92 protein-coding genes, 4 tRNA genes and 3 pseudogenes (2 of these 99 cut by a window edge) are annotated in these 115,343 nt (G+C 59.0%); 49 read left to right on the forward strand and 50 right to left on the reverse strand.

Going from position 1 to position 115,343, the window contains the following annotated elements; genetic code table 11:
- Window positions 1–11,285 carry the 5' portion of a non-ribosomal peptide synthetase gene (locus tag ACYZT1_RS17535; RefSeq protein WP_462015936.1) on the reverse strand. Its footprint begins 1,696 nt before the window's first position, so only the first 11,285 of its 12,981 coding nucleotides appear in the window; its start codon is at window positions 11,283–11,285; its stop codon lies beyond the left edge, outside the window.
- 368 nt (window positions 11,286–11,653) lie between these two features.
- Between ACYZT1_RS17535 and ACYZT1_RS17540 the strand changes: the two genes are divergently transcribed.
- A complete protein-coding gene (locus ACYZT1_RS17540; protein WP_462015937.1) occupies window positions 11,654–12,202 on the forward strand; it encodes an RNA polymerase factor sigma-70 in 549 nt (182 codons plus the stop codon).
- A gap of 264 nt (window positions 12,203–12,466) precedes the next feature.
- On the opposite strand, the gene ACYZT1_RS17545 is transcribed toward ACYZT1_RS17540, so the two are convergent.
- The 3 genes from ACYZT1_RS17545 to ACYZT1_RS17555 all read right to left on the reverse strand — a co-directional run bounded on the left by ACYZT1_RS17545 (window position 12,467) and on the right by ACYZT1_RS17555 (window position 15,095).
- Complete coding sequence (locus tag ACYZT1_RS17545; RefSeq protein ID WP_462015938.1) at window positions 12,467–13,480, reverse strand: GNAT family N-acetyltransferase; 1,014 nt, start codon at window positions 13,478–13,480, stop codon at window positions 12,467–12,469.
- 90 nt (window positions 13,481–13,570) lie between these two features.
- The gene (locus tag ACYZT1_RS17550; protein ID WP_462015939.1) at window positions 13,571–14,380 is read right to left on the reverse strand and encodes a substrate-binding periplasmic protein; all 810 of its coding nucleotides are present in this window, start codon (window positions 14,378–14,380) and stop codon (window positions 13,571–13,573) included.
- Window positions 14,381–14,468: 88 nt separating this feature from the next.
- Window positions 14,469–15,095, reverse strand: a complete 627-nt coding sequence (locus tag ACYZT1_RS17555; RefSeq protein ID WP_462015940.1) for a TetR/AcrR family transcriptional regulator — start codon at window positions 15,093–15,095, stop codon at window positions 14,469–14,471.
- Window positions 15,096–15,273: 178 nt separating this feature from the next.
- Here ACYZT1_RS17555 and ACYZT1_RS17560 point away from each other — a divergent pair, with 178 nt between their 5' ends.
- From ACYZT1_RS17560 to ppnP, 8 genes are all read left to right on the forward strand, one after another.
- Window positions 15,274–17,076: an acyclic terpene utilization AtuA family protein gene (locus ACYZT1_RS17560; RefSeq protein WP_462015941.1), complete on the forward strand. Its 1,803-nt coding sequence runs from the start codon at window positions 15,274–15,276 to the stop codon at window positions 17,074–17,076.
- Between the two features lie 12 nt (window positions 17,077–17,088).
- A complete protein-coding gene (locus ACYZT1_RS17565) occupies window positions 17,089–17,973 on the forward strand; it encodes an SDR family oxidoreductase (protein ID WP_462015942.1) in 885 nt (294 codons plus the stop codon).
- Between the two features lie 3 nt (window positions 17,974–17,976).
- A complete protein-coding gene (gene atuC / locus ACYZT1_RS17570) occupies window positions 17,977–19,593 on the forward strand; it encodes a geranyl-CoA carboxylase subunit beta (RefSeq protein ID WP_462015943.1) in 1,617 nt (538 codons plus the stop codon).
- A 24-nt stretch (window positions 19,594–19,617) separates the two neighbouring features.
- Window positions 19,618–20,775: a citronellyl-CoA dehydrogenase gene (atuD, locus tag ACYZT1_RS17575; RefSeq protein ID WP_462015944.1), complete on the forward strand. Its 1,158-nt coding sequence runs from the start codon at window positions 19,618–19,620 to the stop codon at window positions 20,773–20,775.
- Window positions 20,772–21,569 (forward strand): enoyl-CoA hydratase/isomerase family protein, encoded by a 798-nt coding sequence (locus ACYZT1_RS17580; RefSeq protein ID WP_462015945.1) that lies wholly within the window; start codon window positions 20,772–20,774, stop codon window positions 21,567–21,569. The genes atuD and ACYZT1_RS17580 overlap by 4 nt, the downstream gene beginning before the upstream one ends.
- 47 nt (window positions 21,570–21,616) lie before the next feature.
- Complete coding sequence (locus ACYZT1_RS17585) at window positions 21,617–23,578, forward strand: acetyl/propionyl/methylcrotonyl-CoA carboxylase subunit alpha (protein ID WP_462015946.1); 1,962 nt, start codon at window positions 21,617–21,619, stop codon at window positions 23,576–23,578.
- 71 nt (window positions 23,579–23,649) lie between these two features.
- The gene (locus ACYZT1_RS17590; RefSeq protein WP_462015947.1) at window positions 23,650–24,192 is read left to right on the forward strand and encodes a 3'-5' exonuclease; all 543 of its coding nucleotides are present in this window, start codon (window positions 23,650–23,652) and stop codon (window positions 24,190–24,192) included.
- Window positions 24,193–24,261: 69 nt separating this feature from the next.
- Window positions 24,262–24,546, forward strand: coding sequence for a pyrimidine/purine nucleoside phosphorylase (ppnP, locus tag ACYZT1_RS17595; protein ID WP_462015948.1), 285 nt, complete (start codon window positions 24,262–24,264; stop codon window positions 24,544–24,546).
- Window positions 24,547–24,612: 66 nt separating this feature from the next.
- Here the strand turns inward: ppnP and ACYZT1_RS17600 are convergent, their stop codons facing one another.
- Both ACYZT1_RS17600 and ACYZT1_RS17605 read right to left on the reverse strand, forming a co-directional pair.
- Window positions 24,613–25,416, reverse strand: coding sequence for an MOSC domain-containing protein (locus ACYZT1_RS17600; protein ID WP_462015949.1), 804 nt, complete (start codon window positions 25,414–25,416; stop codon window positions 24,613–24,615).
- Between the two features lie 90 nt (window positions 25,417–25,506).
- Window positions 25,507–26,442 carry a chemotaxis protein CheV gene (locus ACYZT1_RS17605; protein ID WP_462015950.1) on the reverse strand — a complete coding sequence of 312 codons (936 nt, stop codon included), beginning with the start codon at window positions 26,440–26,442 and terminating at the stop codon, window positions 25,507–25,509.
- A gap of 444 nt (window positions 26,443–26,886) precedes the next feature.
- Between ACYZT1_RS17605 and ACYZT1_RS17610 the strand changes: the two genes are divergently transcribed.
- The 3 genes from ACYZT1_RS17610 (at window position 26,887) to ACYZT1_RS17620 (ending at window position 29,231) form a co-directional block, all read left to right on the forward strand.
- A complete protein-coding gene (locus ACYZT1_RS17610; RefSeq protein WP_462015951.1) occupies window positions 26,887–27,357 on the forward strand; it encodes a hypothetical protein in 471 nt (156 codons plus the stop codon).
- 324 nt (window positions 27,358–27,681) lie between these two features.
- Window positions 27,682–28,575, forward strand: coding sequence for a sensor histidine kinase (locus tag ACYZT1_RS17615; protein WP_462019273.1), 894 nt, complete (start codon window positions 27,682–27,684; stop codon window positions 28,573–28,575).
- The gene (locus ACYZT1_RS17620; protein ID WP_462015952.1) at window positions 28,572–29,231 is read left to right on the forward strand and encodes a response regulator; all 660 of its coding nucleotides are present in this window, start codon (window positions 28,572–28,574) and stop codon (window positions 29,229–29,231) included. The genes ACYZT1_RS17615 and ACYZT1_RS17620 overlap by 4 nt, the downstream gene beginning before the upstream one ends.
- Here the strand turns inward: ACYZT1_RS17620 and yegS are convergent.
- Window positions 29,215–30,132 carry a lipid kinase YegS gene (gene yegS, locus ACYZT1_RS17625; RefSeq protein WP_462015953.1) on the reverse strand — a complete coding sequence of 306 codons (918 nt, stop codon included), beginning with the start codon at window positions 30,130–30,132 and terminating at the stop codon, window positions 29,215–29,217. The genes ACYZT1_RS17620 and yegS overlap by 17 nt on opposite strands.
- Before the next feature lie 225 nt (window positions 30,133–30,357).
- Between yegS and ACYZT1_RS17630 the strand changes: the two genes are divergently transcribed.
- Complete coding sequence (locus ACYZT1_RS17630; protein ID WP_462019274.1) at window positions 30,358–30,666, forward strand: hypothetical protein; 309 nt, start codon at window positions 30,358–30,360, stop codon at window positions 30,664–30,666.
- A gap of 67 nt (window positions 30,667–30,733) precedes the next feature.
- On the opposite strand, the gene ACYZT1_RS17635 is transcribed toward ACYZT1_RS17630, so the two are convergent.
- Window positions 30,734–31,960 carry a molybdopterin molybdotransferase MoeA gene (locus ACYZT1_RS17635; protein WP_462015954.1) on the reverse strand — a complete coding sequence of 409 codons (1,227 nt, stop codon included), beginning with the start codon at window positions 31,958–31,960 and terminating at the stop codon, window positions 30,734–30,736.
- Entirely contained in the window at window positions 31,944–32,483 is a 540-nt protein-coding gene (moaB, locus tag ACYZT1_RS17640; protein ID WP_462015955.1) for a molybdenum cofactor biosynthesis protein B, read from the reverse strand. Before moaB ends, ACYZT1_RS17635 begins: the two co-directional genes overlap by 17 nt.
- An 80-nt stretch (window positions 32,484–32,563) precedes the next feature.
- On the opposite strand from moaB, the gene mobA reads away from it, so the two are divergent.
- Both mobA and ACYZT1_RS17650 read left to right on the forward strand, forming a co-directional pair.
- The gene (mobA, locus tag ACYZT1_RS17645) at window positions 32,564–33,166 is read left to right on the forward strand and encodes a molybdenum cofactor guanylyltransferase MobA (protein WP_462015956.1); all 603 of its coding nucleotides are present in this window, start codon (window positions 32,564–32,566) and stop codon (window positions 33,164–33,166) included.
- Between the two features lie 75 nt (window positions 33,167–33,241).
- Window positions 33,242–33,463 carry a YgdI/YgdR family lipoprotein gene (locus ACYZT1_RS17650; RefSeq protein ID WP_462015957.1) on the forward strand — a complete coding sequence of 74 codons (222 nt, stop codon included), beginning with the start codon at window positions 33,242–33,244 and terminating at the stop codon, window positions 33,461–33,463.
- 66 nt (window positions 33,464–33,529) lie between these two features.
- Here the strand turns inward: ACYZT1_RS17650 and ACYZT1_RS17655 are convergent, their stop codons facing one another.
- The 3 genes from ACYZT1_RS17655 to ACYZT1_RS17665 form a co-directional block, all read right to left on the reverse strand.
- Window positions 33,530–34,420 (reverse strand): pseudouridine synthase, encoded by an 891-nt coding sequence (locus tag ACYZT1_RS17655; RefSeq protein ID WP_462015958.1) that lies wholly within the window; start codon window positions 34,418–34,420, stop codon window positions 33,530–33,532.
- A 71-nt stretch (window positions 34,421–34,491) separates the two neighbouring features.
- The gene (locus tag ACYZT1_RS17660; RefSeq protein ID WP_462015959.1) at window positions 34,492–34,812 is read right to left on the reverse strand and encodes a transcriptional regulator; all 321 of its coding nucleotides are present in this window, start codon (window positions 34,810–34,812) and stop codon (window positions 34,492–34,494) included.
- Between the two features lie 160 nt (window positions 34,813–34,972).
- Complete coding sequence (locus tag ACYZT1_RS17665) at window positions 34,973–35,209, reverse strand: glutaredoxin family protein (protein ID WP_462015960.1); 237 nt, start codon at window positions 35,207–35,209, stop codon at window positions 34,973–34,975.
- Window positions 35,210–35,417: 208 nt separating this feature from the next.
- Between ACYZT1_RS17665 and ACYZT1_RS17670 the strand changes: the two genes are divergently transcribed.
- The 9 genes and pseudogenes from ACYZT1_RS17670 to ACYZT1_RS17710 all read left to right on the forward strand — a co-directional run bounded on the left by ACYZT1_RS17670 (window position 35,418) and on the right by ACYZT1_RS17710 (window position 48,350).
- The gene (locus tag ACYZT1_RS17670; RefSeq protein WP_462015961.1) at window positions 35,418–37,130 is read left to right on the forward strand and encodes a cation:proton antiporter; all 1,713 of its coding nucleotides are present in this window, start codon (window positions 35,418–35,420) and stop codon (window positions 37,128–37,130) included.
- A gap of 210 nt (window positions 37,131–37,340) precedes the next feature.
- Window positions 37,341–37,655, forward strand: a complete 315-nt coding sequence (locus ACYZT1_RS17675; RefSeq protein ID WP_462015962.1) for an ElaB/YgaM/YqjD family protein — start codon at window positions 37,341–37,343, stop codon at window positions 37,653–37,655.
- A gap of 2 nt (window positions 37,656–37,657) precedes the next feature.
- Window positions 37,658–38,047, forward strand: a complete 390-nt coding sequence (locus ACYZT1_RS17680; protein ID WP_462015963.1) for a phage holin family protein — start codon at window positions 37,658–37,660, stop codon at window positions 38,045–38,047.
- Window positions 38,044–38,385: a hypothetical protein gene (locus ACYZT1_RS17685; protein WP_462015964.1), complete on the forward strand. Its 342-nt coding sequence runs from the start codon at window positions 38,044–38,046 to the stop codon at window positions 38,383–38,385. Before ACYZT1_RS17680 ends, ACYZT1_RS17685 begins: the two co-directional genes overlap by 4 nt.
- A gap of 122 nt (window positions 38,386–38,507) precedes the next feature.
- Window positions 38,508–39,029 (forward strand): annotated as a pseudogene (locus ACYZT1_RS17690) (EAL domain-containing protein).
- A gap of 68 nt (window positions 39,030–39,097) precedes the next feature.
- On the forward strand, window positions 39,098–40,426 hold the full coding sequence (locus tag ACYZT1_RS17695; RefSeq protein ID WP_462015965.1) for a deoxyguanosinetriphosphate triphosphohydrolase: 1,329 nt from the start codon (window positions 39,098–39,100) through the stop codon (window positions 40,424–40,426).
- Between the two features lie 646 nt (window positions 40,427–41,072).
- Window positions 41,073–41,699, forward strand: a complete 627-nt coding sequence (locus tag ACYZT1_RS17700) for a response regulator (RefSeq protein WP_462015966.1) — start codon at window positions 41,073–41,075, stop codon at window positions 41,697–41,699.
- 8 nt (window positions 41,700–41,707) lie between these two features.
- Window positions 41,708–45,352, forward strand: a complete 3,645-nt coding sequence (locus ACYZT1_RS17705; RefSeq protein WP_462015967.1) for a transporter substrate-binding domain-containing protein — start codon at window positions 41,708–41,710, stop codon at window positions 45,350–45,352.
- Between the two features lie 49 nt (window positions 45,353–45,401).
- Window positions 45,402–48,350: an HD domain-containing phosphohydrolase gene (locus tag ACYZT1_RS17710; protein WP_462015968.1), complete on the forward strand. Its 2,949-nt coding sequence runs from the start codon at window positions 45,402–45,404 to the stop codon at window positions 48,348–48,350.
- On the opposite strand, the gene ACYZT1_RS17715 is transcribed toward ACYZT1_RS17710, so the two are convergent.
- Window positions 48,351–48,833 (reverse strand): GAF domain-containing protein, encoded by a 483-nt coding sequence (locus tag ACYZT1_RS17715; RefSeq protein ID WP_462015969.1) that lies wholly within the window; start codon window positions 48,831–48,833, stop codon window positions 48,351–48,353.
- Window positions 48,830–49,720 (reverse strand): ATP-binding protein, encoded by an 891-nt coding sequence (locus tag ACYZT1_RS17720; protein ID WP_462015970.1) that lies wholly within the window; start codon window positions 49,718–49,720, stop codon window positions 48,830–48,832. Before ACYZT1_RS17720 ends, ACYZT1_RS17715 begins: the two co-directional genes overlap by 4 nt.
- A gap of 167 nt (window positions 49,721–49,887) precedes the next feature.
- Between ACYZT1_RS17720 and ACYZT1_RS17725 the strand changes: the two genes are divergently transcribed.
- Window positions 49,888–52,209 (forward strand): hybrid sensor histidine kinase/response regulator, encoded by a 2,322-nt coding sequence (locus tag ACYZT1_RS17725; protein WP_462015971.1) that lies wholly within the window; start codon window positions 49,888–49,890, stop codon window positions 52,207–52,209.
- Here ACYZT1_RS17725 and ACYZT1_RS17730 read toward each other — a convergent pair.
- The 3 genes from ACYZT1_RS17730 to msrB form a co-directional block, all read right to left on the reverse strand.
- The gene (locus ACYZT1_RS17730; protein ID WP_462015972.1) at window positions 52,193–52,654 is read right to left on the reverse strand and encodes a MarR family winged helix-turn-helix transcriptional regulator; all 462 of its coding nucleotides are present in this window, start codon (window positions 52,652–52,654) and stop codon (window positions 52,193–52,195) included. The genes ACYZT1_RS17725 and ACYZT1_RS17730 overlap by 17 nt on opposite strands.
- The gene (locus ACYZT1_RS17735; protein ID WP_462015973.1) at window positions 52,651–53,136 is read right to left on the reverse strand and encodes a glutathione peroxidase; all 486 of its coding nucleotides are present in this window, start codon (window positions 53,134–53,136) and stop codon (window positions 52,651–52,653) included. The genes ACYZT1_RS17730 and ACYZT1_RS17735 overlap by 4 nt, the downstream gene beginning before the upstream one ends.
- A 125-nt stretch (window positions 53,137–53,261) precedes the next feature.
- Window positions 53,262–53,654, reverse strand: coding sequence for a peptide-methionine (R)-S-oxide reductase MsrB (msrB, locus tag ACYZT1_RS17740; protein ID WP_462015974.1), 393 nt, complete (start codon window positions 53,652–53,654; stop codon window positions 53,262–53,264).
- Between the two features lie 227 nt (window positions 53,655–53,881).
- On the opposite strand from msrB, the gene ACYZT1_RS17745 reads away from it, so the two are divergent.
- Together ACYZT1_RS17745 and htpX are read left to right on the forward strand one after the other, a co-directional pair.
- Entirely contained in the window at window positions 53,882–55,093 is a 1,212-nt protein-coding gene (locus ACYZT1_RS17745; protein WP_462019275.1) for a pyridoxal phosphate-dependent aminotransferase, read from the forward strand.
- A gap of 318 nt (window positions 55,094–55,411) precedes the next feature.
- Window positions 55,412–56,299 carry a protease HtpX gene (htpX, locus tag ACYZT1_RS17750; protein WP_462015975.1) on the forward strand — a complete coding sequence of 296 codons (888 nt, stop codon included), beginning with the start codon at window positions 55,412–55,414 and terminating at the stop codon, window positions 56,297–56,299.
- 87 nt (window positions 56,300–56,386) lie between these two features.
- Here the strand turns inward: htpX and ACYZT1_RS17755 are convergent, their stop codons facing one another.
- A complete protein-coding gene (locus tag ACYZT1_RS17755; RefSeq protein WP_462015976.1) occupies window positions 56,387–57,043 on the reverse strand; it encodes a thiopurine S-methyltransferase in 657 nt (218 codons plus the stop codon).
- Window positions 57,044–57,147: 104 nt separating this feature from the next.
- Between ACYZT1_RS17755 and ACYZT1_RS17760 the strand changes: the two genes are divergently transcribed.
- Complete coding sequence (locus ACYZT1_RS17760; RefSeq protein ID WP_462015977.1) at window positions 57,148–57,915, forward strand: DODA-type extradiol aromatic ring-opening family dioxygenase; 768 nt, start codon at window positions 57,148–57,150, stop codon at window positions 57,913–57,915.
- A 27-nt stretch (window positions 57,916–57,942) separates the two neighbouring features.
- Here the strand turns inward: ACYZT1_RS17760 and ACYZT1_RS17765 are convergent, their stop codons facing one another.
- Window positions 57,943–58,656 carry a UTRA domain-containing protein gene (locus tag ACYZT1_RS17765; protein WP_462015978.1) on the reverse strand — a complete coding sequence of 238 codons (714 nt, stop codon included), beginning with the start codon at window positions 58,654–58,656 and terminating at the stop codon, window positions 57,943–57,945.
- 349 nt (window positions 58,657–59,005) lie between these two features.
- Here ACYZT1_RS17765 and ACYZT1_RS17770 point away from each other — a divergent pair, with 349 nt between their 5' ends.
- From ACYZT1_RS17770 to ACYZT1_RS17800, 7 genes and pseudogenes are all read left to right on the forward strand, one after another.
- The gene (locus tag ACYZT1_RS17770) at window positions 59,006–60,073 is read left to right on the forward strand and encodes an ABC transporter substrate-binding protein (protein ID WP_462015979.1); all 1,068 of its coding nucleotides are present in this window, start codon (window positions 59,006–59,008) and stop codon (window positions 60,071–60,073) included.
- Between the two features lie 123 nt (window positions 60,074–60,196).
- Window positions 60,197–60,304: pseudogene (locus tag ACYZT1_RS17775) on the forward strand (alkaline phosphatase family protein); the annotation flags it as partial.
- Window positions 60,305–60,327: 23 nt separating this feature from the next.
- Window positions 60,328–61,164, forward strand: coding sequence for an ABC transporter permease (locus ACYZT1_RS17780; RefSeq protein WP_462015980.1), 837 nt, complete (start codon window positions 60,328–60,330; stop codon window positions 61,162–61,164).
- Window positions 61,151–61,951 carry an ABC transporter permease gene (locus ACYZT1_RS17785; protein ID WP_462015981.1) on the forward strand — a complete coding sequence of 267 codons (801 nt, stop codon included), beginning with the start codon at window positions 61,151–61,153 and terminating at the stop codon, window positions 61,949–61,951. The genes ACYZT1_RS17780 and ACYZT1_RS17785 overlap by 14 nt, the downstream gene beginning before the upstream one ends.
- A complete protein-coding gene (locus tag ACYZT1_RS17790; protein ID WP_462015982.1) occupies window positions 61,948–62,937 on the forward strand; it encodes an ABC transporter ATP-binding protein in 990 nt (329 codons plus the stop codon). The genes ACYZT1_RS17785 and ACYZT1_RS17790 overlap by 4 nt, the downstream gene beginning before the upstream one ends.
- A gap of 110 nt (window positions 62,938–63,047) precedes the next feature.
- Window positions 63,048–63,701: an HAD family hydrolase gene (locus ACYZT1_RS17795; RefSeq protein ID WP_462015983.1), complete on the forward strand. Its 654-nt coding sequence runs from the start codon at window positions 63,048–63,050 to the stop codon at window positions 63,699–63,701.
- A gap of 302 nt (window positions 63,702–64,003) precedes the next feature.
- Window positions 64,004–64,954 carry an IS110 family RNA-guided transposase gene (locus tag ACYZT1_RS17800; RefSeq protein WP_462015984.1) on the forward strand — a complete coding sequence of 317 codons (951 nt, stop codon included), beginning with the start codon at window positions 64,004–64,006 and terminating at the stop codon, window positions 64,952–64,954.
- A gap of 74 nt (window positions 64,955–65,028) precedes the next feature.
- Here ACYZT1_RS17800 and ACYZT1_RS17805 read toward each other — a convergent pair.
- Window positions 65,029–65,336, reverse strand: a pseudogene (locus tag ACYZT1_RS17805) (alcohol dehydrogenase catalytic domain-containing protein); the annotation flags it as partial.
- Between the two features lie 184 nt (window positions 65,337–65,520).
- Here ACYZT1_RS17805 and ACYZT1_RS17810 point away from each other — a divergent pair.
- Window positions 65,521–67,602: a carboxy terminal-processing peptidase gene (locus tag ACYZT1_RS17810; RefSeq protein WP_462015985.1), complete on the forward strand. Its 2,082-nt coding sequence runs from the start codon at window positions 65,521–65,523 to the stop codon at window positions 67,600–67,602.
- Between the two features lie 130 nt (window positions 67,603–67,732).
- Window positions 67,733–69,523, forward strand: coding sequence for a bifunctional diguanylate cyclase/phosphodiesterase (locus tag ACYZT1_RS17815; protein ID WP_462015986.1), 1,791 nt, complete (start codon window positions 67,733–67,735; stop codon window positions 69,521–69,523).
- Window positions 69,524–69,561: 38 nt separating this feature from the next.
- Here the strand turns inward: ACYZT1_RS17815 and ACYZT1_RS17820 are convergent, their stop codons facing one another.
- The 8 genes from ACYZT1_RS17820 to ACYZT1_RS17855 form a co-directional block, all read right to left on the reverse strand.
- On the reverse strand, window positions 69,562–69,933 hold the full coding sequence (locus ACYZT1_RS17820) for a hypothetical protein (protein ID WP_322221819.1): 372 nt from the start codon (window positions 69,931–69,933) through the stop codon (window positions 69,562–69,564).
- A complete protein-coding gene (locus ACYZT1_RS17825) occupies window positions 69,930–70,271 on the reverse strand; it encodes a helix-turn-helix domain-containing protein (RefSeq protein ID WP_462015987.1) in 342 nt (113 codons plus the stop codon). Before ACYZT1_RS17825 ends, ACYZT1_RS17820 begins: the two co-directional genes overlap by 4 nt.
- Window positions 70,272–70,383: 112 nt before the next feature.
- On the reverse strand, window positions 70,384–70,839 hold the full coding sequence (locus ACYZT1_RS17830) for a YkvA family protein (protein WP_462015988.1): 456 nt from the start codon (window positions 70,837–70,839) through the stop codon (window positions 70,384–70,386).
- A 293-nt stretch (window positions 70,840–71,132) separates the two neighbouring features.
- Window positions 71,133–71,849 carry an FKBP-type peptidyl-prolyl cis-trans isomerase gene (locus tag ACYZT1_RS17835; RefSeq protein ID WP_462015989.1) on the reverse strand — a complete coding sequence of 239 codons (717 nt, stop codon included), beginning with the start codon at window positions 71,847–71,849 and terminating at the stop codon, window positions 71,133–71,135.
- Between the two features lie 308 nt (window positions 71,850–72,157).
- Window positions 72,158–72,234, reverse strand: a tRNA-Asp gene (locus ACYZT1_RS17840).
- An 18-nt stretch (window positions 72,235–72,252) separates the two neighbouring features.
- Window positions 72,253–72,328: transfer RNA gene (locus tag ACYZT1_RS17845), tRNA-Val, on the reverse strand.
- 187 nt (window positions 72,329–72,515) lie between these two features.
- A tRNA-Asp gene (locus ACYZT1_RS17850) sits at window positions 72,516–72,592 on the reverse strand.
- A 19-nt stretch (window positions 72,593–72,611) separates the two neighbouring features.
- A tRNA-Val gene (locus tag ACYZT1_RS17855) sits at window positions 72,612–72,687 on the reverse strand.
- A gap of 159 nt (window positions 72,688–72,846) precedes the next feature.
- On the opposite strand from ACYZT1_RS17855, the gene rdgC reads away from it, so the two are divergent.
- The 3 genes from rdgC (at window position 72,847) to sugE (ending at window position 75,247) form a co-directional block, all read left to right on the forward strand.
- Window positions 72,847–73,767, forward strand: a complete 921-nt coding sequence (gene rdgC / locus ACYZT1_RS17860) for a recombination-associated protein RdgC (RefSeq protein ID WP_462015990.1) — start codon at window positions 72,847–72,849, stop codon at window positions 73,765–73,767.
- An 82-nt stretch (window positions 73,768–73,849) separates the two neighbouring features.
- Complete coding sequence (locus ACYZT1_RS17865) at window positions 73,850–74,815, forward strand: bile acid:sodium symporter family protein (protein WP_462015991.1); 966 nt, start codon at window positions 73,850–73,852, stop codon at window positions 74,813–74,815.
- Window positions 74,816–74,932: 117 nt separating this feature from the next.
- Complete coding sequence (gene sugE, locus ACYZT1_RS17870; RefSeq protein ID WP_150582845.1) at window positions 74,933–75,247, forward strand: quaternary ammonium compound efflux SMR transporter SugE; 315 nt, start codon at window positions 74,933–74,935, stop codon at window positions 75,245–75,247.
- A gap of 74 nt (window positions 75,248–75,321) precedes the next feature.
- On the opposite strand, the gene ACYZT1_RS17875 is transcribed toward sugE, so the two are convergent.
- A complete protein-coding gene (locus ACYZT1_RS17875; protein WP_462015992.1) occupies window positions 75,322–76,116 on the reverse strand; it encodes a TenA family transcriptional regulator in 795 nt (264 codons plus the stop codon).
- A gap of 45 nt (window positions 76,117–76,161) precedes the next feature.
- The gene (locus ACYZT1_RS17880; protein WP_462015993.1) at window positions 76,162–78,621 is read right to left on the reverse strand and encodes an EAL domain-containing protein; all 2,460 of its coding nucleotides are present in this window, start codon (window positions 78,619–78,621) and stop codon (window positions 76,162–76,164) included.
- A gap of 315 nt (window positions 78,622–78,936) precedes the next feature.
- Here ACYZT1_RS17880 and ACYZT1_RS17885 point away from each other — a divergent pair, with 315 nt between their 5' ends.
- Window positions 78,937–83,412, forward strand: coding sequence for a hypothetical protein (locus tag ACYZT1_RS17885; protein ID WP_462015994.1), 4,476 nt, complete (start codon window positions 78,937–78,939; stop codon window positions 83,410–83,412).
- A 10-nt stretch (window positions 83,413–83,422) separates the two neighbouring features.
- Here the strand turns inward: ACYZT1_RS17885 and ACYZT1_RS17890 are convergent, their stop codons facing one another.
- The 5 genes from ACYZT1_RS17890 to ACYZT1_RS17910 all read right to left on the reverse strand — a co-directional run bounded on the left by ACYZT1_RS17890 (window position 83,423) and on the right by ACYZT1_RS17910 (window position 87,826).
- Entirely contained in the window at window positions 83,423–85,240 is a 1,818-nt protein-coding gene (locus tag ACYZT1_RS17890) for an ABC transporter ATP-binding protein (RefSeq protein ID WP_462015995.1), read from the reverse strand.
- The gene (locus ACYZT1_RS17895) at window positions 85,233–85,871 is read right to left on the reverse strand and encodes a DsbA family protein (RefSeq protein ID WP_462015996.1); all 639 of its coding nucleotides are present in this window, start codon (window positions 85,869–85,871) and stop codon (window positions 85,233–85,235) included. The genes ACYZT1_RS17890 and ACYZT1_RS17895 overlap by 8 nt, the downstream gene beginning before the upstream one ends.
- A gap of 3 nt (window positions 85,872–85,874) precedes the next feature.
- The gene (trhO, locus tag ACYZT1_RS17900; RefSeq protein WP_462015997.1) at window positions 85,875–86,816 is read right to left on the reverse strand and encodes an oxygen-dependent tRNA uridine(34) hydroxylase TrhO; all 942 of its coding nucleotides are present in this window, start codon (window positions 86,814–86,816) and stop codon (window positions 85,875–85,877) included.
- 164 nt (window positions 86,817–86,980) lie between these two features.
- Window positions 86,981–87,292 carry a BolA family protein gene (locus ACYZT1_RS17905; protein WP_462015998.1) on the reverse strand — a complete coding sequence of 104 codons (312 nt, stop codon included), beginning with the start codon at window positions 87,290–87,292 and terminating at the stop codon, window positions 86,981–86,983.
- Between the two features lie 12 nt (window positions 87,293–87,304).
- On the reverse strand, window positions 87,305–87,826 hold the full coding sequence (locus ACYZT1_RS17910; protein WP_462015999.1) for a DUF2059 domain-containing protein: 522 nt from the start codon (window positions 87,824–87,826) through the stop codon (window positions 87,305–87,307).
- A gap of 191 nt (window positions 87,827–88,017) precedes the next feature.
- On the opposite strand from ACYZT1_RS17910, the gene ACYZT1_RS17915 reads away from it, so the two are divergent.
- Entirely contained in the window at window positions 88,018–89,412 is a 1,395-nt protein-coding gene (locus tag ACYZT1_RS17915) for a class II fumarate hydratase (RefSeq protein ID WP_462016000.1), read from the forward strand.
- 125 nt (window positions 89,413–89,537) lie between these two features.
- Here ACYZT1_RS17915 and ACYZT1_RS17920 read toward each other — a convergent pair whose 3' ends face one another.
- Window positions 89,538–90,497, reverse strand: coding sequence for a DMT family transporter (locus ACYZT1_RS17920; RefSeq protein WP_462016001.1), 960 nt, complete (start codon window positions 90,495–90,497; stop codon window positions 89,538–89,540).
- Between the two features lie 209 nt (window positions 90,498–90,706).
- Here ACYZT1_RS17920 and ACYZT1_RS17925 point away from each other — a divergent pair, with 209 nt between their 5' ends.
- Window positions 90,707–90,901 carry a DUF6316 family protein gene (locus ACYZT1_RS17925; RefSeq protein ID WP_462016002.1) on the forward strand — a complete coding sequence of 65 codons (195 nt, stop codon included), beginning with the start codon at window positions 90,707–90,709 and terminating at the stop codon, window positions 90,899–90,901.
- Between the two features lie 96 nt (window positions 90,902–90,997).
- Here the strand turns inward: ACYZT1_RS17925 and ACYZT1_RS17930 are convergent, their stop codons facing one another.
- Together ACYZT1_RS17930 and pap are read right to left on the reverse strand one after the other, a co-directional pair.
- The gene (locus ACYZT1_RS17930) at window positions 90,998–92,182 is read right to left on the reverse strand and encodes a thiolase family protein (RefSeq protein WP_462016003.1); all 1,185 of its coding nucleotides are present in this window, start codon (window positions 92,180–92,182) and stop codon (window positions 90,998–91,000) included.
- 102 nt (window positions 92,183–92,284) lie between these two features.
- Window positions 92,285–93,799: a polyphosphate:AMP phosphotransferase gene (gene pap, locus ACYZT1_RS17935; protein WP_462016004.1), complete on the reverse strand. Its 1,515-nt coding sequence runs from the start codon at window positions 93,797–93,799 to the stop codon at window positions 92,285–92,287.
- 265 nt (window positions 93,800–94,064) lie between these two features.
- On the opposite strand from pap, the gene mnmC reads away from it, so the two are divergent.
- A complete protein-coding gene (gene mnmC / locus ACYZT1_RS17940) occupies window positions 94,065–96,047 on the forward strand; it encodes a bifunctional tRNA (5-methylaminomethyl-2-thiouridine)(34)-methyltransferase MnmC2/FAD-dependent 5-carboxymethylaminomethyl-2-thiouridine(34) oxidoreductase MnmC1 (RefSeq protein WP_462016005.1) in 1,983 nt (660 codons plus the stop codon).
- 5 nt (window positions 96,048–96,052) lie between these two features.
- Here mnmC and ACYZT1_RS17945 read toward each other — a convergent pair whose 3' ends face one another.
- A complete protein-coding gene (locus ACYZT1_RS17945) occupies window positions 96,053–100,870 on the reverse strand; it encodes an NEL-type E3 ubiquitin ligase domain-containing protein (protein WP_462016006.1) in 4,818 nt (1,605 codons plus the stop codon).
- Between the two features lie 296 nt (window positions 100,871–101,166).
- On the opposite strand from ACYZT1_RS17945, the gene ACYZT1_RS17950 reads away from it, so the two are divergent.
- From ACYZT1_RS17950 to ACYZT1_RS17965, 4 genes are all read left to right on the forward strand, one after another.
- Window positions 101,167–102,939: an N-acetylglutaminylglutamine amidotransferase gene (locus ACYZT1_RS17950; RefSeq protein WP_462016007.1), complete on the forward strand. Its 1,773-nt coding sequence runs from the start codon at window positions 101,167–101,169 to the stop codon at window positions 102,937–102,939.
- A 3-nt stretch (window positions 102,940–102,942) separates the two neighbouring features.
- Window positions 102,943–104,691 (forward strand): N-acetylglutaminylglutamine synthetase, encoded by a 1,749-nt coding sequence (gene ngg / locus ACYZT1_RS17955; protein ID WP_462016008.1) that lies wholly within the window; start codon window positions 102,943–102,945, stop codon window positions 104,689–104,691.
- 175 nt (window positions 104,692–104,866) lie between these two features.
- A complete protein-coding gene (locus tag ACYZT1_RS17960) occupies window positions 104,867–106,057 on the forward strand; it encodes an osmoprotectant NAGGN system M42 family peptidase (protein WP_462016009.1) in 1,191 nt (396 codons plus the stop codon).
- A gap of 91 nt (window positions 106,058–106,148) precedes the next feature.
- Window positions 106,149–106,376, forward strand: coding sequence for a YheU family protein (locus ACYZT1_RS17965; RefSeq protein WP_462016010.1), 228 nt, complete (start codon window positions 106,149–106,151; stop codon window positions 106,374–106,376).
- Window positions 106,377–106,380: 4 nt separating this feature from the next.
- On the opposite strand, the gene csrA is transcribed toward ACYZT1_RS17965, so the two are convergent.
- The 3 genes from csrA to ACYZT1_RS17980 all read right to left on the reverse strand — a co-directional run bounded on the left by csrA (window position 106,381) and on the right by ACYZT1_RS17980 (window position 107,917).
- Window positions 106,381–106,566, reverse strand: coding sequence for a carbon storage regulator CsrA (csrA, locus tag ACYZT1_RS17970; protein ID WP_462016011.1), 186 nt, complete (start codon window positions 106,564–106,566; stop codon window positions 106,381–106,383).
- 138 nt (window positions 106,567–106,704) lie between these two features.
- Entirely contained in the window at window positions 106,705–107,037 is a 333-nt protein-coding gene (locus ACYZT1_RS17975; RefSeq protein WP_462016012.1) for a YnfA family protein, read from the reverse strand.
- 64 nt (window positions 107,038–107,101) lie between these two features.
- Window positions 107,102–107,917 (reverse strand): SDR family oxidoreductase, encoded by an 816-nt coding sequence (locus ACYZT1_RS17980; protein WP_462016013.1) that lies wholly within the window; start codon window positions 107,915–107,917, stop codon window positions 107,102–107,104.
- A 278-nt stretch (window positions 107,918–108,195) separates the two neighbouring features.
- Here ACYZT1_RS17980 and ACYZT1_RS17985 point away from each other — a divergent pair, with 278 nt between their 5' ends.
- Entirely contained in the window at window positions 108,196–108,354 is a 159-nt protein-coding gene (locus ACYZT1_RS17985) for a DUF3309 family protein (protein WP_173860449.1), read from the forward strand.
- A gap of 63 nt (window positions 108,355–108,417) precedes the next feature.
- On the opposite strand, the gene ACYZT1_RS17990 is transcribed toward ACYZT1_RS17985, so the two are convergent.
- The 8 genes from ACYZT1_RS17990 to ACYZT1_RS18025 all read right to left on the reverse strand — a co-directional run.
- Window positions 108,418–110,511 (reverse strand): LTA synthase family protein, encoded by a 2,094-nt coding sequence (locus tag ACYZT1_RS17990; protein ID WP_462016014.1) that lies wholly within the window; start codon window positions 110,509–110,511, stop codon window positions 108,418–108,420.
- 282 nt (window positions 110,512–110,793) lie between these two features.
- Window positions 110,794–111,396, reverse strand: coding sequence for an START domain-containing protein (locus ACYZT1_RS17995; RefSeq protein ID WP_462016015.1), 603 nt, complete (start codon window positions 111,394–111,396; stop codon window positions 110,794–110,796).
- Window positions 111,397–111,437: 41 nt separating this feature from the next.
- Window positions 111,438–111,692, reverse strand: coding sequence for a YkgJ family cysteine cluster protein (locus ACYZT1_RS18000; RefSeq protein WP_462016016.1), 255 nt, complete (start codon window positions 111,690–111,692; stop codon window positions 111,438–111,440).
- 152 nt (window positions 111,693–111,844) lie between these two features.
- The gene (locus ACYZT1_RS18005) at window positions 111,845–112,336 is read right to left on the reverse strand and encodes a translation initiation factor 2 (protein ID WP_462016017.1); all 492 of its coding nucleotides are present in this window, start codon (window positions 112,334–112,336) and stop codon (window positions 111,845–111,847) included.
- An 89-nt stretch (window positions 112,337–112,425) separates the two neighbouring features.
- On the reverse strand, window positions 112,426–113,865 hold the full coding sequence (locus tag ACYZT1_RS18010) for an aminotransferase-like domain-containing protein (RefSeq protein ID WP_462016018.1): 1,440 nt from the start codon (window positions 113,863–113,865) through the stop codon (window positions 112,426–112,428).
- Window positions 113,866–114,082: 217 nt separating this feature from the next.
- On the reverse strand, window positions 114,083–114,895 hold the full coding sequence (locus ACYZT1_RS18015) for an OmpA family protein (RefSeq protein WP_462016019.1): 813 nt from the start codon (window positions 114,893–114,895) through the stop codon (window positions 114,083–114,085).
- Window positions 114,892–115,248, reverse strand: a complete 357-nt coding sequence (locus ACYZT1_RS18020; RefSeq protein WP_462016020.1) for a DUF4398 domain-containing protein — start codon at window positions 115,246–115,248, stop codon at window positions 114,892–114,894. Before ACYZT1_RS18020 ends, ACYZT1_RS18015 begins: the two co-directional genes overlap by 4 nt.
- A gap of 9 nt (window positions 115,249–115,257) precedes the next feature.
- A protein-coding gene (locus ACYZT1_RS18025; protein ID WP_462019276.1) for a substrate-binding periplasmic protein crosses the window boundary here: on the reverse strand, window positions 115,258–115,343 show its final stretch. 709 nt of this gene lie beyond the right edge of the window; only the last 86 of its 795 coding nucleotides appear in the window; the start codon falls outside the window, past its right edge; it ends in the stop codon at window positions 115,258–115,260.

Raw genomic sequence — 115,343 nt, forward strand, 5'->3', positions numbered from 1 at the left:
TCCAGGCCCACACCGGCGGCGATCAACGCATGCCCGAGGCGATTGCTGCGCCGATTCAGCTCGTCGTAAGTGTGTTGCTGATCGAGGCAACTCGCGACGATGCGCTGCGGATGCTGAGCGACCTGCGCTTCGAACAGGGCGACATAACCGTGTTCCAGTGGATAGTCGTGATCGCTCGGATTGCAGTCATTGAGCAGAAAAACCTCTTCCTCTGCGCTGAGCAGCGGCAAGTCCGCCATGTCGCCATGGAAGCCATCGACCAGCGCCAACAACAGACGCTTGAATTCACCGAGCATGCGCTCGATGGTCGACTCGTCGAAATAACGCTGGTCATACGACAGGTGCAGCCCCAGGTCATCGCCCGGATAACACACCGCCGTCAGCGGGAAGTTGGTGTGGGTGCGGCCCGAATCCGAGGTCGCGTCAAGGCTCTGCGCACGGTCCAGCACCGAGACTTCCACCGGTGCGTTTTCAAAGACAAACAGGCTGTCGAACAGCGGCTGGCCTTTGGGTAACTCGCTGCTTTCCTGAATGCTCACCAGCGGCAGGTACTCGTATTCGCGCAGTTGCATGTTGCTGTCGAGCAAGGCGCTCAGCCACGCGCGGACGCTGCAGCGCTGGTCGTCCTCGGGCATCTTCACCCGCAGCGCGATGCTGTTGATGAACAGGCCGACGGTGCGTTGCATCTGCGGCATGTCCACCGGCCGCCCGGCCACCGTGACCCCGAACAGCACGTCGCGATCACCGCTCAAGCGCCGCAGCACCAAAGCCCACGCCGCCTGGGCGAAGGTGTTGATGGTCAACTGATGCACCTGCGCCAGCTCGCGCAGCTGCGCACCGTCGCGTGCATCCAGTCGGGTGTAGCAATCGCCGACGATCATGCCGCCGCTGTCACCGGCATGTTCACGCAGAAACGGTCGGTCGCCCGGAATCGGCGTGGTCCGCTCGAAGCCTTGCAGATTGCTTTTCCACCACTGACGCGCCTCGACCAGACTCTGCCGTTGCAGCCAGCCGATGTAATCGCGGTAGCGCGGCGGCAGCGGCAACTGCGCGTCGCGACCTTCGCCGAGCGCCCCGTAAATCTCGAAGAAATCGTTCATCAGCAGCGAGCGGCACCAAGCGTCGATCAGAATGTGGTGGTTGCTCATCATGAACCAGTACCGCGCCGCGCCGACCTTGATCAGGCGCAGGTGGAAGGGTGCCTGATGCAACAGATCGAAACCGGCTTCGCGTTCGCTTTTCAACAATGCCTGCAGTTTTGCTTCTTGCTCGCCTTCGCATACGCCTGTCCAGTCCAGATAGTCGATCGGCGTGCTGCCCGGTTTGTGAATCACTTGCAACATGTCTTCGCCGACGTTCCAGCAGAACGACGCGCGCAAGGCTTCGTGACGGGCAATGACTGCCTGCCAGGCCTGGGCGAACCGCTGCGGATCGAGCTCGCTGTTGATGCGGTAACGGTCCTGCATGTAATAGAGACCGGTGCCCGGCTCAAGCAAGGTGTGCAGCAGCATGCCTTCCTGCATGGGCGTCAGCGGGTAGACGTCTTCGATGTTGGCGGCCGGGATCGGCAGGGCATCGAGTTGCGGCTGGGTAAGTCTGGCCAACGGGAAGTCCGACGGCGTCAGGCCGCCAGCATCGTCTTGCAGGCAGTGTTCGATCAGACTGTGCAACTCGCCGAGGTAGGCGTGCGCCAGTTCAGCAATGGTCTGTGGATCATAGCGTTGCGCGCTGAAGGTCCAGCGCAGCAGCAGTTCACCGCCATAGACCTGACTGTCGATGCTCAGCTCACTGGGCAGCGGCGCTTGCGGATCGTGCGCGGCACCGACCGGCTCGTCCAGCGGATGGAACAGCGCATCGGCGCCGAAACTCTGGTCGAACTGACCGAGGTAGTTGAAGGTGATGGGCGCCACAGGCAGCGCGGCCATGGTCTGCCGGCACAGATCGTCGGCGAGGTAACGCAGCACCCCGTAACCCAAGCCTTTGTGCGGTACGGCGCGCAGTTGTTCCTTGATGGCCTTGATCGAAGCGCCCTGCTCCTCCAAAGGTGTCAGACGCAGTGAGTAGGCGCTGGTGAACCAGCCGACGGTGCGGGTCAGGTCGATTTCGTCAAACAGCGTTTCGCGGCCGTGGCCTTCAAGTTGAATCAAGACTGATTCGTTGCCGCTCCAGCGGCACACCACTCGAGCCAATGCGTTCAGCAACAGGTCGTTGACTTGAGTGCGGTACGCGCTCGGCGCCTGTTGCAGCAATTGCCGGGTGGACTCGGCGTCGAGGCGCACGCTGACGGTTTCTGCGTGGCAACTGTGTCGGCCGCCGTTCGGGCGATCACACGGCAGTTCAGCACGTGGTCCGGCAAGCCGGGCCTGCCACCAGCCCAGTTCTTCACGCAGCGAGTCGCTGCCGGCATACGCCTGTAGACGCGCGGCCCAATCCCTAAAGGCGCTGGTTTTCGCCGGCAGCTTGACCGCCTCACCGAGTTCCAGTTGCCGGTACAGGGTTTGCAAATCGTCAAGCAACACCCGCCACGACACCCCGTCCACCACCAAGTGATGAATGGCGATAAACAACCGCTGCGCGCCCTCCGGCCCATCGACCAGCAGCACCCGCATCAACGGTCCGTTCTCCAGGTCAAGACTGCGCTGGGCAGCGGCGAACAGGGCCGCGCATTTATCCATCGCCGAGACCTGCACCTGCCGCAGCACCGGCGCGTCGTCGATCGGCTGATGACGAGCTTTCCATTCGCCAGCGCTTTGCTCAAAACGCAGACGCAGCGCATCGTGCTGCTCGATCACCGCCAGCAGGGCCTGCTCCAGGCGATGCGGTTCCAGTGCAACCGTCGGCGCCAGCAGCAGCGCCTGATTCCAGTGCTGACGCTGGGGAATGTCGCTGTCGAAAAACCAGTGCTGTATCGGTGTCAGTCGCGATTCACCGCTGAGCAGGCCTTGCTCGGCCGTGACCTGTTCACTGCGGGTGGCGACGGCTGCGAGCGTCTGCACGGTCTGGTGCTGAAACAGGTCGCGCGGGCTGAAATGGATGCCCTGCTGCCGCGCCCTGCTGACCACCTGGATCGACAGGATCGAATCGCCGCCCAGCTCGAAGAAGTTGTCGTTGAGGCCCACCTGTACGACGTTCAGCACGGCGCACCAGATTCCGGCCAGGGTCAGCTCGAGTTCGTTGCTCGGCGCCACGTAATGCTGACGATTCTGCTCCGGATCCGGTGCCGGCAATGCGCGCCGATCGAGCTTGCCGTTGGCGGTCAGCGGCATGCTCGCCAGCAGGATCAGCTGTGTCGGCACCATGTAGTCCGGCAGCTGCGATTTCAGGTGATTTCTCAGGGCATCGCGCAGTGTCGCTTGCTGCTCGTCATCCTGCCCGGCCACGTCGCTGACCAGATAGCCAACCAACTGTTTGCCGCTCGGCGCGTCGAGTGCCAGCACCACCGCTTCGCGGATCGCAGGATGCTCCAGCAAACGGGTTTCGATTTCGCCGAGTTCAATGCGGAAGCCGCGAATTTTTACCTGATGGTCAATACGCCCGAGGTATTCGACCAGGCCATCGGCGCGCTGTCGCACCAGGTCGCCGGTGCGGTAAATGCGCCCGCCATTGGCCAGGAACGGGTCCGCGACAAAGCGCTCGGCAGTGACGCCCGGACGCTGGTGATAACCCTGCGCCAGACCGGGACCGCCAATATACAACTCGCCCGTCGCGCCTTGCGGCACCAGCGCCAGATCATTGTCGAGAATGTACGCCACACGCGCGCCGATGACGCTGCCAATCGGCACACTGCCCAGGCCCTCTGCAAGTTGCTGCGGCGCCAGACTCGCCAAAGGCATGACCACGGTTTCGGTCGGGCCATAGGCGTTGAAGAACAGCTGCGGTTTGAAGGCAGCGCGAATTCGCTGCAAATGTTCACCGGTCAACGCCTCGCCACCGGTGATGCACATGCGCACCGGCAGGGTTGCCTCCTGGGTGGACAGCCATTGCGCAAGCTGACTGCCGTAACTCGGGGTGAAGCCGAGGATATTGATTTGATGACGGCGGATCAGTCCGCAGATTTCTTGCGCGTCCCACTGGCCTTGAGCACGCAGGACCACCCGCGCACCGCTCAGCAGCGGCACCAGCAAACGCTCGGTCGCGGCGTCGAAGTTGATCGAATAAAAATGCAGTTCGCAGTCGTCCGGACGCATGCCGAAGCGCTCGATCACCGCGCGGCAATGCATGGCGATTTCACCGTGAGACACCACCACGCCTTTCGGTTTGCCAGTGGAGCCAGAGGTGTAAATCAGGTACGCCTGATGCTGCGGCAGGCTGATAAACGGCAACTCGCTGGCCGGGTAATTGGCCAGTGCTGCGGCGTCGTCTTGCAGACACCAGCGGCCCACGCTCGGCGGCAATTGGCCCAACGCTTTGAACATCGCCGCATCGCTGAGCAGCAAGCCGATGCCGCTGTCTTCAATCATGTAATGCAAACGTTCTAGCGGATACTCCGGATCCAGCGGCACGTAAGCGCCGCCGGCCTTGAGAATCGCCAGCAGACCGACGACCATTTCCAGCGAGCGTTCCAGTGCCAGACCGACGCGCACCTGCGGTCCGACACCGCGCTCGCGCAGCATCCAGGCCAGGCGATTGGCCCGCCGGTCGAGGTCGGCATAACTTAAGGTTTGATCGCCGAACGTCAACGCCGGCGCGTCGCCACGGACAAGTGCCTGCTCGCTGAACAATTGATGAATGCACAGATCCAGCCGATGTTCACCCGGCTCGACAGCGAGGCTGTCCAGCAGCGATTGCTGTTCGCCGGCGTCCAGCAGCGGCAGTTCGCCGAGGCGTTGCTGCGGATCGGCCAGCAGCGCTTCCAGCAGATTGCGCCAGTGCCCGGCCATGCGTGCAATGCGCGACTCATCGAACAGATCGGTGCTGTAAGTCAGGCAGCAACCGAGGCGATGGTCGAGGTCGGTGACTTCAAGGTTGAGGTCGAACTTGGTCGCGCGGGCATCGTTGGCCAGGTACTCGACGGTCATGCCGGCGAGTGTGCGGCTCTGCTGGAATTCCCAGCGCTGCACGTTGCACATCACCTGGAACAGCGGGTTGTAAGCGGTGCTGCGCGGCGGTTGCAAGGCTTCGACCAGATGATCGAACGGCAAGTCCTGATGGGACTGACCTTCGATGACAGTGTGGCGAACCTGCTCGAACAACTCGGCGACCGACATCTGCCCATCGAGTTGGCAGCGCAGCACCTGGGTGTTGAGGAATGCGCCGATCAGCCCTTCGCTTTCCGGACGAATCCGGTTGGCCACCGGCGCACCGATGCGCAGGTCAGTCTGGCCGCTATAACGGTAAAGCAGCACGGCCAGCGTGGCGGTCATGGTCATGAACAGGGTCAGACCGTTTTGCGCATTGAAGGCGCGAACCCGCGCAGCCAGATCATCGCTCAGATCGAAGCGCAACAGCTCGCCCCGATGACTTTGCACCGCCGGGCGCGGCCTGTCGGCGGGCAATTCCAGCAGCGGATGTTCGCGGCCCAGTTGCGCAGTCCAGTAATCCAGTTGGCGCTGACGCTCGCCGGATTCCAGCCACTGCCGCTGCCAGACGCTGTAATCGAGGTATTGCACCGGCAGCGGCAACAGCGGCGATTCGCGGTCATCGACGAATGCTTCATAAAGCGCGCTCAGCTCACGGGCGAAGATGTCCATCGCCCAGCCTTCGGTGACGATGTGGTGCAAGGTCAGCACCAGATAATGTTCGTGCTCGGCGGTCTTGACCAAACTGACGCGCAGCAGCGGGCCGGTTTCCAGATTGAAAGGCTGGTGCGCCTCGCTATCGGCCAGTGCTTGCACCCGCTGCTCACGGAGGTCGGCGTCCAGCGCCGAGAAATCTTTCCAGTCCATGCGCAGGCCGGTTTGCGGGTGTACCCGCTGCTGGGCCACGCCGGCGATGCTCGGGAACGTGGTGCGCAAGGTTTCGTGGCGCATGATCAGCGCCTGCAACGCCGCCTCGAACCGTCCGACATCGAGCACGCCGCGCAGCCGCGCCATGCCGCCAACGTTGTAGGCCGGACTGTGCGGCTCCATCTGCCAGAGAAACCACATGCGCTGTTGCGAATAGGACAGCGGCACCGGATTGCGCCGGTCGACTGTCTCGATGGGCGGCTGCTTGTTGGTGCTGCCGCCGACTTGAATCTGTCGAACCTGCTCGGCAAAAGCGCCGAGTTGACTGTGCTCGAACAACGTCCGCAGCGGCAGCTCGACGTTACAGGCCTGACGCGTGCGCGAGATGATTTGTGTGGCCAGCAGCGAGTGGCCGCCGAGCGCAAAAAAATCATCGCGCAGGCCGGCTTGCGCAAGGCCCAGCACATCGCGCCAGACGCCGGCAATCTGCCGTTCCAGCGCGGTGACTGGCTCGACGTGTTCGTGCACCTGCCAGTGAGGTTCCGGTAAAGCGCGGCGGTCGAGCTTGCCGCTGGGGCCGAGGGGCATTTGCTCCAGGCGCATCAGTTGCGCCGGCACCATGTAGTCAGGCAGCTCGGCCAGCAGCGCAGCGTTCAATCGAGCGCTTTGCTCTTCGACGGATTCGTCGCATTCCACGGCGGTGTAGTAACCGATCAACTGTCCACCGACCGCGGTTTCGCGCAGCAGCACCACTGCTTGAGCGACACCGGACTGGGCGAGCAGGCGCGCTTCGATTTCCTGCGGCTCGACGCGAAAACCGCGCAGTTTGACTTGCTGATCGAGACGACCCAAATAGTCGATCACCCCATCGGCGGTCCAGCGTGCGCGGTCGCCGGTGCGATAGAGGCGCGTGCCCTGCTCGCCCAGCGGATCGACCACGAAGCGTTCGGCGGTCAAACCCGGTCGGCCCAGATAGCCCCGCGCCAGACCGATGCCGCTGATGCACAGTTCGCCCGGCACCCCGGCTGGCAATGCATTGAGTTCGCTGTCGAGTATCCGGCAGACGACATTGCCCAATGGCCGCCCGATCGGCGAACGCTCGCCATCGGCTGTTGTGCAATGCCAATGGGTGACATTGATCGCGGTTTCGGTCGGGCCGTAACGGTTGTGCAACTGCACCGCTGGCAGACGTGCCAGCACACGCTCGCGCAGCTCCGCAGGCAAGGCTTCGCCGCCGGAGAAAATCCGCCGCAGGCTGGTGCATTGCGCACTCAACGGCTCCTCGATAAACAACGACAGCAGCGGCGGCACGAAATGCAATGTGGTCACGCCGTACTGCTGAACCAATTGGGCGATGCGCTGCGCATCGCGGTGCTCGCCAGGGGCGGCGATCAGCAAACGCGCGCCGGTGACCAGCGGCCAGAAGCATTCCCACACCGACACGTCAAAACTGATCGGCGCTTTTTGCATCAGCACATCGCTGTCGTCCAGTTGATAGGTGCGCTGCATCCATTGCAGACGTTCGGCGAGGGCCGCGTGGGTATTGCCGACGCCTTTTGGCTGGCCGGTGGAACCCGAGGTGTAAATCACGTAGGCGAGATTGTCGCCGTGCAAATGCAGGCCCGGTGCCTGGCTTGGCCAGCTCTCCAGGTGCAGCGCGTCCATGGCGATCACGCTGACGCCATCGCTGGCCGGCAACCGATCAAGCAGCGCGGTTTGCGTCAGCAGCAAGTCGACGCCGCTGTCGCGGAGCATGTAGGCCAGACGCTCGGCCGGGTACTCCGGGTCCAGCGGCACATAGGCACCGCCGGCTTTGATGATCGCCAGCAGGCCGATCATCAACTGCGGCGACCGCTCGGCGGCGATGGCCACGCAGACGTCCGCGCCAACGCCTTTGTCGCGCAGGTAATGCGCGAGGCGATTGGCCCGGGCCTGCAGTTCGCCGAAGTCGAGGCTGCCGCCCTCCCACATCAGCGCGGTACTTTGCGGTGCACGCCGCGCCTGTTCGTTGAGCAGCTCAGGCAGCCATTGGCTCGCCGGAACGCACGGCGCGGCGGCCCAGTTGGTTTGCTGATCATGCTCGCCCGGCGTGAGCAACAGCAGGTCGCCGACAGCGGTGTGCGGCTGTGCACAAATGGCATTGAGCAGGTTGCAGAAATGCTGCGCAAGACGCTCGATGGTCGCTGCGTCGAACAGTTCGCTGGCGTAATCGAACGACAGGCTCAAATGCCCGTTGCGATCTTCCTCGCTGTGCAGCTGCAGGTCGAATTTGGCTTCACGGCTGTGCCACGGCAGTTCTTCGGCAAGCAAACCCGGCAAGCGTCGCAGCGCGCTCAAGTCCCGCTGTTGATGGTTGAACATCACCTGGAACAGGCCTTGTTCGCGCGCCTGCGGGAACGCCTCAAGCAGTTGTTCGAACGGCAGGTCCTGATGCGCTTGGGCACCCAGCGCGGCCAGCCGGGTTTGCGCCAGCAACTCAACGAAGGACAGCCGTGAGTCGACCTCGGCGCGCAGCACCTGGGTGTTGATGAAAAACCCGATCAGCCCTTGGGTTTCCAGGCGCGGACGGTTGGCGTTCGGCACGCCGATACGGATGTCGCGCTGGCCGCTGTAACGGTGCAGCAGGCTCTGAAACGCCGCGAGCAAGAGCATGAACGGTGTGGCCTCGTGGGCCTGCGCCGTTTGGCGAATCGCCTCGCTCAACGGTGCGCCGAGCTTGATCGAATGGCGTGCCGCGCTGAAGGTGTGCTGCGCTGAGCGCGGATGATCGGTGGCCAGACTGAGGGTCGGATGCTCCTCGCCCAATTGCGTTTTCCAGTACGTCAGTTGTCGCTCGCCCTCGCCTTGCGCCAGCCATTGACGCTGCCAGCTGCCGTAATCGGCATAGTGCGTTGGCAGCGCTGCGAGCGTCGCCGTCTGACCTTGGGATGCGGCGGCATAGAGCCGTGAAAATTCATCGATCAAAACGTTCAGCGACCAGCCGTCAGCGATGATGTGGTGTAGCGTCACCAGCAATTGATGATCGTCATCGGCCAAGCGCACCAGCGTCACCCACAGCAGCGGGCCTTTGTACAGATCGAACCGGGTGTGCGCTTGGTCCTCGCGGATCTGCAGCGCACGAGCTTCGCGCTCGGCCACCGGCAGATCGCCGATGTCGATCCGTTGCAGGTTGAATTCGGCGCGAGCATCGACCTGTTGCAGCGCCACGCCATCACGCTCGAAGAACCGCGTGCGCAGGGACTCGTGGCGGTCGAGCAGTTGCTGGAAACTGGCGCGCAAGGCGTCTTCATCGAGTTCGCCGCGCAAGCACAAGGCGCCGGGAATGTTGTAGGCGCTGCTTTGCGGATCGAGTTGCCAGGTGATCCACAGACGGTTTTGCGCGAGCGATTGCGGTAGCGCTTCGCTGCGCGACAACCGCGTGATCGCACCTTGGGCGAGGCCGCCATCCTGTAGCCGCGCCACGGCGCAGGTAAATGCGCCGAGGGTTGGGGCTTCGAACAACAGGCGCAGGTTCAGCTCCAGGCCTAGCTCTTCACGCAGCCGCGCGACCACTTGTGTGGCGGCGATGGAGTTGCCGCCGAGGAGGAAAAAATGGTCATCGCTGCCGACCTGTTCGACCTGCAATTGCTCACCCCAGATCCGGCCGATCAGGGTTTGCAGCGCGGAACCCGATTTAATTTCCTCAGCGTTATCAGTGGCAGTCGTCGGAAACAACGCATAGCTGTCGAGGCTGCCATCGGCCAGGCGATCGCGGCACGCCGAGCGTTGCAGTTTGCCGCTGGAGGTCTTCGGCAACGCGCCGGGGTTAAGCAACACCACCACGCTCGGCGCTTCCTGATACGCCTCGGCGACCGCTTGACGAATGGCTTTGATCAATGCTTCCGACGGCAGGATTTTCTGCACGCTGCGGCTGATCTCGGCAGCGATACCGATACCTTCCTGACCGTCAACATTCACTGCGAAGGCCGCAACCCGGCCTTTGCGCACGACTTCAACTTCGCGCTCGATGGTCTGTTCAATGTCCTGCGGATAGAGGTTGTGGCCGCGCACGATCAGCAGGTCTTTCAAGCGCCCGGTGATGAACAACTCACCCTCGCGCATGAACCCCAGATCGCCGGTACGCAGCCAGGTGCGGCCGGCCTTCTCGACAAAAGTTTGCGCCGACGCTTGCGGCTTGCGCCAGTAACCGTGGGCAATGCTCGGCCCGGTCGCCCAGACCTCACCTACCGTATTGTCGGCCAGCTCGGTAAGCGCCAGCGGATCGACGATCTGCACGGCGTGATCCGGCTGACTGATCCCGCAACTCATGATCGCGCGACCCTCGCCCGGCTCGGCGCGGTTTTGCGCCAGCGCCTGATCGTCCACGCGCAGGTTGCCAATCCCCTGCCCCCGTGCAGTGCCAGCGACAAACAGGGTGGCTTCAGCCAAACCATAAGACGCCATGAAATGGTCCGGGGTGAAACCACAAGGCGCGAACTTCTCGGCGAAGCGGTCCAGTGTGTCGAGGCGAATCGGTTCCGAGCCGGAATAGGCCACGCGCCAGCCGCTCAGGTCGAGGCGTTCCAGCGCCGATTCACTGACGCGCTCGCTGCACAGTCGATAGGCGAAATCCGGGCCGCCGCTGATGGTGCCGCGGTACTCGCTGATCGCTTCCAGCCAGCGTAGCGGCCGGCCCAAAAAGTAGGCCGGCGACATCAGAACGCACGGCACGCCGCTGAAAATCGGCTGCAACAGACCACCGATCAGGCCCATGTCGTGGTACAGCGGCAGCCAGCTGACGATCACGTCGTCGGGGTTCAGGTCGATGCCGAAGCCGTGGCGAATCAGCGATTCGTTGGCGACCAGATTGCCGTGGCTGACCTGCACGCCTTTGGGCAACGCGGTGGAGCCGGAGGTGTATTGCAGGAAAGCGATGTGATTGTGATCAAGAGCAGGTTCAAGCCAATGCTCGGCCTGCCCGGCAGATAATGTGTCCACGCACAGCAGCGGCGGCGCACCTTCGATGTGCTGCAACGCGTCGCGCAGGTCGGCACTGGTGAGTAACAAACGCGGCTGGGCATCGCTGATGATCGACAGCAGACGCTCCTGATGATGACGCCTGGCCGATTCCGGCGGGTAAGCAGGGACTGCAATCACGCCTGCGTACAAACAGCCAAAAAACGCCGCAACGTAGTCCGGACCACTGGGAAACAGCAGCACCGCACGATCGCCGAAATCCGCTTGCGCCTGCAACGCACCGGCAATCATCCGCGCCCGTTGATCCAGTTGGCGATAACTGAGCACCACGGTCTGATCGGCGGTTTCGGCAAGGAAACGCAAGGCCACCCGATCCGGTGTCAGGGCCGCGCGGCGCTGAAGGGCCTGGACCAGGGTGCTGGGGATTTCGAACGCGTCGGTCATGAGGTTTCCTGCCTGAATTCGGCTTGCAAGGGGTATCGGTGTCGGTGCGCCACGCCCTTGGAGGGCATGCGGGGGGCGGTCTGCGCCGACCGCCCAAGGCATTGGGAATGCGCTTGGAACGAGACTGTCATCCGGTTCCATCACCCATAAGAACGCGTGACATCGGCAAATAATTAGTCGGCTGGCCTGATCGTCAGAGGGCCAAGGTGTGGCCACGTGTCGCGGTTATTACTCTGCACTTTCTAGAAGGATTAATTCTCTTTCTCAATTGACAATAATTATCATTCAACATAATTTGTTGCTCGATGTGTAGGACGACTCCGAAGCGCACGTCGTCCTGCGACCCTATTTGCAGCAAGGTGATTTCCATGACGGAACAAGTATCCACAAGCAGGTGCGACTCACCGCTACTTCAGGCATTCGTCGACAATCGACTGATTTTGGTAAAAATTGCAGCGCGCATCACCGGCTGCCGGTCACGCGCCGAGGATGTGGTTCAGGATGCGTTTTTCCGCCTGCAATCGGCACCGCAGATCACGTCGTCGTTCAAGGCTCAGCTGAGTTACCTGTTCCAGATCGTGCGAAATCTGGCGATTGACCACTATCGCAAGCAAGCGCTGGAACAGAGGTATTCCGGGCCGGAAGAGGAAGGCTTGAATGTAGTAATTGCGGGCGCTTCGCCGGAAGCCTCGCACATCAATTTCTCGACTCTGGAAAACATCGCCGACGCGCTGAGCGAACTCCCCAGCCGCACGCGTTACGCCTTCGAGATGTACCGTTTGCACGGCGTGCCGCAAAAGGACATCGCCAAGGAACTGGGCGTGTCGCCGACGTTGGTGAACTTCATGATCCGTGATGCGCTGGTGCATTGCCGAAAAGTCTCGGGAAGTCGCGCGGACACGTTTGCGCGGCGCTAGGCTGGGAGATTGCAGCGCACCGTTCGCCCGTCTTTGAACCGCGTCGCCGTCATTCGCGTGCAAGCCTCATTTGTGGTCATATCAAACTGTGGAAGCAGCCTGTGCGCGATGGCGGAACCGAACTCGGCTCGATCTCACGGCTGTTCGCTGGCAGGCCAGCTCCCACATTTGACCGAATGCTCTCAGAGAAAGTGCTCGAATGTGGGAGCCGAGCTTGCTCGCGAAGACTGCCTCAAGACCCACCAAGATCCTGATCCCTGCCCATCACGCCAGCACACACCGATCAAAAAACCGCTCCCGCCCCAGCACCATCAACGCCGCGCGCTTGTGCGGGAAGTCGAATTCCCTCTCGCAGTAGAAGCACTGATTCTGCAGATACCCGATCATCTTCGCGTTGTCGGCACGCGGTTCGGCGACCACTCGCTGAGTGCGCGGATCGTCGAGAAACAGGTAATGCACCAGCGCCGATAACCAGCTCGCCACCTTGTGCGGCCCCCGATGATTTTCTTCCCCGACCAGCATATGAATGCCGCGGTCGTAATCGGCTGCTTCATAAAATGGCGCGATGCGATCCTCTTTGGTCCAGTAGGCTTCGAAATAAGCAAACGGCTGATCGTCGAAACAGCCGATCAAGGTCAAGGTATGCGGGTCGGCTTCAAGTTTTTCCAGGTAGGCGCGATGCTGCTCAAGGCTGCCCTGCTCCTCCCAGAAGCGGGCAACGCGCGCGCTGTTTTGCCAGCGACTGAAGCGCTCCAGGTCCCGTTCGATTTCAACCGCACGCAGGGAAATCCATGCACCCAGCCGCGCATCGAAGCGTCGATAGACTTCGCCGCGCGGTTTAACCGGGCGCAGCGGGTGGCGCTTGCCGCCACTGATGATCCTCTGCTGTGGATACACGCCCATCGTTGTCTGACCCAGCCAAGGCTGCGGCAGTTGCCAGAACAATGTGCGCTCACAGCGATATTCGCCGGCGGTTTCGGTGAGGATCAACAAACCGCTGAGCAAGGCTTGCGATGGCGCTGCGTCGAGCTGCCAGGTCAGGTGCTGACAGCAAGGATTGCGGGCAAACAACCAATAGCAGCTCGCCCAGATTGCCTGACTGTCCGGCTGACCAAAGCGCTCTTCGACATGCACCTGCCACCCGGGCTCGCGGATCAGGCGCAGCGTCACCAGCGGCTGTCCTTCCAGGCGCAACATCAGGCGGATGGCCGTTTCATCAGCCGTAAGGCTTTTGCCGGTCGGCAAGGCCAGGGCAGTCAGGGCATTCGGATTAGGCATGGGGGGGACTCACGATGTGTCGACAGTTCAACAAGTGACGCGAGCCAGTGCGGCAAATTTAACAGAGGGCGCAAAATACCTGCTTCGGTCTCAATTGCCCGGCACCGGCAGCACTGCGATTTTGTAGGGATTGAAAATCCTCAGCATCTGACCTTCCGCGCGTAACCCTTGCAGCAACTTGCCGAACGCCGCGCCACTGATCGGCGCCGCCGGGCGCAGGATCGCGTAATGATGGTAAATCTGGTCGATCCGTTGAGATACCAGCAGCTGACTCGCGACCGCCTCGTTGCGCAGCAGGTAATCGCTCAGGTAGGAACGCGTCACCAGCGCAATGTCGGCACGCCCGCGCAGCACCATCAGCAAGTTGCTGTCATGGGAATAGGTCAGCGTGGCGTTGTAGTTCTGCGCCAGGACTTTGGGGTCGGCGTTGAAGCGGGCGAATTCGTAGTGATAGCCGCTGAACAGCGCCAGACGCTTGCCGGCGAGGTCGGCAAAATAATTTTGCTGACGTTCCACATGACCGTCGGGCGAGCGCTGCGCGACGAATATTTCCGCGTCTTCGAGCCCCATGTCGACACTGGTGTGCGGGATATCCTTCCAGCCCCATTGCGGATTCTCGAATATCGCCATGTCCACCCGGCCTTGCTTGAAATCGCCAAAGCGCCGCGGAATGGAGGTTGGCACCAACACAAACTGGTAGTCGCGTTGCGAGCTGTTCAGGGCTGCGAGCAATTGCGGGAGCAGGCCGGTGTCGGCCCCGGACTCGGGACGCACCGTGTAGGGCGGGAAATGCGCGGCGCCGACTCGCACCAGTTGTGCAGCTTGGGCCGGCAACTCCCACAGCGTCGCGAGCGCTACGAGCAAAAGCCCCAAGGCCGTCCGAATTGGCGAAGACTTCAAAACACCCACTCCCCGAAAATGACGCATCAATGCATTGAAGCTAGGCGGTTTCGGCCACTTAGCCAGTTTCCTTCCCTGCTCACCGATATCACTGTTTTTCTTCCAGTACCAGAATCAACGCCTCATCGGCCAGTTGATCAAGATTCATGCTGCCTTCGGCGCGAAACCAGGTGGTGGTCCAGGACAGCGCACCCGTGAGAAAACGCCGGGTGATGAACACATCGCCACGAATCATTCCGGCCTGTCTGGCCTCATCCAGTACTTGCAGCCAAAGGTCTTCATAGACATCGCGCAGCGCTAGCACTCTGGCCTGGCCGTCCTCGGACAGCGACCGCCATTCATACACCAACACCGCCATGGCTTCACCGCTGCCGCCCATGATCGACTGCAATTCACAGCGAATCAGCGCCAGCACCCGCTCACGTACGCTGGTGGCATCGGCCAGTGCGGCACGCATCAGGGCGGTGTTATAGCGGATGGTTTCTTCCATCACCGCGCGCAGGATCTCGTCCTTGCTTTTGAAGTGATGAAAAATGCTGCCCGACTGAATGCCGACCGCGCCGGCCAGGTCGCGCACGGTGGTGCGCTCGTAGCCTTTGTTGCGAAACAGGTGAGCCGCCACTTGCAGCAATTTCCCACGGGCACTGTCCGGGTCGGTCAATTCGCCTTTATCGACCAGCTCACGCATCACCCGCAGGGCTTTTTGCTCGTCCACCCGTTCTCTCCTACAGTCGATCAATCAATACGCCACGCGCCGCGAAAACAGCTGGGGGGCGCCGGCAATTTAAGCTGGCGCAGGCAACCAAGCAAGCGCTTGGGATCAAGATCGCAACGCCCATTTACAAACCAAGCGCTTGCTTGGTAGTCTCGAAACCATTCTGTCGGAGGTGGCTATGCCATTGACTGCGCCCAAAACAATCCGCATCGGTTGCGCCAGCGCGTTCTGGGGCGATACTTCGACCGCTGCCGCGCAACTGGTTGAAGGCGGGCACCTGGATTACCTGGTGTTCGATTACCTGGCCGAAATCACCCTGTCGATCATGGCCGGTGCGCGGATGAAAGATCCCCAGGCGGGCTACGCCAGCGACTTCATCGACGTGCTCGGCCCTCTTCTCCCTCAACTCGCCGAACAGAAGATTCGCATCATCAGCAACGCTGGCGGCGTCAATCCACAAGCCTGCGCCGCCGCACTGCAAGCCGCATGCGATAAGGCCGGGGTCCCGTTGAAGATTGCCGTGCTACTGGGCGACGATCTGCAACCGCAGTTCAAACAGCTGAGCGGCAGCGGCGTTCGCGAAATGTTCAGCGGCGCGCCACTGCCATCCATGTGCGTGTCGACCAATGCCTACCTTGGCGCGCCGGGGATTGTCGAAGCATTGCGCCTGGGCGCGGACATCGTCATCAGCGGTCGCGTGGTCGACAGCGCCGTGGTCAGCGCCGCGCTCGTGCATGAATTCGCCTGGTCCTGGCAGGATTACGACAAACTCGCCCAAGCCGCACTGGCCGGGCACATCATCGAATGCGGCGCACAGTGCACCGGGGGTAATTTCACCGATTGGCGTGAGGTGCCGGACTACGAGCACATCGGCTTTCCGATCGTCGAGGTCAGCGCCGACAGTCAGTTCATCGTCTGCAAACCCGAAGGCTCGGGCGGGCTGGTCACACCGCTGACAGTGGGTGAGCAGATGCTCTACGAAATCGGCAATCCGCAAACCTATCTGCTGCCCGACGTGGTTTGCGATTTCACCGAAGTCAAACTCGTCCAGCAAGGGCGCAACGCGGTGCAGGTGCACGGCGCCAGAGGCCTGCCACCGACCGATCTGTACAAGGTCAGCGCCACGTATCTCGATGGTTTTCGCTGCACCGCCAGTTGCCTGATCGCCGGTATCGATGCCGTCGAAAAGGCGCGCCGGGTCAGCGAGGCGATCATCAACAAAACCTCGCAAATGTTCAGTGAGCGCGGCTGGGCGCCGTACAGCGAGGTGAACATCGAACTGCTCGGCAGCGAGGCGACTTACGGCCCGCACGGTCAGCGTCAGGACAGCCGCGAAGTGGTGATCAAACTCGCCGTGCGCCATCCGCACAAACAGGCGCTGATCGTGTTTTCCCGGGAGATCGCCCAGGCGGCTACCGGCATGGCGCCGGGGCTGACCGGCATTGTCGGCGGGCGGCCGACGGTGTACCCGCTGATCCGCCTGTTTTCGTTCTTGATCGACAAAACGGCCTGCGACCTGCAAATCGACTTTCAGAACCAGCGCCATCCTTGCACGCTGCCCGCCATCGAACGACTTGATCCGGCGGACCTGCCGGTGGCGCTGGAGCCACCCAAACCGACTGGCCGGGCCGATGCCAGCGTGGCCTTGGTGAAACTGGCGGTGGCGCGCTCCGGCGACAAAGGTAATCACAGCAACATCGGCATCATGGCTCGCAAACCTGAATTCCTGCCATGGATCGCCGAAGCGCTGACGCCGGAGGTGATCGTCGACTGGATGCGCCACGTACTTGATCCGATCCACGGTCGCGTCGAGCGCTGGTATTTACCCGCCACCCACAGCCTTAATTTTCTGTTGGAAAACGCCTTGGGCGGCGGTGGTGTGGCCAGTCTGCGCATCGATCCACAAGGCAAAGCTTTCGCCCAGCAACTGCTGGAGATCCAGATTCCGGTGCCGCAGAGCATCGCCGACCAGGTCAATTAAAGGACAGCCGCCGTGGCCTACGACTCGATTTTCAAAGCCGATCTGTTTGCCGGTCGAACAATAATTGTCACTGGCGGCGGCAGTGGCATCGGCCGCTGCACCGCCCACGAACTGGCGGCGCTCGGCGCTCAAGTCCTGCTGATCGGGCGCAAGCCGGACAAGCTGCAATCCGTGGTGGCGGAGATTACCGAAGACGGCGGCGAGGCTGACTGGGCGACCTGCGACATTCGCGACGAAGAAGCGGTCCGCCAGTTGGTCAGCCAATTGATCGGCAAGCACGGAGCGATCCACGGTCTGGTCAACAATGCCGGCGGGCAATACCCGGCGCCGCTGGCTTCGATCAATCAGAAGGGTTTCGAAACCGTGATGCGCACCAACCTGGTCGGCGGTTTCCTGATGGCCCGCGAAGTGTTCAACCAGTCCATGAGCAAACACGGCGGCGCTATCGTCAACATGCTCGCCGACATGTGGGGCGGCATGCCCGGTATGGGCCACTCGGGCGCGGCGCGTTCGGGCATGGACAACCTGACCAAGACCGCCGCGCTGGAGTGGGGTTACGCCGGGGTGCGGGTCAACGCGGTGGCGCCTGGCTGGATTGCCTCGAGCGGCATGGACACTTACGAAGGCGCGTTCAAAGCGGTCATTCCGACCTTGCGCGAGCATGTCCCGCTCAAACGCATTGGTACGGAATCGGAGGTCAGCGCGGCCATCGTGTTTCTGCTCAGCCCGGCTGCTGCGTTCGTCAGCGGCAGCACCTTGCGGATCGACGGTGCCGCCAGCCTCGGCGGTCGGGCGTGGCCGCTGCACCAGGCGCAGAACAGCGCGTCGTACAACGGTTTTCATCGCGCCTACTTGCCGCAAGTGCTGCAACCGGACGTCCTCAAGGACAAGGAATAAGCCATGCCGGTGATCCCGTCGCAAATCGACCCGTTCAGCGAACAATTCGCGCGTAACCGCGCCGCGATGCTGCTGGCCATCGAGCAAGTCCGTCAGCTCGAACAAAACGTGCTGAACAAGGCCAGCCAAGCCAAAGGCAAATTCGAGAAACGTGGGCAATTGCTGCCCCGCGAGCGCCTCAATCTGCTGCTTGACCCGGGCGCCCCGTTTCTCGAACTGGCAAGCCTGGCCGGCTACAAGTTGCATGACGACAAGGATGGCAGTTCGGCCGGCGGCGGGTTGATTGCCGGGATCGGGTATGTGTCCGGCGTGCGGGTGCTGGTGGTGGCGAACAACAGCGCGATCAAGGGCGGCACCATTTCCCCCAGCGGCCTGAAAAAGTCCCTGCGCCTGCAACAGATCGCCAGCGAGAACAAACTGCCGGTGATTACCCTCGCCGAAAGCGGCGGCGCGAACCTCAATTACGCGGCGGATATTTTCGTCGAAGGCGCGCGCAGCTTTGCCAATCAGGCGCGGATGTCGGCCATGGGTTTGCCGCAGATCACCGTGGTGCACGGCTCGGCGACGGCGGGCGGTGCCTATCAGCCCGGCTTGTCCGATTACGTGGTGGTGGTGCGTGGCAAGGCCAGGCTGTTTCTTGCCGGGCCGCCGTTGTTGAAAGCAGCGACCGGCGAAATCGCGACCGATGAACAGTTGGGCGGCGCCGAAATGCACGCGCAAGTTGCCGGCACCGCAGAGTACCTGGCCGAAAACGATGCCGACGGCGTGCGTCAGGCGCGCGAGATCGTCAGCCTGCTGGGCTGGAACGAGCAATTGCCGTGGCTGGCCGAGCGCACGGCGGACGAACCGCTCTATCCGATTGATGAGCTGCTGGGGCTGATCCCGGACGATCCGAAAAAACCTTACGACGTGCGTGAAATCATTGCGCGGATCGCCGATGGCTCGCGGTTTCTGGAGTTCAAAAGCGAGTTCGACCAGCAAACCGTCTGTGGCCATTTGCACATTCAGGGACGCACCTGCGGCTTTGTCGGCAACAACGGCCCGATCACGCCCAAGGGTGCAAGCAAGGCTGCGCAATTCATTCAGCTGTGCGACCAGAGTCAGACGCCGCTGCTGTTTTTTCACAACACGACCGGGTTCATGGTCGGCACCGAATCGGAACAGCAAGGCGTGATCAAGCACGGCGCCAAGATGATTCAGGCCGTCGCCAATGCTCGAGTGCCCAAACTAACGATTGTCGTCGGCGGCTCCTATGGCGCGGGCAATTACGCGATGTGTGGCCGGGGTCTGGATCCGCGCTTCATTTTTGCCTGGCCCAACAGTCGAACCTCGGTGATGGGCGGCGCCCAGGCCGGCAAAGTGCTGCGTATTGTCACCGAGGCCAAACAGCTCAAGGACGGGCTGGTCCCTGACCCGAAAATGCTCGACATGCTGGAACAGGTCACCGCGCAGAAGCTCGACAGCCAATCCACCGCGCTGTATGGCAGCGCCAACCTGTGGGACGACGGTTTGATCGACCCGCGCGATACCCGGACCTTGCTCGGCTACCTGCTGGACATCTGTCACGAAGCCGAGGTCCGGCGGCTGCACCCCAACACTTTTGGCATCGCCCGGTTCTGAGCCGGCGAGAGGAGAACAATAAAAATGATCTTCACCCAGGAACACGAAGCACTGCGCCGCACGGTCCGCCAATTTGTCGACCACGAGATCAATCCGCATGTGGACGAGTGGGAAAAGGCCGGGCGTTTTCCGATCCACGAGATCTTCCGCAAGGCCGGCGAACTCGGCTTGCTGGGCATTTCCAAACCGGCGAAATTCGGCGGGATGGGTCTCGATTACAGCTATTCGATCGTGGCTGCCGAGGAGTTCGGCACCATTCATTGCGGCGGCATCCCGATGTCCATCGGCGTGCAGACCGACATGTGCACACCGGCCCTGGCGCGCTTCGGTTCCGATGCATTGCGTGAAGAGTTCCTGCGCCCAGCCATCAGCGGCGAGCAGGTCGGTTGCATCGGCGTGTCGGAAGTTGGCGCCGGTTCCGACGTGGCCGGGCTGAAAACCACCGCGCGCAAGGATGGCGATGATTATGTGATCAACGGCAGCAAAATGTGGATCACCAATTCACCGAGCGCCGATTTCATCTGCCTGCTGGCCAATACGTCGGACGACAAACCGCACGTCAACAAGTCGCTGATCATGGTGCCGATGACCACACCGGGGATCAGTCTCAGCCCGCACCTGGACAAGCTCGGCATGCGCAGTTCGGAAACCGCCCAAGTGTTTTTCGACGACGTGCGCGTGCCGCAGCGTCATCGCATCGGCCACGAAGGCGCCGGGTTCATGATGCAGATGCTGCAGTTCCAGGAGGAACGTTTGTTCGGCGCGGCGAACATGATCAAGGGCCTGGAATACTGCATCGACAGCACCATCGAATACTGCAAGGAGCGCAAAACCTTCGGCACTGCGCTGATCGACAATCAGGTCATCCACTTCCGTCTCGCCGAACTGCAAACCGAAATCGAATGCCTGCGTGCGCTGGTCTATCAGGCGACCGAGCAATACATCAAAGGTCAGGACGTCACCCGTCTGGCGTCGATGGCCAAACTCAAGGCCGGGCGGCTGGGCCGTGAGGTCAGCGACAGTTGCCTGCAATACTGGGGCGGCATGGGTTTCATGTGGGACAACCCGGTGGCCCGGGCGTATCGCGACGTGCGACTGGTGTCGATTGGCGGCGGCGCGGACGAAATCATGCTGGGCATCATCTGCAAACTGATGGGTATCTTGCCGGGGAAAAAGAAATGAGCGCCCTGCCGGTTTGCCAGACCTTGTTGCTCGAACTGCACAACGGCGTGCTGCACATCACGCTCAACCGACCGCAAAGCCGTAACGCCATGAGTTTGCAAATGGTCGCGGAACTCAGGTCGGTGCTGGCGAGCGTGGCCGATGACCGCCGCGTTCGGGCCTTGGTGATCGGTGGAGCCGACGGGCACTTTTGCGCCGGTGGCGACATCAGGGACATGGTCGAGGCCCGCGCTCAAGGCGCTTCGGCGTACCGCGACCTGAATCGCGCATTTGGCGCGTTGCTGCAACAAGTGCAGCACACACCGCAGGTGGTGATCACGGTGTTGCAAGGCGCGGTGTTGGGCGGCGGTCTGGGCCTGGCCTGCGTCAGTGATGTGGCCCTCGCCGATCACCAGGCGCAATTCGGTCTGCCGGAAACCAGCCTTGGTTTGCTGCCCGCGCAGATCGCGCCGTTCGTGGTACAGCGCATCGGCCTGACCCACGCACGGCGTCTGGCCCTGACGGCAGCGCGCTTCGATGGCCGACACGCCCGGCAGATTGGCCTGGTGCACTTTGTCGAGCATGACGCGCAAGCCTTGGCCGAACGCCTCGATGAGGTCCTGGCGCATGTGTTGTGCTGCGCGCCCGAGGCGAATGCGCGAACCAAAAAAATCTTGCTGGCCAGCGCGGGACAGCCGTCCGACGCCTTGCTTGATGAAGCTGCGACAGGATTCAGCGAAGCGGTGACGGGCGTGGAAGGAATCGAGGGGACGATGGCGTTCATGCAAAAGCGTAAGCCGGGGTGGGCCTCTTAAAAGCTTCGCGAGCCATCGCATTCACCGCACAACTTGAGAGAAGATCCATGCCCGGACTCAGCAAAATCCTGATCGCCAACCGCGGGGAGATCGCCTGCCGCATCCAGCGCACCGCGCAAGCTCTGGGCTACCGCACCGTCGCCGTCTTCAGCGACGCCGACGCCGAGGCGCTGCACGTACAGATCGCCGATGAAGCCGTCAACATCGGTCCGGCTGCCGTGCAGCTTTCCTACCTGAACATTCCGGGCATCCTCGACGCCGCCCGGCGCACCGGCGCTGACGCGATTCATCCCGGTTACGGCTTCCTCTCGGAAAACCCGGAATTCGCCCTCGCCTGCCAGCACGCCGGCCTCACTTTCATCGGCCCGAGCCCCGAGGCGATCAAACTGATGGGCAGCAAACGCCTGTCGAAACTGGCCATGCTCGAAGCAGGCGTGCCCTGCATCAAAGGCTATCAGGGCGCCAAACAGGACGACGCGACACTGAGCCGCGAGGCCGAGCGCATCGGCTTTCCTCTGATGATCAAAGCCAGTTCCGGCGGCGGCGGACGCGGCATGCGCCTGGTGCACCATGCCGACGATCTGCTCGAACAGCTACGTACCGCCCGCTCCGAAGCGCTGCATGGTTTCGGCAACGATGAATTGATTCTCGAACAAGCCTTGATCGATCCGCGTCACGTCGAAGTGCAATTGTTCGGCGATCACCACGGCAATCTGATCTACCTCGGCGAGCGCGACTGTTCAATTCAGCGCCGGCATCAGAAAGTCATCGAGGAAGCGCCCTGCCCCATCATGACCGCCGACTTGCGCCAGGCCATGGGCGAGGCGGCCCTTAAAGCCGGGCGTGCGGTGAATTATGTCGGCGCGGGCACCGTGGAATTTTTGCTGGATGCGCAAGGGCAATTTTACTTTCTGGAAATGAACACCCGCCTGCAGGTGGAGCACCCGGTGACGGAGCTGATCACCGGTCTCGATCTGGTGGCCTGGCAGCTGCTGGTGGCCGAAGGGTTGCCACTGCCACTGAGTCAGGCGCAGGTGCAACTCAACGGCCACGCCATGGAAGTGCGCCTGTATGCCGAAGATCCGGCTCGGCAATTCCTGCCGCAAACCGGTCGGATCGCTGCGTGGCAACCCGCACTGCAAGAGGGCGTGCGGATCGATCATGGTCTGATCGAGGGCCAGTCCATCAGCCCGTTCTACGACCCCATGCTGGGCAAGATCATCGCCCACGGCGCAACACGCGAAGAGGCCCGCCGCAAGTTGCTGCGGGCGGTGCAGGACAGTGTACTGTTCGGCGTGCAGAGCAATCAGCGCTTGCTGGCCGGGCTGCTCGACCATCCACAATTCCTCGAAGGCGAGTTCAGCACCGGGTTCATCCCAGCCTGGTTCGGCGACCACCCTTGCCTGCAACCGCACCTGCCCCACGCCAAGGAGCTGGCGATTGCGGCAGCCTTGTTTTATCAAGCGGCCACCCTCTCGCATCCCGTCGCGCTCGCGGGCTGGCGGAACAACGCCAGCGTGCCGCTGAACTATCGCATCGGCCTGGAGGACCAGGAATGGCCAGTGCTACTGCAGACCGTGCGCGGTGAACCTTATCAAATCGACGTGGCCGAGCAGGTGTTTCAGCTGAACGTTTTAGCGTGCGACGGCCGCTGGGCGACGCTGGAGATTGATGGCATTCGCCAGCGTTACGCCTTTCAACTTGAGGCCGGGCAACTCTGGTTATGGACGCGCCCGGGCGGCCTGCACCTGCTGGATCGCACCCAGACCTTGATCGGCGGCGCCACGCGCGTCACTTCCGGCACGCTCAAGGCGCCCATGGACGGGGCCATCGTTGATGTACTGGTCGCCGAAGGCACACGGGTCAACAAAGGCCAACTGCTGGTGGTACTTGAGGCCATGAAGATGGAGCATCCGCTGAAGTCCGGCATCGACGGTGTGCTCAAGCGCTTGCAGGTGCAAGTCGGTGACCAGGTAAAAAATCGTCAGATTTTGCTGGAGGTCGAATAAGCCGCTAGGCGTATCCGCCGGGTTTGGCTACGCTCAAGGCCTATCAGGACGCGGATATCAGGAACCCTGCAATGCCTCACTGGCTGGTCATTGATCTGGAAGCCACCACCGATGAGGGTGGCTGGCCGGTTACGGAAATGGAGATCATCGAAATCGGTGCAACGCTCGTGGACCGCCAAGGCCACGAACTGGACCATTTCCAGCGCTTTGTGCGGCCTTCGCGCCGCCCCTTGCTGACATCGTTTTGCCGGGAGTTGACGCACATTACCCAAGCCAGTATCGACACCGCCGAATCGCTAATTCAGGTGTGGCCGGCCTTCGAACGCTGGCTCGGTCAGCATCATGCACGCCTGGAGGGCTGGGCCAGTTGGGGCGACTACGATCGCCAGCAACTGGTGCAGGAATGGCAGCGCCTGCAACTCGTTAGCGTCTTGAGCCGGGTGCCGCACATGAACCTCAAGCAGCGCTTTGCCAAGGCGCGGCGTCTGGAACGACCGCTTGGGCTCAACGGCGCGTTGCAACTGGCGGGCATGCAGTTCAGCGGTCAGCAACACCGGGCACTGGAAGACGCACGCAATACGGCACGTTTGTTGCCGCTGGTCCTGCCGATTTAGACAGGTGACGGCGCCAGGGCCGTTGGGCATACTGGCCGGCCCTTTTCAGTCCTTTTCGAGGCACCGCCCATGTTTAAAGTCAACGAGTACTTCGACGGCACCGTCAAGTCGATCGCCTTTGGCACCGCTGAAGGTCCGGCGACCATCGGCGTCATGGCTCCGGGTGAGTACGAATTCGGCACCAGCCAGCGTGAAATCATGCATGTAGTGACTGGCGCGCTGACCGTGAAGCTGCCTGACAGCACTGACTGGGAAACCTTCAACGCCGGCAGCCAGTTCAACGTGCCTGCCAACAGCAAGTTTCAGCTGAAAGTGGCCGTCGATACCGCCTACCTGTGCGAGTACCGCGGCTGACCCCGGTTCATCGCGCAAAAAAAATGCCCGTGTCCAGCGACACGGGCATTTTTCATTCGGGCGGGCTTATTCCAGGATCGTCACCGGCATCCCCACTTCGAGCCGGCCAAAGCCATCGTTGACCAGATTCTGGCCGAACATCGCGCCGTCTTCCTGCGCACGGTATTTCTGCAAAGTCGCCAGCGGCTCACGATCGGCACTGCGCTCCCCGGTTTGCGGATCCACAGTGGTCAGAATGCAGCGCGTGCAGGGCTTGACCACGCGAAACTCGACATCGCCGATACGGATGCGCTTCCAGCCATCTTCGGCAAACGCCTCGCTGCCCTCGATCACCAGATTCGGTCGGAATCGCAACATTTCGAGCGGGCGTCCGACTTTTTGCGACAAGTCTTGCAGCGAACCCTGGCCGATCAGCAACAGCGGGAAGCCATCAGCGAACGCCACTTGATCATCGTCGTTGCCATACCCGGCCTGAGTCATGCGCGCACGCTCAAGCGGTATCTGTACCAGACGGGTTGGCTTGCCGATGAACTCGCTGACCCACGCGCCGGCCACATCGCCGGCATCCGGCACGCGCAGGCTGTCGCGAAATATCGTCACGCCGCGCAGTTCGGCATCAGCAGTCGGCAGCGCGATATCGATCGCGCTGTGGCCCGGCGCACTGAGGGTGAGGCCACCCTCGGCATTCCACACCGCTGACAATTGGCTCATCCGGCCGACCACGCGCTGGCTCAGAAATCGTCCGCTGGCCTCGTCCACCAGCATCCAGCGTCGATCCCCGTCCAGCCCCAGTTTGTCCAGGCTGATCTGCTGCAGCGCCTCGGCCTTGCAGGACTTCAACGGATAACGATAAAGCGCGCTAAGACGCATGGCCAGCTTCCTGGTGAATAAAAACGCCACCCTATACGAGCCTGATCGATGAATCAAAGGCTGACGTCATGCCAGCCGTAGCGAGCGCCGTCAGGCCGGGACTTCGTCGAGCATCAGCCGCTGACGCACCACATCGACGAGTTTGTCCGGCTGGAATTTCGAGAGGAAATTGTCGCAGCCGACTTTCTTCACCATCGAGTCGTTGAAGCTGCCCGACAGTGAGGTGTGCAACACCACATAGAGTCCGCGCAGACGCGGGTCGTTACGGATTTCGGTGGTCAGGCGGTAACCGTCCATCTCCGGCATTTCCGCGTCGGTGAACACCATCAGCAACTTGTCGGTCATGTTGACGCCAGTGTCGGCCCAGGCCTTGAGCATGTTCAACGCTTTAAGACCGTCACTGGCCACGTGCATTTTCACGCCCAACTGGCCGAGGGTGTCGCGCAATTGCGAGAGCGCCACCTTGGAATCGTCGACCAGTAACACCTCGCGGCCACGGGCGCGTTCAAGGATCGGATCGTCGAGTTTTTCACGGCTGACTTTGGCGTTATACGGGACGATTTCGGCAAGGACTTTTTCGACGTCGATGATCTCCACCAGTTGGTCCTCGACCTTGCTGATGGCAGTCAGATAATGCTGGCGACCGGCACTGGTCGGTGGCGGCAGGATGGCTTCCCAGTTCATGTTGACGATGCGGTCGACACCACCGACCAGGAATGCCTGCACCGAGCGGTTGTACTCGGTGACGATGATCGTACTGGTCGGGCTCGGCACCAGCGGACGCATGCCGATTGCCTGCGAAAGGTCGATCACCGGCAATGTCTGGCCCCGCAGGTTGACCACTCCGCAGACAAATGGATGGCGCTGCGGCATCAAAGTCAATTTGGGCAGCTGCAAGACTTCCTGGACTTTGAATACGTTGATTGCAAACAGTTGCCGCCCGGCCAGACGAAACATGAGAATTTCCAGGCGATTCTCACCCACCAGTTGTGTGCGTTGATCTACTGTGTCGAGAATGCCGGCCATCAATGACTCCTGGGCTTGTTCTGATGAATTCACTAAAGAGTGTTATCGGCTGTGGGCGCAGGACCTTGACCTGTGGATAATGCCGACCGCCGGCATTGATGCCACATTAACATCATGGTTTACTGGCCCCCAGCATTCTCTGCACCTCACCCACGGGCGCGACCGCAACTTGCGCACCAGGTTCCCCTGCGTAAGGGATTCCCTTAGCCCCCATCAGGCCCAACCTGATATTCGCAATATCCAATAGCCATTAATGTGACGCCATTCTCATTGCATGAACGGAGTCAGGCTTTTGTGTGCGTTCTCAGATCAGCGGCCATCCGCCCTCTTGAATCATTCCACTCGCATTGAGGGCGAGCGTAGCGCCCTTACACAAAAGCACCGCAACCCATGCATTCCGATCGATGACATCCCCTCATTTGGCATGACGTTATGGAGACAAACATGACGAACGATCGTAAAGAGTGGACCAGACGACTTCCGCAATTTCTCGTCGAAGCGGAATGCCTCTTGGCCAAATCGGAAGAATGCCTGAGCCATTTGCAGTTGATCAGCAATGACAAGGACGCGATCGACTGTATTTTGAGCACGCTGCTCAAACTGGCCAGCAAGGCAGATGCCCTCGCCCTGGCTGCCGTATCGGAGTTTTCGCTGCATATCCACGGCTTGTTGAACCATGCCCAGCATCATGCCGACCTGCATGATCAAGTACTGATCGCGCTGAAAGACTGCTTTACCCTTATGGCGTGGCAACTGGAACTGATCGATCCGCAGACCGGCAAACTCGCCCTCGATAACAGCGAGCAGACCTCTTTGATCGAGGCCCTCGCCTTTCATGTCGGTCACGACCCCTTTCCACTTCCCGTCAATACAAAACCGTTCATGCACATTTCCTACCTCGAACGACAGGCATAGCCAACTCAAAAACAATGCACACTCCTCCAACCGCGAGGGTGTGCACTTGCGCAAGTTGAGCTGTATGGGTCGCGCACTGCACAACTGTTTACAACAACTCGACATAAGTACCCTGCGACTCCAAACACTTCATCGCGCAGCGAACACCCGGCCACGCTAATTCCGGGGGGATTTCGTGGCTTGCCAGACGCGACCAACGCAAACCGAGGTGTTACCATGCCGACCGTTAGTTGACGTCAATTTTCAGCACCGCGACTCAGACAGAGACCCGTCATGTCGCATGACGGGTTTGCCCGCAGCGAACATCCATTGGCTCCATCCGCTATGTACGCCAGCCTCAAGTCAATCACCACGTGGTCACCTTCACGATGCAACGCGCGTCGGCTCACGCTGTTGCTGTGCACCTGCTCGGCACTTGGCAGCGCGCTTGTCTACAGTCTGTCCGTGCCACTACCATCAGGCCTGATGGCCATCAACCTCGCAGCGCTCGCTTGTGTCTGGCTGCAGCATCACCTCTCCCGTCAATCCATAAAATTCGAACCCCAGGAGCTGGCCGCCCGATTGTTGAAGGTCCAGGAAAACGAACGCCATCGGCTCAGCCGGGAACTGCACGACGACATTGGCCAGCTATTGACCGCGGCCAGACTTCAAAGCGACTGGCTGAGACGCCGCATTCCCGCAGAACTGCAGGAACACGGCGAACTGCTCAGCGCAACGCTGGAGGAAACCCTGACCAAAGTTCGTGATGTGTCAGCCATCCTGAATCCGCGGCAACTGGCCAGCCTCGGTCTGGAAGCCAGCTTGCGGGCTCACCTCGTCAAGACCATGGCCGATACGTCCATGCACTGGAGCCTGGAATGCCAGTCCCGTCTGACCGGAATCCCTGAGGAAATGGCGGTGGCGGCTTTTCGAATTACCCAGGAAGCCGTCACCAACATCCTGCGACATGCCCAGGCCAGAAATCTTCTGGTCCGCCTGCGACGTCTGCCTCAGGGCTTGACGCTGCTCATCAGCGACGACGGCGTCGGCTTTGCTCCGGCAATCGATCCGGGACGCGAGGGGCAGCGCGGCATGGCAGGCATGTCGGAACGGGCCGCCCAACTGGGCGGCACCCTGACCGTCACCAGCGAACCGGGCCAAGGCACTCAAATCGAAGCGCTCTTTCCCTGGGCGCCGCGCGCGCTCGAACGAGCCAGTACGAATAAGGTCATGCGTTGATTTGTAACTTGCTTCTGGTGGATGACCACTCGCTGATCAGGGCCGGCGTGCGTGCCCTGGTGCTGGATATCCCGGGCTACGCGGTCATCGGCGAAGCCAGTGACGGTTCGCAGCTGCTGGAAATGGTCGAGCAGCTGTCTCCGGATATCGTGTTGCTGGACATCTCCATGAAGGAAACCGGCGGTATCGAGGCGTTGCAGCGACTCAGACGAGTATGCCCGCAGAGTAAAGTGCTGATTCTGTCGATGCACACCGACCCGGCAATGATCATGCAGGCGCTGGAATCCGGCGCTCATGGCTATCTGCTAAAGGACACCACGGCCACCGAACTCGAACAGGCCCTCGAAGCGTTGCGCAACAACGAACGTTATTTGAGCCCGGCCATCGCTCACACGGTCATCAACCAGGCACTGAGCCGTCAACAGCAACATTTGCAGGAACCGGCAGAGGCGCACAATCTGACTGCACGACAGCTGGAAATCCTCCGGCTGATCGTGCGCGGAAAATCCACCCGGGAAATCGCCAACGGCCTGGGCCTGAGCATCAAGACAGTCGAAACCCACCGCTCGCAGATCATGAAGCGTCTGCAGATTTATGACGTGGCGGGCCTGGTGCTGTTCGCGGTGCGCGAGCAGATCATCAGTCTGGACGACTGACCACCGGGGAAGCGCTCAGCAGCGGCGATTCCTCGGGCAAATGCACGCGCAGTGCCGCCGGGCGCGCCGAAAAACGCAAGCTTTCGCCCTCCAGCGGTTCACCATCGAGATTGATATAAAGGCCTTCAGCGACCTTCAGCTCAACCCAGGGCAGACGCGCGCGCACGAACATGTTGTCGATCCCGAAGCCGTCCGTCAGCAAGTCACGCAAGGTCCCGACCAGCTCCTGCGGTGCCGGCAGAATGCTGATATCCAGCAAGCCGTCATCCGCCAGGGCGTCCGGGCACAGCACATGTCCCCCGCCAGCCTGTCGGCCATTGCCGATGCCGAGCGCGAGCAATTCGCCGCTCCACTGGAAGTCAGGCCCCTGCAGCTCGCCATAAGCGGCGTGCAATTCACTGAACCGCGACAGGCCGGTGAACAAATACGCAGCGCCGCCAAGTACCTTTTTCAAGTCCTCGGAGGTGTTTGCCGTCACCTGGCTACCGAAGCCACCCGTGGCCATGTTCAAGAACACTTGCCCACCGACTTCGCCCAGATCAATCGCCCGGGGCGACACATCCAGAAGATCGAGTGCCTGATCCGGCTCCAGCGGCACGCCGGCAGCCCGCGCGAAATCGTTGGCGGTGCCCAGGGGCATCAGCACAAGGCTGGCTTGCGTAGAATGCGCAGCCATGGCCTCGGCAATGTCGCGCAGGGTGCCGTCGCCCCCGCCGGCGATAATCTGCGTATACCCTGCCGCCAGCGCTTCATCCACCAACCGCTGGGCGTCACCACCCTCCCAGGTCACCCGCACCGCCAGCTCCCAGCCTTGGGCGCGTTTGCCCTCGACGGCCGCGCGGACCTCTTCGTTGAGCGCTTGCTTACCGTGCAGAATCAACAACGCCTTGCGTTCGCTCATTTTGGTCACTCCCCTGATCAATCCCGTATGAGGCATGTGGACCTCGTATAAGCCTGTAAAAGTCTCGGCAAGTTAAATTATTTCCGATCATGGGACTTTGGGTCCTACACGGCGGGATTTTTTCCTACAAAAGCTGAGGAATCGGCTCAATTGACCCGCTCGGCTTATTGGTTCACTTTGCGTCTATGGTTTATCGATCATCAACAGGAAATACAGGGACGTATTATGCACAGCCAGCACACCAGGCAACCGGGCTCGCCGGTCGCTCCGCTCGCAGAACGAAGGGCCAACTACAAATCCGAATGCCGTCTCTGCGCCAAAAACACTGGAGAAGCTGAAATGGAACCACGCGTTGTCGAACTGGAAACTCATCTCAAGTACATTCGCAGGGACATGGAGGAAATCCGCAGCGACGTCAGATCCATCAAACACCGGCTCGCCTACGCCGCAGGCGGAACAGCCGTGGTCATAGGGCTTTTGGGCTGGATTGCGAACAGTCGATTCGACCAGATGGTGGCACTCCTCGCTCGTTGAATAACGGCCCAAATGCACAAGAACCCGGCGTGCCAGACCGGGTAGGGGGAAATGTGAAAAAACGAAATCAGTTCAGCACTTCGCTCAGCGGTATGAACATGACGTTTTCTCCGGTCAATAGCGTACGACCCTCCCGCACTTCAACCAGACCATCTGCCCAGGCCGCACTGCGCAGTACGCTGGAACTCTGGTTTTTATAAACGATCGCCTGCCCTTCCTCCAGGCGCCCGCGCAGATATTCGCGCCGGTTACCTGCTTTCAGCCAGTCAAAACCTGCAGGCACGGCAAACTTCAAAGGCTCGACGTTCTGAACGCCTTGGCGGCGCAAAAGATAGGGCCTTGCGAGCAGCGCGAAAGTCACCAGGGTCGAGGCCGGATTGCCGGGCAAACCAATCACGGGCACCCCACGAAAATGCCCGAATGTCAGCGGTTTCCCTGGCTTGATGGCGAGCTTCCACAACGTCAACTCCCCCTCTTCCCGCAGCGCGATACCCAGAAAGTCCGCCTCCCCCACCGAAACGCCTCCGGTCGACAGGATCAGATCTACATCTTTCAACTCGCCAAGACGCACGCGAGTGGTCGTCAGATCATCGGCCAGAATACCGCCGTCGATCACTTCACAACCCATGCGTTGCAACCAACTGCAGAGCAGCATCCGATTGCTGTTGTAGATTTGCCCAGGGCCGAGTGCGGTTCCTGGCTCGACCAGCTCATCACCCGTGGACAGCACGGCGACGCGGACGCGGCGTATCACATCCAGCTCGGCGCAACCCAAAGAGGCGGCGAGGCCCTGTTCGATCGGTCCCAGTCGCGTACCGGCGGGAAGAACCCGCTCACCTACCGTGGTTTCCTGCCCGCGAGGACGGATATTCTGGCCCGGGCTCAACGCTTGCGTGAATAGAATCCGTTGATCCGTCCGGATGACGACGTTTTCCTGCATCTCGACGCAATCGGCGCCTTCGGGAACCGGAGCACCCGTGAATATTCGCGCGCAGGTGCCGGGTTCCAGGGGCTGCGGAGCAGTGCCGGCAAACACTTTTTGGCTGACCACCAACGGCTCTCCCGTCCAGTCAGCCGCGCGCAAGGCGTAGCCGTCCATGGCGCTGTTGGGCCACGGCGGCAGATCCAGCGTCGAGATCAGATCGTCGGCCAGCACGCGGCCGTGAACCTGCGCCAGCGGCAGGCGTTCACGTTCCTTGATTGGCGTGGCGTCGGCCATTTTCAGCAAACGCGCCAGCGCCACTTCGACGGCCATCAAGCTGCCGGTCTTGCCCGGCTTACCCGCGGGATTCACAAGGGGTCGCCTGCTTCAAATGGGCCACGAAATTGCACGGACGGTGCCGTGAATCCAGTTGCTCGCCGAGAATGCCGTCCCAGCCGGTACGTACCGCATTGGTCGAGCCCGGCAAGCAGCAGACCAACGTGCCATTGGCCAATCCGGCCAACGCGCGAGACTGGACCGTTGAGGTGCCGATATCGGCCACTGAAATCTGCCGGAACAGTTCGCCGAAACCATCAACCTGCTTGTCCAGCAGGCAGCTTACCGCCTCGGGCGTGCTGTCGCGTCCCGTGAAGCCTGTACCGCCCGTGATCAATACAACCTGCACGACATCGTCGGCAATCCAGCTGGCAACTTGCGCGCGAATTTTGTAGAGGTCATCTTTGAGCAGCACCCGCGCCGCCAGGTGGTGGCCAGCTGCGCTCAAACGATCGACGAAAACCTGGCCCGAGGTATCGGTGTCCAGAGTACGGGTGTCGCTGACAGTCAGCACAGCAATGTTGAGCGGTGCAAAAGGTACTTCAGCCTTGGCGTTCATAGGCTCGTCCAGTTGTAGGATAAACAGCCCGGTGTTATATCACAGCGCCCCATTTTTTTGCCGCCCCATGGAGACCGACCATGACCTTGAACACATATTTGCCACCGTGTTCCATTCTGCTCCTGGCAGGTGGCCGTGGCCAACGCATGGGGGGCCAGGACAAGGGTTTGCTGGAGTGGCAGGGCGAACCGCTGATTGCACACCTGCATCGCAAAACTCGCTCGCTCAGCGACGATCTGATCATTTCCTGCAACAGGAACGTTGAGCGCTATGCACCTTACGCCGACCAACTGGTGCATGACGACCAGGGCGATTTTCCCGGTCCACTGGCCGGTATTCGTGCGGGGCTGAAAGCCGCTCGGCACGCGTTCCTCCTGGTGCTGCCGTGCGACGTGCCGCGCATCGATGCGGCACTGCTGCGAAGCCTGCGCGAGACAGCCTGCGCGCAGCCGGAAAGACCGGTGATGGTACGCCATGGAGAACATTGGGAACCCCTGCTCTGCCTCATTCCGGTTGCCTTGTGTGAGGTGTTCGAAAATGCCTGGAATGCCGGAGAGCGCAGTCCCGGACGGATCATGCGAACACTGAACGCCAGCGCCCTGCAATGCCCCGACAATGACCCACGTTTAGCCAACCTGAACACACCGCAATTGTTAAGTGCACACAACACCGTGTCAGATTGACACTAGCCAAGGAACTTGCGCGCGTTGTATACGTCTCAAGGTCAGTAACCAAAGATTTCTTATCGGAGACACACCATGACTCAACGGACCCTCGCCACTTTCATGCTCGCACTGGGCCTCGCTACCCTCGCCGGTTGCGCATCGCCTACCGTGATCACCTTGAATGATGGTCGCGAAATCCAGGCCGTCGACACGCCTAAATTTGACGAAGACGCTGGTTTCTACGAGTTCGAACAACTGGACGGCAAAGAGACCCGCGTTAACAAGGATCAGGTTCGCACGGTCAAAGAGCTGTAATTTGTCGTCGTGACAACGGATGTAGAGAAGCCCGCTTCAGGCGGGCTTTTTTGTGTCTGATTGGCGTCACCACTGCAATGTGATGGTGCTCTCGAAGGCCCTTTCCTGACCGGTCACCGGATCCACAAATCGAAGACCTTGGGCAAGCAGTTTCAACGGATTGGCGTAGTCGTCATCAGCATCCTTGAGCACGTGCGGATAAAACGGGTCGTTACAAATGCCCGCGCCGAGCGCCGCCATGTGTACTCGCAACTGATGCTTTTTGCCCGTCACCGGGTAAAGCGCATAACGCCACAGATCACCGTGTTTTTCCGTGACATCGACTGTCGTCTCGGTATTACCGGCGCCCGCCCCTTCCTGCATGCGAAAGAACGGCACGCCTTCCACGAGCCGGCTTTTGTGCACCCGGGGGAACGTAAGATCCGGCAACGCGGGGGCTATAGCCTCGTAACGTTTTTCGATCTGCCGCGCAGGAAACAACGATTGATACGCTGAACGGGTTTGCGGGTTAGCCGAAAAGAGGACCAGCCCGGCGGTATGCCGATCAATACGATGCAGCGGTACCAGATGCGGATTGTCGAGACGCCGAATGAGGCGTCGCAACAATGTCTGCTCCACGTATTCGCCCGCTGGCGTCACTGGCAGAAAGTGCGGCTTGTCGACCACCACCAGATGCTCATCCGCATACAGAATGGACTCGATAACGGGAATAGGTTTTTCATCGCGCACCTCACGAAAATAATGAATGCGCAGGCCTTCCTTGTACGCAAGATCAATAGTGATCGGTACGCCCTGCCCGTCCAGCACCCGACCCCGGGCAATCCGGTCGAGCCATTGTTGCCGGTCGATGGCACTGAAGTGCTCACACAGGCAATCGAGCACCGTTCGCCACGATCCGGGCGGCAAATACAGTGTGCTCGCCTGACTCTGTGCAGCGGAAAAAGATGAAGTGGACATTCCAGCGATAACCCCTCAATGCAGGGCGGCATTATCCAGCAGAGCCCGACGCGAACCCAGGAGAGATTCGCTCAGGCCGTTATGGGCTGCGTTCGCGCCGCGGCTTCAGTGAACTCCTTGAGCCAGCGCAACACATCGACCGCCTCCCAGCGACCCGGATCGTAAAGCGCATACAACAGACCCTGATAGCCCACGACATCCAGCTGCCGGTGATAACCCGCACGCTGAAACAACGCTTCAATTTCGGCGAAACAGGTATTGAAATGCAGTTTGTTGAAAGGGGTTTTTCCTTCCGTAACCAGGCCATCCAGCCGTAGCTCGTGCACAGCCTCGCGCACCACGTCTACCGGCATCCGGTTAACGCTGTTCTTCAACTGTTCGACATTGACCACAATCCATCCCTCTGCTTCGGGATCGCCTGCCAACCCCGCGGTCAACGCGCTGAGCCAGACAATCAGAATAACTGTACGAACATACAGTAACCGAATAAGGGGACTTTCGCCAATGCATCAGGCGGTGAGTGCGACGGATGGATTGCGAGAAAACGCCCGTTCAGCGCAAAAACGCCACGACTTGCTCTCCATCAAACGGCCAGTCCAGTTCCGCGCCGGTATCGACCCGCCGCAGGACCGGGATACGCAAACCGTAGTCTTCGACCCAGTCTTCCTGATCGGCGATATCAACCAGCTCGACGAGCAGACCATGCTCGACGAACTCCATCAGCATGGCTTCGGCGAGTTCACAAAGATGGCAACCCAAGGTGCCGAACAGCTGACATTCAGGAGGCATGACCACAAGACCCGAGAAAATAGATGCTTAGTTTAGGCCTGCGCTGAAAGCCCGTCGAGGTGCTCGCCAGGCAATCAGTCAACGATTGATGTCGACACTTTGCCGCAAACTCCTGACGTAAATCATCCAGGCAAAACGCCGCTTGAGCCATGCTCGCAACCCATTACGTTCTACCCTTGGGTAGTCCGATTCCTGAACTGGAGATGGTGTGTTTGCCAACCTGCTGATCATTCTCGCCTCATCTCTGGTGGTGATTGCCCTGTTCCAGCGCCTGCGCCTGCCACCCGTGCTGGGCTATTTGTGCGTGGGGCTGATGATCGGACCGACCGCCTTCAACTGGGTCAACGAAAACGAAGACCTGCCCGACCTCGCCGAACTGGGTGTGGTGTTTCTGTTGTTTACTCTGGGGCTGGAGTTTTCCCTGTCGAAGATGATCGCGCTGCGCAAAGTCGTGTTTCGACTGGGCATCCTGCAGGTGCTGACCACAGGGGCGATTCTGGCCGGGGTGATGGTGTGGCTGGGCATGCCGACCTCGTCTGCGTTGCTGCTCGGCGCCGGCCTGGCGCTTTCTTCCACCGCAATTGTGAGCAAGGAGCTGGGCAGTCTTGGCGAAATTTTCAGCAGCCACGGCCAGAACGCAATTGCAGTGCTGCTGTTTCAGGACGTCGTTGCTGTCCTGTTGCTGACGCTGGTGCCGGTGTTCGCCGGTAGCAGCGACCAGGTCTGGTACTGGACGCTGCCGCTGACGTTGGGAAAAACGGTGCTGTTGTTCATCGGTCTGCTGGCGGCCAGCCGCTGGTTACTGCCACGCCTGTTTCATGAAGTGGCGGCGGCCCGCTCTGCCGAACTGTTTGTTCTGCTGGCGCTGGTGATTGTCTTGTTGACAGCCTGGCTGACTCACCTGACAGGCCTCTCGCCCGCGCTGGGTGCATTCCTTGCGGGCATGTTGCTCGGCGAGAGTCACTACCGACATCAAATCGAGGCCGACATTCGCCCGTTCCGCGACATTTTCCTGGGCGTGTTTTTCGTCAGTATCGGCATGCTGATCGATGTGCAGGTGTTCGTCAGTCACAGCCTGCTGATCCTCGTTCTGACCCTGGGTTTGCTGCTGATCAAAGGTTGCGTCGTGGCGCTATTGGTCAAGGGTCGTGGCAGCGACATCGAAACCGCATGGCGCAGCGGTCTGGCGCTGGCCCAGGGCGGCGAGTTCTGTTTTGCACTCATGGCGCAGATGCAACAGAACAACATGATGCCGGCTGACTTCAGTGGACCGCTGCTGGCCGCTACGTTCTGCTCGATGCTGTTGACACCCCTACTGCTGCGCGCCGCGCCAGGCATTGCCATGCGTTTGCACCGCAAGCCCAACGAAGAAGCCAAGCTTGAGCAAATCAGCGCGCTCAATGCTGATCTGACCCATCACGTGGTGATCTGTGGCTACGGTCGCGTAGGCCAGTCCATCGGTCGCTTCTTGCGCCACGAAAATCAGCCATACCTTGCACTCGATAGCGATCCGGTACGGGTCCGGGAGGCAGCCATCGCCGAAACATGCGTGCATTATGGCGACTCCAGACGGGGTGAATTGCTGGTAGCGGTAGGATTGGAGCGTGCCCGCTTACTGGTGATCGCCGTCGACAATACTGATATCGCCCTGCTGATACTCAAGGAGGCACGCAGATGCAATCCGCAGGTGCCGATCCTCGTACGAACCCGCGACGACAGCCTGCTGGCTGAATTGAAAGCGGCGGGCGCCAGCGAAGTTGTGCCGGAATTGCTCGAGTCCAGCCTGATGCTCGCTTCCCATGCGCTGATCATGTTGGGGTTACCCGGTGACCAGGTACAGACCCGAGTGGACCAGGTGCGACGTGATCGATATCGCCTGTTGCACGGGTTTTACCCTGGCACCGATGACGAGGAAACCTGACTCCGCGCCAAGGTCGGGTTTTGGAGTGAATCCCTTACGCACAATCTTGTTGTTTGCGTTAAGGTTTTGCTTCCTTCACGCCCATCAACCGAGCACAGTCGCAGAATGAAGCACGCATTCATTGCATTGTTCATACCTCGGATTTTGTAATGAACCTTCAAGCAAGGCTCACACTCGAACGCAACAGACAGCCACTCACGGAGATCACCCATGGCCAGCATCAAGGCAACGACTGCTCAAGAAATCCTGATGAACGATTTTCAGACTCTGGTCAGCGACACCGAACGGTTGCTGGAACACACCAAAACCCTGGCTGGCGATCAGGCTGACGAGTTGCGTCAGCAGATCCACAACAGCCTGTTGCAGGCCCGCGAAACGTTGAAAATGACCGAAGAGTCCCTGCGCGAGAAAGGCATGGCAGCGGTCACCGCCACGGAAGATTATGTTCAGGCCAATCCTTGGCAGTCGGTAGGGATCGCGGCTGGCGTCGGATTCCTGATCGGCCTGCTGGCCACTCGGCGCTGATTATGGCAATCGGCGAATCCGGCCCGTCCGTAACGGGCCCAAGCTCCTCACCGCGGCGCCTGGGCGCCGCCTTCCTAGGGCTGTTACAAAGTCATGTCGAACTGTTCGGCATCGAGTTGCAGGAACAAAAAGCCCGCACCGTCAGCTTGCTGCTGTTTGCAGGTCTGGCGCTGGTCTTTGCATTGCTGTTGCTGGTGGGGCTGTCGACGCTTGTGCTAATCCTTTTCTGGGACACCTATCGTCTGCCCGCCATCATCGGACTCTGCGTGTTCTACACGCTCGCCTGTATTTTCTGCGCGATGCGTTTGAAAGCAGCGATTTTTGATGAGTCTTCGCCCTTCCACGGCACCCTGGAAGAACTGGCCAACGATCGGGAGCGCCTGCTGCCATGAAGCCGCCTGAAATGCCTCATAACAGCTCGCGCGCTGAAATGCGCAAAGCATTGATCCGCTTGCGTATGGAAATGCATCGGCAGGAAATCCGTCAGGAGTCCGCGCAGTTGCTGCAGCCATTGCACCGGGTGCGCGGCATGTCGCAAAACCTGCAAGCCGGTTTCGGTATCAAACATGCCCCGCTCTGGGGCATGGCGGCGGTCACGCTGCTGGGGTTTTTCACCGGCAAGGGCGCCAAGAGCGGTGGCCCCGGCAGTGTGACGCGGTTGGTACGCCTCGGCACCACGCTCGGCCCCTTGATCAAGCTCGTCATGCAGGGCTCCTCGCGAAAGCATTAAGCTACTATCTGGCTGCATTCTTGCACTAACAGGGTCTGAACTTCTTTATCGAGAGGTTCAGACCTGTGCGCCTACTCGCCTTCAGGTTCCTTCGAACAACAAGACCTTGCCAAGGAGGCCTCGTGATCGACGGGCTACCGCTCGCTTGCTTTCAGCCGTTCATCGATACCGCCACCGGCCGCATTGCCGGCGTCGAAGCACTGGGTCGACTGCGTGATGCCGACGGTCAACTGACCTTGGCAGGTCCGTTGTTTGACGATTCGTGAACACCCGCCATCGCTCTGCGCCGCCTTGATCGCCAGATCCGCGACAACGCACCAAGCCGTTTGCACGAAGCGCCGTCGGACTGGCTCCTCAGTTTGAACATGTCACCGCGATGGATCAGTCACTTACGCGAAGATCAGGCGCTGCCAAGCCTCAGACAAGTGAGCCGGCATGACGTTGATTCCAGGCGGCCGCATTGGGCGGTCCGAGCAGCGATGTACTTTTATCACCTGCTGGACGAGGGCTGGGATGAGCGCCGGCTGACGCTTTCCAACACCTGTCGCGATGCAACCAGTAACCAATACTGCCTTACCGCCGGACAATTTTTTGCCAATGGCGAGCGCCTGCTACTCATCGATATTGACGCCGCCGGCTTGTAGTTCCGCTTGCAGGCACCGGCGCGACACGGGAAGCTAGGCGATCAGCCCACTGACGGAGAGAATCAGCCTTGGATTGGCAAACCCTGCTCACCCGCGAACGCCTCGGAAAGCCTCTGCACAGCCCACAGGAACTCGGCCGCAGTCCTTTCCATAAAGACCATGACCGCATTATTTTCTCCGGGGCGTTTCGTCGCCTCGGCCGCAAGACCCAAGTGCATCCGGTCACCAGCAACGACCACATCCACACGCGCCTGACCCACTCGCTGGAAGTCAGCTGCGTGGGCCGATCGCTGGGGATGCGTGTCGGTGAAACCATCCGCAATGCCCTGCCCGACTGGTGCGAACCGAGCGACCTGGGCATGGTGGTGCAATCGGCTTGCCTGGCTCATGACATCGGCAACCCGCCATTCGGACATTCCGGCGAAGACGCCATACGCCACTGGTTCAAGCAGGCCGCCGGCCGTGGCTGGCTGGATGCGATGAGCGAAGTCGAACGCGAGGACTTCCTCAACTTCGAGGGCAATGCCCAAGGCTTCCGCGTTCTCACGCAGCTCGAATACCATCAGTTCGACGGCGGCACTCGTCTGACCTACGCCACTCTGGGTACCTATTTGAAATACCCATGGACCGCCAGGCACGCCGACTCGTTGGGTTACAAAAAGCACAAATTCGGCTGTTACCAGAGCGAGCTGCCCTTGCTGGAGCAAATCGCCCACAAACTCGGTTTGCCTCAACTTGAGGAGCAACGCTGGGCGCGCCATCCGCTGGTCTACCTGATGGAGGCAGCCGATGACATTTGCTACGCGCTGATCGACCTCGAAGACGGCCTGGAAATGGAATTGCTGGAATACGCCGAAGTCGAGTCTCTGCTGCTCGATCTGGTCGGCGATGATCTGCCGGAAACCTATCGCCAGCTCGGCCCACTGGATTCGCGTCGACGCAAGCTGGCAATTCTGCGCGGCAAGGCCATCGAGCACCTGACTAATGCGGCCGCGCGCGCGTTTGTCGAGCAACAGGAAGCATTGCTGGCGGGTACGCTGCATGGCGATCTCGTTGAGCACATGCATGGCCCGGCCAAACGCTGCGTGTTGAATGCCAAAGACATGGCCCGCAAAAAGATCTTTCAGGACAAGCGCAAGACCCTGCACGAGATCGGCGCCTACACCACGCTGGAAATCCTTCTCAATGCCTTCTGCGGCGCCGCACTTGAACAGCACAATGGACGCACGCCATCCTTCAAGAGTCGGCGCATTCTCGATCTTCTGGGAAACAATGCACCGCGACCCGACGGCCCCTTGCACACTTCGTTTCTGCGCATGATTGATTTCATCGCGGGCATGACCGACAGCTATGCCAGCGAAATGGCGCTGGAAATGACTGGCCGTTCGAGTTACTGAGATTCGGCTGATCAGCCTTGCGGTTTATTTAATGGCTGATCAGCCCTGCAGTGCAAATACTCGCAGCCTTCGCGGAATTGCCTTACACGCGCTGATGCAGTTTCTGATCGACAAGGTGAAAACACTCACTAAGCAGACATCCTCGCACTATTCGAAAGTTTGAATGTGAGCAGACCGTGATAATCATGTTGAAGGCACACTCTGACATTTTGAAATACTCCTACCCATATTAAAAAGTCCGGCCAAATGGAAAAGCTCATACACACCGTACTGCTCAGCATTCAGATAAGTGCAGTATTTGAAACATTCATAAACGGCATCCTGTGCAACAAACTGTTGGCGCCAGACTGTAGCCAACCCCGTTGAAACAATCCGTATTCCACGGACCATTCACCATCATCTTACAAAATATAAAAACTCGTTATCTGACTGAACCTGAAATACTTTCAACAGCTATTCGAAATTGACCTTGGCCAACACCAACTACCATGGAGTTCCTCATGTAAAAACCTAGTTGTTTCGTCATCTGTTTCTTCTTCCTTTGTAGGACTCTTCCTAGATTGCCGCTTCCGACGGGTGAGTCAATGCGTCGCTTCAGGCATCTGAGCTAAGGTGCGCGCTTTATCCAAACCCTATGGGATTGATTATGAACTCCGTCTTTATTGTCGACGACCACCCGGTCATCCGGCTTGCCGTCCGAATGTTGCTTGAGCACGAAGGATACAAAGTCGTTGGTGAAACTGATAATGGCGTGGATGCCATGCAGATGGTGCGTGAATGCATGCCGGATCTGGTAATTCTCGACATCAGCATTCCAAAGCTGGACGGGCTCGAAGTTCTCGCGCGGTTTAACGCCATGGGTACGCCGCTGAAAATTCTGGTGCTTACCGCGCAGTGCCCGACACTATTCGGTATTCGGTGCATGCAATCCGGCGCATCGGGTTATGTGTGCAAGCAGGAGGATCTGAGTGAACTGGTCAGCGCCATAAAAGCCGTATTGTCAGGTTACAACTACTTCCCCAGTCAGGCATTGAACCCCATAAGAAAAGATGACGCACGTTATGCTGAGCTGGAGCTCTTCAAATCCGTCAACGACCGGGAATTAATGGTATTGCAACTTTTTGCCCAAGGTCGCACCAACAAGGAAATTGCGAAAGGAATGTTCCTCAGCAATAAAACAGTCAGCACTTATAAAAAGCGACTCATGCAAAAGCTCAAGGCGCAGTCTCTGGTTGAACTGATCGAGATGGCGAAACGAAATGCATTAGTGTGAGAAACAGCATGCTCGCTCGTATAAAGGACTATTGCACGGTCATCCTCGCAGGTTTGAGCCTGAGCACCTCACTGTGCGCTGCACCGCTCGACAGCGAACCCTATGCCTTGCTCGGCCGCTCGATGACAAATTCCGTGGACATACAGCTGGACGCCGCACAACGACAATGGATCGAGGGCAAGCGGGAATTGATTCTGGGCACCTCGGCACCGGATTATCCGCCGTTCGATTTGACCATCAGCGGTCAGGACTACGAAGGTTTTACCGCTGATTACGCAGCCATTCTGGGCACGACGATTGGCTTGCCGATTCAGGTCCGGCGCTACGCGTCCCGAGGCGCGGCAATCAACGCACTCGAAAAAGGTGAAGTCGACCTGCTCGGCACCGCCAACGGTTTCGAGGCTCATCATCCCGACATTGTACTGTCCCAACCCTATGCCGTGGACCAACCGGTTCTGGTCACGCGTCAGGGCGAAACCCGTTCACTGGCCAATGGACTTGCCGGTCTTCGCCTGAGTATGGTGTATCACTACCTGCCGTTGCAGGAGGTCCGCGATCTTTACCCACAAGCGACCATTACCTCCTATCCCTCTTTTCAGAATGCGATCAATGCTGTCGCATTCGACCAGGCCGACGTGTTTCTTGGCGATACCATTTCGACCCATTACATGATCAACAAGGGTTACCTCAACAACATCCGCATGGCCAACTTCGGTAAACACGAAGCCCATGGTTTCAGTTTTGCCGTGCATCAGAACAATCCTCATCTACTCGGGATCATCAACGCGATGCTGTTGGCGATACCCACCAACCAGCGTGAAGACATCGCCAGGCGCTGGAGTGCCGGCAGCGACATACTTCTCACTGATCAAAAGCTGCAACTCACGGACGCCGAGGAACGCTGGCTGGCACAACATCCCGTGGTGCGTGTGGTCGTCAATGAGGCCTATGCACCGCTGACCTTTTTTGACAGTGACGGCAACTTTCGCGGCGTTACCGCAGACCTGCTGGAACTGATCAGGCTGCGCACGGGCTTGCGCTTCGATATCCGGCGCAGCCGCAGCACTGGCGAGATGATCGAACAGGTCAATAACCAGCAAGCCGACCTGATCGCTGCTCTGATCCCCAGTACTCAGCGCGAGCAAGCGCTGAATTTCACCCGCCCCTATTTGCAAAATTCTTTCGTTTTGCTCACCCGCAAATCCGCGGACAGCCCGACCACCCTCGAACAGCTTCAGGACAAACGCCTGACCGTGGCGCAGGGCAATCCGCTGATCGATTTCCTGCGCCGCGAACACCCCCGAATCCAGCTGATTGAAACCCCGGACACATTCAGCGCCGTGGAACTGCTCGCCGAGGGCAAGGCTGAAGGTTCGGTGAACTCGCTGGTGATCGCCAACTATTTCATTTCATCGCGGCTGTTTGAACGAACACTTCAGATCAGCACGACCCTTGGTACCCGGCAGGCGGCTTTTTCCATGGCTACCGGGCGTGAAGCCAAGGAATTGAAGGCGATTATCGACAAGGCGCTCCTGAGCATCGCACCCGAAGAGCTGGGCATTATCAACAGCCGCTGGCGTGGTTATTCGGCCTCGTCGCAAAGTACGTGGCGCAACTATCAGCGACTTTTTTATCAAATCGTGATTGGCGCAAGTCTGCTGCTGCTGCTTTCAATGGCGTGGAATGCGTACATGCGTCGCCAGATCAAGCAGCGGCAGGCAGCCGAACGTGCGCTCAACGATCAACTGGAATTCATGGAATCGCTGCTCAACGGCACGCCCCACCCGATCTATGTCCGCGATCGTCAAGGGCTGTTGCAAAGCTGCAATGACAGTTACCTCGAAGCCTTTAGTGCGAAGCGCGAGGACATCATCGGCAAGAGCGTAATGCAAGGCAGTCTGAGCAATGCTTTCGAAGCGCAGGAGTATCAGGCCGATTACGAGCATGTGGTCAACGAAGGCACGCCGTTGATCCTCGATCGCCCCCTGCACATCGGTGGCCGTCGGCTGACGATTTACCACTGGATCCTTCCGTACCGTGATTCGAGTGGCGAGGTACGAGGTATCATCGGCGGCTGGATCGACATCAGTGAACGACGACAATTATTCGATGAACTGCGCTCGGCGAAAGAACGAGCGGATGAAGCGAATCGGGCCAAAAGTACATTTTTGGCGACCATGAGCCACGAAATCCGCACACCGATGAACGCGGTCATCGGCATGCTCGAATTGACGCTCAAGCGTATCGGACACAACCATCCGGACCGCCCGGCCATCGACGTGGCCTATCGCTCAGCCAAAGATATGCTCGAACTGATCGGCGACATTCTCGATATCGCCCGCATAGAATCCGGACGTTTGAGCCTGAGTCCGGAGCGAGTCAACCCTGGTGAAATCATCGGATCGGTGGTGCGGATTTTCGAGGGTCTCGCGCGCCAGAAAAATCTGCACCTGCAGCTCGAATTCAATCGCGACAACCCGGCGGTCGACGTATTGATCGACCCGATGCGCTTCAAGCAGGTGTTGTCCAATCTGATCAGCAACGCCATCAAATTCACCGAACAAGGCCATATCAAGGTCATCGTCAAACTGACCGCGAGCGCACGACCCGGCCATGTGGACCTGCTGCTGCACGTTCTCGACAGCGGCATGGGTATCAGCGTGAAGGATCAACAGCGGCTGTTCCAACCGTTTGGCCAGGCCGGCGACAACAGCCAGACCGGCAGAGGTGGCGCAGGCCTGGGTCTGGTCATTAGCCGCAGCCTGTGCGAAATGATGGGTGGCAGTCTGCAATTGGAGAGCCGGCCTGGCCTCGGCACGCTGGTCGAGGTTTCCTTGAGCCTTGTCTGCCTGACGGCCGAGCCGTCACGGCCACCTGCGGACACTGTCATCTCGCCCGCCACCACTGCTTTGAATATTCTGGTGGTCGACGACCATCCCGCCAACCGCTCGTTGATGTGCCAGCAACTGGAGTTTCTCGGTCATCGTTCCACGGTCGCCGAGGATGGCAGCGCCGGACATGATTTGTGGCAGACCGGTTCGTTCGATCTGGTGATAGTCGACTGCAACATGCCCATCATGAACGGTTACGAACTGGCCCGTGCCATTCGCCGGCATGAGCAAACGAACCAACGGCCACCCTGCACCATTCTGGGGTACACCGCCAACGCCCTGCCGGAAGAAATACAGCGTTGCACACTCGCCGGCATGGATGACTGCCTGTTCAAACCGCTGACACTGACGGCCTTGAGTGAACGCCTGGCAGGCCTGGGTCCGTCAGCCCACGCTCCAGCGTTCAGCCTTGCCGGGCTGCACTTGTTGACGGGTGGCAACCCGGCCATGGACAGGCGCCTGTTGAAAGAAATGCAAAGCAGTAATCAACAGGACCGACAGGCATTGCAGGCATTGGCAGGCGGCGCCGACCTGCAGTCTCATCTTGATCTGGCCCATAAAATCAAGGGCGCGGCCAGAATCATCCAGGCCACGCGGTTGATAGAGAGTTGCGAAGCGCTGGAACAGATTTGCCATGAAACTGTTCAACCGGAAGAAGTGATCAGGTGCAGCGAAGCCATTCAAAGAGCGATGGACGAACTAGGCCAGGCGTTGCAGCAAAAAATCGCCTTGAATGACCAAAGCACGATGACGGAGCCTTAACTATGCTTGGTCGCTGAGCAGTGTGTTAACCATCATGGAGTGACCCGTAATGCCCAGCCCACTGCGCCCGCATCCGCGACGGTTGCCGCTGCACGTCCATATCAGCGTGATGTTCACTTGCCTGCTGTTGCTGACGGGTGTGGTGCTAGGCATTTTCAACTACCGGCAAACCACGCAGATCATTCTGGCGAGCAGCGAAAAGCTCTTCGACCGCATCGAACAGGATGTGCGACAGGACCTCGAGTCCACTTACGAGCCCATCCGTCATGTGCTGAGCCTGTTGGTGCATCACCCGGCCGCCCAGGCGGCCGATCTGCACCATCGACTGGCACTGCTTCAGTCTTTCAGCCAGGCACTGGAGGATAATCCGCACCTCGCCTCTCTTTACCTGGGCTACGACAACGGCGATTTCCTCATGGTTCGGCCCTTGCGCGACCTGGCCCTGAAAACGCTTCTCCAGGCACCGCGCAACGCCAGCTATCAGGTGTGGAGTCTTGAGCGCTCCGGCTCTGATGCTCGCGCGCACTCCCAATCGCTGTTTTTCGATGAGCACCTGAACCTGATCAGCTGTAAAGATAACGCCGAGGACGACTTCGATCCGCGCACCCGCACCTGGTTCACCGCCGCCCGCGGTGAAAGTGAACAAATAACCACCGAACCTTACGTATTTTTCTCCACTCGCAACGCCGGCACCACGCTGGCCCGACGCGCCGGTGAGCACGCGGTTATCGGCGCAGACCTGACCCTGGATGAACTCTCGGCGAAGCTGGCGAAACATGTTGTCACCCCCGCCACTGAAGTGGTGTTGTTCGACGCCAATGGCAATGCGGTCGCTTATCCGGACACGCGCAAACTGATCACCGACGAGCAGACTGCGCGCATGGTCAAGGCTGCTGATTTGAGTCCCGGTCTTGCGGCGCTACTGAACAACCCCCCGGCCGGCAATCGGCTGCACGCTGGAGGCCGGCAATGGATCGTCGCCCGCAGCAGCTTGCCGGAAGGCGGGCCGCGCGGTTTGCAACTGGCTCTGCTGGTGCCCGAGGACGAATTGTTGGCCGACGCCTATCGCCTGCGCTGGCAAGGCGCTTTGATCACATTGGCGACCTTGTTGTTGTGCCTGCCATTGGGTTGGTTGATCTCGCGCATACTGGTCAAACCCTTGCGCACGCTGGTGCAGGAGGCGGATGCCATTCGCAGTTTCAAATTCAATCTTCCCGCATCCAGGCGCTCGCCTGTGCTTGAAGTCGACCAGTTGAGCGTGTCAATGACGCGCATGAAAGACACCCTGGCCAGTTTTTTTGAGATCACCGAAAGCCTGAGCGCCGAAACGCGTTTTGCGCCTTTGCTGGAAAGAGTGCTCTTTGAAACGATGAAAATCGGGCAGGCTCAGGCAGGCCTGATCTACCTGCGCGAAAACGATGGCGATCGCATAGAGCCGCTCGGCCTGGTGATCGGCAACACATCACAAAAGGTGCCTGCATTCGGCATTCAAGGCTATCAACTGGCGGACCCGCAAAGCCCGGCATGGCTGCAGCAGCTTGCGCAGGCCAACAATGTGGTGACGAACCTGGGCTTCGAACAGGCGGGGGATTTGCAAAACGTGTTGCAAGCGATGGAATGTCCGCGTGTGCATCTGATCGGTATCCGGCTGCACAATAGCCGCAATGAAACGGTCGGCCTGTTGATCCTCCTGCTGGCCGACAGCGGCAGGCAAAGCGACCTGGAGAAACTTCAGCCGGACCGTATTGCTTTTCTCCAGGCTGTTTCCGGTGCGGCGGCGGTGTGCATCGAAAGTCAGCGCCTGCAAGCCAGACAGAAACAATTGCTGGACGCTTTCATTCAATTGCTCGCCGGCGCCATCGATGCAAAAAGCCCGTACACCGGTGGCCATTGCCAACGGGTACCGGCGCTGACATTGATGATCGCCCAGGCCGCGGCCGCGAGTCAGGCGCCGGCCTTCCTCGGTTATCAGCCCACGGAAGATGAATGGGAGGCTCTGCATATCGCCGCCTGGCTGCACGACTGCGGCAAGGTGACCACCCCGGAATATGTGGTCGATAAAGCCACGAAACTGGAAACCCTGAGCGACCGTCTCCACGAGGTTCGGACCCGTTTCGAAGTACTCAAGCGCGATGCCTGGATCAGTTACTGGCAGGCCATGGCGCTGGGGGGTGACGAACATTATTTGAGCGAATTGCGAAATGCCACCCTGGCCGCGCTGGACGATGATTTCGCTTTTGTCGCGCGCTGCAATCTGGGTAGCGAAGCCATGGCCGAGGCCGACTTGCAACGGCTGCGCAGCGTTGCACAAAGGACCTGGACGCGAACGCTGGATGACCGTCTGGGCGTGTCCTGGGAAGAGAATCGGCGTCAGGCTCGCACGCCGGCACCCACCCTCCCCGTCAGCGAGCCGCTGCTGGCAGACAAGCCCGAGCACCTGTTCGAGCGCGCGCCGAATGAACTGATTCCGCCCGACAACCCTTGGGGCTTCAAGCTTGAGGTGCCGCTCTATAAGTACAACCGGGGCGAACTCTACAACCTGAGCATCGCTCGCGGCACGTTGACGCGAGAGGAGCGTTACATCATCAATCATCACATGGTGCAGACGATTTTGATGCTCAGCCACCTGCCTTTCCCCAGCCACCTCGGCACAGTGGCGGAGATCGCCGGCGGCCACCATGAAAAAATGGACGGCACCGGTTATCCAAAAAGGCTGAAGCGCGATGAAATGAGTCTGCCGGCCCGAATGATGGCGATCGCCGATATTTTCGAAGCGTTGACGGCCGCCGATCGACCGTACAAAAGAGCCAAATCGTTGAGTGAAGCGCTGAGCATCATGGCCACCATGTGCCGTGACGCCCACATCGATCCGCAACTGTTCGAGTTGTTCATCACCGCAGAGATCTATCGGCAGTACGCCGAACAATTCCTCGATGCGGACCAGATCGACGCCGTGGACCCGCCAGGCCTGCTGGTCAAGGCGGGGTTGCGTGCTTGATCAGCAATCCGTCAGATTCAGAAAAATAGCGGCCAGTTGTTCGATGCCGGCCTGATCTTCTGCGCTAAACCGTGCGAGCCTTGGGCTGTCGAGGTCGAGCACGCCGATCAACTTGCCGTCCTTGACCAGGGGCACGACCAGCTCGCTGTTCGAAGCGCTGTCGCAGGCGATGTGGCCGGGAAACGCGTGCACGTCTTCGACACGCTGCGTCTGCAACGTCGCAGCCGCCGCGCCGCAAACGCCACGACCGAACGGGATGCGCACGCAGGCGATCTGCCCCTGAAATGGCCCCAGCACCAACTCTTCCTTGCGGTTCAGATAGAACCCGGCCCAGTTCAGATCATCGAGCTGGTTGAACAGAAACGCCGAGAACTGCGCCGCGTTGGCGATGAAATCGCGCTCGTCCGCCAGCAACGATTGCAGCTGCGCGTGCAGCATCCGATAGCCTTCGAGGCCTTGGCCGCTTTGTTGTAAATCGATCATGCCTTGTGCTCCAACAGCTTGAGCCCGACCCAATAGCGAGCGAATTGATAAGCGCAACGCCCGTTGCGATTGCCCCGACCGGTGGCCCAGCGCACGGCGAGAATGTCGAGTTCCTCGTTGCGCTCCCACGGCAGGCCGGCCTTGTCGGCCAGTTGTCCGATCCAGTGCTCGACGACGTCGAGAAAGTGCTCCTGGGTAAACGGGTAAAACGACAGCCACAGACCAAAACGGTCGGACAGTGCGATTTTGTCTTCCACTGCCTCGCTGGGGTGCAGTTCGCCGTCGACGCGTTTCCAGTTTTCGTTGTCGCTTTCCTTCTCCGGCACCAGATGGCGGCGGTTGGAAGTGGCGTAAAGCAAAACGTTGTCCGGGGCCTGTTCGAGCGAACCGTCGAGCACGCTTTTGAGCACGCGGTAATCGCCCTCGCCCGATTCAAACGACAGGTCATCGCAAAACAGCACGAAACGTTGTGGCATTTTGGCGATCTGCTCGACCACCCGAGGCAAGTCGGCAAGATGATCGCGTTCGATCTCGATCAAGCGCAGGCCGGCCCCGGCATGTTCGGTCAGCAACGCACGCACCAGCGAGGATTTGCCGGTGCCACGCGAGCCCCACAACAAGGCATGGTTGGCCGGCATGCCATCGAGGAACTGCCGGGTATTGCGTCCCAGTTGTTCAACTTGGCGGTCTACGCCGATCAGGTCAGACAAGCGCGTGTCGAGGCTGACTTCCAGCGGTAGCAGAGAGCCGCTGCGCCCTTCGCGCTGCCAGCGCGCGGCCAGGCATTGCGACCAGTCGATCGCTTGCCGTGGCGCCGGCAACAAGGGTTCGATACGGGCCAGAACGGCATCGGCGCGTTCAAGAAAAGCATTCAATCGGGAATCCACGTCTTCTCCTCGGGCACGTTCACAGTAATGATGGCGGTACGGCGAGCAAACACAATTGCCGGCGCCACGCTGCGGTCCTTGAATATGGACCGGGCAAGAACGGCGGTCTCCATGCATGATCGACTATGATTGAGCAGCGAAGGGAAACGGAAGTGGTTCAACACCCAATGGATATCAAGTTCACCAACCGACTGTCCTATAAACAGGCCCGGCTCACCGTGCTGGTCGGTTTCATTCTGGGCACGCTGCTCAGTCTGGTGCAAATAGGCATCGATTATGCCAGCGAAGACGCTTCCATCAACCGTGAAATCCTGTCTTTGCTGGAAATCAGCCATAACCCCGCATCGCGCATTGCCTACAACATCGATGCCGAACTCGCGCAGGAACTGACGCTGGGCCTGTTGCGCTCCCCGGCGATCAGCGGCGCACACCTGACCGACAATAACGGCACCGTACTGGCCAGCGTCAAACGCCCGGGCTTGCAGAGCGGTTATCGCGTCATCAGCGACTTCCTGTTCGGCGCCAGCCGCCAGTTCGAAGACCGTCTATACCTCGACCAATTTCCGAACGAATCCCTCGGCTCGCTGCGCCTCGACGTCGATACTTATTCCTTCGGCAGCCGTTTCCTGCGCCGAGCAGAAGTTACCTTGCTCAATGGCTTCGCCCGCAGCCTGCTGCTGACCGGCATTCTGCTGGCATTGTTTTACGTGATGCTGACCAAACCGCTGGTGCGGGTCATCCGCGAACTCAGCAGTCGCGACCCGCGCAGCGCCGAGCCGACCTTGCTGGAATACCCGGCAGGCCACGAAAACGACGAGATTGGCGTGCTGGTCAAAGTGGCCAATCAACAATTCGAAAACATCGCGACTGAAATCCAGCAACGGCGAAGCGCTGAAAACCGCCTGACCGATTACCTCGGGCAACTGGAAAATATTGTTTCCGCGCGGACGGCCGAGCTCAAGGCGATCAATGCACGGCTCAGCCAATCCAATCAGGAGCTGGAAGTCGCGCGCAGCACTGCGCTGGACATGGCCGAGGCGCGTTCGGCTTTCCTCGCCAACATGAGCCACGAAATCCGCACGCCCTTGAACGGCTTGCTGGGGATGATCGCCCTGTCACTCGACAGCCCGTTGAATGCCGAGCAACAGCAACAACTGTCGATCGCTCATGACTCAGGCAAAGTGCTGGTCGAATTGCTCAACGATATTCTCGATCTGTCCAAATTCGATGCCGGTCAGCTTGAACTTGAACACATCCCGTTCGACCTCGGCGCGCTGATCGAGGACACCGCCAACCTCCTCTCACAAAATGCCGCGCCCAGCGTCGAATTGACCTGCCTGATCGAACCGGCATTCCCGGCGCTGGTGCTGGGCGACCCGACGCGTGTGAGGCAAATAGTCAGCAACCTGTTGTCGAATGCACTGAAATTCACCCGTTTCGGACGAGTCGATGTGCGTTTGTCGGCGTTCGAAGGGGGCGTCAGAATCGAGGTGTGCGACACCGGCATCGGTATTGCGCAGGACGCGCAGGTGAAGATTTTCCAGCCATTCACCCAGGCGGGAGCAGGCATTACCCGACAGTTCGGCGGTACCGGGTTGGGTCTGGCGTTGACCTACAATCTGTGTGAAGCGATGCACGGGCGGCTGACTATCAGTTCTGAAGCCGGTTTCGGCAGCCAGTTCTGCGCCGACTTGCCGCTGCCTTGCCATACCCGCGCACTGCCGCCGGCAACGTTGCACGGCAAAGTCGTGGCAATCACAACGGCCAGCAGCGGCCTGGCGGAACTCCTCAATAGCCTGTTGCCCGGCTGGGGAGTCGATTATGTGCAGCGCACCATCGATGATTCGATGATCGGCCTGAATCCCGATGTGATCATTACCGACTGCCCCGAATGCCTGTTTGGTCTGCGCCCGACCTGTAGAGCGCCCATTCTGCTGGTGACCGCTTATGGCAGCTTCCTGCCGAGCGAAGAAGCCAGTGCATTGGCGCCACTGCAACAACAGGCCCGGCCATTGGCGCGCAATGCGTTGTGTCAGACGTTGCGGCGAATCCTGCAACCGGAGATCAACACCTTCAATGACGCCCGGCTCAAGGCCCTGTCACCTCAGCGCCGTGGTCGCGTGCTGCTGGTGGAGGACAATCCGGTCAATCAACTGGTGGCCAAAGGCATGCTGGGAAAACTCGGATGCGAAGTGATCGTCGCTGCGCATGGCGGCGAGGCGCTGGATCAGCTTGAAAGCAGCGAGTTCGATCTGGTGCTGATGGATTGCAACATGCCGGTGATGGACGGTTACGAGGCCAGCCGGCAAATCCGTCACAGCGGGCGCTGGCCACAATTGCCGATCGTCGCGCTAACCGCCAACGCCATGTCCGAAGAACGCGAACGCTGCCGCGCAGCCGGCATGAGCGACTATCTGGCCAAGCCTTTCCGCCGGGAAGAACTGGCCGCTGTGCTGGACTTGTGGATGCCGGCTACGACAATGCCTTGATTTGCCTCAACAGCTGATCAAGTCCGCCGCGCAAGTCAGTCAGCCGATCCAGATCCACCCCGCTGTCACACAACAGACGCGCCTTCAGCGGCCCGACCTGCTCGCGCAAGGCTTTGCCGGCGGGTGTCAGGCTGAGGTGCATCTCGCGCTCATCGCGAGTTGAGCGCTGACGCTGCACCAGAAGCAATTGTTCGAGGCGCTTGAGCAGCGGCGTCAACGTCCCGGAATCCAGCGCCAGACGTTCGCCCAACGCCTTGACCGTCGGCTGCTCCGGGGCTGCTTCCTGCCATTCCCATAACACCAGCATCGCCAGGTACTGCGGGTAAGTCAGGCCCAGTTGATCGAGCATCGGCTTGTAGGCGCGAATGACCGCCCGCGAGGCCGCGTACAGCTTGAAACACAGCTGACTGTCGAGTTTGAGAGCGTCGGGAGGCAGGCCGTTCATTTGAGCAAGGCTTCAATCTCGCGGCTCAGATCCTGCGGTTTGGTCGCCGGGGCGAAGCGCTTGACCAGTTGGCCGTCCTGGCCGATCAGGAACTTGGTGAAATTCCATTTGATGCCCTGGGAGCCCAACACGCCCGGCGCGCGCTTTTTCAGCTGCACGAACAGCGGATGCGCGCCTGCACCATTCACCTCGATCTTTTTGAACAGTGGAAAACTGACACCGAAGTTCAACTCGCAGAATTCCGAAATCGCCCCTTCGTTACCCGGCTCCTGCTGGCCGAACTGGTTGCAGGGAAAACCGAGCACCACCAGCCCCTGATCCTTGTAAGTCTGCCAGAGTTGCTCAAGGCCTTTGTATTGAGGCGTGAAACCGCACTTGCTCGCCGTATTGACGACCAGCACCGCCTTGCCGGCGAAATCTGCCAAGGTCTTTTGCTCGCCGGTGATGGTGGTGCAGGGAATGCTCAGCAGGTTGTCGCTCATGATGTGCGCTCTATGGGGAGGACGATGAGACAAACATAGCGAGCAATTGAATTGCGTGCAATTCAATTTGATGTGCGTCGATTAGCCTGCAGGAGCGAAGCTTCGCTCGTGCAGACCGCGCGTTATCAGCGGGGCACCAGGTCCAGGCAAACCGAGTTGATGCAGTAGCGCAGACCGGTCGGTGGGGGACCATCCGGGAACACATGGCCCAAGTGCGCCTCACACTTGGCGCAGACCACTTCGGTGCGGACCATGCCGTGGCTGACATCGCGAATCTCGACCATGGCGCTGTCGCCGATTGGCGCGTAGAAGCTCGGCCAGCCGCAGCCGGAATCGAATTTGGTCTTCGAATCGAACAGCGGCTCATTACAGCAAATGCAGTGATACACGCCGTCGGTTCTGGTGTCGTTGTATTTGCCGGAAAACGGCCGCTCCGTGCCTTTCAGGCGACAAACGTTGTACTGCTCCGGATCGAGCATGTCCCGCCATTCTTCCAGGGTTTTTTCCAACTTTTCCATCGTCACACCTCTGCAGCTGAAAAAGCCCGATCTGTACCTTTTCCACGGATCGGTCGGCACGTATGATTGCGCCTCGTCAAACGCCAGTCTGGCAGCCAGACCACGCGCATTCAAACGGATTTACAGGTTCTGCACGCTCAAGGCGTCAGGTCGGTATGAATACGCAGGATTCCCAGTACGGTAGCTCATACGCCGCCTGGATCGTTCATTTTCAGGAACACATCGCCATGCAGGTCAGCAAATCGAACAAGCTCGCCAACGTCTGCTACGACATTCGCGGCCCAGTGCTCAAGCACGCCAAACGCCTGGAAGAGGAAGGTCATCGCATCCTCAAGCTGAATATCGGCAACCCGGCGCCCTTTGGTTTCGAAGCGCCGGATGAAATTCTTCAGGACGTGATCCGCAACCTGCCGACTGCCCAGGGCTACAGCGATTCCAAAGGCCTCTTTAGTGCGCGCAAAGCGGTGATGCAGTATTACCAGCAAAAACAGGTGGAAGGTGTCGGTATTGAAGACATCTACCTGGGCAACGGTGTGTCCGAGCTGATCGTGATGTCGATGCAGGCTCTGCTCAACAACGGCGACGAAGTGCTGGTGCCCGCGCCCGACTATCCGCTGTGGACCGCCGCCGTCAGCCTGTCCGGCGGCAACCCGGTGCATTACCTGTGCGATGAGCAGGCCAACTGGTGGCCGGACCTGGCCGACATCAAGGCCAAGATCACTCCGAACACCAAGGCGCTGGTCATCATCAACCCGAACAACCCGACCGGCGCGGTGTACTCCAAAGAAGTCTTGCTGGGCATGCTGGAGCTGGCGCGCCAACACAATCTCGTGGTTTTTTCCGACGAGATCTACGACAAGATCCTGTACGACGACGCTGTGCACATCTGCACCGCTTCGCTCGCGCCAGACCTGTTGTGCCTGACATTCAACGGCCTGTCCAAATCATACCGCGTGGCCGGTTTCCGTTCCGGCTGGATCGCCATCTCCGGTCCGAAGCACCACGCACACAGCTACATCGAAGGCATCGACATGCTGGCCAATATGCGCCTGTGCGCGAACGTGCCGAGTCAGCATGCAATCCAGACCGCCCTGGGGGGTTATCAGAGCATCAGTGATCTGGTACTGCCCCAAGGTCGACTGCTGGAACAACGCAACCGTACGTGGGAACTGCTCAACGATATTCCCGGCGTAAGCTGCGTCAAGCCAATGGGCGCGCTGTACGCATTCCCGCGGATCGACCCCAAGGTCTGCCCGATCCACAACGACGAGAAGTTCGTGCTTGACCTGCTCTTGTCCGAGAAGCTGCTGGTCGTGCAAGGCACTGCGTTCAACTGGCCATGGCCGGACCACTTCCGCGTGGTGACGCTGCCGCGCGTCGACGATCTGGAGATGGCCATCGGCCGGATCGGCAACTTCCTGAAGTCCTACCGCCAGTAAGCTGTTCGATCCTGGTGCGATTCTTCAAAAAAATCGCGTCAGGATTAATTCAGCAACATATCTTCGCGGCCTGCCCGAATTCACGACTCCGGCGACATGTCCATGACCATTTCTGCGCTGGGATGTAACAGCTACGGGGGCTGCGCCAGAAATCGCCAGACAAACATATCCTTCACAGACGTCAGAAAAGCCCTTCAAAGCGCGGTACGTTTGCTGTAGGACACAGTTTGAAATAGTCACCCGGTTGAATAGCCCGGTGCAGCACCTTATATACCCCGCAGTAAGCTACATATTTAGCATGAGGAGATTTCTACAACCATGATGCGCATCCTGCTGTTTTTGGCCACTAACCTGGCGGTCGTGCTGATTGCCAGCATCACCCTGAGCCTCTTTGGCTTCAACGGGTTCATGGCGGCCAACGGGGTTGATCTCAACCTCAATCAGCTGCTGGTTTTCTGTGCGGTCTTTGGTTTTGCCGGTTCGCTGTTTTCGCTGTTCATCTCCAAGTGGATGGCGAAGATGAGTACCAGCACCCAGATCATTACGCAGCCGCGCACGCGTCACGAACAATGGCTGCTGCAAACCGTCGAGCAATTGTCCCGTGAAGCCGGGATCAAGATGCCGGAAGTCGGGATTTTCCCGGCTTACGAGGCGAACGCCTTTGCCACTGGCTGGAACAAGAACGACGCTCTGGTCGCGGTTAGCCAAGGCCTGCTCGAGCGATTCTCGCCGGATGAAGTGAAGGCGGTTCTGGCCCACGAAATCGGCCACGTCGCAAATGGTGACATGGTCACGCTGGCCCTGATCCAGGGCGTGGTGAACACCTTCGTGATGTTCTTCGCACGGATCATCGGCAATTTTGTCGATAAGGTGATCTTCAAGAACGAAGGCGGCCAAGGCATCGCTTACTATGTCGCGACCATTTTCGCCGAACTGGTTCTGGGCATTCTGGCCAGTTCCATCGTCATGTGGTTCTCGCGTAAACGTGAGTTCCGTGCCGACGAAGCCGGTGCACGCCTGGCCGGCACCAGCGCGATGATTGGCGCACTGCAACGCCTGCGCGCTGAACAGGGCTTGCCGGTGCACATGCCTGACACCCTGAACGCTTTCGGTATCAACGGTGGCATCAAACAGGGCTTTGCCCGCATGTTCATGAGCCACCCGCCACTGGAAGAACGTATCGACGCTCTGCGTCGTCGCGGTTGAAAGCTTCGGCATAACGGAAAAGGCCCGCAGCGATGCGGGCCTTTTTTTGGTTTCGATTTGGCGGTGGTTCTCAGGAACCAGACTTGGCTAACGGCTGGAAATCTTGTAAACCCGCTCTTCAAGCCGCGTTACACCGCTCTCGACAAACTTCGAACTTTCGCTCAGCACGTCCCGATCCTCCAGAATCTTCAGCGACCAGAACCCGGCGAACAGCCTCTGCACTTCGTCATCAAGCACGGCAAATGGCGGGCCATCCATCTGCGACTGGTCGTAATCGAGCGTGATCAAAAGCCCCAGCGACTCCCTCGGCATGATCCGGTTGAGATGAGCAGCGTACCGCTGGCGCATCGCTGGCGGCAGCGCAACAAGCGCGGCGCGATCGTATAGCGCGGCACAGTCGGCCACATCGCCTGCGGTCAACTCGAAGAAATCACCGCACCACAACTCGATCGAGCCCGCCCGGTAAACCTTGAACGGGCCCTGTTCGCTTACGTTCGGGTCGAAGTGATGCTCGCTGAAAAAATCTTCGACAGCTTTTTCCGACAGTTCAATCCCCAAGACTTCATGACCTTGGTGTGCCAGCCACAATAAATCGAGACTTTTCCCACACAGCGGCACCAGCACGCGCGCGCCTTCTTCCAGCGCCAATGGCGGCCAGAACCGCTGGAGACAGGGATTCACTTGCGGCAGATGGAAGCCGATCTGATTCGACTGCCACCGCTTGTGCCAAAACTCCGGCTGCATAAATAACCCCAAATTCTCGATCAAATCACCCTAAAACTTATATTAGATTTAGATCAATGATCTGACTGAAGATGGCTCCATCTTAACCTTTCAGGAGCGTGTTCATGTTCCCCAGCCTGTATATCTCTCATGGTTCGCCGATGCTCGCCCTCGAACCCGGCGCCAGCGGACCGGCGCTGGCACGTCTGGCAGGCGAACTGGAAAAACCAAAGGCCATCGTGATTGTTTCCGCGCATTGGGAAAGCGATGAGCTGCTGGTCAGTGGCAACCCGCAGCCGGAAACCTGGCACGACTTTGGTGGCTTTCCACAGGCGTTGTTCCAGGTGCAATACCCGGCACCCGGCGACCCGCAACTGGCGACCGACGTCGCCGGACTTTTGAATCAGCATGATTTGCCTGCGCGCATTGATACCACAAGGCCCTTCGACCATGGCGTGTGGGTGCCTCTGTCATTGATGTACCCGCAAGCTGACATTCCCGTGGTGCAGGTTTCGCTGCCGACCCGGGCCGGCCCTTCCCTGCAAACCCGCGTCGGCAAGGCCCTGTCCAGACTGCGCGCGCAAAGCGTGCTGTTGATCGGCTCCGGAAGCATTACCCACAACCTGCGAGAATTGAACTGGCACGCCGGTCCGGAAAGCGTCGAACCCTGGGCCAAATCGTTTCGCGACTGGATGATCGAAAAGCTGGAGACTGACGACGAAATCGCGTTGCACAATTATCGCCAGCAAGCCCCCAATGCCGTGCGTAACCATCCGAGTGACGAACACCTGTTGCCGCTGTTTTTCGCCCGCGGTGCAGGCGGAATCTTTAACAGGGTTCACGAGGGGTTCACCATGGGCGCGCTGGGCATGGACATCTACCGCTTCGAATAACGCCCAATGACCCGGCAGCAAGCCGGGTCAGGCCACCTCTACGCCAACATGAATTGCATCATGCCGCCAGAACTCCAGGTCACAATCGATCAACCGCTCGTGCTGGTCGTAATTGACCCGGGCGATGCGCAAGCCGGGACTGCCCACGGACACCCGCAAGGCGGCCGCCGCATCGACCGACAACGCCGTCGGCACAATTTCAAAACGCACACGTCCGTAGTGCAACTGGTAGTGCCGGGCGTACAGTTCGGTGATCGACTGGTTCAAGTCGAATTCCAGAATGCCGGGAAAAAACTTCGGGTTCAGATAATGCTCCACGTACAGCACCAGACGCTGATCGATCCGGCGCGCCCGGCAAATCTGGATCACGCTCGATAACGCCGGCAGCTGCAACCACGCACAAACCGCCGCTGACGCCGGTTGCAGCCGCGCCGAGATCACGTCAGTCGACGGCACTCGTCCTTGAGCGCTGACCATCGCGTGGAAATGGCTACGTTGCATCAGGTTATAAGCCAGGCGCGGTGGCGATACGAACCAGCCGCGACGCTCTTCGCGATAGATATGCCCTTGCGCTTCCAGCTGCAACAAGGCCTCGCGCACGGTTATTCGAGTGGTTGCGAACAGCTCGCTGAGCTTGCGTTCGGCCGGCAACTTGCTGCCAGGTGCCAGCAACCCGTGATCGAGCTGTTCCTGAAGAACTTGCCCGATGGTTGTTACCGACTTGGTGGTTTCGATGCGCATCAGCGTTACCCGTCTGGACTAGACCAGCACTGTTTGAAAGCGGGATCGCCCGCACCTCCTCAGCGCTTTCACTCACGGCAAGCCTAGGCATTGGGCATGACCGGCACATGACAGCGTTGCTGAACGGTCCCCTTATCTCACGCAATATCCTGAACAAATCCTTGAAGATCAGCCGTTTGAGCATGGTCTACGCTTAAGCCAGAACCTGAACCCATCACGGTCAGGATAGAGAACCCGGCGCCACGCGACATTAAAATGTCATCCAGCTCACCTAGATTGGCTCAGGTATTGCTGACCTAGACCAACATCACCGCAATCGCAGCGTGTAAACGCCCAAAGGAGCTTCGGAATGAAACAGCTTTTCCTGGCATCACTGTTAGGCTCGACCATTGCCCTGTGCACTGCCGCCATGGCGGCTGACACCGATCTGAAAACCCTGGAGGCCGCGGCGAAAGCGGAAGGTGAAGTCAACAGCGTCGGCATGCCCGACAACTGGGCGAACTGGAAAGGCACCTGGGATGATCTGGCGAAAAATTACGGCCTGAAACACATCGACACCGACATGAGTTCTGCCCAGGAGCTGGCCAAATTCAAAGCCGAGAAAGACAACGCCACCGCTGACATCGGCGACGTCGGTGCGGCTTTCGGCCCTATCGCGGTCAAGCAGGAAGTTTCGCAGCCGTACAAGCCAAGCACCTGGGAACAGATTCCGGCCTGGGCCAAGGACGAGGATGGCCACTGGGCCCTGGCTTACACCGGCACCATTGCGTTCATCATCAACAACAAACTTCTGCATGGTTCCGAAGCACCGAAGAGCTGGGCTGACCTGAAGACCGGCAAATACAAGGTTTCCATTGGCGACGTGAGCACTGCGGCCCAGGCGGCCAACGGCGTACTGGCTGCTGCCCTGGCCAACGGTGGCGATGAAAAAAATCTTCAGCCAGCCTTGCTGATGTTTGCGGATATTGCCAAACAGGGTCGCTTGTCCATGACCGATCCGGTGATTGCGACGCTTGAGAAAGGTGAAATTGAAGTCGGCGTAGTCTGGGATTTCAACGGCTTGAGCTACAAGGCCAAGATGGCCAACCCCGATGACTACACCGTGGTAATCCCGTCCGATGGCTCGGTGATTTCCGGTTACACCACCATCATCAACAAATACGCCAAGCATCCGAACGCTGCCAAGCTGACCCGCGAGTACATTTTCAGCGACGCTGGCCAGATCAATCTGGCTCGCGGCAATGCGCGGCCGATTCGTGCCGAGCACATCAAACTGCCGGATGAGGTCAAAGCCCAATTGCTGCCGAACGAGCAGTACAAGGGTGTGACGCCGATCAAAGACACCGAAGCATGGGAAAAAACCTCCAAGGCCCTTCCTCAGATGTGGCAGGAAGAAGTCATCATCCATATGCAATAACCCGGTAAAACGCCATTCGCGCGGACCGTGGGAAACCCTGTGGGAGCGAGTCTGCTCGCGCCCACGGTGGACGGTTGCAAATTCGAGCCTTGTGATCAGCGGTCTTGCGGAGTCATAGCCCCTATGAAGCACAACGTCATCCTGGTCGTATTCGAGGGCCTCGGCGCAGGGCGCGCGGCGCTTCACACACTGGAGTGCGAACTTCCCGCGCTGTCCCGACCGCTTTACGAATGGGGGCTGGTGAAGTGAATGCCATGACTCGCGGAAAATGGCTTGCGGTGCTGTGCCTGGTACCGTTCGCATTGTTCTTCATCGTATTTCAGATTGCGCCGCTCGCCTGGGTGATGATCAACAGCCTGCAATCGGAAGAATTCGGTTGGGGCCTGGCCAACTTCACGCGCATCGCCAACTCGAAGTTTTACCTGCAAGCGATCCAGTACAGCCTCGAGATCAGTTTCTGGTCGAGCGTGCTGGGCATCATCATCGCGGTGCTCGGTGCCTATTCGTTGCGGCGTGTCGATTCGACACTGCGTAACTTCGTTAACGCATTCGCCAACATGACCAGCAACTTCTCGGGCGTGCCGCTGGCCTTCGCATTCATCATTCTGCTGGGCTTCAACGGCGCCATCACCATCATGCTCAAGCAAGCCGGGATCATTCAGGACTTCAACCTGTATTCGAAAACCGGGGTAATCATTCTTTACACCTACTTCCAGATTCCTCTCGGCGTGCTGCTGCTGTACCCGGCCTTCGACGCCCTGCGCGAAGACTGGCGAGAGTCCGCCGCGCTGCTCGGCGCCAGCGGCTGGCAGTTCTGGCGGCACATCGGTCTGCCTGTACTGACGCCCGCCCTGCTGGGCACTTTCGTGATTCTGCTGGCCAACGCCCTGGGCGCCTACGCCACGGTTTACGCCTTGACGATCGGCAACTTCAACGTCCTCCCGATTCGCATCGCCGCGATGGTCTCGGGCGACATTTCTCTTGATCCAAACCTCGCCAGTGCCCTGGCGGTGGTGCTGGTGGCGTTGATGACCGTGGTGACCATCGTGCATCAGCTGCTGTTGAAGAGGAGCTACCATGTCTCGCGCTGAACCGGGTCGGGCTGGCATCTATCATCGGGTCGTGGTGTACCTGCTGTTTGCGATACTGCTGCTGCCGTTGCTCGGCACGCTGATCTATTCGATCTCAAGCAGCTGGTCGGCAACCATCCTGCCGAGCGGCTTCACCTTCAAATGGTACGTGGCGCTGTGGAGCGACCCGCGTTTCCTGCATGCGTTCGGGCAGTCGCTGCTGGTCTGCATGGGCGCGCTGATTCTCTCGGTAGTGCTGATTCTTCCGTTGCTGTTCGTGGTGCATTACCACTTCCCGAAACTCGACGCATTGATGAACATACTGATTCTGCTGCCCTTCGCGGTGCCGCCGGTGGTGTCGTCGGTGGGGCTGTTGCAGCTGTACGGCTCGGGGCCATTTGCGATGGTCGGCACGCCGTGGATCCTGATCGGTTGTTATTTCACCATCGCCCTGCCCTTCATGTACCGGGCGATCACCAATAACCTGCAAGCGATCCACCTGCGCGACTTGATGGATGCCGCTCAACTACTCGGCGCCAGCACCTGGCAAGCAGCGTTCCTTGTGGTTTTGCCGAATTTGCGCAAGGGCTTGATGGTAGCGTTGCTGCTGTCGTTCTCGTTCCTGTTTGGCGAGTTCGTGTTCGCTAACATCCTGGTTGGTACACGCTACGAAACCCTGCAGGTCTACCTCAACAACATGCGCAACAGCAGCGGCCATTTCACCAGTGCTTTGGTGATTTCCTATTTCTTCTTCGTTTTGGTTCTTACCTGGGCCGCCAACCTCTTGAACAAGGACAAAAGCGAATGAGCTATGTCAGCGTCCAGCACCTGCAGAAAAGCTACGCGGGCACGGCGGTGTTCAGTGACATCAATTGCGACATTCACAAAGGCGAGTTCATCACTTTGCTGGGCCCGTCCGGTTGCGGCAAGTCGACACTCCTGCGCTGCATCGCCGGGTTGACCCCGGTGGATGGCGGCCGGATTCTGCTCGAAGGAAACGACCTGGTCCCGCTGAGCCCGCAGAAACGCGGGATTGGCATGGTCTTTCAAAGTTATGCGCTGTTCCCCAATATGACCGTGGAACAAAATATCGCCTTCGGTTTGCGCATGCAGAAAGTCAACGCCGACGACAGCCACAAGCGTGTTGCCGAAGTGCTGCAACTGGTCGAGCTCACCGATTTCGCCGCCCGGTATCCACACCAACTGTCCGGTGGCCAATGTCAGCGTGTTGCACTCGCTCGCTCACTGGTCACGCGCCCGCGCCTGTTGCTGCTGGATGAGCCGTTGTCGGCGCTGGATGCCCGGATCCGCAAGCATCTGCGTGAACAGATTCGGCAGATCCAGCGCGAGCTGGGCCTGACCACGATCTTCGTCACACACGATCAGGAAGAAGCGCTGACCATGTCTGACCGGATTTTCCTGATGAATCAGGGAAAAATCGTACAGAGCGGTGACGCCGAAACCCTTTACACGGCGCCCGTGGATGTTTTCGCGGCCGGTTTCATCGGCAATTACAACCTGCTGGATGCAGCCAGCGCGACGAAACTGCTGCAACGGCCAGTCACGGGGCGCATCGCTATTCGTCCGGAAGCCATCGAGCTGAGCCTCAACGGCGAACTCGATGCCCAAGTACGCAGCCACAGCCTGTTGGGCAATGTGATTCGCTATCGAGTCGAAGCGCGCGGTGTGGAACTGGTGGTGGATGTGCTGAATCGCTCGGCAGCTGATTTGCATCCCGATGGTCAGCGCCTGGCGCTTTCCATCGATCCAACCGCCTTGTGTGAGGTGGCCTGAAGCAGCGGCAAGCGGCAAGCTATAAGCTTCAAGCTGTAGACTGTTCACCATCTGACATTCATTTCCTGCAGCTTGAAGCTTCAAGCTTGCAGCTGTTCTCGGAGAGAATCGTGGCCCTGGCAATATTTGATCTGGACGAAACCCTGATCCACGGCGACTGCGCCACCCTCTGGAGTGAACAGATGGGCCGCCTGGGCTGGGTCGATCCGGAGCCGTTCATGCGCAAGAACAATGAACTGATGGACGCATACAAACATGGCAAGTTGCGCGTAGAGGATTATATGGACTTCAGCCTCGAGCCGATGATCGGCAGGACGCCTGAAGAGGTCGATCATCTGGTGAGGCCATGGGTTGAGGATTTCATCGAGCCGATCATCTTCAGCGACGCGACCAAAACCATCGCTGCCCATCGCAAGGCCGGCGACCGGATTCTGGTGATCTCGGCCTCGGGCACTCACCTGGTGCGACCGATTGCCGACCGCCTGGGCATCGACGAGATTCTGGGTATAGAACTGGAAGTCGCGCACGGGGTGTATAGCGGCAATACGGTCGGTACGCTGACCTACCAGGAAGGCAAGATTACACGTTTACTGGAATGGCTGGACGCGGAAGAAGAAAACCTGGAAGGCGCGAGTTTCTATTCCGACTCCCGCAACGATTTGCCGCTGTTGCTGAAGGTTGATTTCCCACACGTGGTGAACCCGGATCCGACACTGCTCGAACACGCGAGAAAAGCGGGCTGGCCCATCCATCTCTGGAAATAAAGCATCAGGTCAGGAGCGGAGGGAGCAAGGCTTGCCCGCGAAGAACGATGACGCGGTGTGTCAGTCAAGTCGCGTCATCGTTCTTCGCTAGCAGGCTAGCTTGTATGGTTAGACTTGAAGGGGTGGTGGGACGAACAGCTAGCATCTGACTGCTGCAACAGTACAGACCGTGGGAGACCTCGCCCCACCCCTTCCACCAAAAGCGCCGATAAAGAATGCTTCGTTCTAGCGACGATAGAAACAAGCCTGCGCCTCTGGGTGAACCCCTACAAGCCGTAAAACCTTAGCGTGGAGAAGTGCCCATGGCAATGCGCGTTTCACAGTCAATCACGGGTGTCGATGTCGCCAAAGTTGAACTCGTTACCTACCAGGCAGACTTGGATCTGCTCACCTCGATAGATAATGAAAAGCCTGTAATCAAGCGCTGGCTTAAGACATTGCCTGCAGCTACCGCCATTGCTGTTGAAGCGACAAATGTTTATCACATCGATTTAATCGAGCTGGCGTACGAGTCTGGTTTCGATGTTTACATCATCGATGGTTTTCAATTGAGTAATTACCGCAAAGGCGTCGGTGGCCGGAGTAAAACAGACGCATCCGATGCACGTCTTCTTGCCCGTTTTCTAAAAAACGAAGGGGAGCATCTACGCCCATGGACCCCACCTCCAGCCGTCTACGGCAAGCTGCAAAGCCTTCTACGGCGGCGGGCTTCGCTGATTCAGGCCAAAACCAGCCTGACCCAAAGCTGGTCAAATGATGCGAGTTTGAAGTCATCATTTGCAACTTTCGTTAAGTCCATTGATAGATTGGATTTACTGGTTAAAAAGAAAATCAAAGATGTGCTGCGCGAGGCTGGCCTGCTTGAGCAAGTTGCTCGTTGCCAAGCCGTAGAGGGCATCGGCTTTCTGACCGCCGCAGCCTTGGTGATGGCCTATAACCGAGGCGACTTTACCAGTAGTGACGCCTACATTGCTTTTTTGGGCATGGATCTGAGAGTTTCAGATTCAGGCCAAAAGAATGGCCGCAGATTTCTGACCAAGCGTGGCTGTTCAGAAATACGCCGACTGCTACATAACGCAGCGATGTCGGCCAGTCGAACGCTGGCGTGGAAAGAGTTCTACGAGTATCAACGAGGCCGTGGAAAAGCGACTACCCAGGTGCTGGTGATGCTGGCTCGTAAGCTCGCTCGTGTGGCATTCGCCCTGATGAAAAATCAGAGCGAGTACCGCACCAAAGGGCCGGTTATGGCTTGATCAAAACCATAGAATCTCCCACAGGTTCGGTGTTGCCAGTTCACGCTTTCATCGATCACAACCCATTTTCCGGCCACCGGCAGCAGATGCCGCCCGTCGACAACCACTTCTTCGGCCATGCCGCCCCCGACCAACACGGCGCACACTCGTCACCGACCTGCCACGACGCCCCTGCGCCGACCTCGCTGACCACCCCGGAACACTCAAGGCCGAGCACCTCACTGACGCCGGGCGATGGCGGATAAAGTCCTGCCTTCCGTAATAAATCAGCACGATTGAGGCCCGCTGCCGCGACCCGACTGCGAACTTGCCCTGCATCACAGGCAGGACTGGGCTGTTGCGCCCATACCACTTGACCTTCCACGCCTTGCAATGCCTTCACAGTGCCTCCATAGTGAGTCTGGACTGAGCCCGTCGCTGTAGCGTCGGGCTTTCTTGCATTATGCGACCGGCCCCGGGGTCAGTACGAAAGCTCGCACAGGCAGTTTTCGTACAGAACCTGGAGGTACCGGCGACTTCAAAGACGGCCTAATATGCGTGATCAATTGTCCCCGCGTCGAATCAGCATGAAGCATTTATTCCCCAGCACCGCCCTAGCTCTATTCATTGGTATCGGTCTGCTGCCGATGTCGACCAGTTCGTTTGCAGCCAATAGCTGGGACAAGCTTCAGCCTGATCGTGACGAAGTGATCGCCAGCCTGAATGTGGTCGAACTGCTCAAGCGTCACCATTACAGCAAACCACCGCTCGATGACGCGCGCTCCGTGATCATCTACGACAGCTACCTCAAGCTGCTCGATCCGTCGCGCAGTTATTTCATGGCCAGTGACATCGCCGAATTCGACAAGTGGAAGACCCAGTTCGACGACTTCCTCAAAAGCGGCGACCTCAATGCCGGGTTCACCATGTACAAGCGCTATCTGGACCGCGTCAAAGCGCGTCTGGACTTTGCGCTTGCCGAGTTGAACAAAGGCGTCGACAAGATCGATTTCAACACCAAAGAAACCTTGCTGGTTGACCGCAAGGACGCCGCCTGGCTCAAATCCACCGCCGACCTCGACGACCTGTGGCGCAAGCGCGTCAAGGATGAAGTTTTGCGGATGAAGATTGCCGGCAAAGACTCCAAACAGATTCAGGAAACCCTGACCAAGCGCTACAAGAATCAACTGGCGCGCCTGGACCAGACCCGCCCGGAAGACATCTTCCAGGCGTACATCAACACGTTCGCCATGTCCTACGACCCGCACACCAATTATCTGTCGCCGGATAACGCGGAGAACTTCGACATCAACATGAGCCTGTCCCTCGAGGGCATCGGCGCTGTGTTGCAGAGCGACAACGACCAGGTGAAAGTCGTGCGTCTGGTGCCTGCCGGCCCGGCCGACAAGACCAAGCAGGTCGCTCCGGCCGACAAGATCATCGGCGTTGCCCAAGGCAACAAAGAGATGGTCGATGTTGTCGGCTGGCGCCTGGACGAAGTGGTCAAGCTGATCCGCGGCCCTAAAGGCACTGTCGTTCGCCTGGAAGTGATCCCGGCCAGCAACGCGCCGAACGACCAGACCACCAAAGTCGTTCCGATCACTCGCGAAGCGGTGAAGCTGGAAGATCAGGCGGTCAAGAAGTCGGTGCTGAACCTCAAGCAGGATGGCAAGGATTACAAACTCGGCGTCATCGAGATCCCGGCGTTCTATCTGGACTTCAAGGCCTTCCGTGCCGGCGATCCGGATTACAAGAGCACCACGCGCGACGTCAGGAAACTGCTGACCGAGTTGCAGAAAGAGAAAGTCGACGGCGTGGTCATCGACCTGCGCAACAACGGCGGCGGTTCTCTGCAGGAGGCCACCGAGCTGACCAGTCTGTTCATCGACAAAGGTCCGACCGTGCTCGTGCGCAACGCAGATGGCCGTGTCGACGTGCTCGAAGACGAAAACCCGGGCGCGTTCTACAAAGGCCCGATGGCGCTGCTGGTCAATCGCCTGTCCGCCTCGGCTTCGGAGATTTTCGCCGGTGCCATGCAGGATTATCACCGCGCGCTGATCATCGGTGGCCAGACCTTCGGCAAAGGCACCGTACAAACCATTCAGCCGCTGAACCATGGCGAACTGAAACTGACCCTGGCCAAGTTCTACCGGGTTTCCGGGCAGAGCACCCAGCATCAGGGCGTATTGCCGGACATCGATTATCCGTCGATCATCGACACCAAGGAAATCGGCGAAAGCGCCCTGCCGGAAGCCATGCCGTGGGACACTATCCGCGCTGCCATCAAACCGGCAGCCGATCCGTTCAAACCGTACCTCACTCAGCTCAAATCCGAGCATGACGTGCGTACCGCCAAAGACGCGGAGTTTGTGTACATCCGCGACAAACTGGCACTTGCGCAGAAACTCATGGCAGAAAAAACCGTCAGCCTCAACGAAGCGGATCGTCGTGCACAGCATGCCGATATCGAAGCCAAGCAACTCGCCATGGAAAACCTGCGCCGCAAGGCCAAGGGCGAAGAGCCGCTCAAAGAACTGAAGAAAGAAGACGAGGACGCGATCGCGGCGGAAGCGGACAAGACCAAGCCGGAAGACGATGCCTACCTGAGCGAGACCGGGCGCATTCTGTTGGACTATCTGAAACTCAACACCGCGGTGGCCAAGCACTAAGGTGATGGCAAATTAAGGCTGACGCTCTCCGTAGCGTCATCAAATAGTCATCATTCTGTCGTGAAATGAAGGACTGGGCGGCTCTCGTATCGAGAAGCGCCCAGTCCTTTTTTTATCGCCAGAGATCGCCATGACCACTACCGAACAGCTGAGTGCATTGAGTTCAATTCTGGCTCAAAGCGGATTACACAGCCTGTTCCAGCCCATCGTCAGCCTGTCCGAACGGCGAATCCTCGGCTATGAAGCCCTCACCCGCGGCCCCTCTAACAGCCCGCTGCATTCGCCGGTCGCATTGTTCGCGGTGGCACGTCAGGCCGGCCGTCTCAGCGAACTGGAAATAGCCTGTCGTCAAAGCGCCTGTCGCCATTTCAACGAGCAGCAACTGCCAGGCAAGCTGTTTCTCAACGTGTCCCCCGAGTCGCTGCTGGAAACTTCGCATCAACCCGGACGCACCTTGCAATTGCTGCAGGACCTGGGCATTCCACCAAGCCAGGTGGTGATCGAACTGACTGAACAGACGCCAACCGACGACTTTCATTTGTTGCAGAATGCGCTGCATCACTATCGAGCGATGGGGTTTTCGATCGCGCTGGATGATCTGGGAGCGGGTTATTCGAGCCTGCGCCTGTGGTCGGAATTGCGCCCTGACTACGTGAAAATCGATCGGCACTTCATTGACGGCATCCATCAGGATGCGCTCAAACGTGAATTCGTGGGTTCGATCCTGCAGATCGCCAAGGCCTCGCGAGCCCAGGTCATCGCTGAAGGTATTGAGTTGCCGGAAGAGCTCGCGGTACTGACCGAGATGGGCGTTGATCTGGTTCAGGGGTATTTGCTCTGCCGCCCTCAGGAACAGCCACCGCGGGACGCCAGAGCCATGCTGCCCAAGCAAGACAGCGCGGCCGTGGCGTTGAATGATGACCCCAGCGATCTCAGCGCCCTGCTCAACGATCAACCAGCAGTCACCCGCGATACGCCGACCGCGACCGTGCTGGAAGCCTTCCGTCGCCAGGCCAACCTGAACTCGCTGGCGGTACTGGATGACCACGGCCATCCCTGCGGCATCGTTCATCGTCATTCGCTCTCTGACGTGCTGCTCAAGCCCTTCGCCACCGACCTGTTCGCTCGCAAGCCGATCAGCCGCCTGATGAACGATGACTTTCTTGCAGTCGAGATCAGCCAGTCACTGCAGCAGGTCAGCCGACTGATCACCAGCCGCGCCCGTCAACGTATCGAAGAAGATTTCATCATCACCCTCAACGGGGGGTACCTGGGCCTTGGCCGGGTGATCGACGTACTGAAGCTGATCACCGAACTGAAGATCCAACAGGCTCGCTACGCCAACCCGCTGACCCTGTTGCCGGGCAATGTGCCGATCCAGCAATGCCTCACGCGCGTGCTGCAACAGCAACGGGAGTCGATCATCTGTTACGTCGATATCGACAGCTTCAAGCCTTTCAACGACATCTACGGCTACGGCCGTGGCGACGAAGTCCTGCTGTGTCTGGCGCAATGTCTGAATGATCGCATCGATCCGTCCCGCGACTTTGTCGGACATATCGGCGGCGACGATTTTCTACTCGTGCTCGGACCGGAAGACTGGCGCAAACGGCTGAGCCAACTGCTGGACGATTTCAAGACTCAGTGCCGGCGCTTTTATCGTAACGAACACCTCGAGGCCGGCTGCTTTATCGCGCCGAACCGACAAGGCCTGCGCCAGCAGTTTCCGTTACTGTCGTTGTCGATCGGGGTTGTGCATCTGCATGCCCAGGCTTGCGCGCACCTGGATGCGAGTCTGCTGGCCGAGATGGCGTCGCAGGCCAAGCATCACGCCAAGAATGTGCCAGGGTTCAGTGTGCACGTGATTGATAGCCTGGCAGTGCCAGAGGAACAGGAAAAATTGCTGCAGGGTCATCGTTGAAACGCCTGGCCCGAAGGGTTCACTCCGGGCCGGAACATTCAGGCTTCTGCCGATTCAGGGTAATCGTATTCGAACACTCGCACCACTTCCGATGCATGCCAGGAGGCCGCGGCGACGCCATCGGAGGGCCCGGAAAAACGCCCGAGGCGTTCCACACATTCAAAGAAACCGGTGCGCGGCAACCGGCTGGCGCCCTGACTGATCACCAGCGAGCTGCGCAGTGGTTGCTCAGCCTTGGCGTCCAGCGCCGCCAGATGTTCCAGGGCCGCCGTGAGCGTCTGCATCGCCGGGGTCGGCAACTGCAATCGCTCCAACAACGCGCGGTACGTCAAAAGATGTCGCTGACGGCGGGCCTGATCCAGCTCGCCGAGCAACCCGTCCCAATGTTGACGACTGATGCGTACGCTCACGATTCCTCCCTCCACCCCGGCACCGTCAACTCCCAGGCCAGGCTGCGGCGAATCGCGGCGTCAGGTTGACGCTCGCCACTTTCGATCAAGGCCAGATAAGACGGGCTGATGCCTACCGTGCGGGCGAGCGCCTCGATGGCGATGCCCTTCCCTTCGCGCAAACTGCGTAGTTGGTCCAGACCCGGCAGTATCTGGTCTGGGGAAGCCGCACGGCGCACTGGCGCGGCATGCGGCGGTTGTTCAGTGATACCTGCTGCTTTCAGTAGAGCCTGATACTGAGCCCATGGCACAACCGCATATTCGGGCTCGCCTTCGCGTGTGATTATCTGAATATCCATGACATCCCCGTAGGACAACGACACTTAACGAGTCGGCACTTTTCCCTCGAAGTGTAATCCTAACAGCGGTCAAGGTCGCGGGGCATCAATTATGGGGTGTTCCTCCATCCACTCACTTTTTTGCAGGGCGCTGCAGCTGCAGTTGCTCGGGGGTATCGGGAAGCCGCTCTACCACAGCGAGCTTTTCCGGCAACTGGCGCTTGCGCCAGGCGCGAAACGCATCGAGTTCATCGTCGAGCACTTTCATCAACCAGGCGAGCACAGCGACATCATCCAGCATGCCGAAGACCGGAATGAAGTCCGGAATGGCGTCCACCGGACTGAGGAAGTACATCAACCCGGCGACGACCGAAATCATCGTCTTGGGACTGATCGTACGGTACTCGCCGCGCCAGTAGGCCAGGCAAAGTGCCTGCAGCAGACGCAGGTCTTCTTTGATCTTGCCCAACCGATTGCCTTGGCTCGCACCTTTGCTGGCGACAGCAAACAGCAGGGTCGGCAATCGTCCACGGGCGAGCAGACGTCCCGCCAGGGGCAGAAAACGAGCAAAATTCCACGGCGCTTTCATGATTTCTCCTGCTGAAATGTTATCCACACAAATTGTGGATAACCTTGTGAACAGAGCTGCATTTGACCGCTGAACACCCCGTTGCATAAGGGCTTCGCTCAGATCGGGCGTTTTTTACTCACATAAAAAACCCAATATTTCATTGACTTGGCGTTAAGGGCGCGGGTAATGGCGGCGCCTTCAAAGGCTATGACTCCAATGTACGACGTCTGTTCGCTTTCTTTAACCCTACTGATCGCCGGATGCAACAACGCCCCGCATAAGCGAGGCGTTGTTTTCAGAGCAGACGCCGATTACTTGGCAGCGTCATCCTGTTTTGCCGGATCCTTGATCGCCAGCAGTTCCAGGTCGAATACCAGCACCGAGTTGGCCGGGATGGCTGGACTTGGGCTTTGCGCGCCGTAAGCCAGTTCGCTAGGAATGTACAGCTTGTACTTCTCGCCGACGTGCATCAGCTGCAGGCCTTCAACCCAGCCTGGAATCACGCCGCTGACCGGCAGATCGATCGGGCTGCCACGCTCGACGGAACTGTCGAAAACGGTGCCATTGGTCAAGGTGCCGGTGTAGTGCACAGTCACGACGTCAGTTGGCTTTGGCTGGGCGCCTTCGGCTTTCTTGACCACTTCGTACTGCAGGCCGGAAGCCGTGGTAGTCACACCGGTTTTCTTGGCATTGTCTTCGAGGAATTTCTTGCCAGCGGATGCCGACTCTTCGCTCATTTTGGTCATGCGCTCTTCGGCACGTTTTTGCAGTGCAGCGAAGGCTTCGACCAACTCTTCATCTTTCAGCTTCTGTTCTTTCTTGCCAACGGCGTCTTCGATGCCCTGGGCTACAGCTTTGGAGTCCAGATCATCCATACCTTCCTGAGCCAGGCTCTTGCCCATGTTCAGGCCAATCCCGTAGGAAGCTTTTTGCGCCGGGGTTTTCAGCTCTACGCTGGTCTGCGAATCACAACCCGCAAGTACCAGGCTAACCAGGGCCACCGCCGCCGCCAACCGATGCTGTTTCATGCTATTTCCTTGTTCATGCGCCAAAAGGGCAATCGAGTAAAGCCGCGAGCTTATCAGGCGGCCACGACCAATGGCTACCGGCATGAGAGCAGGAAATTTCTGATTAGTTCATGGCTTTCGGCGTATTGGCAGCCTGAAGGGAGGAAGCTTCTGTCATCTTCGCCTGACGGACGTTAGCCGCACACAGCATTATTCAGCCAAACGTAGCGTGAATACGAGCAAAAGCCAAATCCGGGACGGCAAAAAGCCCGCATAAAGCGGGCTTTCTGAGGGGCGACCTGGCGTTCAGCGCTCCAAGTTACCGAATATGGCGCAGCGGACGGGACTCGAACCCGCGACCCCCGGCGTGACAGGCCGGTATTCTAACCGACTGAACTACCGCTGCGCGTAGCGTTGAAAGTAGTGGTGGGTGATGACGGGATCGAACCGCCGACATTCTGCTTGTAAGGCAGACGCTCTCCCAGCTGAGCTAATCACCCTGTACCTTCGTTGCGGGGCGCATTGTGCCACAAATTTTCATAACATGTTGATTTAATTGGAAAATATTCAAAAAAATCTGAAAACCGGTGAAGCGACGCATCCTGCAGGAACTTCAGACAGAAAAAAGCCCGCATTAGCGGGCTTTTCCGTGACGATCTGGCGTTCAGCGTTCCAGATCATCGAATATGGCGCAGCGGACGGGACTCGAACCCGCGACCCCCGGCGTGACAGGCCGGTATTCTAACCGACTGAACTACCGCTGCGCGTAACACTGTAAGCGAATGGTGGGTGATGACGGGATCGAACCGCCGACATTCTGCTTGTAAGGCAGACGCTCTCCCAGCTGAGCTAATCACCCTTCACTTTCGGTGTGGCGCGCATTCTACGGAGCGACCTCAGCTCTGGCAAGCACTTTCTAAAATAATTTTCTCAGGCCTTCCAAAGGCTTAGAGAAGGGTTGGCCTATGGCGCCACGAAGAGAATAATGCCCCCCTTTGTTAAAGGAGAGACCCGCCCCATGTGGTTCAAAAACCTGCTTATCTATCGCCTGACCCAAGATCTGCCTTTTGATGCCGAGGCGTTGGAAACTGCACTGGCGACCAAACTGGCGCGTCCTTGTGCAAGCCAGGAGTTGACCACTTACGGTTTCGTCGCGCCGTTTGGCAAGGGCGAAGATGCCCCGTTGGTACATGTCAGCGGCGACTTCCTGCTGATTTCCGCACGCAAGGAAGAACGCATCCTGCCTGGCAGCGTCGTGCGTGACGCGGTAAAGGAAAAGGTCGACGAGATCGAAGCCGAGCAAATGCGCAAGGTCTATAAAAAGGAACGCGACCAGATCAAGGATGAAATCATCCAGGCCTTCCTGCCGCGCGCCTTTATCCGTCGTTCCTCCACCTTCGCCGCCATTGCGCCGAAACAGGGTCTGATCCTGGTCAACTCGGCCAGCCCGAAACGTGCCGAAGACCTGCTGTCGACCCTGCGTGAAGTGATCGGCACGTTGCCGGTACGCCCCCTGACCGTAAAAATGTCGCCCACCGCAACCATGACCGAGTGGGTCACCACGCAAAAGGCGGCTGACGACTTCTTCGTGCTGGATGAGTGCGAGTTGCGCGACACCCACGAAGACGGCGGCATCGTGCGCTGCAAGCGTCAGGACCTGACCAGCGAGGAAATTCAACTGCACCTGAGCACCGGCAAGGTGGTGACACAACTGTCCCTGGCCTGGCAGGACAAGTTGTCGTTCGTGCTTGACGACAAGATGGTGGTCAAACGCCTGAAGTTTGAAGATTTGCTGCAGGATCAGGCCGAGCAGGACGGCGGCGAAGAAGCCCTGGGGCAGCTCGATGCCAGCTTCACCCTGATGATGCTGACCTTTGGCGACTTCCTGCCGGCGCTGATTGAAGCGCTGGGTAGCGAAGAGATGCCGCAGGGGATCTAAAAGCTTGTGATTCTGTTGCAGGAGCGAGCTTGCTCGCTCCTGCATTAGTTTTGTGCTGCTACCCAATAACAAGGATCAGACCATGCGCGCACTGGCTGCACTGAGTCGCTTCGTCGGCAATACTTTCGCTTACTGGGTACTGCTCTTCGCCGTTCTGGCGTTTCTGCAACCCGAGTGGTTCGTCGGCCTGAAGGTCGCGATCGTGCCGCTGCTGGGCCTGGTGATGTTCGGTATGGGCCTGACCCTCAAACTTGAAGATTTCGCCGAGGTCGCACGTCATCCGTGGCGTGTGGTCCTCGGAGTGGTTGCGCAATTTGTGATCATGCCCGGCATGGCATGGTTGCTGTGCCAGGTGTTCAGCCTGCCACCGGAAATTGCCGTCGGCGTTATTCTGGTCGGCTGTTGCCCCAGCGGCACCTCTTCCAACGTGATGACCTGGCTGGCCCGAGGCGATCTTGCGCTGGCCGTGGCGATCTCCGCCATCACCACGTTGCTCGCGCCCCTGATTACCCCGGCGCTGATCTGGCTGCTGGCGTCGGCTTGGCTGCCGGTTTCGTTCCTCGACCTGTTCTGGTCGATTCTGCAGATCGTGCTATTGCCAATCGTGCTGGGCCTGATCACCCAACGTATGCTGGGCGCCCGCGCTCGCCATGCGATTGACGTCCTGCCCCTGGTGTCGGTGGTGAGCATCGTCATCATCGTCGCCGCCGTGGTGGCGGCCAGTCAGGCGAAAATTGCCGAATCCGGCCTGTTGATCATGGCGGTGGTGATGCTGCATAACAGCTTCGGTTACCTGCTGGGCTATCTCACCGGACATCTGTTCAAATTACCGCTGGCACAACGAAAAACCCTCGCACTGGAAGTCGGCATGCAGAACTCCGGGCTCGGCGCCGCACTGGCCAGCGCGCATTTTTCACCGCTGGCGGCAGTGCCGAGCGCACTGTTCAGTGTTTGGCACAACATTTCCGGCGCCCTGCTTTCAACGTATTTGCGCCGTATGAGCGAGAAGGAAGATCGCGAGTCGCTGGCTCGGCAAGCGGCGGAATGATTCGGTAACTTGATCCCCGGGTTAATGATGTGCACCATAGTGCGCAGCGTGAGGACGACCTCGCGACTCAATCGAGTCATTATCCGGGGACGACCCCGTCAATCGATGGAGGTCTCCATGTCCTGGATCATTCTGTTTTTCGCCGGCCTGTTCGAAGTAGGCTGGGCTGTCGGCCTGAAATACACCGACGGGTTCAGCCGCCCTCTCCCGACTGCGTTAACGGTTGGCGCCATGGTCATCAGCCTGGGCCTGCTCGGCCTTGCCATGAAGGAATTGCCGCTGGGCACCGCTTACGCCATCTGGACGGGCGTCGGCGCAGTCGGCACGGTGATCGCCGGGATTATCCTGTTCGGTGAATCCATGGCGTTGTTCAGGCTGGCCAGTGTCGCATTGATCATTTGCGGCCTGATCGGCTTGAAGATCAGCACCTGATCAGCAGTTGATAACAAAAAAGCCCGCCCTCTGTCAGCACAGAGAGGCGGGCTTTTTATCGAACGTCAAACCGATCAGCTTTCGGCCAATGCCGCACGTTCGCGTGTGGCCGGTGCTTTCTCCGCTTGCTCAAGTTGCATACAGCGTTCCAGAAACAGGAACATGTAGTCGTAGCTTTTACACACCGCCTGACGCAGCTCATCCTCCAACGCTTTGCCCGGGTTCATCCCGGCCAGCGTACAGATGATCTCCAGTGCTTCCCACGGATGCGCATCGTCGTACTGGGCATGCATTTTCAACCACTTCATGGCGCGTTTGCGATCTTCCTCGGGGAAGGCCGCTGCGTACACGCCACTGGAACAGACCAGCGCGGACCACTCGCCCGTCGCGCCCTCTATGGCGTAATTGGTGGCGGCAATCGCGACGATCAGCGAGTCAGACGAGCTGGTGTGCCAGCACCAATGACTGAGCGCATGAAGTTCCGGAGCCACTTGCTGCGCTTGCAGATCCTCCAGGCTCACACCGTGAGCACGGCTCCAGTGCACCCAGTAATCGGCATGGTTGAGTTCCACACGGATGTTGCGCATCAACCAGCGACGCGCCATGTCCTCGCCGGAATGGCGGGCAAAGCGGGTCTTGGTCAGATTTTGTGCCATATATAACGCGAACTGTTCGACCACCGGCCACCCACCAATCAGGTAGTGCCGCATGGTCTTGGCGCTGAGCTTGTTGTCACGCATGCGCTTGTACAATTCGTGTTCGACAACCCGGCGCTTACTCTCGCTGCAATCCTGAATGAGCTGTTGAGCCCAGGCCGGATAACTTGCAGCTTCCATGAGTGGTCCGGTTCGGTTGAATGTGTCGATCACTGTCGGGTTCCTTTTGATTGTGATTGTAAGGATCAGCAAGAGATTTCAACGGAACGTGCCAGGTGCCTTGAACAACAAAGGCTGTGGTCTGGCGGGACGACTTTGCAAACTGTCGCAGGTAAACAGATGCGGACGTTCGATCACATATCCTTGAGCATAATCCACCCCGATCTCCAGCAGCGCCTGCTCAATCTGGGGTGTCTCGACAAACTCCGCAATCGTACGCTTACCCATGACATGACCAATGTGATTAATCACTTCAACCATGGCACGGTTAATAGGGTCGTCCAACATATCCTTAACGAAACTCCCGTCAATCTTCAAGAAGTCTACAGGCAAATGTTTCAAGTAGGCGAATGAGGACATTCCGGCACAAAAGTCATCCAGCGAAAAATGACAACCTAACCCTTTGAGCTCATTGATAAATTTGATCGCACTACCGAGATTGGAAATCGCGCTGGTTTCCGTGATTTCAAAACAAATCATTTCAGGCGGAATCGAATGAGCAACAAATTGTTCACGCAGGAAGTCCAGAAAATCCTCGTCTCCGATAGTTGTGCCTGACAGATTAATCGCACACATGGCCAATGGGCCTTTGTGTTTTTCGGCAATGCATTGGGCAATGATCTTGAATACGTTCTGCACAACCCAGCGATCAAGAGAGGTCATCAACCCGTATCGTTCAGCAGCAGGAATGAAGCTGTCGGGCAGGATCATGCGGCCGGACTCGTCATGCAGACGCAGGAGGATTTCGATGTGCCCTCCTCCCTGTTCGGCATTCCCCAATGCTGCGATTTCCTGAGCGTATAGACAGAAGCGATCTTCTTCCAGCGCCATGTGCAATCGCTGTACCCATGCCATCTCGCCGAAGCGCAGGGACAGTTCCGAATCGTCCGCGTGATAGACCTGCACCCGGTTGCGGCCTTTTTCCTTGGCCATATAGCACGCCATATCGGCGGCCCGCAGTGAGGTTTCGAGGGTGGTCGGCTGCTGAGTGACATGCACCAGCCCGACGCTGACGGTCGTGACGAAGGGACGACCCTTCCAGACAAAATGCAGGTTTTGCACGGTTTGGCGCAGGCTTTCAGCGATTTTCTCCGCCGCTTCCGGCCCGCAATTTTCCAGGAGGATGCCGAACTCGTCGCCGCCCAGGCGCGCGAGCGTGTCGCCTTCGCGCAAGCCCGATTGCAGCAATGCGCAAATATGCCGCAGCAACTCATCGCCCGCCGCGTGGCCGCAGGTGTCATTGACCAGTTTGAATTGATCGAGGTCGAGGAACATCAGCGCATGGCGCCCAGGTTGACGAGACAGGTTATGCAGCGCCTGTTCGAGGCGATATTCGAATTCGCGACGGTTGGCCAGACCGGTCAAGGCGTCATGCGTCGCCTGCCAGGACAGGTTGGCGATGTACTGGCGCTCCTGCGTCATGTCATGCAAGACCAGTACGGTGCCGCTGACCTTGCCGGCATGGCGGATCGGCGCGCCAACCAGCGTGACCGACACCGTGCTGCCATCCAGCCGCTGAATCAGTTTGGAATGCTCGCTGGCGCTGCTCAGCTGCCCGCTCAAAATATGCTCGATCAGGGTAAACCCTTCAGCCTGGGCGTTCTCGTCCAGCAGGTTGAACAACGACGCAAGGGGCAATCCGATGGCCTGTTCGGCTTTCCAGTGCGTGAGCGCCTCGGCCGCAGGGTTCATGTAAGCAATGGCGCCGTCGACGTCCGTGGTGATCACGCCGTCGCCGATTGATTGCAGGGTGATCTGCGCGCGATCTTTCTCCAGCTGCAAGGCCTCGGCAAAGGCATGCCGTTGCTTGAGCAGTTTGTGCGTGCGCAACAGCGCCAGGACAATCAGACCCAGTGCTGTGGCCAGGTTGGTCATCAGCAACAGCCGCAGAATCATCCGCGATCCTTCACCTAACGCGTCACTGAAGGCTCTGGCTGCCGGCGTCACGCCATCGTTGATGACGTAAATCTGATCTTTCCAGCGTTTGATATCGCTATCGGTGGCCTGGCTGGCGGTGATGCTGCGGTGCATGTCTGTGGCGACATCATTCAGGCGCACCAGATACGAATCGCCCACCGTCCACAAGTCGATGGCTTTTTCGAGGTAGCTGAAATGGCGGAAGTTGAGGTACAGCCAGATCAGGCTGGCAACATCATCCGGGTGGTTGCCGCCCTTGAGGATGGCCAGGCGCGCCGCTTCCGTGTCTGGCGGTTGCTGATCCAGCGCGACACGCAACTCGTGACCGCCTTGCGGCACGGCGATCGCACTCTGAAATTTGTTGAAAATGGTCTCGTCGCGGCTGTCGGCGTAAAGATTCAAATAGTAGATGGCGTCCTTCTGGCCCTTGGACCATAGGCTTTCACCTGCCACGTAGCCGCGCACTGCAGACAGCACGTACAGGCTGAAACCGCCCAGCAACGCCTGAAAAAGCACGACGGCGATAAATGGCCAAACGATGCCCAACAACCGTGGCGTTCCAAAAGTCCGCGTTTGATTCATGAGGTCCCTTGTTTTAGCACTGCTTGCTCGTCGTCCGGACGAAATCGCTAAAGCTAGCCTAGGATGGGTTCTCACTCTAGGCAAGCCGGGAGAGTTTGCGCTCAAGAGGGAGAAAGTAACAAGCATCACTCATCCATGCATGATCTGCGGAGACAACGCTGGAAACCAACTTTTTCGCATGCCCGCCTCATCTATACATATGTACCACCGCCGTCCCTCCCGGAATTTGTTTACTACGGACCGCTTCCACAGCTCGGCCATAAAGCATCGAGCAGAAGCCTCCCGAACAGACTACGTCCAAGAGGACAATCAATCATGCAAACAAGTTCGAACGGATCGTCCGGGCTGACGGTACTCACTGCGGCCAATCAGTACCAGGGCCTGCTGGCCGACTACGACCTTCTGCTTTCAAGACTGCGCAGCAGTGAAATGTCGGCAGCCTCCCTCGCAACCACCCTTGTGCAACCCAGCCCCTTCTCTGCGCTTGCGCTGCCCCCCGGCGAGGTGCAGGCCAACGGCCTCGTCAGTCTTGCCAAAATGGCAGTGCATTACGGCATGGCGCCCTGGAACCCCGAAGACGCCGCAGAACATCTTGCGGCCATTCAAGCATTGGAGGAAAAACGCGCCAGGCATTCTCTGCAACTGGATGACAGCATAGATATCGATGCAGTCAACCGCGGCCCCACCGAGACAGAGCAGAAAACCATCGACGACCTCGATGCAGCAAATCCGGATAACCCGACAACCATCGAGCAGCTTGTACTCGAACGGGTCAATGAACAGATTCACGAGATAGTCAGTCGTTCATTGCCCGCAGGCGAAAAATCCTTGCTTGCCTACCTCGGCCATTCCGTACTGCCTCTAGTCACAATCAAACAGCTACAAACGACACCGACGGTCTACCTGGAAAAAATACTGAAATCCGAGCGGGCCGAAAGCCTGGCGGACAACTTGCTCCAACAACTGGACTGGTACGGTGGAAAATCCGGCGAGGACGCCTCACCGATCATTCGGGCCAAGCTGTTGGGACGTGCAATTCGCATTTGGACAGGGGGGAAAAGAGCAAACGCCTTACAGGATGTCGCCGGATATCCCTGGCAGCAAATATCAAATTACGGAAAAAGCTACCAGACTGTCTGGACGGACTTCGAACAGCATCTTCTGGATACCGCACAAGCCTCGACCAAAGCGGAAGCAGTGCTGCTTGCGCTGCTTTGGCGTGGCGGATTTCCGAGTGATTTTTGCGTACCCGATGTTCCAGCCAATCTGACTTACCGAAGCTCCATAGTGTGGGTGAACTATGTCCATGGACTGAATCTCGCCGAGGTCACAGCGCCTGACCGGACCCGACACATGACCTTCCAGCAAATAGTCGACTTCCCTTTTGAACAATCCGAAGCCACCTCGACTCCCGAGCATTTGGAGAGGGTCGCATTGACTCGAATTCGCCCGACCGTGCTGTGGGCGATAACGAACGGCTTTTTGAACGAGCGGGAAGACAGTCAATACACGAGGCAGGAAATCGAATCGGCTGTCACAGAGCTTGAGAACCATAACCAGGCGCTGGCAGAAGCCCTGCCCAAACTTGACATCGACCCGCCAGAGCGGCTGAAGATCGCGGATCGCGAACTGAAAAAAGTGTTTGGCATGGACTTCTCCAGAGGGCCAAGCCTTGCAAGGTTCGACAACTATGCCCGTTCGCATGACGTTCCCGCGTTTAAAGGGCACGAATACCAGATCTATTCCTTTAAGGACGTGTATGCCTCTGGCAAGCTGGATAAAGGGGAGCAGTGGAAACTTACCAAGATTAATGGCACTACGGTAACGTCCCGGTGGATCAGTCTCAACAGCAAGCGAGAAATCATGACAGGTGGAGGGTCCGGTAATCCTTTCTTTGAAAGAGTGGCTGGGGAAGTACTACCTGACATAGAAAAAGTCTTTGATACAGAATTCAATTCGTATGTCCGGAAACTACGGAGCGGCTACCAGAAACTGATCTCAACCCAACTCGCCACACTCCCGCTCACAGATCGCCAGGCACTGGAATATGGCGAACTGCAGGTTTACACGTTGAGGAAAGAAACCACTGGACAGGAGGCGGACAACGAGACAGCGCAAATGCATTTGCCTCTGCGGGCACGCAAGGGGTTCTTTGTGCAAGCCAGGCACAAGGGTGGAATTTACTATTACGAGCTGCTGCCCCGCGCTGGAATAATCCGTGCCTTACCTTCTTTTAATCAGGAATGGCTGCATGGCGCGCGCAAGTCTGAGTCCTGGAAAGTGTTTAAAAACGCCAGCACTCGCGTAGACGTCCTGCGCCATAAAACGCTGCCATTTGATTGGGATGCCCACGCAACCGGTGCAGCTCCGAAATCCGGTGCCACCTGCCAGGCGATCATCGAACCCCTGGGCCAACCGTTTGATGCGCCGCCGGCGCAGGCCGGTAATCAGACGATTCCGCAAACCTTGTCGTCTTCACGCACCCACGGCCTCACAGTTTTCATATCCAACGAATTATTATTTATTGATGAAAGCGCCCTTAAGCTTTGGGCCCGGGGCGAAACAGCGTTTGATCGCGAGCAGGCCAAATTAGACAAAGCAACGCGGATATTCAAAGGTTTCATCCCGTTCTGGTCCAGCGTTGAAGACCTTGAATCCGGCGATAAAACGCGACTTATACAGGGTGCATTCGGGCTCTTCACCGACTTGGTGTCGTTCGCCGTGCCCGCGGGTAAATTTGCTTCTGGTTCGATAAAGCTCGCCAGCACGGCTGGAAAGATAGGCATACGCGCGACCTTGCCGTCCTTCGCAAAACTGACCACGAGCTTTTTACTCGCTTCTCTGGACAACCTTAATCCGCTCTCTATCGTTCCATCCCTGCTCAAACTCGGTGGATATGCTCTGATCAAACTGGGCAAAGCCGGACTGAAGTCTTTCAAGTCGTTAACCAGAACCGGCCATTACGATTTTACCAAGGGCATGGCCACAATGGCCGAACCTGGCCTGTATCGCCCCCTGTCCGATGCAGACGCACTGGCTTATGTCCGGGGGGTCGAGGACGTGCCAGTGCGCAATGTGTCCGCTGCCGATAAGGCCGACTACCGTCTGCTCGATCCACTGTCGTCCAGGCCCTACGGACCGCGTTTGGCCGATGAAGCCGCAGAGATTTCCCTCGGCAGATCCCGATACTCTCCCAGGGCAGAGACCGACAGCAGCGTGATTTTCGACCTTCCGGAAAATGCGCGCATACATCGCATTCTGGAGCTGGATGGACGCACAACGCTGTTAATCGATGAAGTGCCTTACCGGCTGGATGGCAGGACATTGCGTCGTGTCGACAGCCTGGATGCGAGCCAGTCCCTGCATGTGCAGCACTGCCGCGTGCGACGAGTCGTGGAGGCCGTTTGCCTCGCAACTTACGTTTATGGCAAAGCACATCCCACCCCGACGACCGGAAGTTATGATCCGGTTGAAGATCTATGCCCGTGGTTCGGCGACCGTCTCTATACACCTGCCCCCGTCAAACCGGGCCGACCCGATCCGGTCCTCGCGCTGGATGGGCAAATTTATACGGGGACCGGTGACGAATTAAAACTGTATACCGGCAAGAGATCCGCACTGGGACTTCCAAAAAAAATGAACCCCAAAGCGCGCATTGAAGCGACCGTGGAGTTTCAGAAAGGAATATATGGGCGGATCAAGGTGAAAGGCGTGCACGAGGGACTGGACGATGATGTTCGGCAAGTAGGGACGCTGATCATAGAATCAAAACTGGATTCAAAGAAGGAATACCTGTTTACGCGGCTTAACGCGACCGACTACTACTTCGCAGAGATTGACAAGGGCAAAAGTGTCGTGGGCACACATCGACTTCAGCGCATACTTGACGCCAGTTTGTCCCGCGATCCTCTGTTTAGTGAGCTATACACAGTTTATACGGGCTCTGTGCAAGCCAATAACGCTGCCGCCATTTATGGCGTGGAGAAAGTCAAAGAAGCTATCGCAGCCATGGAAGAAATCGCGATCCCGCTGGGTGGATTGTCCAGGCCAGCTGACAATCTGACCAGCGTCAAGGTTTCCACAACGCCGGGGCAAGCGGTGTTGTTTGATCATAAAACCCGAATGATCGTTTGCGAATATCCGATTGATAGCAAATCCTGGGTTCGCACGAATGAGGCATCGCCAGCGTTGCGTGAACGAACGGCGGATATATTTAACGCATTGTTCGACAAGCCCCTGTTCCAAAAGAAAGATGCAAATACTGTAGCCATTTCAAAGACGATGAATGAACTTCAGCGCATTGTCAAAAAACACAAACCCATGGATAACCCCCGCAACATTGCCTACGGCGAAATCAAGCATCCCGATGGAAAAGTCGAAGTATTTGTCAGCGTTTCTGGTGGAGGCGGCGACACCCGTTTCCTCCCGCTCTTTGCCAAGCAACCCAACGCTGGAGAGGTGGTGATCGGAAATACCACTTACATCAACATCGACCACAACCTGCGCTTTGAAAGGGCGTCGCTCAGCACCACCGCGACAGGTCAGTTCCAAGCGCTCCCTCGTACCGCAAATGACCTGTCGAAATACACGCCGGAACTCACCGCGCGACCCACCTCACTGGATAGCGAAAGCAAGTTGATCAGGTTCATACGGCAAAAGTACCCGGATGACGCAACCCGAAGCCCGGTGACCATCGCAACGACGTTGCCCCCCTGCGACTCCTGCGCAGTGGTGCTGCAACAGTTCGCTCATACCGGTGGAAAAGACGCGCTGAAGGTGATCTTCAACTAAATCGCTGGTACTACAACTGCTGCAAATGCCCATAAAGCTTGGCGTACAACCCACCATCGGCAATCAATTGCCGATGGTCGCCATCCTCGGCGATCTGCCCACCGTCAAACACCAGAACGCGGTCAGCCTGTTTCACCGCGGACAAGCGGTGCGCAATGATCAGCGTGGTGCGATTGCTGAGAAACCGCGCCAGGGCCTGGTGCAGGTTGTATTCAGTGGCGGCGTCGAGGGCCGAGGTGGCTTCGTCGAGGATCACCACTTTCGGTTCGGCCAGCACCATGCGCGCAATGGCAAGGCGTTGGCGCTGGCCACCGGACAAGCGCACGCCGGAGCGGCCGACGATGCTGTCGAGGCCGTGGGGCAGTTCGCGCACCGTGGCGTGCAACTGGGCAATTTCAAGGGCCTGCCAGCAGGCGTCGTCGCTGCGCTCACGACCCATGGTCAGGTTGGCGCGGATGGTGTCGTTGAATAACGCCGGATGCTGCAGGACCACGGCGACATTCTCGCGCACGGTGGCCAGGCCGATCTCCTGCTGGGTCGAACCGCCGAAGCGAATCGTCCCGGCGAGCGGCGTATACAGGCCCAGCAGCATTTGCACCAGCGTGCTTTTGCCGCCGCCGCTGGCACCGACGATCGCGACCTTCTCACCCGGGGCGATCGACAGGTTCATCTCATTCAGCACCAGCTCGTCACCGTAACCGAAGCTCAGGCCCTGCACTTCAATGCCCACGGTTTCGCGACCCTTGAATGGATCGACGCCACCGGCGTATTCCGGCTCATCGGCGCGGGCCAGCAGCTCGTTGATCCGCGACAGTGCGCCACCGGCGGCGTAGTAAGCGTATTGCAAGTTCAGCAGCTGTTCGACCGGACCGATCATGAACCACAGGTAACTGAACACCGCCAGCATCTGCCCGATCGACAAGTCGGAAAACAGCACCGTGAGCATGGCGGCAGCGCGAAAAATATCGATGCCGAACTGGAAGAGCAAGCCGCTCGCCCGGTTCGACGCATCGGTTTTCCACTGCGAATTCACCGCGTAATCGCGCACTTCCCGGGCGCGATGCCCCAACCGACCGAGGAAAAAGCCCTGGCGGTTGCCGGCGCGCACTTCCTGGATCGAGTCGAGGGTTTCGGTCAGGGCCTGAGTGAAGCGCGAGGTGCTGTCGTTCTCGAGCTTTTTCAGGTGTTTGACCCGCTTGCCCAACTGCACCGTGGCGTAGATCACCAGCGGATTGAACAGCAGAATCAGCAGTGCAAGCTTCCAGTGCATCCACATCAGAATGCCCGAGGTGCCGATCAGGGTCAGCATGGCCACGAGGAAACGGCTGAGGGTTTCGCCGACGAATTTGTCCAGAGTGTCGAGGTCGGTGACCAGATGCGTGGTCACCGTGCCGCTGCCCAGGCTTTCGTATTCACCAAGGGAAATACGCTTGAGCCGTTCGATCAGCCGCACGCGAATGCGGTAGACGATGTCCTTGGCCAGGGCCGCAAACAACCGCGCCTGGACCACGTTGAACAGCAGCGCGGCGCAGCGCAGGCCCAGGGTTATCAGCAACATCAGGCCGATGTAACCAGCAGCCTTCTGCCAGGCATCCGGCAGCGCATGGTTCATGATTTTCAGTGCTGAATCGCCGTGCCCCAGCAGCACTTCGTCGACCAGCAACGGCAGCAACAAGGGAATCGGCACGCTGCACAGCGTCGCCAGCACAGCGATGCCGTTGGCAATCCAGAGGGATTTTTTATGCTGCAACGCCAAACGACGAATTTCGGCCCAGCTCAATCGATCCACACGCTCGGGCGCGGGCGCGTCATCGGGCCAATCATGCACAGGCCGCACGCTCCAGCCATCGGCCAAGTAAAGGCGACAACACATTCAGAGGCTGGTAGCCATTGGTCAACAGCGCCAACTGGCCGTCACGCTCGGCGAGCAAGGTCGGAAACCCGGCGATGCCCAAATCCTGCACCCAGGTGAAATCGGCTGCGGTCGCTGCGTGCTGGTCGGCGCGGTCGAATGCGGCAGAAAATTCAATGCGTGGCAACCCGGCCTGCTCCGCCAGCTCTACCAACACACTGGCGTGGGTGACGTCACGCCCTTCGGCGTAGAACGCCTGCTGAATCAATCCGAGCAACGTCCACGCGCAATCCGGCGCCAGGCTGCGCGCCGTGACCACAGCGCGGCAGGCCGGCTCGGTATCGTAGACAAAACCCACGGGCAGCGCCCCTTCACGCTTGAACGGCTGACCGGTGGCTTCATTGACCGCCTGCCAGTGTTCGAGAATGTAGCGCCGCGTGGTCGGCTCCAGCGCCGATCCACTGCCGGTGCGCAGACCGCCCACCACCAGATGCAACTCCACGCCCGCCGCCTGCGCCTGTTCGACCAGCGCGTTGGCCACCGGCGCGAAGCCCCAGCACCAGGAACACATCGGGTCCATCACGTAGAGCAAGCGGCGAGCAGACATGGTTCAAGCCTCGGAAGGAGTTTGCTTGTAGTTGTAGCCGATCGGATGAGGCAGATTGCGTGCCTTGGCCAGTTCGATCTGCTTTTGCCGGTCGATGGCACTGCGGCGGGTTTTCTCGCTCAGCGTATCCCAGCAATGCGGGCAACTGATGCCGGCGACGTAGTGCTCGGACGTGCGGTCTTCAACACTCACCGGAGTGCGACAAGCATGACATTGATCGTAGTCGCCTTCGCTGAGATCGTGACGCACGGTGACGCGGTTATCGAACACAAAGCAGTCGCCCTGCCACTTGGTCTCTTCCTGCGGCACCTCTTCGAGGTATTTGAGGATGCCGCCCTTGAGGTGGTACACCTCGTCGAAACCCTGGCTGAGCATGTAGCTGGAAGCTTTTTCACAACGGATGCCACCCGTGCAGAACATGGCGACTTTCTTGTGCACGGCCGGGTCGAAGTTGGCTTTGATGTAGTCAGGAAACTCGCGAAAGCTGGTCGTCTTCGGATCGACGGCGCCTTCGAAGGTGCCGATCGAGACTTCGTAGTCGTTGCGGGTGTCGATCAGCAGCACTTGCGGGTCGCTGATCAGCGCATTCCAGTCCTGCGGATCCACGTAGGTGCCGACCGTTTTGTTAGGGTCCACGCCTTCGACGCCGAGGGTGACGATTTCTTTTTTCAGTTTGACCTTGGTGCGATAGAACGGCTGGTCGTCGCAGTACGACTCTTTATGGTCGATGTCGTCCATGCGCGGGTCATTCTTGAGCCAGGCCATCAGCCCGTCGATGCCTTCTCGGCTGCCGGAAACGGTGCCGTTGATGCCTTCTTCGGCAATCAGCAAGGTGCCTTTGATGCCGTTGTCGACCATCGCCTGCAGCAGCGGCTCGCGCATTTCGACATAGTTTTCCAGGGTGACGAACTTATACAGTGCCGCCACGACAATCTGTTGTGTCATGGGTGATTCTCCAGGTGGCTACCCTCGTAAAGGGTGAACCGGATTCGAAAAAAAACGCGCCGGGTGAGCGGCGCGTTGCGGATTCTAGCAAGAAAAGCAGTTTCAAGCCGCAAGCTTGAAGCGGCAAGTGGGGCGCGCGGCGTCTTAATCTTGCAGCTTGCAGCTTAAATCTGTTTCTGCTGTTTCTCTCCGCCCGCACAGGTCGGCGAGGCCGGAGCCGTGTCGATCTGTGCCCATTCCTCAGGCGTGTAGGTATGCAGCGCCAACGCATGAAACTCGCCCATCAACTCGCCGAGCGTGCCATAGACTTTCTGGTGACGCTTGACGCGATTGAGGCCGTCGAACTGCCGGCTGACCACCACGGCCTTGAAGTGGGTCTGCAACCCACGACTGTGCATGTGGCTTTCATCCAGCACTTGCAGGTGCTCGGGCTGTAACAGGCCAAGCGTCGATTCGATGCGTTGTTGCATGGTCATACCCAACTCCGCTTACGGCTGTTTCTTGGCAGGAGCGGCGCCTTTAGGCTCCAGCTCGGCAGTCATGTCGGCCAGCAGTTTGTTGACCACAGGCACCGCGCTTTCCAGCTTGGCCTGAGTCATCTGGGCCGATTGCTGAGTCAGCTGCGGCATTTTTTCCAGGACTTTCTTGCCCAGTGGCGACTGGTAGAACGCGACCAGATCCTTGAGCTCGGATTCGCTGAAGTTGGTGGTGTAGAGCTTGACCATGTCCGGCTTCAGCTTCTTCCAGCCGATGGCCTGATCCAGGGCGGCGTTAGCCTTGGCCTGGTAAGTTTCCAGCAAGGCTTTCTTCGACTCTGGCGCTTTGGTCTGTTCAAAGCGTTGAGCGAACATTTGCTGCACTTGCATGTACACCGGCGTGCCCAGTTTGTCAGCGTGCGCCAGGGTCAGGAAAGCTTCGGCACTGGCGTTGTGGCTGGCGGTATCGGCGAAAACAGGGCCGCTGGCGCAAACCAGTGCAACCGCGGTACAGATGGCACGAAGACGAGTCATCGAGTTTCCTTTCTAGCAGGCGAGGTAAGACCCCAAGGGCGACCATTCTGCGCCTAAAAAACTGTGTGGCTCAACCCCAAGCCTTGTCGCAGCTGATTTAGAGGGGTTGAATGGTCAGAATCCAGACCGATGGAACCACGGCCGGTGACCAAGGCCTAAACTGCGCAATCAGACCTACAGGAGTGTGCACCATGAGCCGTATCGAAACCGACAGCCTTGGCCAGGTGGAAGTCCCGGATGAGGCCTATTGGGGCGCTCAGACGCAACGCTCGCTGATCAATTTCGCCATCGGCGAAGAACGCATGCCGGTGCCGGTGCTGCACGCGCTGGCACTGATCAAGAAAGCCGCTGCGCGGGTCAACGACCGCAACGGTGACCTGCCCGCCGACATCGCCCGACTGATCGAACAGGCCGCCGACGAAGTGCTCGCCGGCAGCCACGACGACCAGTTTCCGCTGGTGGTCTGGCAGACCGGCAGCGGTACCCAGAGCAACATGAACGTCAACGAGGTGATCGCCGGTCGCGCCAACGAACTGGCTGGCAACCCGCGCGGTGGCAAGGCGCCGGTGCACCCCAACGATCACGTCAATCGCTCGCAGAGTTCCAACGACTGCTTCCCTACGGCCATGCACATCGCTACGGCCCAAGCGATTCAGCAGCATCTGCTGCCAGCGATCAATGAATTGTCCGGCGGACTGGCCGAGCTCTCGGCGCGCCACATGAAGCTGGTCAAGACCGGCCGCACGCACATGATGGATGCGACGCCGATCACCTTCGGCCAGGAACTCTCGGCCTTCATCGCGCAACTCGATTACGCCGAGCGGGCGATCCGCAGCGCGTTACCGGCGGTGTGTGAACTGGCGCAGGGCGGAACCGCTGTCGGTACGGGTCTGAATTCGCCGCACGGTTTCGGCGAAGCGATTGCTGCGGAACTGGCCGCCCTTTCCGGACTGCCTTTCGTCACGGCGCCGAACAAGTTTGCCGCGCTGGCCGGGCATGAGCCACTGACGACACTGTCGGGCGCGCTGAAAACCCTGGCCGTGACCCTGATGAAAATCGCCAATGACCTGCGCTTGCTCGGCTCCGGGCCGCGCGCCGGTTTCGCCGAGGTCAAACTGCCGGCCAATGAGCCGGGCAGTTCGATCATGCCCGGCAAGGTCAACCCGACCCAGTGCGAAGCGTTGTCGATGCTCGCTTGCCAGGTGTTGGGCAACGACGTGACGATCGGTTTCGCAGCGAGTCAGGGTCACTTGCAGCTGAACGTGTTCAAACCGGTGATCATCTACAACCTGTTGCAATCGATCCGCCTGTTGAGCGATGGCTGCAGCAACTTCCAGCAACATTGCATCGCCGGCCTGGAACCGGACGCGCAGAAAATGGCGGAACATCTGGAACGCGGGTTGATGCTGGTGACCGCGCTGAATCCGCACATCGGTTATGACAAATCGGCGGAAATTGCCAAGAAGGCTTACGCCAACGGTCTGACCTTGCGCGAAGCGGCGATGCAGCTGGGGTATCTGACTGATGAAGAGTTCGATCAGTGGGTACGGCCGGAGAACATGATTGAGGCCGGTGCCAAGGGTTAACAGTTGCAGTGACCTGGCTTCAGTCATCGCGAGCAAGCTCGCTCCCACATTCGACCGCGTTCCCCGGAACGATACCGATTAAAGGTGGGAGCGAGCTCGCTCGCGATTGGCCGCGCTGAAGATATTCAGCCGGCCGCCATCCGCGCCCGCCGAGCCCGCAGCCCCGCTATCAATGACGGCCCCAGCGCCACCAGTGCCGACCCCACCACCACCAGCACCGCCCCGCCATAACCCAGCGCATTGATCGTCTCGGCATGTACGAAATCCGGCCACAACCAGGCGGCCACTGCCACCGCCGCAAACGTCACCAGCGGCGTGATTGCCAGCGTCGCACTCACTCGAGAAGCCTCCCAATGCGCCAACGCCTCGGCAAAGGCGCCATAGGCGATCAGCGTGTTCATGCAGCACGCCAGCAACAGCCAGCCTTGCACCGGACTCAGTTGCAGCGCCGCAAGCGGATGCACCCATGGCGTCAATAACAGGCCGCAGAACAGATAGATCACCATCATCACCTGCAGCGAATTCCACACCGTGAGCAACTGTTTCTGACCCAAGGCGTAAAACGTCCAGACCGTGGACGCCAGCAACACCAGCAGCACGCCGGCAGTGTAATCGGTCAGGGATGTGAGCAACTCGGCCAGGCGCTGATTGAAAAACAGCCCGAAGCCGATCAGCAGCACCAGCAAACCAATGCCCTGCCCCACACTGAAGCGTTCCTTGAACACGAACAGGCTGGCGATCAGCAACATGATCGGGCCCATCTGCACCACCAGTTGCGCGGTGCCGGGGCTCAGCAGGTTCAAGCCCATCAGGTACAACACATAGTTGCCGACGAGCCCGAGCACGGCCATCAACACCAGCCATCCGCCGCGCGGCTCGAGCACCTTGCGGCTGGGCAAACGGCCGGTCGCCGCGAGATAAACGAACAGGCAGACGCCGGACACCATTAAACGAAACCATGTCACCGTCACCGGGTCCATCACTTGCAGCACTTGCTTGAGCTTGATCGGCAGGATTCCCCACAGCACCGCGGTCAGTAACGCCAGGAACAGACCGTAAACCCAGCGACCCGATGAAATGTGCATGTGAACCCCAAACCCGATGGCGAGAACCGTCATTCTAGGCACACCGCGTCGTGACACACAGGGACAGTTGGCGGCCGGGCGCGGACAAAACTGTGCAGGTCGCAACAGTGAAGGGGTGTCTTGCCGTCGATCAGTTGCGAAAGCGGGGGAATTATTTTGTGCATAAGCTCATCTGATCAACACACAGGATCACTTTCAAGGAGATTGCCATGTATGGCATGCGCGCCCAGGACAACGCCCCCGCCACGCACTTTCGCAGTGAACGGATGTGTCGAGTAAATGGGGAGTTGTACTTCAGCACCCGGGAAAATACGTTGGAGGGACCGTACGCAAACGCCGAAGTGGCGGCGCGGGAAATTCAGGCCTATATCGAGCGGATGCAGAAGGCAGGTGCGAGTCGGTAGAACGAGGTGATGCCATCGCGAGCAAGCTCGCTCCCACATGTGTGAGAGCGAGCTTGCTCGCGATGGCAATTTCATAGCCATGGAAGAGCCAGCGGCTTAACGCACCGCTTCGAATAGCCCCGTAGCCCCCATCCCGCCACCTACGCACATCGTGACAACGCCGTAACGCACATTGCGCCGCTGCAACTCCCGCACCAGATGCCCGACCTGGCGCGATCCGGTCATGCCGAACGGGTGGCCGATGGAAATCGAGCCGCCGTTGACGTTGTATTTGTCGTTGTCGATTTCCAGCCGATTGCGGCTGTACAGGCACTGCGAGGCGAACGCTTCGTTGAGCTCCCAGAGATCAATGTCGGCAATCTGCAAGCCTTTGGCCTTGAGCAGCTTGGGCACCGAGAATACCGGGCCGATACCCATTTCATCCGGCTCGCAACCGGCAACGGCAAAGCCACGGAAAAACGCTTTCGGCCTCAAGCCCAGCTCCAGCGCTTTTTCCAGACTCATCACCAGCGTCATCGACGCGCCGTCGGACAGTTGCGAAGAATTGCCCGCAGTGACCGAGCCATCTTCAGCAAACACCGGCTTCAATCCCGCCAGGCTTTCCAGCGTCGTGTCGGGGCGATTACAGTCGTCGCGTTCAACGATGCCGTCGAGAATCTGCACCTGGCCGGTGGCTTTGTCCTCCACGCGATACTTCACCGCCATCGGCACGATTTCATCATCGAACAAACCATCGGCCTGAGCGCGAGCGGTACGTAGCTGACTTTGCAGCGCATAAGCGTCCTGCTCCTGACGGCTGACGTTGTAGCGGCGAGCGACGATTTCGGCCGTCTGGCCCATCGGGAAATAGATACCCGGCACCTGCTCTTTCAGCAGAGGGTTGATCAGGTTGTCGGTGTTGACGCTCTTCATGGTCAGACTGATGGACTCGACACCGCCGGCGACAATGATGTCGCTGCAACCGGAGGCAATCTGGTTGGCGGCAATAGCGATCGCCTGCAGGCCCGACGAACAGAAGCGATTGAGGGTCATGCCCGCGGTGCCGATGCCCAGGCGCGACAGCACCGCGACATTGCGACCGATGTTGTAACCCTGGGCGCCCTCGTTCGAACCGGCGCCGACGATGCAGTCCTCGACGCTGGCCGGGTCGATGCCGGTACGTACCAGCAAGGCGTCGACGCAATGCGCCGCCATGTCGTCCGGACGGGTCATATTGAATTTGCCGCGAAAGGATTTGGCCAGGCCGGTCCGTACGCTGTCGACGATCACCACTTCACGCATGGCATACCTCATTGTTGTTATCGGTTGGGGGTCACCCGAGCATAAGCGCCCCCCCTTACCGACCGCGACGATCATTCACTTCGCGTATGCGTGACCATCGGCTCACTTCTTGCGCTTCTTCGCCTCCTTGTCGGACTTCTCGAATGCTTCTTCCAGGGCAAGGTTGATGGTGCGCAGTACTTTGACCCGTGCCCAGCGCTTGTCGTTGGCTTCCACCAGCGTCCACGGCGAGATTTCTGTACTGGTGCGATCAACCATATCGCCCACGGCGACCCGATAGGCGTCCCATTTTTCGCGATTGCGCCAGTCGTCTTCAGTAATCTTGAAGCGCTTGAAAGAGATTTCCTTGCGCTCCTCGAACCGGTCCAGTTGCGTTTGTTTATCGATGGACAGCCAGAACTTGACCACGATTACGCCGGCATTGCTGATCTGCTCCTCGAAGTCGTTGATCTCGCTGTAGGCGCGCAACCAGTCGGCCGGGCTGCAAAAACCTTCGATGCGCTCGACCAGTACCCGGCCGTACCAGGAGCGGTCGAACACAGTGAATTTTTGCCGCGCCGGCAAGTGCCGCCAGAAGCGCCACATATAAGGATGCGCTCGCTCTTCTTCGGTGGGCGCGGCAATCGGGATGATGCTGTATTGCCGAGGATCGAGCGCCGCGGCCACCCGCCGAATCGCACCGCCCTTGCCCGCCGCGTCGTTACCTTCAAACACCGCAACCAGGGCGTGCCGGCGCATGCGCTTGTCGCGCATCAACCCGGAAAGTCGCGCCTGTTCAGTGACCAGTTGTTCTTCGTAATCGTTCTTGTCCAGATGCAGGGTCAGGTCGAGGCTGTCGAGCAGATTAACCTCGTCGACGGCGGTGCCGACGGGCGCGGCACTGACTTTATCCGGATGAATTTTCGGCCGTTTCAAGGCGCCTTGCAGGCCTTCAAGCAAAATCTTGCCGACCGCAAGACTGCGATATCGCGGGTCCATTCCGGCGATGACATGCCACGGCGCGTAGTCGCGGCTGGTGCGACGCAAGACGCGTTCGCCATATTTCACAAACTTGTCGTAGGTCTGCGACTGCTGCCAGTCCAGCGGACTGATGCGCCAGCTGTGCAGCGGGTCGTCGGCGAGGGATTTCAAACGCGCCTTCATTTGTTTCTTCGAGAGATGAAACCAGAACTTGAATATCAACGCGCCCTCGTCGCACAGCATCTTTTCCAGCCGCTCGGCACCGTTGATGGCTTGATCCAGCCGTGGATCCTTGATCTCCCCGTGAACCCGCGCCTGCAGCATCTGGCTGTACCAGTTGCCGAAGAAAACCCCCATGCGCCCCTTCGCCGGGAGCATGCGCCAATAACGCCAGGCCGGTGGCCGCGCCAGTTCTTCATCGGTTTGCTGATCGAACGTGCGCACTTCGATCAGGCGCGGGTCCATCCATTCGTTGAGCAACTTGACCGTTTCGCCCTTGCCCGCGCCCTCGATGCCGTTGATCAGGACAATCACCGGAAAGCGTTTTTGCTGTTGAAGCTCGACCTGTGCATCCAGCAGGGCTTCGCGCAGCGCCGGCACTTCGGCTTCGTAAGTGTCTTTGTCGATGACGTGACCGATTTCAGCAGATTCGAACATGGACGGCTCCTTTCCCGGAATAATCAAGACTAGCGGATCAGACCGTCCAGCGTGGAAGTAATCCCATCCATCTCCCCACCTGTAGCAGCTGCCGAAGGCTGCGTCCGATCGCGCAGCGGTCGCTATTTCTCGGGCCACGTATTCGGGCAACGTCGATTTGCGGGCGCTGCGCACCCGGACGCAGCCTTCGGCAGCTGCTACAAGATTGGCGCAGACGTTGGCGGCGATCGGCTAGAATGGCCGCCTTGCCGATGCCGAGCCTGCCATGAAACCTGTACTGCCCCACGCCCAACTCGACTGGGACGACCAAGGTCTGCCGCGTTCGCGGGTGTTCGATGATGTGTATTTTTCAGATCAATCGGGCCTTGATGAAACGCGGTACGTGTTCCTTGAGCAGAACAATCTGCGTGAACGCTTTGCGGCCTTGCCGGAGGGCGGACGGCTGGTCATCGGCGAAACCGGGTTTGGCACCGGTTTGAATTTTCTCTGCACCTGGCAGTTGTTCGAGCAGCACGCCGTGGCGGGTGCGCGGCTGCATTTTGTCAGTGTCGAAAAGTACCCACTGAGCCTGCCGGACCTGCAGCGCGCCTTGGCGCTATGGCCGGAACTGAAGACAGTTGCCGATCAGTTGTTGGCGGTTTACGTGGCCATCCACCCAGGCTTCCAGCGACTGACACTGGCTAACGGTCGAGTCATCCTGACCCTGTTGATCGGCGATGCGCTGGAACAATTGCCGCAACTCGATGCGCAGATAGACGCCTGGTTTCTCGACGGTTTCGCGCCGGCGAAAAACCCCGACATGTGGACCGCCGAATTGTTTGCCGAACTCGCACGTCTGGCGGCACCCGGCTCGACCATCAGCACCTTCACCAGCACCGGTTGGGTGCGGCGCCTGCTGAATGCGGCCGGTTTCAAAATGAAGCGCACGCCAGGCATCGGTCACAAGTGGGAGATCCTGCGCGGTACATTTCTCGGCTTGCCTGAAGACGTTGCGCCAACAGTTACCATCAAACCGTGGTTCGCGCGTCCGGCTCCGTTGGCGGGCCAACGTCATGCGCTGGTGATCGGTGCCGGGCTGGCCGGTTGCGCGACGGCGGCGAGCCTGGCTGCACGGGGTTGGCGAGTCAGCCTGCTGGAGCGGCACGCGGCACTCGCGCAGGAAGCGTCGGGCAACCCGCAGGGCGTGTTGTACCTCAAGCTGTCCGCACACGGCACGGCGTTGTCGCAGCTGATCGTCAGCGGTTTTGGCTACACGCGAAGAGTGCTGGAGCACCTGCATCGAGGGGTCGACTGGGATGATTGCGGGGTGCTGCAACTGGCGTTCAATGCCAGGGAGGCCGAGCGCCAGGCGCAATTGGCTGCTGCGTTTCCCGAGGATTTGTTGCACACGCTGGATCGCGATCAGGCCGAAGTCCGCGCGGGCGTCGGTCTGCCGTCCGGCGGTTTGTTTTATCCAGAGGGCGGTTGGGTGCATCCGCCCGCCCTGTGTCAGTGGCAGGCTGCGCAGCCGAACATCGAAATCCTGACGCACCACGACGTGCTGCAATTGCGGCGCACCCATGGGCAGTGGCAAGCGCTGGATGGCGAAACCCTGCTGGCCGAAGCGCCGGTCGTGGTGCTGGCCGGCGCAGCCGAGATCAAGCGATTCCCGTGCAGCAGCGAGTTGCCGCTCAAACGTATTCGCGGACAGATCACCCGGCTCGCGCAAACGCCTCAAAGCCAGAAGCTGGGCACCGTGGTCTGCGCCGAAGGTTATGTCGCACCCGCGCGTCTGGGTGAACACACCTTGGGCGCCAGTTTCGATTTCAACAGCGACGATCTGACCCCGACAGCGGCCGAACACGCCGGCAATCTGCAGATGCTTGAGGAGATTTCTGCAGATCTGGTGAGCCGGCTCGGTGTAGACCCACTGCAAGCGGAAACGCTCCAGGGTCGCGCCGCGTTTCGTTGCACCAGCCCGGATTACTTGCCGATCGTTGGTCCGCTGGCAGACAGTTCCGGGTTTGCCCACGCCTACAGTGCGTTGAGCAAGGATGCCCGGCAGATCCCGGACATCCCCTGCCCCTGGCTTGAGGGGTTCTACGTCAACAGCGGCCACGGTTCGCGTGGTTTGATTACCGCGCCGCTGTCAGGTGAATTGCTCGCCGCCTGGCTGGATGACGAGCCTCTGCCAATGCCCAGGGCGGTGGCCGAAGCCTGTCATCCGAACCGTTTTGCCTTGCGTCGCTTGATTCGCGGCAAAGCCTGACGCTTTCAGTCGAAAGCAAAGCAAGTCTGCGCGTCGCTCGCTTTCAAGGCCTCCTCTGTCAGGCGATTCACTAACGCGTCTACCGCCTTCTGGTGTTTTTGCCTGACGGCGGTGACTGCCGGATTTTCGCCGCCAGCCGGCGTTTCTTCTTCTAAAGCCGTTTCCATCTGCACATGAAAAGGCGCGTCCAACGTGGAGAATTGCGCTGCATGGCGCTTGCGTAAAAACTCTTCCCAAAAATCGCGTTTGCTTATGGAATTCACAAAATCGGAAGTCAGTTCTGCTTTCAGGACTTTGTCACAGGCAGCGTCGAGGTCGGTTGGTTTGACGCCACTCAACGAAGCGAAGCGCATATGCCGGGGCTGGCCGACCAGCTCAAGTTTTTCCGCCAGGCCCGTACGATAGGCCAACGCTACCTCGACCGGATCCAGTTTGGGATCGGCCTTGGCTTTTTCCGCCGCGAGTGTATCGAGATAATCCTGGCGGAACAGACTTCGGCCCAGGCTCAACAGGCGAGCCGCCTCATCATGAGCGTTGGCGGACAGGCGGACCGCTGCGTCTCTGTGCACCCTCATTTCGAGATTACTGAAGATCAGCGCAGCAGAATCATCGCAATTGGCTCTCACTGCCAATGGCAACAGTTCTTCACGCAACTGGGGGTCGGCCTGGACCGCGTCAATAACACTCCACACGCGCCGCGTCATGTCTTCATGGCCATAACGGTTGTCCGCTGTACTGCCAACCTCTGACAGTGTCCGGAAGAAACCTTCGGACCCCGGTTCGTTTTTCAACGCCGCCCAGGTTGCATCTCGCTTCGCGTAGTTTTCCTCATGCGAACCGGGCATCCACAGGTCTCGCGCCCTTTGCTCATTGAGGATCGCATCATCGTCGACCGCAAACCCCATACCAATGCCAGTCTTGCTCCGGTAGGCCGCGAGCCTGGCCTGGGTCGCCTGGGAAAAAGGGTTATGCCGCAGATTCAGTTTATGGGTGAAATCTGACGATGCATTGAACAGCCACGCGGGTAACTCACGGATCTCGTTACGTTCCAGGTTGACCACGTCCAGGTACGGCAGCCGTGCGAGGCCTACAGGTAACTCGGTAGTGTGCGTATCAGCCAGGAACAGCGACTGCAAATCGAGCATTTTGCTGACGTCAACGGTCGCCCCGAGCCGGTTACCACTGAGCCCCAGGATTTTCAGTTTGCGCAGGTCAGCCAGCTTGCGCAGCGTGTGTCCGGTCAATGCCAGCTTGTTTGCATCCAGCCTCAAGTGCTCAAGGTCAGGCATGTGTGACAAGGCTTCTGGCAGTCGGGTGAGCTGATTGTGCTCCAGTTCAAGCCTGACCAGCCCTTTGAACGGTTTGAGGAAATACGCCAACTCGTCTCCAGCGTTCATGCTTTTGATCGAAAGGTGGCGCACATGGGCGACGTCCTGTTCGGTCAGGGTCGGCAATTGACCACAGGGATTTCGCTCCAGTTTGAGCGTTGTATATTCCTCACCCAGCGGCCATCGCGCAGGCTTGACCCGACGCCAACAGTTTTCGATGGCGTGCGCCACCTGGCGCCGGCTGACACGAACGTCATTGAGCGTCCCCGGCAGTTTTTTCATTTGCGCTTCATCGTGGCGCCAGTTGTGTAGCACCGTGCGCAGTGTCTTCCACTGTTGTTGCAATTCCTTGATCCGGTTCGCGCGCAACTCGTTAGTGCTGCCGGCCGAGTCCAGAAAAGCGGCCACCTCAGCGTCGGAGAACGTCGGATAAAGTTTCCTGACCTTGCGGATCCAGCCTTTTGCGTAGCGATTGATGGCCGGTGGGTCAGCCTGAACACAGCTGGACAAATGAGCCGGCGCCGCCGTGGGTTCCCCGCGCAATACCCTGGTGGTGCGTACCGGGTCGGCAGTGCCGGCAGCAAGCAGACGTTCGCGCAGCGGCAACGTATCGAAGTGATCGCCACCGGATACGCCCATTTTCGTGCGCTGGCTAGCCGACAAGGCATGGGGTATCGATTCCAGGAGTGTTGCGCTGGTTTCGGTGGTCACCGGACTGCCGCTGCGCAGAGTGACCTGATAGCCTGCGGGCGTCTTCACGATCACTTCCCTCTTGAGTGCATCCGCGCTTCCCACGCTGCCCAACAGCGTGCCGGCGGTTGAGCCCTGACGCACCTCCAGTCGAAATTGCTCATCCCAGCCTTGCACGCGATCCATCAAGCCAAGCACCAGAGCGTCGGTATCTGCGTCGGCCAATTGTGGTGAATACAATCCCGTCAACGCTCGGTCCTGCCTGATTTCAAGCCCTGCCTGGCGGATGTGCTGGACCAGCGTCAACCCAGGAATTTTCTGCTCGCGCAGCAACAGTCGGTCTTTGGCGGAGGCGTTTTCCAGTAGTTCGCGACACACGCGCGAAGGCAAGTCGGGGGCATGTTCGCGCAACGTTGCGACATCGCCGGTGACGCTGCCGTCATACGATTGATAAAGCCACTCAAGCAATGGACGGGGATCGCGCCTGAGAGTACTGGCCATTTTTCTTCTCAACAACAGGTGGCCGGGGTCCGTCGTGGAAGTACCCACCAGCGCATCGACCTCTGCGGGATCGAGGCCGGCAATGACCGTATCGAAGAGTCGCCCTGCCGTCAGTTGCGCCTGACTCACCTTGACGCCGTTGAGGACGTCATCTTCCGGTGCCGTCTCCGGAAAGCGTGACACCACGACGGCATGGTCATCGAGCACTTCAATAAAGCGCTCAGCCGGCCAGCCGGGCAGTCTTGGCAGTGTGCGCAATTGCTCCTGGGTGAATTCGGCATTCGTGGTCCCTGCCCGTTCCAGCTCGGAGATCATCCGGGTGATCCTGCGATCCAGTTTGATCCGCTCGATACAGTCCTTCAGCCGCTGAGGCAACGGAAGGTCGCTGACATGCAGTCGGTAGAGCTTGGCAGGCGTCAGGCCAGTGATTTCGGCCACTTGCGCCAACTCGCCTTGGGAGAGACTGTTCAAACTCGGGTCGGTACGACTCAATGCATAACCGCTGTCCGGCCATTCATGCGCATGTTCATAAACATGTCGCCAGCCCCCTTCGACGTCTCGCTCCACGGCTGGCGCAAATGCCGTCGGACGCGAAGGATGGTTAATGCGCCACTCCCTGCTGGCCGAATCGTGGGACACGCGATATGTTTCCCGGTCCATGACGATCGAGGTGCGCGCGCCCTGCTTGTAGATGCCGGACGAATCGGGCCGTAATCCTCCAGGCAGCGCGGCGGCCTGCCGGTAGGCCTGAAGATCAGGTTTCCATAACTGCGATTTGCCATCGGCACGGGCTACCGCTTCGAAACCGTCGAAAAACGCCGTATGCGCTTGCACGCCGCGTTTGAAAGCGTCCGACACCACTTTGCCGCCCACTGTAAACGCCGCCAGTTGCGCCACGTTTTCGACCACGTGCAATAAATGGGACAGGGCCGCTTTGCGCTCGCCATGCGTCCAGTCTTCCACGCCTTCATATACCTCGCTGACGGTGTCGACCACTGCCGCTGTCAACATCAGTTGACCGAGCACCGGCACGAAAAGCGCCGCCACGTTCAACAGCACAAGTCCGTCCTTCACTAACGCCTTGAACGCTTTTTCCCGCTCTTGTTCGTCGACTTTTTCGGTCGGGACGGCGAGGGCAAGCGCATCCTGACGGGCCTTGCCCATAAACGCACTGAAGAAAAAATCGGACAGGCAAGTCGAGGGCGCCGCGCTCAGCGTCCCCAACGATTTGTCTGCATCAAAGGCGGCGAAAAAAACCGCGGCATCGTGACCGGCGAGGTATAGCCGGCTGAAGCGTTCCCGATAACTTTTGACTTGCAACTTGAGTGAAAGGTACACCTTGAACTCATCCAGCGAGGCGTACTCGTACACTGGCCGGCGCGGTTCATTGGGCAGATAAACCACGCACTTCGCATTCGATTCGGCATCGACAGACACGTTGCTGAAGACAAGTGCCCCGTAGATGCAGATGTCATGGATCATCAAGCCCTGCCAAGTGACCGGGCCGCCGTCGAAGACTGCGCCCTTGGTCTGCGCTACAGGCAAGTCCTGTGCAATTACACTGAGCAACATCGTGTAGGCCGTGGCACTGATGTCGTCTTTCAAGCAAGCCATATGGACGGCGGCTTGCAGATCAAGCAGCTTCATCCGGCGAATGTCAGCCGCCGATGCGCTATCACTGACGGGTACCAGGCCTTGAGGTTTGTCTGGCAACGCGAATACTTCGCCGATATGTCGCTGATAAAGCGCGCCCAGGTCCAGATTACGACAGAGCGCGGCGAATTTGACCGGCGTGATTTCCGTTCCGGGGGCGGCTTTTCCGTTGATTTTAATCAACGATTTCCAAGGGAGGCCGCCGCTCTCGGACTCCGCCAGTGTGAAGTTCTCCATCGCGGCATGCAGCAGACTGCGGGAGGTGGTGGTGGTTACCCCTCTAAGGGGGACAACGAGCCCTGCCGCTGAGCGATAGTAGGTGTTGATAATCTCGAGGCTGTCCTTTTCAACATCGACATCAACGGCCCATTTTTCCTTCAGAAGACGAGTCAGTCGCTCCTTGCAGAACAGATCCAGTGGCTTGAGATTTCCCAGCACCTGGGCTGCCTTGACGTGCGCGAGATTGATCTGGTCAAAGGTCGTCTTAAGGGCCTGCAACACCGTCAGGTCCGGGTTTTCCAACCACGGCGGAATGGAGTTTTGGAGAACTTCGGCTTTGTCCAGATCAGCCGTATGGTCCAGCAATGCTTCAAGTCGATGGGCGCGGGAGAACGTCACGACCGGTGGTGTGGCGTCGGGTTTGGAGAGCATCAGCAATATCCTTATTGCGTTTAGGTGCTTCCAGTTTAGGAAGCTCATGCCACGATTGATAATTCAAATAGTCGGTCAGTTTGGTGAGTGTTTACCCTGAGTTTTCCATGCATTGCAGCACTATTTACCGCCACGCCAACCCCCATTTCTGCAATGTCCTGAATCGGCTCGTGATTCCCACTTATAACTTATCGGTCTAAAACTCCAACTACTGAGGCGGGTCAGTTGCTGAGTACCCGCGTTTTTTAACGCTGAATTGAACGACCCTCCCCAACGGAAAAACCGGTAAGGAATTTATGTGTGGATTAGCTGGCGAGTTACGCTTTGATCATCAACCTGCGGACCTTGCAGCCGTTGAACGAATCACCCATCACCTGGCACCGCGCGGCCCAGACGCGTGGGGCTTTCATGCTCAAGGGCCGATTGCCCTGGGTCACCGCCGCCTGAAAATCATGGACTTGTCGGACGGCTCTGCGCAGCCGATGGTCGACAATCAACTCGGCTTGTCACTGGCGTTCAACGGCGCGATCTATAACTTCCCGGAGCTGCGCACCGAGCTGGAAAATCTCGGTTACGCCTTTTACTCCGGCGGCGATACCGAAGTGCTGCTCAAGGGTTATCACGCCTGGGGCGAAGCTCTGCTGCCCAAGCTCAATGGCATGTTTGCGTTCGCGATCTGGGATCGCGATGCCAAGCGTCTGTTCATTGCCCGCGACCGTCTAGGCGTAAAACCCCTGTACCTGTCGCGCACCGGCCAGCGCCTGCGCTTTGCTTCAGCTCTGCCGGCGTTGCTCAAGGGCGGTGACATCAACCCGATCCTCGATCCGGTTGCGCTTAACCATTATCTGAATTTCCACGCCGTGGTCCCAGCACCGCGCACCTTGCTGGCCGGCATCGAAAAACTGCCGCCGGCAACCTGGATGCGAATCGATGCCGACGGTACCACCGAGCAGAAAACCTGGTGGACCCTGCCCTACGGGCCACGTGCCGACGAGATGAACCTGACACTTGAAGACTGGCGCGACCGAGTGCTCGACAGCACCCGCGACGCGGTCGCGATCCGTCAGCGCGCAGCCGTAGACGTCGGCGTGCTGCTTTCGGGCGGGGTCGATTCGAGCATGCTGGTCGGACTGTTGCGTGAAGTGGGCGTTGAGAACCTGTCGACCTTTTCCATCGGCTTTCAGGATGCCGGCGGCGAGCGTGGTGACGAATTCCAGTATTCAGACCTGATCGCCAAACATTACAACACCCAGCACCATCAACTGCGCATCGACGAAAAGGAGATCATCGAGCAATTGCCCGCAGCGTTCCGCGCCATGAGCGAGCCGATGGTCAGCCACGACTGCATCGCGTTTTATTTGCTGTCCCGGGAAGTCGCCAAGCACTGCAAAGTGGTGCAAAGCGGTCAGGGTGCCGACGAACTGTTTGCCGGCTACCACTGGTACCCGCAAGTCGATGGCGCTGCCGATCCTTTTGCAGCGTATCGCGAAGCCTTCTTCGACCGCAGCTACGACGACTACGCCGCCACCGTGCAACCGAAATGGCTGACCGCCAACGATGCTGCCGGCGACTTCGTCAAGGAACATTTCGCACAACCCGGTGCCGATGCCGCAGTGGACAAGGCGTTGCGCCTGGACAGCACGGTGATGCTGGTCGATGACCCGGTCAAACGGGTCGACAACATGACCATGGCCTGGGGCCTGGAAGCGCGTACGCCGTTTCTTGACTATCGCCTGGTGGAATTGTCGGCGCGGGTGCCAGGCAAATTCAAACTGCCGGACGGTGGCAAGCAAGTGCTCAAGGAAGCGGCGCGGCTGGTGATTCCAAGTGAAGTCATCGATCGCAAGAAAGGTTATTTCCCTGTCCCCGGCTTGAAGCATTTACAGGGCGACACGCTGAACTGGGTGCGAGAACTGTTGCTGGATCCGAGCCAGGATCGCGGTCTTTTCCAACCGGCGATGCTTGACCGCCTGCTAACCGATCCACAAGGCCAATTGACCCCGCTGCGCGGCTCCAAATTGTGGCAACTGGCAGCGCTCAACCTGTGGCTCAGTGAACAAGGAATCTGATCGATGAAACCCCACGCCACGGCTTACAGCCAACGCTTGTTGCGCGGTCAGACGCCTTCGTACGAACGTTTGCAGGCGCGACTTGCCGAAGACGGCAGCGAATTGAGCGCAACACCGATTGTGGTGCATTGCGGCTGGGGCCGATTGTTGATCGGCCACACGTTCCCTGACCCGGCGAGCCTTGCTCAGGAGTTGCTCAACGAGCAGCCCGGCGAGCGCGACATCGCGCTGTATGTCGCCGCCCCGCAGCAAATTCTTGGTCTGGAACCGGCGCAATTGTTCCTCGATCCCTCGGATACGTTGCGCCTGTGGTTCACCGACTATCGTCAGGCGACCCGGGTGTTTCGCGGGTTTCGCATCCGCCGCGCCCAGAGCGATGCCGACTGGCAGGCCATCAATCAGCTGTACCAGGCGCGCGGCATGTTGCCGATCGACGCCAGTCTGCTGACCCCGCGTCATCTCGGCGGTCCGGTTTATTGGCTCGCGGAAGACGAAAACAGCGGCGCGATCATCGGCAGCGTCATGGGCCTGAATCACAGCAAAGCGTTCAATGATCCGGAAAATGGCAGCAGCCTGTGGTGCCTGGCGGTCGATCCGCAATGTTCGCGACCGGGCGTCGGTGAAGTCCTTGTGCGGCACCTGATCGAGCATTTCATGAGCCGCGGTCTGAGCTACCTGGACCTGTCGGTTCTGCATGACAATCGCCAGGCGAAAAGTCTTTATGCCAAGCTGGGCTTTCGCAACCTTTCGACCTTCGCCATCAAACGCAAAAATGGCATCAACCAGCCGTTGTTTCTCGGCCCGGGCCCCGAGGCCGAGTTCAATCCTTACGCGCGGATCATTGTGGATGAAGCGCATCGGCGTGGCATCGAAGTACAGGTGGACGATGCCGAAGCCGGCCTGTTCACGTTGATTCACGGCAGCCGTCGGGTTCGTTGCCGCGAGTCGCTGAGCGATCTGACCAGCGCAATCAGCATGACGTTGTGTCAGGACAAGAGCCTGACCCACAAGGTGCTGCGCAACGCTGGACTGAAGCTGCCGGCGCAGCAGTTGGCGGGCAACGGCGATGACAATCTGGCGTTCCTCGATGAGCACGAACGGGTGGTGGTCAAACCGCTCGATGGTGAACAAGGCCATGGCGTTGCCGTGGACCTGCGCACCATAGAAGACGTGCAACAGGCCATCGAAGCCGCGCGCGAGTTCGACAGCCGGGTGTTGTTGGAAAGCTTCCACGAAGGCCTTGACCTGCGCATTGTAGTCATTGGTTTCGAGGTGGTTGCTGCAGCGATTCGCAGACCGGCCGAAGTGGTAGGCGACGGTCAACATTCGATTCGCGCCTTGATCGAAGCTCAGACCCGGCGTCGTCAGGCGGCTACCGGCGGTGAGAGCAAGATTCCGCTGGATCATGAAACCGAGCGCACGCTCGCTGCGGCGGGTTATGACTACACCAGCATTCTGCCTGCCGGCGAGCATCTTTTCGTACGCCGCACAGCGAACCTTCATACCGGCGGCATTCTTGAGGATGTCACCGCGATCTTGCACCCGACCCTGGTCGATGCGGCCGTGCGGGCGGCACGGGCGCTGGACATCCCGATGGTTGGTCTCGACTTGATGGTGCCGGCCGCCGATCAGCCGGAGTACGTGTTTATCGAAGCCAACGAACGCGCCGGTCTGGCCAATCACGAACCGCAGCCGACGGCGGAACGGTTTGTGGATTTGCTGTTTCCGCACAGTCAGGCCGCCGCATCGTAAAGCAACCCCGTGTAGCAGCTGCCGAGGCACGAAGGCTGCGTTGCGTGTCCGCAGGACCGCCCTCGAGGGCCGCTGCGCAGTCCGACGCAGCCTCTTACCTCGGCAGCTGCTAAACAAGCCTGCTCATCTTTATTTCATCGAAACCATCGATATTCTTTACTCATCAGGAGTTTCCATGACCCATAAAATCCCCGAACCCGATCTCGCTTACCTGCAAAAAGTCCTGCTGGAGATGCTCGCGATCCCCAGCCCCACCGGCTTCACCGACACCATCGTGCGTTATGTCGCTGAACGCCTCGAAGAGCTGGGCATTCCATTCGAAATGACCCGGCGCGGGACGATTCGCGCCACGCTCAAGGGCCAGAAAAACAGCCCGGACCGCGCCGTTTCCGCGCACTTGGACACTATTGGCGCCGCCGTCCGCGCGATCAAGGACAATGGCCGGCTGACGCTCGCTCCGGTGGGCTGCTGGTCGAGCCGATTTGCCGAGGGCAGCCGCGTCAGCCTGTTTACCGATCACGGCGTGATACGCGGCAGCGTCTTGCCACTGATGGCGTCCGGGCATGCGTTCAATACCGCTGTGGATGAAATGCCGATCAGTTGGGATCACGTTGAATTGCGTCTGGACGCTTACTGTGCGACTCGCGCCGATTGCGATTCGCTGGGCATCAGCGTCGGCGATTTCGTCGCCTTCGACCCGCTGCCGGAATTCACTGAAAGCGGCCACATCAGTGCCCGTCATCTCGACGACAAAGCCGGGGTCGCCGCACTGCTGGCGGCGCTCAAAGCGATCATCGACAGCGGCCAAGAGCTGATGATCGACTGCCATCCGCTGTTCACCATCACCGAAGAAACCGGCAGCGGTGCAGCAGCGGCGTTGCCTTGGGACGTCAGTGAATTCGTCGGGATCGACATCGCCCCGGTCGCGCCGGGCCAGCACTCGAGCGAACACGCCGTGAGCGTGGCGATGCAGGATTCCGGCGGGCCTTACGACTATCACCTGTCCCGCCACTTGCTACGACTAGCGGGTGACAATGACTTGCCGGTGCGACGCGACCTGTTTCGTTACTACTTCAGCGATGCGCATTCGGCGGTCACGGCGGGCCACGATATTCGCACCGCCCTGCTCGCCTTTGGCTGCGACGCTACACATGGCTACGAGCGTACGCACATCGACAGCCTGGCGGCGCTTAGTCGTTTACTCGGTGCATACATTCTGAGCCCGCCGGTATTCGCCAGCGATGCGCAACCGGCCAAGGGCTCGCTGGACCGCTTCAGTCATCAAATCGAGCATGACACGCAAATGGAAAGCGACACGCGAGTGCCGTCGGTAGACAGTCTGGTGGGGCAACGGTCGGACGGCTGACTGATGTTTTGCGTCGCCTGAGAAGCAGCCGAATGCTAGCCGCAATCGCTCATTAGCCGTAGCATCGCGCCATTGTTTACCCGAGGTGCCCATGCTGATTCCCTACGACCAACTTGAAGTTGACACCCTCACCCGCCTGATCGAGGACTTCGTCACCCGTGACGGCACCGATAACGGCGATGAAACGCCGCTGGAAACCCGTGTGTTACGGGTTCGCCAAGCGTTGACCAAGGGCCAGGCACTGATCGTTTTCGACCCGGACAGCGAGCAGTGCCAGTTGATGCTCAAGCACGATGTGCCCAAACATTTGTTCGACTAAGGGCTCAGCGTTTTTTCAACCGTGGCTTTTTGGCCTGGATGCGCTCGTAGACTTCGGCGCGATGCACGCTGACGTCCTCCGGCGCGTCGATGCCGAAGCGCACGTTGTTGCCAGTGACCGCTACAACGCGTACGGAAATGGTGTCACCGATAGAAATCATTTCACCCACAACTCGGCTGAGTACAAGCATGGCTTTTCGTCCTTCAGGGTTATCGAACCCTGAAGATGCCGGGCGAGCACGCCGGCCACAATGCGCCGGACGTAAAACAGTCTTGCCCTACAACGACTGCCGAACCGAGCCGAAAGAAACCTCCTACAAACAGTATTTTCAGGCAGCCGAGAAGCGCGGACCCAACAGAATCACGCTGGCGCCGATCACGCACAGCGCCACGCCGATCCAGTCCGAACTCAGCGGACGGACCCGCTCGACCACCATCAGCCAGCCAATCGACGCGACGATATAAATGCCGCCATAGGCCGCAAAAGCACGCCCGGCGTAATTAGCTTCAATGCGAGTGAGCAACAGCGCAAACAACGTCAGACTGAGCAGCGCAGGTAAAACCCACCAGGCACTTTTGCCCTGACGCAGCCACATCCAGAAAGCAAAACACCCGGCGATCTCAAACAGTGCCGCGAGGAAAAACCACAGATAATTGAGCATGCACACATCCCGCGAAAGTGACCGTTGCCGGCCACCCTAACGAGGGCATTGCTTACCGGCAAGTTCAGCCTGCGGTTTGTCTGGCCTTCGCCCGCATCTTGTCCGCCATGGTGGCCATTTCATCGTAGAGCAATTGCGGATTTTTCTGCTTGATCGCCCAGGCCATGCGCCCCTGTTCGTGCGGCAAAATCATGAATTCGCCAGCGGCGATGTGCTGATAGATGTAGTCGGCAATGTCCGCCGCCGTGATCGGCGAACTTTCCAGCAACTTGCCAACCTGGGCTTTCATCGCCGGCGTCGGGCCACGAAATGAATCCAGCAGGTTGGTCTGGAAGAATGACGGGCACACCACGTGAACGCCGATTTCCTGTTGTTTAAGTTCAATCAGTAAACTCTCCGACAACGCCACAACGCCCGCCTTGGCCACGTTGTAGTTGCTCATCGCCGGGCCCTGCATCAATGCAGCCATCGAGGCGATGTTGATGATCCTGCCTTTACTTTTTTCCAGTAGCGGCAGGAAAGCCTTGCAGCCCTTGACGACACCCATCAGGTTGATCGCGATCTGCCAGTCCCAGTCTTCCAGCGACAGTTCACTGAAGAACCCGCCGGACGCCACACCGGCGTTGTTGACGATGACATCGATGCCGCCGAGTTTTTCTTCGCAGGCCTGTGCCAACGCAGTCAGCTGGCTGTAGTCACGCACGTCGCAACGCTGGATAAATCCATCGCCGCCTGCTTCACGCACCCACTTGAGGGTTTCCTGCAGGCCAGGCTCGCTGACGTCCGACAAGGCCAGCTGCCAGCCCTCACGCGCCCAGCGCAGCGCGATTTCGCGACCCAGGCCCGAGCCTGCGCCAGTGATCATCATGCGGTTTTGCATAGCAGACAGCCTTGTTGTTCCGGGGAAGATGCGTCGAGTGTAGCGAAGGTGCGTGTGCGACCCACGCTCCATCAGATTGCTGAATGGCCCGAGCAAACCGTAGTCGCTCTCCCGGCAACTAGTACGATTAAAAAGAAATAACGCTTTCTCCGAAAAACATTAAAAAATTATGGAATTTTCTCAGAGGCATAGCAGTCGGAGTTTGTAAGCAGCTTGGGTAATTTGCATTCCAGCTGACAGTTGACACCAGGCAATTCCAGAACACTTCCAACAAGGAAATAGACATGGGCACAATTCTCATCATTATTCTGATCCTCTTGCTGATAGGTGGCTTGCCGGTATTCCCACACTCGAGAAGTTGGGGTTACGGTCCGTCGGGCATCATCGGTGTTGTGTTGGTAGTGCTGTTGATCCTGCTGTTACTCGGCAAGATATAAAGATTAAAAGAAGCAAAAAAAAGAGGCCCTTTTCAGGGCCTCTTTTTTATTGCGCGGTGAAACTTAGTCGGGCTTGCCGTCAACTACACCGGCGGTGTTGTCGATCAGACTCTTGGTAGCGGTCTGAAGGAACGACTCGAGTTTTTGCTTGAGTTCAGCTTCATCCGGCGATGCCGGGATAACCACGCCTTTCGGGTTTGCGCCCAGTTCGTACTGGTACAGCTTGGGCGGCATGTCCTTGGGCAGTACCAGTACGCGGTCCGCAGTCAGGTAAGCGACGGTTTGATCACTGCCCGAAGGTTTGATCACGCCAAAGCCCTTGTCGCCTTCCGGCAGGTTCAGCAGGTCGCGGCCCCAGCATTGATGAATCACGTCGCCGCCTATGCGACCCATGATGGTCGGCACGATGTCGACCTGAGTACCGACAGTGTGATCCAGCTGACCGAATTTTTCCTGAACGCCTGGCCCGATCAACAGCATCGGAACGTTGAAACGACCCAGGTCCATTTCGGTGATTTGCTGCTCGTTGCCGAAGCCGTGGTCGCCCACGATCACAAACAGTGTTTCGTTGAAGTAAGGCTCTTTACGCGCCTTCTCGAAGAACTGACCCAGCGCCCAGTCGGAGTAACGCATGGCGGTCATGTGCTCGTTAAGGCTGCCGCGATCGGTCACGCGCTCGACTGGCAATGGCGTCGGCAAGGCATACGGCGTGTGGTTGGACAGGGTTTGCAGCAATGCGTAGAACGGCTTTTTGTCCTTGCCATCGCGGGCTTTCAGTTCTTGCAGGCCACGGTCGAACATGTCCTGGTCAGACACGCCCCAGGTCGGATCGGAGAACACCGGATTAACGAAATCGTTACGGCCGATGAAATTGGTCATGCCCTGGTTGCTGAAAAAGCCCGACTGGTTGTCCCAGGCGAAATCGCCGTTGTAGACGTATACGTCGTCGTAGTCACGCGCGCTGAGCAACTGCGGCAGGCCCGACAGCTTGTGGCTGCCTTCCGGCGTTTGCATCAGGTATTCAAAACCCGGCAAGTTCGGGAAGCACGCCATGGTGGCGAACATGCCCTGGTGGGTGTGAGTGCCGTTGGAGAAGAACCGGTCGAACAGCAGGCCTTCTTTGGACAGCTTGTCGAAGTACGGGGTGATGTTACCCGGACGTCCGAATGCACCGACCGAGTGCCCGGCAAAGCTTTCCATCAGGATCACAACGACGTTTTTGATCGGCAATGTCTTGTCGGCATTCGGGGTGAAATTGCGCCGAACAGCGGCCGTTTCGGCATCGACCAGTTTATCGCTTGGCGTCAGCAAGCTATCGCGCACGGTCTGTTGAGCCAACGGCTGCGGCCACGTGGCCTTCCAGACGTTGTCGCGGTGTTCGGAGAAGCGGCTCTTTGCCGCTGCGACCAGCGACAGCGTGCCGTTCAGGCCCAGCTGGTTGGCGAAGTTCGAATCGGTGGTGTAGACGTCACCCCAGCGAAGCGGCGGGCCTTGACGCAAGGTGCCACGCGCGGCAACCACGCAAATCAACAGGCAGACCACGAACACCGCGATGCGCGCATACCATGGCGCGACCTGACGCGTGCCAATGCTGCCGCCGCTGAACGGACCACGCGGGCGAGTGGCGCGGTCGGCCCCCTTGAACGCCAGGGTCAGAATCAACGTGCCAAAGGCCCATGCCAACAGGTAACGAACCACCGGAAAACCGTACCAGAGCATGCTCATCACGGTTTTCGGGTCTTCTTGCACATACTGGAAGACCAGGCCGTTGAGGCGCTGGTGGAATTCGCGGTAGAAGTCCATCTCCATCAGGCCGAGGAACAGCGCGATGCTCGACGCGATCGTCAACCATAGCCGGAAGAATCCACGGGCGGCCATGGCGCGCGCACTGAACAGCGCCAGCACCAACGGAATGCTCAGGTACACCACCAGTCGCACGTCAAAACGCAGCCCGTTGATAAAGGCTTCGACAAAGGTCGAGGCCGGGGTGTCGAGGATCATTTCGCTGTTATAAACCAGCAGCGCGAGGCGCAGCAGGCTGAACATCACCATCATGATCAGGGCGCACAGCAGCGTGTAGGCCAGATGCGATTTGACGGTCGGTTGCAGCAGGCGACTAGAAGCTCGCTGCTGATTCAGGGCGTCCGGGTTTGCCATGTCGTTTTAGGACCCATTGGAAGTTGAAGTTGCAAAAAATACAGCGGCGCCTTGCCCTCTGTTCACCAGTACTCGGCCCCGGGGCTTACGCGGTGCGCAAATGTTGCACGATCACCTGCGGCATTGCCATTGATTACTCACCGGTTAGCCGGCGCGGGCGAATTGTCTTGGAAGCTTTGTGAAAATTTCGTGCAACGCATAGCCTAAAAAAATAAAGCGCCCTGCCCCGTTTAAAACAATTACGCCCCGAACCAGTCGGGGCGTTTGTGACAGGCAACGCGATTATTTCTCGGCGCGTTCCTTCAAGGCTTTCAGAGTGTTGAACGGTGCATCGACCACAAACTTGTTGGCCAGCCACGAGGGCACGCTGCCGCCCGGCTCGGTGTGCACCTGGTAGGTCACCTCGACCTGATCACCTTTAGGCACAAACTTCCAGAAGCCCTCGACCTGGGTGACCCGCACAAAGCCTTTTTCTTCCGGCAAATACTTGGGCACGCCCTCAAGTTTGCGGGTCAGGCTGCCATCGGCGCCCTCGACTGTGGTGACATGGGTAACCGAATCGCGCGGAGTGACCGGCCAGGGCGTATTGAACTGGCTGTAGGTCCAGCTCTGGTCGCCTTCGTGCTTGAGCAGTTTCTGGGTTTTGCATTCATGGATCCAGGCGCACGCGCCGCCCAGGTCTTCCTGCAGGGCGCGCAGCTTGGCCATGGTCGTCTTCATGACGGTGACGCCGCGGTACGCCTTGTATTGCGAACCGGCCACTTCCGACAGCGACACCTTGATGCCGTCCTCGTCCTTGGCGGTTTTCCATTCTTCGGCCTGGGCCGTCGAGGCCAGCAAAACCGCCAAACCACACAGCACAACGAAACGATGCAGCGAACCCATAGTGTTTTTCCTTGTTGTTGAATTCCGTTCCAGTGAAGCCATCACGCCGCCGTCATCTGCTCCCACCAGCCCAACAACCTGATTGCATCGTCGTTGCTGGTCCCGCACACCTCGATGTCGGCTTCGAAGGCCGAACACACGGCAGGACGTTCCGGGCGGCCGAAGATGTTGCACAGGTTTTCGACTGACAGTTGCACGCAACGCTCTCCCGCAGCCTTGCCCTGCGGCATGCCAGGAATGGGAGAACTGATGGAAGGGGCAATGCAACAGGCGCCACAGCCTTCACGGCATTTCATGACGACGAGCTCCTCGCGATGGGCGGTGTGTAAAAAAGACGGGGCACAGAGTAACCGCTAAAACAGTTGTTTCAAATTGTTCGTGAGATGATTTTGCTGTTCAGCGCCTGTGACTGACCAGTCTCCGACAAAGCGTCAGCCCGCTGCGTCATTCAGCGCTTGAATTCGAATTCCAGCGCGGCGCCCTCGACATCACGACGCTCCTCATTACGCAGTTGCAGCTGCATTTCGTTGCTGATCAAACGTCCGTTGAGCTGAAAAGCTTCGCTGCCAGTCTTGTCCCCAAACATTTGCGGCAAGAAGGCCTCGCGCTTGGGCAACGGCACAGTGCCCTCTGGCTTGAGTTCTTCAGCCATGTCCTCCGGCAAACTCAGATCAATCGGGACCCGCGGCAGTTTGGTCTTGGCCACCTCGCGAGCTGATTTTGACTTGGAGGCAATGGGTGCGCGTTTTTTCACCTTGGCCGCAGCCTTTTTGGCGGGAGCGGCTTTCTGGGCGGGAGCGGCTTTCTTCGCCGTTGCCGATTTTTCCGGCGTCGCACTGGCCGCCGGTTTTTCCTGAGCTGTAGCCGCAACGACACCGCTAGCCTGGAATGTGACCAGCAGGCAAATCGAAAGCCAGAGGGCAGACAAAATCGGTTTCATGGACCCAACGAAGTGAGCGGCAGAGGTTCATATGCTGGCCTGTTGCACGTGACATGACAAGCGCAGACAGGCAATCCCTGCCCGCCCTGTCAAAATCCGCTGGCCATTTCCTGGCAGAGCTGGGTCGCCAGCATGCCCAGTGTCATCAAGGCGCGGTCGGCTTCACGGTTCCAGGGGGTACCGCAATTGAGCCGGATGCAGTGATTGAATTGCTCGGTATTACTGAAAATCAACCCTGGTGCGATGCTGATGCCCTGCTGCAATGCTCGCACATGCAATTCCTGAGTGTTGACCCGCCCCGGCAAACTGACCCACAGAATGAATCCGCCCGTGGGCCGGGTCATCTGCGTGCCTTCCGGGAAATACTGCTGCACCGCCAGCTGAAACGCGCTGAGGTTTTTGCGATATTCCTGGCGAATGTAGCGCAAATGCCGGTCGTACCCGCCGTTTTCGAGGTAGGCCGCAATGCCCATCTGCGTAACGCTGCAGGCCGAGTGCGTGCTGAATGTTTGCAAGCGCTGGATTTCCTGCTGGTATTTGCCGGCGATCATCCAGCCGATCCGCACGCCAGGCGACAAGGTTTTGGAAAAGCTCGAACAGTAGATCACCCGATCCAGCCGATCATAAGCCTTGAGCGACTTGGTGCGTCCCTGCTCGAACATCAGTTCGCCATAGATATCGTCTTCGACAACCTGGATATCGAAATCCGATGCCAGTCGCAGCAACTGTTTTTGCCGCTCTTCGGGCATGGTGCCGCCCAGGGGATTGCTCAGCCGGGTGGTTAACACCAACGCTTTGATCGACCACTGGTTGGCGGCCAGTTGCAGGGCTTCAAGGCTCATGCCGGTGGCGGGGTCGCTGGGGATTTCGATGACTTTGAGGCCGAGCAGATCGGCCAGCTGCAACAGACCGTAATAGGTCGGCGACTCGGCAGCGATCAGATCGCCCGGTCGAGTCAGCACGCGCAGCGACATTTGCAGCGCATCCACGCAGCCGTGGGTAATGACCACTTCCGAGGGGTCGACTACCACACCGGCATCGCGCATGCGAATCGCCACTTGTCGACGCAGCGGTTCAAAACCGGGGCTGAACATGTAACTGAATGCGCGCGGGCTGTGGAATCGGGTGACTTTGGCCAGTTGCTGATGCAGTGCGCGCACCGGCAGGTAATCAACACTGGGTACCGCCGCGCCCAAAGGAAAGACGCCTTCGCGGCGGGACTCGACCAGTACTTGCTGAATGATGCTGCTGCGGGTCACCAGGCCGGGACGTTCGACGCGGGCAATGTCCGGCGTCGGCGCGGTCAGGGCCGGCGTCTGGTGCACGTAGTAGCCCGACTGCGGCCGCGCCCGGATCAGGCCCTGATCCTCCAGGTTGGCGTAAGCCTGCAACACCGTCGCATGGCTGACATTGAGCTGCGAACTCATCTTGCGCACCGAGGGCACGCGCTCACCCGGTTGATAGACGCCACGGCGGATGTCTTCAGCCAGTTGCTGAGCAATACGTTGGTAGAGCAAGAGATTGGTCATGACGCAGCACTCGATTTCACGGGCATTTTATTCTTGTGTGAAACAATACCGGAACAGTTTAGAAGTGTACTGGGACAGTTGCCACAATAGTCGACCGTACAGTGCAGTGTCAGCAAAAACTGTATTGCTTTGTGGATCAAATCGCAGATACAAAAAACCCGGCGCTGTCGGGCAGGGCCGGGTTTGACAGGAGATTTGTTGCAAATCCCGTAGGCGCCTACCGTGCGGCGCCGAGCTGGCCTTTTTCGTCGGAGAACACAATTTCCACGCGACGGTTTTGCGCCCGGCCGCGTTCGGAAGCGTTGGCGTCTACCGGGTATTCGTCGCCATAACCTTCGACCTGAATGCGTTTGTCGTCGACGCCCAGGTCCATCAGCACGTCCGCCACCGATTGCGCGCGATCACGAGACAGCTTGAGGTTTTCCTGCTTGCCGCCGGTACTGTCGGCGTAGCCTTCGATGCGCACGACGCGTTTGGGGTTGAGCTGCAGGAACTGCACGATCTTCAGCACCACGCGATTGGCCGAGTTCTTCAGCTCCGCTTTGCCGGTGTCGAACAACATGTCGCCCAATGTCATTACCAGGCCACGGTCGGTCTGCGTAGTCGCCATCGCGAGAATCTGTTCTTCGAGCCACTTGCCCTGCTGCTGCACGCTCAGCAACTTGGATTCGCGCAGGGCCAATTGCAGGCGCTGACGCTCCAGTTCGAGCTTCGCCGCGCGCTCTTCATTGAGCGCCTGACTGGTGTGCTCCCGGGCAATTTCGCTGTAACGCTGGCTCAGATAAGCGTAATGCTGCACGTCAGAGCCACTGCCCCAATAGGTGGACAGACGATCGGCGCGGGCCAATGACTCACCGGCGCGAATCACGTCTTTCGGCGCGATACGCAGCACGTTGGAATCTTCCTTGACCTTCTGAAAGTCGGCGCCGGCCTGCTGCAAGGCGTCTTCGCTGCGTTGACCGGCGCACCCCTGGAGACTTGCGCACGCGGCCAGAAGCAAGCCACCGAGGGCCATTGAGTTAAGGCTCATTGGGCATCTCCCAGTTGCTTGCGCAGGCGAGTGATGCGGGTGTTGAGCACATTCAATTGTTCTTCGCTTTTCAGAGTCAGGACCTTGGCCTCGGCCAGACGAGCATCCAGTTCCGCCTGTTCGGCGCGCATGCGGGCATGCTTGTAAGACTCGTCGGCCATGTCGCCCTGGGCGCGACTGAATTTCTGTTCGGCCAGTTTCATCTCGGGCACATCGTCGGCGGTGGCACCCACGGCTTTGGCCTGTATGAGCGCCTGTTCCGTCAGGCGGATTTGTTCATTCGGCGCCGGATCGGCTGCACAGCCCGCCAGAGCCACAATGGCCAGGGCAGCGAAAAGAGGTCGAATACTCACTAAAAATCCCTACTGTTTTGGGGTACTGACAGGTTGTTGCTGCTGCAATTTCCAGCGCTCGATATTGCGCTGCAGGGCAGCCTCCGCCAGTCCGG

The organism is Pseudomonas sp. PB3P13, from assembly GCF_054897735.1.

Bases quoted from the DNA above. Each gene is read 5' to 3' on its own strand.
- ACYZT1_RS17745 (WP_462019275.1), top strand. From the start codon at position 53,882: ATGCAGGTCAGCAAATCGAACAAGCTCGCCAACGTCTGCTACGACATT.
- ACYZT1_RS17905 (WP_462015998.1), bottom strand. From the start codon at position 87,292: ATGACCATGCAACAACGCATCGAATCGACGCTTGGCCTGTTACAGCCC.
- ACYZT1_RS17865 (WP_462015991.1), top strand. From the start codon at position 73,850: ATGCGCGCACTGGCTGCACTGAGTCGCTTCGTCGGCAATACTTTCGCT.
- ACYZT1_RS17685 (WP_462015964.1), top strand. From the start codon at position 38,044: ATGAAGCCGCCTGAAATGCCTCATAACAGCTCGCGCGCTGAAATGCGC.
- ACYZT1_RS17650 (WP_462015957.1), top strand. From the start codon at position 33,242: ATGACTCAACGGACCCTCGCCACTTTCATGCTCGCACTGGGCCTCGCT.
- ACYZT1_RS17790 (WP_462015982.1), top strand. From the start codon at position 61,948: ATGAGCTATGTCAGCGTCCAGCACCTGCAGAAAAGCTACGCGGGCACG.
- ACYZT1_RS17585 (WP_462015946.1), top strand. From the start codon at position 21,617: ATGCCCGGACTCAGCAAAATCCTGATCGCCAACCGCGGGGAGATCGCC.
- ACYZT1_RS17605 (WP_462015950.1), bottom strand. From the start codon at position 26,442: ATGGCCGGCATTCTCGACACAGTAGATCAACGCACACAACTGGTGGGT.
- ACYZT1_RS17815 (WP_462015986.1), top strand. From the start codon at position 67,733: ATGACCACTACCGAACAGCTGAGTGCATTGAGTTCAATTCTGGCTCAA.
- ACYZT1_RS17975 (WP_462016012.1), bottom strand. From the start codon at position 107,037: ATGCTCAATTATCTGTGGTTTTTCCTCGCGGCACTGTTTGAGATCGCC.
- ACYZT1_RS17725 (WP_462015971.1), top strand. From the start codon at position 49,888: ATGGATATCAAGTTCACCAACCGACTGTCCTATAAACAGGCCCGGCTC.
- msrB (WP_462015974.1), bottom strand. From the start codon at position 53,654: ATGGAAAAGTTGGAAAAAACCCTGGAAGAATGGCGGGACATGCTCGAT.
- ACYZT1_RS17580 (WP_462015945.1), top strand. From the start codon at position 20,772: ATGAGCGCCCTGCCGGTTTGCCAGACCTTGTTGCTCGAACTGCACAAC.
- ACYZT1_RS17910 (WP_462015999.1), bottom strand. From the start codon at position 87,826: ATGACTCGTCTTCGTGCCATCTGTACCGCGGTTGCACTGGTTTGCGCC.
- htpX (WP_462015975.1), top strand. From the start codon at position 55,412: ATGATGCGCATCCTGCTGTTTTTGGCCACTAACCTGGCGGTCGTGCTG.
- ppnP (WP_462015948.1), top strand. From the start codon at position 24,262: ATGTTTAAAGTCAACGAGTACTTCGACGGCACCGTCAAGTCGATCGCC.
- ACYZT1_RS17615 (WP_462019273.1), top strand. From the start codon at position 27,682: ATGTACGCCAGCCTCAAGTCAATCACCACGTGGTCACCTTCACGATGC.
- ACYZT1_RS17540 (WP_462015937.1), top strand. From the start codon at position 11,654: ATGACGGAACAAGTATCCACAAGCAGGTGCGACTCACCGCTACTTCAG.
- ACYZT1_RS17885 (WP_462015994.1), top strand. From the start codon at position 78,937: ATGCAAACAAGTTCGAACGGATCGTCCGGGCTGACGGTACTCACTGCG.
- ACYZT1_RS17995 (WP_462016015.1), bottom strand. From the start codon at position 111,396: ATGGGTTCGCTGCATCGTTTCGTTGTGCTGTGTGGTTTGGCGGTTTTG.
- ACYZT1_RS17810 (WP_462015985.1), top strand. From the start codon at position 65,521: ATGAAGCATTTATTCCCCAGCACCGCCCTAGCTCTATTCATTGGTATC.
- ACYZT1_RS17880 (WP_462015993.1), bottom strand. From the start codon at position 78,621: ATGAATCAAACGCGGACTTTTGGAACGCCACGGTTGTTGGGCATCGTT.
- ACYZT1_RS17610 (WP_462015951.1), top strand. From the start codon at position 26,887: ATGACGAACGATCGTAAAGAGTGGACCAGACGACTTCCGCAATTTCTC.
- ACYZT1_RS17835 (WP_462015989.1), bottom strand. From the start codon at position 71,849: ATGAAACAGCATCGGTTGGCGGCGGCGGTGGCCCTGGTTAGCCTGGTA.
- yegS (WP_462015953.1), bottom strand. From the start codon at position 30,132: ATGAGCGAACGCAAGGCGTTGTTGATTCTGCACGGTAAGCAAGCGCTC.
- ACYZT1_RS17730 (WP_462015972.1), bottom strand. From the start codon at position 52,654: ATGAACGGCCTGCCTCCCGACGCTCTCAAACTCGACAGTCAGCTGTGT.
- ACYZT1_RS17560 (WP_462015941.1), top strand. From the start codon at position 15,274: ATGCCATTGACTGCGCCCAAAACAATCCGCATCGGTTGCGCCAGCGCG.
- trhO (WP_462015997.1), bottom strand. From the start codon at position 86,816: ATGACACAACAGATTGTCGTGGCGGCACTGTATAAGTTCGTCACCCTG.
- ACYZT1_RS17665 (WP_462015960.1), bottom strand. From the start codon at position 35,209: ATGCCTCCTGAATGTCAGCTGTTCGGCACCTTGGGTTGCCATCTTTGT.
- ACYZT1_RS17770 (WP_462015979.1), top strand. From the start codon at position 59,006: ATGAAACAGCTTTTCCTGGCATCACTGTTAGGCTCGACCATTGCCCTG.
- ACYZT1_RS17990 (WP_462016014.1), bottom strand. From the start codon at position 110,511: ATGGCAAACCCGGACGCCCTGAATCAGCAGCGAGCTTCTAGTCGCCTG.
- ACYZT1_RS17680 (WP_462015963.1), top strand. From the start codon at position 37,658: ATGGCAATCGGCGAATCCGGCCCGTCCGTAACGGGCCCAAGCTCCTCA.
- moaB (WP_462015955.1), bottom strand. From the start codon at position 32,483: ATGAACGCCAAGGCTGAAGTACCTTTTGCACCGCTCAACATTGCTGTG.
- ACYZT1_RS17675 (WP_462015962.1), top strand. From the start codon at position 37,341: ATGGCCAGCATCAAGGCAACGACTGCTCAAGAAATCCTGATGAACGAT.
- ACYZT1_RS18010 (WP_462016018.1), bottom strand. From the start codon at position 113,865: ATGACCAATCTCTTGCTCTACCAACGTATTGCTCAGCAACTGGCTGAA.
- ACYZT1_RS17830 (WP_462015988.1), bottom strand. From the start codon at position 70,839: ATGAAAGCGCCGTGGAATTTTGCTCGTTTTCTGCCCCTGGCGGGACGT.
- ACYZT1_RS17960 (WP_462016009.1), top strand. From the start codon at position 104,867: ATGACCCATAAAATCCCCGAACCCGATCTCGCTTACCTGCAAAAAGTC.
- ACYZT1_RS17945 (WP_462016006.1), bottom strand. From the start codon at position 100,870: ATGCTCTCCAAACCCGACGCCACACCACCGGTCGTGACGTTCTCCCGC.
- ACYZT1_RS17965 (WP_462016010.1), top strand. From the start codon at position 106,149: ATGCTGATTCCCTACGACCAACTTGAAGTTGACACCCTCACCCGCCTG.
- csrA (WP_462016011.1), bottom strand. From the start codon at position 106,566: ATGCTTGTACTCAGCCGAGTTGTGGGTGAAATGATTTCTATCGGTGAC.
- ACYZT1_RS17590 (WP_462015947.1), top strand. From the start codon at position 23,650: ATGCCTCACTGGCTGGTCATTGATCTGGAAGCCACCACCGATGAGGGT.
- mnmC (WP_462016005.1), top strand. From the start codon at position 94,065: ATGAAACCTGTACTGCCCCACGCCCAACTCGACTGGGACGACCAAGGT.
- atuD (WP_462015944.1), top strand. From the start codon at position 19,618: ATGATCTTCACCCAGGAACACGAAGCACTGCGCCGCACGGTCCGCCAA.
- sugE (WP_150582845.1), top strand. From the start codon at position 74,933: ATGTCCTGGATCATTCTGTTTTTCGCCGGCCTGTTCGAAGTAGGCTGG.
- ACYZT1_RS17755 (WP_462015976.1), bottom strand. From the start codon at position 57,043: ATGCAGCCGGAGTTTTGGCACAAGCGGTGGCAGTCGAATCAGATCGGC.
- ACYZT1_RS17785 (WP_462015981.1), top strand. From the start codon at position 61,151: ATGTCTCGCGCTGAACCGGGTCGGGCTGGCATCTATCATCGGGTCGTG.
- ACYZT1_RS17600 (WP_462015949.1), bottom strand. From the start codon at position 25,416: ATGCGTCTTAGCGCGCTTTATCGTTATCCGTTGAAGTCCTGCAAGGCC.
- ACYZT1_RS17920 (WP_462016001.1), bottom strand. From the start codon at position 90,497: ATGCACATTTCATCGGGTCGCTGGGTTTACGGTCTGTTCCTGGCGTTA.
- ngg (WP_462016008.1), top strand. From the start codon at position 102,943: ATGAAACCCCACGCCACGGCTTACAGCCAACGCTTGTTGCGCGGTCAG.
- ACYZT1_RS17630 (WP_462019274.1), top strand. From the start codon at position 30,358: ATGCACAGCCAGCACACCAGGCAACCGGGCTCGCCGGTCGCTCCGCTC.
- ACYZT1_RS17950 (WP_462016007.1), top strand. From the start codon at position 101,167: ATGTGTGGATTAGCTGGCGAGTTACGCTTTGATCATCAACCTGCGGAC.
- ACYZT1_RS17765 (WP_462015978.1), bottom strand. From the start codon at position 58,656: ATGCGCATCGAAACCACCAAGTCGGTAACAACCATCGGGCAAGTTCTT.
- ACYZT1_RS18000 (WP_462016016.1), bottom strand. From the start codon at position 111,692: ATGAAATGCCGTGAAGGCTGTGGCGCCTGTTGCATTGCCCCTTCCATC.
- ACYZT1_RS17545 (WP_462015938.1), bottom strand. From the start codon at position 13,480: ATGCCTAATCCGAATGCCCTGACTGCCCTGGCCTTGCCGACCGGCAAA.
- ACYZT1_RS17700 (WP_462015966.1), top strand. From the start codon at position 41,073: ATGAACTCCGTCTTTATTGTCGACGACCACCCGGTCATCCGGCTTGCC.
- ACYZT1_RS17760 (WP_462015977.1), top strand. From the start codon at position 57,148: ATGTTCCCCAGCCTGTATATCTCTCATGGTTCGCCGATGCTCGCCCTC.
- ACYZT1_RS17895 (WP_462015996.1), bottom strand. From the start codon at position 85,871: ATGTCTGCTCGCCGCTTGCTCTACGTGATGGACCCGATGTGTTCCTGG.
- ACYZT1_RS17710 (WP_462015968.1), top strand. From the start codon at position 45,402: ATGCCCAGCCCACTGCGCCCGCATCCGCGACGGTTGCCGCTGCACGTC.
- ACYZT1_RS17655 (WP_462015958.1), bottom strand. From the start codon at position 34,420: ATGTCCACTTCATCTTTTTCCGCTGCACAGAGTCAGGCGAGCACACTG.
- ACYZT1_RS17930 (WP_462016003.1), bottom strand. From the start codon at position 92,182: ATGCGTGAAGTGGTGATCGTCGACAGCGTACGGACCGGCCTGGCCAAA.
- ACYZT1_RS17735 (WP_462015973.1), bottom strand. From the start codon at position 53,136: ATGAGCGACAACCTGCTGAGCATTCCCTGCACCACCATCACCGGCGAG.
- ACYZT1_RS18005 (WP_462016017.1), bottom strand. From the start codon at position 112,336: ATGAAACCGATTTTGTCTGCCCTCTGGCTTTCGATTTGCCTGCTGGTC.
- atuC (WP_462015943.1), top strand. From the start codon at position 17,977: ATGCCGGTGATCCCGTCGCAAATCGACCCGTTCAGCGAACAATTCGCG.
- ACYZT1_RS17925 (WP_462016002.1), top strand. From the start codon at position 90,707: ATGTATGGCATGCGCGCCCAGGACAACGCCCCCGCCACGCACTTTCGC.
- ACYZT1_RS17780 (WP_462015980.1), top strand. From the start codon at position 60,328: ATGACTCGCGGAAAATGGCTTGCGGTGCTGTGCCTGGTACCGTTCGCA.
- mobA (WP_462015956.1), top strand. From the start codon at position 32,564: ATGACCTTGAACACATATTTGCCACCGTGTTCCATTCTGCTCCTGGCA.
- ACYZT1_RS17800 (WP_462015984.1), top strand. From the start codon at position 64,004: ATGGCAATGCGCGTTTCACAGTCAATCACGGGTGTCGATGTCGCCAAA.
- ACYZT1_RS17715 (WP_462015969.1), bottom strand. From the start codon at position 48,833: ATGATCGATTTACAACAAAGCGGCCAAGGCCTCGAAGGCTATCGGATG.
- ACYZT1_RS17825 (WP_462015987.1), bottom strand. From the start codon at position 70,271: ATGGATATTCAGATAATCACACGCGAAGGCGAGCCCGAATATGCGGTT.
- ACYZT1_RS17705 (WP_462015967.1), top strand. From the start codon at position 41,708: ATGCTCGCTCGTATAAAGGACTATTGCACGGTCATCCTCGCAGGTTTG.
- rdgC (WP_462015990.1), top strand. From the start codon at position 72,847: ATGTGGTTCAAAAACCTGCTTATCTATCGCCTGACCCAAGATCTGCCT.
- ACYZT1_RS17915 (WP_462016000.1), top strand. From the start codon at position 88,018: ATGAGCCGTATCGAAACCGACAGCCTTGGCCAGGTGGAAGTCCCGGAT.
- pap (WP_462016004.1), bottom strand. From the start codon at position 93,799: ATGTTCGAATCTGCTGAAATCGGTCACGTCATCGACAAAGACACTTAC.
- ACYZT1_RS17980 (WP_462016013.1), bottom strand. From the start codon at position 107,917: ATGCAAAACCGCATGATGATCACTGGCGCAGGCTCGGGCCTGGGTCGC.
- ACYZT1_RS18015 (WP_462016019.1), bottom strand. From the start codon at position 114,895: ATGAGCCTTAACTCAATGGCCCTCGGTGGCTTGCTTCTGGCCGCGTGC.